Here is a 115343-nt window from a genome sequence, read left to right as displayed (position 1 = left end):
TTTGGTATTTCTGTCAAAGTATTATTAAAGTGTGCGGCAATTAACCTATTGGACAATAAGTTAGAATTTGATCAACTTAAACATGAGTTTAAAATTGCAGCCAATATGGTTGAAAGTTTTGAGTTCTATGATTTGACTCCAATTTTAATTGAATATGAAAATCAAGAACTGAGAATCATTAAAAATACAGATCAGGAGATCGAATTCATTGATCTCAATCCAGAGTTTATCCAGTCATTTGATCATATACTATACTGGTAAGGTGTTTCATTATGGAAAAAACAACGCTCTTTTTAGTCCAATCTGCAACAGAACAGCTCTGGTCTGACTTAGTAAAAATGGCACAATCTGATGACTATATTGTGATTATGGGTGATGCAGCAATTCAGGTGTCTGCATTAATTACAGCAACTTATCATCACATTTATTGTTTAAGTAATGAGCACAATCTTCTTAATGATGAAGTTAAAGACAAAATTCAGGCAATCGATTATGCCCAATTTGCAGAGCTCAGCTTAAAATTCAAACGTTGTGTTTCTTTGAAATAATATTTCTTTCATTCATTTTTTATTTTTTAGGCTATTTTATGCAGTTAGAATTAGACCAAGACGGCCATTTAGTTGATTACAGCATTTGGGATCAAAACGTTGCTCAAGAGTTGGCAAAGTCTTTAGATTTACAATTAACGGATTGGCATTTTGAGATTCTTTATGCTGTAAGACAGTTCTATCAACAATTTGGTCATTCACCTGCAACACGTCCACTCATTAAGTTTTTAATGAAAACTGTTAATGCTGAAATTGATAATGCCTTGTTGCAGCAGAAGTTTAATACAGGTTTAGTCGCTCGTCATTTAAGCCGTTTAGCGGGTGTACCTAAACCTGCAAATTGTCTATAAGCTATGTATATGCATGAGCATCATGCATATTTTTTGGCGAAAGCAACACAAAGGATTACTGCAACCGTCACGGCGAACATCGCTGCACTGACTTGTTCATGCAATAAGACAGCGGCAATTGCCAAACCAAAGATAGGTTGCAGCAGTTGTAACTGACCAACTGTGGCAATCCCCCCTTGTGCCAAGCCCTTATACCAGAAGAAAAAACCGATCAGCATACTGAATAAAGACACATAAGCTAAACCTAGTTTTGCCGATGTTGAAACTCCAGCAAAGTTTGCAGGCATATACAAATAAGAGAGAAGTAGCATGATCGGTAAGGTAATAATCAACGCCCAGCAAATGACTTGCCACCCCCCTAAATGTTTCGATAGCTTACCCCCTTCGGCATAACCAAAAGCACAAAGCAAAATCGCCAAGAGCATGAACGTGTCACCATAATTAAATGCCCAGCTCCCTGTTTGAATCAGCATATAACCAAAAACCAGCATCCCACCTAAAATAGCGAATAACCAAAAAGCTAAATTTGGTCTTTCTCCACCTCTTAACACGCCAAAAATCGCAGTTGCCAGTGGCAATAAACCCACAAAAACAATGGTATGTGCAGCACTAACATATTGAAGTGCCAAAGCCGTAAACAGTGGAAAGCCAACCACCACTCCCAGTGCAACATAAAATAATGGCAGCCAATCTTTGCGCTCTGGTAACTGCTGACGCGATAATAAAATCAAGGCCAAACCAAGTAGTCCAGCAATCGTAGCACGGGCAGCTGTTAAAAAGGTGGGACTAAAGTCCATGACTGCAACACGTGTTGCAGGTAACGACCCTGCGAAAATAATTACACCAATCAGACCATTGAACCAGCCGCTATTTAAAGTTTTCATTTATTTTCTCCAAATCCACATGGAGAATTTAAACTGTGATATGGTTTAAATACCACACACAGTACAGTACAATTTCAAATAACTGTATTGGTTATTTTACCCATACAGTTAAAGATGCTCTCATGAAAAGTACTAAAATTGATTTTGTAATCCAGCATATTCAGGAACAAATAAAAAACCGCTCATTACTACCCGGCTCACGTTTACCCTCAGTCCGTGCTTTGGCTACTGTACTTCATCTATCTGTCTCAACAATCGTTGAAGCCTATGAACGCCTTGCTTCTCAAGGCATTATTGAGGCAAAAACAGGTTCAGGTTTTTTTGTTGCAGGACCACTTGCACCTTTATCCATCTCTGAAATTCATCCCAAAATCGATCGGAGTATCGATCCACTCTGGATTTCAAGACAAGCCCTCGAAGCAAAACAAGGTGTTTTAAAACCGGGCTGCGGTTGGTTACCTGATGACTGGATGCCACATGAAAATATTCGTAAAGCCATTCGTAAAGTATCCAAAGCTCCTTCAAACACTTTGACGAATTATTCAACGCCATTAGGCCTAGCACCTTTACGTGAATTACTCTCACGTAGAATATTAAGCAAAGGTATTGAAGCACAACCCAATCAAATTTTATTGACAGACTCGGGCACACAGGCTATCGATTTAATTTGTCGTTATTTTCTCAAACCGAATGATGTGGTTTTAGTGGATGACCCTTGTTATTTTAACTTCCATGCATTGCTGAAAGTTCATCAAATCCAAATCATTGGTGTGCCTTACACGCCTGCAGGGCCTGATCTGGAAGCTTTTGCTCAAGCCATCAAAATCCATAATCCACGCCTCTACATTACCAACTCAGGTATTCATAATCCAACGGGAGCGGTATTAACCGCATCAACAGCGTATCAAGTCTTAAAACTGGTTGAACAGTCTAATCTGGTGGTGATTGAAGATGATATTTTTGCAGATCTAGAACGACATAGCGCCCCTCGTCTGGCCGCATTAGACGGCTTATCCCGTGTCATTCATATTGGTAGTTTTTCTAAAACATTATCAGGTTCTGTCCGTACGGGCTATATTGCAAGCCAATCAGAATGGATCGAGGACTTGGCTGATATCAAAATCGCAACCTGTTTTGGGGGTAATAACCTCTCTTCAGAAATTCTGTATGCCGCATTGACCGATGGTAATTACCGTAAATACCTAGAAGAGCTAAAAATACGCTTGGCCAAAGCAATGGACGCAACAGTGAAGCAACTTGAGAAACTCGGAATCAACGCATGGGTTAAACCATCCGCTGGCATTTTCTTGTGGTGTAAATTACCTGAACATTTTGATACCGCACGTATTGCGCAGAATTGCTTAGAGCATGGTGTGATTCTGGCTCCGGGCAATGCGTTTAGCCAAAGTCAGAATTTTAAGAATTTTATTCGTTTTAATGTAGCACAATCACTTGAGCCTAAAGTCTTTGAGGTTCTATCCCATGCCATTCAGCATGAAATAGAACAACAAAGGCGATAAGCAAATCATGCTGTTTTCTGCTTTTGTTCAATAAAGGCAAAATAGCCTGGACCTGCCGCGACTCGTACATCTTTAGCGTGAATCGGTTGATTACATTCAGAACAGACCACTTTGGGATTAACTTTTCGCCCGCAACTTTTATGCGTAAATTCAACGGGTTTACCTAACCCCATATCCATCCACTTATCGGCCCATTGCACCATAGAAAGAATAATTGGATAAAGGTCTAAGCCCTTATCTGTGAGTTGATATTCAAAACGCTCCTGACGATCGACATAAGGTACTTTGGTTAAAATCCCATGCTCCACCAAGCGCTTTAAACGCTCTGAAAGTACATGCCGCGTCAACCCTAGACTGCGCTGAAAATCATCAAAGCGACGTATACCCATAAATGCATTTCGCAAGATGAGCATTGTCCAACGATCACCCAACACTGAGAGCGTCCTCGCCACTGAACATGGCTGGTCGCCAATTTCATCCCATTTCATTATTATCACCTAATCATTTTTTTAAAGTTTTATTTAAAAGACATCAATGTCTTGAACCGTCATGTTTAGAAACTAAACAATATAAAATATACACTAAATCACCTTATCCATCAGATGCAATATTGGCACTAGGCTAAAAGTACCAATATTCAGTCATTTTACATAAATTCATCAAAACAATTTAGTTATGAATGAATAGCCCAGCAAGGATTTGTCCTACTTCCAGTTTGGTATTGGCGGGGATACGGACCAGACTATTGGCCTGCATTAAATTACTCAACATATGCGATTGCTGTTTCGCCAAGCTTTGGAACTTGAGTTGCCCTTGATCAAAATAAGCCTGCATTCTTAAAAAACGTTCACGTGCATCCGATTTTAAATCATGAGTGAGCACACCGCTCAACCATTGCAAGGGCTGGCGTTGGTTTTGCAAGGCATCTAATAAAGCTTTGCCATAGACTTGCATACACACATACACCGCTGCTGGATTACCCGGTAAACCCAATAAATAGCAACTATGATCTTGATCTGTATACTCAGCAAAGAACAGTGGCTTACCCGGTTTTTGCTTCACTTTCCAGAAGATTTGTTCAAAACCCGTTTCAAAAGCGCATGGCCGAACAAAATCATAATCGCCAACGGAAACACCACCCGTGGTAATGATCAGATCATATTGCTGTTTTAGGCGCTCAAAACATTGCGTGACTTGCTCAGTCTCATCGGCAATATGCAAAATTTCCGCATCGATACCATAGTCTTGCAACCAAGCTTTTAATAATGGCCCATTGGCATCAAACACTTTCCCTGTCTGCAAATCTTCAGGCGTTTCTGCAACTTCATCCCCAGTAATGACCACAACCACTTTAGGTGATTGAAACACATCGATGCTTTGTACCCCAGCCATACTGAGTGCTGCAAGTGCACCAATATTGATGCGCTGCCCAACATCTGCCAGTGGCTGACCTCGTTGCACTTCTTCACCGACAAAACGGATATCCGCTTGCGCTGAAATATGTTCAGTCAATCGAATGGTTTGATTGGCTTCAATCGCGACGATTTCTTGCCGAGCAACATGTGTTGTTCCCTCAGGAGTTTTCCCACCAGTGAAAATACGAATTGCTTGCCCATCTTGGAGCTGATGCTCAGACTCACTGCCTGCCTTAATTTCACCCATCACGTCATATACCGTGTCCTGAAGCTTCTCAACAGAACTATTCAGGGCATAGCCATCCACTGCACTTTGCGAAAAACTCGGTAGATTGACATTGGAGTTGATCGATTTGGCGAGATAACGATTCAGTCCATCGGCTAAAGGCAATGTCTCAATTTTTAAAGCTTTAGGCTGGGTTTGCACCAATGCCAATGCTTCATCAATACTAATCAGACCTTTTTCGGCACCACATCCAGACATTATTCATAACCTCCCGGATGGGGTAGATCACGACAGACATCAAAAATATGCACCAGTGCAGGCAAAATTGCCGCCATGGATTCGCTTGCGCCGCCACGGCTTCCCGGTAAGGTCACCACCAATGAACGGTCAATAAACCCGGCAACACCGCGAGACATCGCCGCATAAGGTGTACGTTTTTGCCCAAATGAGCGTGCTGCCTCCATTAAGCCATCAAGTTTGCGCTCTAATAGTGGCTCTAGGGTATCCACGGTAATATCGCGCTTGCCAATACCTGTTCCACCTACTGTCATAATACAGGCATAAGATTTGGTCAGTTCCAGAACCAGATCTTTAAGCTGATCAGCTTCATCTGGCAAGATTTGATAATGAATTGGATCAAAGCCCGCTTCAGTCAAAGTTTCTACAACCGATTTACCTGCGGTGTCTGGTTTACGACCTGCTGCAACCGTATCTGACAGTACAATTACTGCCGCTGAAACAGGTTGACGTAAAGTGCGTTTAAAGTGTGATTTACCGCCTTTTTTCTTGAGCAATTTGCATTGATCCAGACACAGTTCTTCGGGCTCACAATGCGGCTTAAGCATGTCATACAGTGTTAAACCCGCTAGGCTTGCAGCGGTTAGCGCTTCCATTTCTACGCCTGTAGGGCCAATCGTCTCAACCGTCGTCAGAATCACCACATGATCATCATGTAGGTCATAATCAACATCGGCGCGGTAGATCGGTAATGGATGGCAGAGTGGAATCAACTCATCCGTACGTTTAGCCGCTAGAATCCCTGCAATACGAGCCGTTTTTAAGGCATCACCTTTTTCAGTATTGCCATCTCGGAGTAACTGAATGCAATGCGCAGGGGCATGTAAAATCGCTTGTGCTTCTGCAACACGATAACTCTCGGGTTTCATCCCAACATTTTTCATTTTAACTTCCTGACGCTTTATTCGTGTGTATGCTCATGGCTACAATTTTCATGGTGATGCTCGGGTAAATCCCTCTTTAATAAAGGGGGACTTAGGGGGATTTTCGCTTGAACATTATCGGTTTGATCTTTACGAATACAGCAACCTTCGACATATTGACTGGTTCCATCCATAAAAAATTCTTCTTTCCAGATCGGCACTTCATGTTTGACCCGCTCAACCGCCTCTTCACAGGCTTGAAAAGCTTCACGGCGATGTGCTGCGTAGGCTATGGCAATAATCGCCGTTTCACTGACATCCAAATAGCCAATCCGATGCATCACCCGAACATAAGAGACCTGATATTTTTCTTGGATTTGCTGTTCAATCTCACGAATCATTTTCTCAGCAACAGGTGTATAAGAGGTATATTTTAAAGCTTTAACTGCTTTACCTTCATGGTGATTGCGGACCGTGCCAATAAAAATATCAATCCCACCACATTCAGGAAAGGACTGAATCGGATCAACAGAATCAAGGCTTAAAGCCTGATCTTGTACTCTGGCAAATTCACGCATGTTTAACCTCCCGCTACAGGTGACAACAACACCAAGGTACAGGAAGTTTCTAAAGCGGTTTGGCGTGTAATAATATCTTCGCCTATCGCACAGGCACATTTTTCCATGGCATGATTTGCCTCTGGATAAAGCGTCACAATATGTGCCAATACATCTTTGACCATTCGGTCTGCTGCAAACTCAAATGCCAGTGGCTTTGGTAATAACCTTTCGATTGCCCCAAACGCTTCTATTTTAATCTCAATGGTTTGCATATGTTCTCCAGACCACTTTTATTTAACCACCCAGCATATGCATGCTGATTTTACGTGCTTGTTGATGCTGTAGTGCATGATAGCCTTTGGCCTTATGCCAAATATAAGGCTTAATTTTCTGATCAAGCTGTTGTAATGCGTGCTGTTTAATATCCGGATTGGACTGCTTAGCAGCTTCTAAATCAGTTTTGATATTAAGCCCTTGTTGCGCAAATAAACAGTTGTAGAGTTCACCCTGAGCGGTCAAGCGGATGCGATCACAATCGCCACAAAAAGAATGCGTGATGGTTGAAATGATGCCCAGTTGATATTGACCATCCAGTTGGTAGATCCGTGCAGGCTCATGCTGCTGTTGCAAGACTTGAATATCATAATAAGGTTTGAGCTGCGCTAGAATTTCAGCCTCACTCACCACCGCTTGATTGGTCCAATGCTGATCGCCATCCAGTGGCATAAACTCAATAAAACGTAATGGAATGTTATGCTGTTTTGCCCAGCATACCATCGGCAAAATCTGGTCATGGTTTTGACCCTGCATCAAAACACAATTGATTTTGAATGGAAGCCCTGCTTGTTTTGCTGCTTCAATACCATTCAATACAGGGCTAAGCTCTTTTTTAGTCAGTTGTTTAAATTGAATCGGGTCAAGACTATCCAGACTAATATTCAGATCATCCAAGCCCGCTTGCTTCAATTGTTCCGCATACTTCGCTAAATAATGACCATTGGTGGTGATTGAAATGCGTTTAAGTCCCAAAGCCCTGAAAGCTTGTAAATCCCGAATAAAATGCACCACACCTTGACGCATAAGGGGTTCCCCCCCTGTGATACGAATATTTTCAATCCCTTGTTGAACCATATATTTGCAAAATATTAATAAGGCTTCAAAACTCAGTAAATCGTGCTTTTTCATCCATTGCGGATGCTCAGGCATACAATAAACGCATTTAAAATTACAGCGATCCGTCACCGAAATCCGTAACTTACGCTTAATACGACCATACTGATCTTGCAAGATCGGTAAGCTCGTTTCAGGTCTCTCATGCTTCATCATACGCACTCATTTTGTGAATCTTTTACTGGGTTTAGCACAGCTTCTGTGCATCCTTGTTGTACGCATCACAGTGAATTATTTTTATAGCAATAATTATTCCAATCCCATAGCAACTTTATGATGATGTTACTTATTTAATTGAATCAGTCTGTTTCAATCTACAAAGAAAAATAGCGCCTGTCAGCATATTTTTGTTCAGTTTATATTGCACCCATTGCAAACATGATTTAAGCAACATGTAAGAATTTGGTGCATTTCAACAGAAATATCAATAGGCTAATGGTCTAAGTTGTGAGCCGCTCCAAACGTACAGGCACATATTTATGATAGGGTGTCTTGGACAATGGATCGCAATGTTGAGAAGAAGTAAGACGATTCAATTGTGGCCCAATCGGTTCTCCACCCCGATAGCGTAATCCATATCCATGCGGCAACGATACCACGCCTTTCCGCATGCCCTCATCAAGTTCAACCGTGACCTGAATCTTGCCATGCTCAGAAATACAGTGCAGCATCTGTCCTGTTTCGACCCCAAAAATCTGCGCATCCTCAGGATTGATCCTTAAACGCCCTTCTGCATCGACTTTATGCCAAGCAGGATCACGATAAATTTGATTGGCGTTATAACTACGACGTTCACCCGCGAGCAAAATAAAGGGATATGCATCAGTTAAAGTCAAAGACCGTTGTTTTAACTGAGCTAACTCGATAAACATTTCAGGAATTGCCAAACGAATTTTCTTATCTTTATAGGCGATCAATTCCCAAACATCGGCATAGTCATGTTGTGATAACACCACGCCTGAGCGTTGCTGCAAAATGTTCTGGAATAACTTAACACCTAGGTTTAAACGATTACCAACATAGCCTGCTTGTTTTACCGCTTGGTAATGTTGAGCTGCATATTGCATACATAAGGGTAATAGCAAGGCAGTTGATGCAGCATCATTCGGCAACGTTTTGCCTAAGGTTCGATATACAATTGACGCAGCATAGGGAATTAACTTTTTATTTTTCGCAAAACTGATACCTAGCGCACCGAAATAGGCAAGATACGCGGTATTGGCCGAATCTTTTTCTGCAATTTTACTCAACATCGGAAATTGTTTAGGAATGACCTGCATGGCTTCGAGCAGACGGGTATAGATTTCCGCTTCAGGCAGGCTATTACCTTGTGCCTTAAATAAGGGATGGCGTAAATGAAAGCCATTCTTCGGAAATTCCAGATTAAATCCTGTAAGTTCCCACTTTTCAAATTGACTATGTGCAGGTAACACATAATGCGCCATTCGTGCTGTTTCGGTCATGGCCACATCGACCACCACCAAGAGCTCTAAGGACTGAAAAGCCTGTTCATAAGCGGCAGTATCGGGATAGGTCAATAAGGGATTACAACTGTCCACAAACACCGCACGAACTCGCTTTTCCCCTGCTTTTATAATCTCATCAGGTAAAATATTCGGAGGAAAGAAGCCTGAAATCGGGAACATTTTATGATGTACGGTACGGCGATATTTAGGATTACGTTCATCGGTATTACTGAGGATTGGAATAAACATGGTATGCAGATTATTGCCGCCTTGTTGACCAAAATTCCCTGTGAGCAAATATAAAAGTTTTTCCAGATAACCATTTAAAGTGGTATTTAAGGTATGTTGAATACCGAGATCAATTCGGACACAAGCACGTTGTGCCTTGGCAAAATCACGCGCAATCTGATAAATCAGTTCTACGGAGACATCCGCTTTTTGGATATATTCTTCAATTGGAACCGCTAGAAAAGCTTGTTTAACCTGATCAAAGCCATGCGTATACTGCTGAATAAATTGCTGATCATACAGTTCTTCTTGCAATATAATTGCAATCATAGCGGACATCAGATAAGCATCACTCCCTGGTTTTAATTGCACATGGATATCAGCTTGTTTAGCGGTTTCAGTCACGCGTGGATCAAACACCACCATGGTCCGATTCGGATCTTTTTTAATATGTTTTAAAGTGTCTCGTGCATTTGGAATCCCATGCGCCTGAAAAGGATTAGTGCCAATAAACAGCACATAATCTGCATGCTCTACATCTTCGGTGGTATGACACGCTTGGCTGCCAAACAAACGACCATTGACCCAGAAATCGCCCGTTTTTTCCTGCGCCAAAGAATTATAGGAATAAAAACTTTTCATGGCATAGAGCAACTGACGACCATAAGCAGCACCTAAATGATTCCCCTGACCACCACCACCTACAGATGCAAAGGCAGTTCCGCCATGGTTATTTCGAATTTGTACAAGCTGCTCAGCAATTTCCTGAATGGCGTGTTCCCAGCTAATCTCTTTAAATGAACCATCTGCCTGACGTTTTAACGGTGAAGTTAAACGATCAGCATGTTGTTGGTAATGCTGCAAACGTGCGGCCTTCTGGCAGATATAGCCTTGCGAGAAAGGATGCTGATCATCACCTTTAATCTTCTTAAACTGGTTATCTTCAATTTCTACACTGAGTCCACAATTGCGTGAACACAAAATACAAGCTGTTACATCCTGTCTTGCTGCTGTAAGCGTCGTCATTGGTCTCACCTTATTATTTTATGAATATTGGCCCATTAAGCAGATTTGCCCTGCTGAACCAACAACACGGAGATACTTTTGTTCCTGCTCGGTACTGGTTTCCACGCGGTTATGCCCTGAAGGAAGTTTGACCGGTTTTAGGAAGCGGACATCAATTTGCTGAATCGGTTCTGGAAGAAATTCAAAACTACGTGCAAACACCCCAAAGCCATGCAGCACTTTTTGACCAAAGTTTGACAGTTTGGCTAATGGTGTAACCCAGTGAATCGGATTGAAGTCTCCTGTGAGTAAGGCAAATTTCAAACCATCATCTGAACGAGCCGACCATTCGCCAAGTGTATGCCAAAGCTTTGTGTCTGCGGTGTCCAAGCGCTTGGTTTTTTCAAAATGAGGCAGAATAAAAGCCATATGTAGTACCGCTTCCACCAGTTCAGGTTCAGCAATCGTACCTGTGGTAATTTGAACTGAAATACGCGCCAAACCATTACGCTCATCCACCTGTGCGATCTTGGCTTGAATCATGAGTTTTTCTGTTCTTGGAATCTTGCCATGAATTTTCAGGCTAACGCCCTGATTGATCACTTGACTCAATGGATAATGCGTTTGGAGCAATAATCGCGTCGTAAAGGATAGTCCCCATTGTGACACCATATGTGGTGGAATTGAGTCATGATATTTATCAGGCTCAGCGCCACTCCATTGGATGTAATGTTCGATTAAATCATGACTCGGCGCATCAATCACTTCATTAATCGATGCTAATGACTGCCAGTCAACTGGAGAAATCTTTGTTTTTTTAAGACTGCGTAAGCCTATTTTTCCAAGTCCGGCCAAAGTTGCCTGATGCTCAAATAAGAATTGCAATGGAATCTGTTGGTAACGAATCGCAAACATATGAAACTCCTGTTCCTTTTATTTTTCTCAGTTCTCAAACCATAGTTGGGTTAATTCTAGTCCTGATTAGACAAGCCTGATCTGGTCAAAAACCAATTAAGTTCCAAAATAGAACTCATTTAATTAAAGGTCAAGTACATTAACCAGAAATTAACAACAAATAATCAGGTAATGCTAAGGCCTATTTTCCAACCTTAAATTTTTACATGGAGCAACATCTCATAAGCCACTATTCTTTCATTTTCAGTGACCACATCAACTACTTTAAAATTATGTTTTTTATAGAAATTAAGCGCTGTCAAAGTAGACTCTAAAAATATCGTCTGAATATGATTAGTTTTGCAATACTCAATCAGATACTTTAAAAGCTTTTCACCAATGCCCTGATTTTGAAAACCAGGTAATATGTAATTTAGAAATAAATTCCCATGTCTAGACATACATATAAATCCAACCACTTTTCCTGAAAAGCAATATAAAAAACAAATATTATTGTTAATCCACTCACCTATATTCGCTTCAGTTTTATTTTCTAACCAATGCTGAATAATCGTGGCATCATCCCTATGATCAAGCGTACAAGAGAGAATACTTTGTTGTATAACGTTAACAACTTCAAGTGAATGTTCATTTGTCGCAGATACAATCACTACTCACCTCTTATCTATAATAAGATTTATGACTTTGACGGAGTTCACGATCAATACAACATCAATAATAAGTTTTCTAAACTGTACGAACCCACATTAATTTAAACTTTTTGAGTACCTGTATGCAATCAGATCAAATTCAAGACCTCGTAACACGCTACCCTATTGTTAAAGACCTGATTGAACTTAAAGAAAGCATCTGGTTTAACCCTGAGTTTACGACACTTGAACAGGGCTTGCCCTATGTGGGTCTTAATCAATCTGATATTGATGATGCCCGTGACCGCTTAGCACGTTTTGCCCCCTACTTGATGGCTGTCTTTCCAGAAACGCTTGCAACTCAAGGCATTATTGAATCGGAACTAAGCACAATCCCAAATATGCAACAGTCGCTTGAAATGTGCTTCGATCAGAAAATTACAGGCAAACTCTGGCTGAAAAAAGACAGCCATCTTCCAATTTCGGGATCAATTAAAGCACGTGGTGGTATTTATGAAGTGCTTTATCGGGCTGAGCAACTTGCACTACAAGCCAATCTGCTTAGCGTTGAAGATGATTACACAAAGCTAGACAGCCCCGAATTTAGAGATTTTTTTAGTCAATACTGCATCGCGGTCGGTTCTACAGGCAATCTAGGACTTTCGATTGGCATTATGAGCGCAAAATTAGGCTTTGATGTGACTGTGCATATGTCAGCCGATGCCCGCCAATGGAAAAAAGACAAGTTACGCGCTCATGGTGTAACGGTAATTGAATACGAGCAAGATTATGGTGTTGCAGTAGAGGCTGGCCGAAAAGCAGCATTAGAAAATCCAGATTGTTTTTTTATTGATGATGAAAATTCCAAAACATTATTCTTAGGCTATGCCGTTGCGGGTGAACGTTTAAAAAAACAATTGGATCAACAGCATATTATTGTCGATCAAGATCATCCTTTATTTGTTTATTTACCCTGTGGTGTGGGTGGTGGACCGGGTGGTGTCGCTTTTGGCTTAAAAATGGCCTTTGGCGATCATGTGCATTGTATCTTTGCCGAACCCACCCATTCGCCTTGTATGTTACTTGGTGTAGCCACTGGTTTACATGATGAAATTTCCGTTCAGGATATTGGCATTGACAATATTACCGCGGCAGATGGTCTCGCTGTGGGCCGTGCTTCAGGTTTTGTCGGCCGTGCCATGCAACGCTTATTAGATGCTTTTTATACACTGGATGATCAAACCATGTATCGCTTACTAGGAATGCTTAACCAGTCTGAAAATCTACAACTCGAACCTTCTGCACTCGCAGGGATGTTAGGCCCAATTCTCGTGAGCAAACATCAAGCTTATATAAACTTGCATCAATTTACTCAACAGCAGTTACAACATGCCAATCATATTGTATGGGCAACGGGTGGCGGAATGGTTCCTGTAGAAGAAATGCAAAATTATTTAGCGAAAGCATAAACATCGCCTAGCCCAATCCGTAGAATAAACAGAGAAGTGGCATTTCTCTGTTTTCTTTTCCATCAGCTCAGATTTACTTCCGACTTTGGCTGGATCATTATTTTTAAATGTCTAAAGAAATGATGCATATTGGTTGCCCATGTGCTCATATCACGATGCGCAATCAGATAGGTATTGATCTGAGCTGTGGCTGAATCGATGGGATGAATTTTCACACTTTGAGCAAAATGGGATTGCTGTACATAGCTCATCGGCAAAATTGCGAGGCCAACACCTAGACTGACACAGCTGATAATGCCATCTAGACTACCCATTTCAATCACATTGGCTGCGGGCAAATGATGGACAGATAAGAACTGATCAATGGCTTTGCGATAACTACAGCCTTGCTTAAAGGCAATGAACCTCTTTTGAATCAGATCCTCATTTGTAAGTCGTTCAGGTGCATGTGTTGAGGAAATCAGCACCAATTGCTCAGTCCATACATGTAAATTAAACATCCCATCAATCGGTGCATGATGTGCTACAAAGGCACAATCGAGCTTGGATGCACTTACTAAATCAATTAAATCTCGTGTGGGTGCAGTCAATAATACAAAAGGAAAATCTGGACTGTGCTGTTGTAAATCGCGGAATAATGATGGCAGTCGAACTGCTGCCGTGGTTTCCATACTGCCGATTTGCAAAGGCAGATTGGCTGCAAGATGATGATTGGAAAAACTATCCAACAGCTCTTTTGTAGATGCAGCATTTTTTCAGCATAACCATACAACTGCTGCCCAACTCTGGTGAGTTGAATTGGATTCTGCCGATGTAGCAATTCGACATTCAATTCTGTTTCCAGTTTTTTGATATGACTGGTGACATTGGATTGTACCGTATAAAGCGATTTTGCTGCCTCGGAAAAACTCCCTAGCTTCACTACCATCATAAAAATTTCTAAAGACTTAATCTGCATCGCCATCACTATTAGAGATAGTTGGTATCAATTCAAATCATTTTACATGATTCATGACACTTGTTTAAATATTCCTTGATTTCTCAAAACTCAAAGATGATTTAAATAATGAGTGGTTCTAAACTTCTATTTTTGATCTGTATTTTAAGTTTCTTTAGCTATGGACTTTATTTACTGGACTACAAATTTCTTGCCAAGGCACCACCTCTAGAACACATGCGTCATAGCGACTAAGGGTTGGAGTAAACCCGCCATGACAGATCTGGGAAAAAACAACAACAGCTCACTACAATCAGCAATCTGTGCCGCGCTGGTTATGGCGATTGGCATGGGTTTCGGACGCTTTGCGTTTACTGCGGTCTACCCGCATATGATTGATGAAGGTATCGTCAATCTACAGCAGGCCAGTTTGGCTGCTTCTGCAAACTATGCAGGCTATCTGTTCGGTGCTTTATTTGCGGTCAAGATTAAATCACAGCAGAGCTATCTCAGTAGTATTATTGCCACAGTGGGTACCGCACTTTGTCTGATTCTGCTCAGTTGTATTAATACGATTAGCCTAATTATCTTGATTCGTGGTCTGGCGGGCATTTTTAGCGCCTTTGCCATGGTGTCAGCCTCATTATGGCTGCTTGAACAGCAGAGACAAACACATCAAGCCCCTATTTTATATGCTGGGGTTGGGCTCGGGATTGCACTCTCTGCCGAGCTTTTGGTTTTTGGTACGCATCTGGGTTGGCACAGCAAAATACTGTGGTTATTGCTCGGTATATCCAGTTTGGTTCTTGGCTGCATCGCAATGTTTGGTTTATCGCGAGCTCAACCCAATGCGATTTCAGCTCAAGATACATTCAAGACCAATAGGAAAATCCCCCATGCCTACGCTTTGATTATCATTTATGCCTTGGCGGGTTTTGGCTACATCATTACCGCAACCTATTTACCATTGTTAGTCAAAAATGCACTTCCCAATATTGATGCAGCACAAATCTGGGCAATCTTTGGCTTGGGTGCGATTCCTTCCTGTTTTTTCTGGCATCGTCTCCATCAAAGTTTTGGTACACAAGTCGCCTTATCCTCAAACTTAGGTTTACAGGCTTTCGGTGTAGTCTTGCCAATTATTCTACCAACAACTTTGGGTTATTTGCTCAGTGCATTTTTGGTCGGGGCAACCTGTATGGGTACTGTCACAATTGCCATGCCCATCGCACAGCGAATCGCCCGTCAAACACAAAATAATTTAATTGCCCTGATGACAGTTGTCTATGGCATAGGTCAAATCATTGGCCCAATGGTGTCAAACGCTTTATTTTCTATTCATCATACCTTCAACAGTTCATTACTTGTTGCGTGTTGTGCTTTATTAATTGCTACAGCAATCAGCCTAAAAGCGGCCTAATTGAATGGTATAAGTTAAGCAGAGATTAGTCTGAAAACATTTGCTTAAAGTTTTTCATTTGTTTGTATTGTTGCAATTCATCTAAAGAGTTAATGCTATGACAGAATAGACTTTGTTTTTGAAAATGTGCAACTTGAGCATTTAGTTGCTTGAAACAGTCTCGTAAGCTTAAGCGATCCTTATCAATCGCTTGTTCCAGCACAGGCAAACTGCTCCGCTTGAGCAAACAAAATGGATATAACGCATCTCCATTGATATTGACATAAGCCACTTGAGCCAGCGGCTGCTTTTGCAAAGCACGATGCAGTTTAAACACAACCTGATTGGGAATATAGGTCACATCACAAGGAATAAATAAAGCATAGTCGGCTTGCAAATGTAACCATGCACTTTTCATCCCCATCAATGGGCCTAGAAAACCCAGCTGATCATCGGCATAGCATTGAATATCAGGTTCAATTTGTTGGTAAATCGTGCAATCTCGATGGCTATTGACCCAAATATCTTGTACGTCTGCTCTTAACTTTGCACAGATCTTTGAAAGCTGAATCTGATCATCAAATTGTTGAAGTAACTTATTTACGCCATTCATACGGCGTGCTTGCCCTCCCGCCAAAATTACCAGATCTGTAGCAGGATATTCTGTATTCATGCTTCTGCCTCCAATTGACAGGTTTTAATCAGACCACGAATCTCAGGTAAACAAGAACCGCAATTGCCGCCTGCTTTTAAACAGGCTGTAACTTGTTTTTCATGAGTAATCTTTTGTGTTTTAATGGCTTCGATAATCTTATTTTTACCCACTTTAAAGCAACTGCAGACCAAGGGTCCATCAGTATTTGCAGCAGACATCGGCATCCCTGCCAGCAAGGCTTTACGATGCATGGCACTTAATCGTTCGCGTTTAAATAGACTCGCCACCCAATCCCGATCGGGTAATAGATCAGCAGGTGCGATATATAAACTGGCAATCAGAATACCCTCTTTTAAAATTACACTATGACTGAGCTGCGATGAAATATCTTCCAGACTTAACCATTCATAGGTTTCATCGACAAAAGGCAAAAAGCTTTTCAGATTGTTTTGAGTTTGATCAAGACTCTGACGGTCGGCAAGTTCATAACGAATGGCTTTTGTCGTTTTAATCTTGGCCCACCACGCACAATTTTGCAATGAAGCTTTAATCTGATGTTCAAAGCCTTCACGCACATACAGCACGCCTTGCCATGTGGTATGGAATGGCTGAACGGCCACAGGGGTATGTTTAAATTCAGGCTCACCAGAAATCGCATCCACCACAGGATTGACCACTTTGCCAATGCGTGCATCAGAGGCCACCTGCTCAGTCCAATGAATTGGTGCAAAGATTTGACCACGGCGTACACCTTGTGCCAAGGTCACGCGCAGCACACAACGCCCCCATTGTGAGCGAACCTCCACCAAAGCTTTATCACGAATACCAAATTTTAACGCATCATTCGGGTGAATCTCACAAAATGGTTCAGCCCGATGTGTGGTGAGATTTGCCGATAAACCCGTGCGGGTCATGCTATGCCACTGATCACGAATCCGTCCCGTATTTAGTACCAATGGATAATCTTCAGAGATGGTATGCACTGGATCAATGGCAACAGTTGGAATCAGTTTGGCTCTTTTATTTTTATGGCTAAAACTGCCTCGATCAAATAGCTGCTGCACCGCAACACTTTGACCTTTCTCCCAGACTGGCCATTGGATTGGGCGCAGATGGTTATATTCATCCAGACTTAAATTCATTAAGCCTTTTAAATTGAAATAACGGAAATTTTCAACTTGGTCACGTTGATCGACACTGGCATTTTGATAAGCTGATAAAGCCGCATGTTCATTAAAAATGTCACAGGCATGATTAAAATCAAAACCAGTAAAACCGAGTTTTTTTGCAACCTCAGCCACCGCCCACCAATCGGCTTTGGCTTGCTTTGGCGGAGTTAAAAAGGCACGTTGCCGTGAAATACGGCGTTCAGAATTGGTGACTGTGCCATCTTTTTCCCCCCAACCCAGCGCGGGTAACAATACATCTGCATAAGCCGTGGTATCGGTATCTGCACAAATATCAGAGACCACGACAAACTCACATTTTTCTAAGGCACGTTTGACTTGATCTGCATTGGGTAAGCTCACCACAGGATTGGTGGCCATAATCCAGATCGCTTTGATTTTGTCACTCTCTACCGCTTGGAATAAATCCACTGCTTTTAAACCTGCTTGCTTGGCAATCACTGGGCTATTCCAAAAATCTTGTACCAGTTTTTGATGTGAAGGATTGTCCAGATCCAGATGTGCAGCCAACATATTGGCCAGTCCGCCAACCTCTCGACCGCCCATGGCATTGGGTTGACCGGTCATTGAAAATGGCGCTGCCCCTAATTTGCCAATTTTTCCCGTCAGTAAATGACAGTTGATAATGCTATTGGCTTTATTGACTCCTTGAGAAGATTGATTAACCCCCATCGAAAATAAGGTGATCACTTTTTCTGTTTGCGCAAATTTATCAAAAAAAAGTTGTAATTTTTCTGCGGAAATTCCTGTACGTTTCACTAATGTGGCAAAGTCATGTTCACCTTTACTCGCCGCTAACAGCTCGACTAAACCTTCGGTCTGGGTCTCGACAAAATGATGATCAGTATAATCATGATGGTAAAGATATTGAGACAAGCCATTAAATAAAGCCACATCCTGACCCGGCAAGATCGGTAAATGTAAATCTGCTTGCTCGCAGGTACTGGTAAAACGAGGATCGACCACCACCACAAATAAATCTGGATTTTGAGTTTTCGCCTGCATGATGCGTTGATACAGCACGGGATGACACCAAGCGGTGTTAGAACCCACCAGAACCACCATGTCAGTATGTTCAAAATCCTCATAACTAGCAGGCACAATATCCTCACCAAAGGCACGTTTATGTGCTGCAACCGCAGATGACATACATAAGCGTGAATTGGTATCAATATTGGCGGTGCCCAAATAGCCTTTAACAAACTTGTTCACTACATAATAATCTTCGGTCAGTAACTGACCTGAGACATAGAAAGCGATACTGTCTGCTCCATACTGGTCAATACAGGCTTGAAACTGGTCTGCAATTTTCTCGATGGCTTGATCCCATGTCGTCACTTGACGATGGTTTTTACGGCCAAATATCGGGTGCAAGACACGAGTTTCCAAGCCTAATGTATCCGCCAAGTTGCTGCCTTTAATACACAGTCGTCCAAAGTTGGAAGGATGATCCAGATCACCCGCAACTTGTACCGTCATGCCATGCGCTTTATGTTGCACACTAACATCCACACCACAGCCAACCCCACAATAGGGACATGTCGTTTTTGTAATGATTGTTCCTGCCTGATCGGAGCGACTGTGTTCTAGATTTTGAATACTGTTCATGACTGCCCCTTTTACCTAGTTAATCTTTTTAAAGATGCGTACTCTCGGGAGTCTTACCGAGTTTTCATCTTATTTTCAGGCTAAGCCTTCGGCTCGACCTACTTTTCTTTTGGGAAAAGTAGGCAAAACCATTGTCATCTGCAAAACCTGTTCTCTTCTGTCACCTATTTAGGTTCATCGCAGAAACATTTCTTACAAAAACCATGCAGGTTGCAGATGACTTTTCCGAGTATCAAACTACTTACATAGGAATTTAATCTCTTAGAAATATTACCCTGCCTTTTTCATTGCAAAGTCCTTACCAAATAGCAGCTTATTTCTAAAGGTAGAAATTGGCGTTTGATCAGCAATCAACTCGGCATACCACATCCCATCTTCTGTATCACCAAATAGAACCGCACCAATCACTTTATCTTTCTGGATAATGATACGTTTATAAATTTGACGTTTATCATCATTCAGGATGATGTCTTCATAATCTTCTTTCGGCTCAAAGTTCCCAGCAGAGAACACATCAACACCACTGACTTTTAACTGGGTTGGTACCGTCGGTGATTTAAAGGTTAAGCTGCCATGTTCAGCCAAATGCGTTGCACAAATAAAGGCTTGTCCCCATAACGGCTCAACCAGACCAAAAGTTTGATTACGATGTTCGATGCATTCACCCACGGCATAGATACTTGGGTCAAAAGTTTGCATGGTGTCATTCACCAAGATGCCACGGTTACAACGCAGTCCTGCACGTTGAGCCAAAGCAATATTCGGACGAATCCCAACCGCAAAAATCACCAAATCCGCATCCAATAGTGTTCCATCTTGAAGTCGGACTTGACTGACATGACCATCTTCGCCAATCAACGCTTCGGTATTGGCTTCCGTGATGATATTGATACCCTTTTGCTCAATGCTCTGACGCAACATACGGCTGGCACGTCCATCCAACTGACGTTCCATAATGCGATCCATCAGGTGTAGAACTGTCACATTCATTCCGCGTTGTTTCAGTCCATACGCCGCTTCCAGACCCAGCAAGCCACCACCAATCACCACCGCATTTTTTTTGCTTTCGCAATATTTGATCATGGTGTTGACATCATAAATATCACGGAAGCTAATCACACCTTGTAAATCCACACCTTGCACAGGGGGAATAAACGGTGATGAACCAGTCGCAATAATCAAACGATCATAATCAACACTTTCACCTTTCTCGGTATGCACCACTTTGCGGGTACGATCAATCTTGATCGCGGGATCATTGGCAATAAATTGAATCCCTTTATCGCGGTACCATGCATGTGGATGCAGCATGATGTCATCAATAGTTTTTTCGCCTGAAAGTACTGGTGATAACATGATACGGTTGTAGTTACCCCAAGGTTCCTCACCAATCACCGTGACGTCATAACGATCTGGTGCCATATCCAGTAGGTCCTCCAAACAACGCATACCTGCCAGACCATTACCAATCAGCACCAATTTCAGCTTTTCTTGCGCAGCGCCATTGTTGGTAATATAGGTTTTTTGCGGAACAGACCCGACCCAAACCCGACCATTTTCAATTTTGGTTGGGAAAACCAAGAGCTTTTGATCTTTATCTTCCAGGCAGCGCCCCGTCGCCAAACTAAAATGTTGTTTGTAAATCGGCGATGCAATCACACGTTCACCTTGTAAATCACCGATGATGCCGCGACACATCACATTGGCTTGGCTGAATGGATCTTTATTACTTAAAGCATAAATGCGTTTTTCATGCCCGACACGGAACAGAGCAACCGATTGACCTCCAATCAGCGCCCCCACACCTGTATTTGGTGTGATGTCATCCAGCCCACACACCTCAACCCATTGATCGTCTCGCAGCATATCCATATTCTTTAAACTAGTCATTTAAGTTCTCCTTATGCTTCAACCATGGGGATGCGATCGACTGAACGTTCAGCCTCATTCAAAGGGCGAATCTGATCACGGACTTGGGTAAACTGAATATGTGGATCGGCCTGCTCCTCGGCACTGGCATTGATATAGGTTTGGAAACGTTTGCGGATTTCAGGATTTTCCACCGCAGTGCGCCATTCATCTTGATAAGTACCGATCACATGGCGCATACGGCTTTCGAGTTCTTCGGCTAATCCTAAGAAATCATCCACAATCACGGCTTTGAGATAATCCAGACCACCTTCCATATTGTCACGCCAGACACTGGTACGCTGTAAACGATCTGCGGTTTGGATATAGAACATAAAGAAGCGGTCGATATAACGGATCAAGGTTTGCGTATCGAGATCTGATGCCAATAATTCAGCATGGCGCGGTTTCATGCCGCCATTGCCACAGACATACAGATTCCAGCCTTTCTCAGTTGCAATCACCCCGACATCTTTACCTTGCGCTTCGGCACATTCACGGGTACAACCTGACACTGCCATTTTCAGTTTATGCGGTGAACGTAAGCCTTTATAACGATTCTCTAATTCAATCGCCAAGCCCACAGAATCATCGACCCCATAACGACACCATGTACTACCGACACATGATTTCACGGTACGTAATGATTTACCGTACGCATGACCAGATTCAAAACCAGCTGCATTGAGCTCTTCCCAAATAAACGGCAGTTGATGGATTTGCGCACCAAATAAGTCAACCCGTTGTCCGCCCGTGATTTTAGTATATAGATTATATTTCTTGGCGATTTGACCCACGGCGATTAAGCCATCAGGTGTGACTTCCCCGCCTGCCATACGTGGTACAACCGAGTAAGAACCATCTTTTTGAATATTGCCCAAGTAGTAATCATTACTGTCTTGTAGACCCGCATGGCTTGGTTCAAGTACAAAATCATTCCAGCATGATGCCAAAATATTAGCCGCCATGGGCTTACAAATATCACAGCCTAAACCATGACCATGTTGATGAATCAAATCATCAAAAGTCTTGATTTCATTGACACGAACCAAGTGATAAATCTCTTGGCGTGAATATGGAAAATGTTCGCAGACATGGTTATTGACTGTTACGCCTTGGCGTTGCAGCTCGGACTTTAACACTTGCGTCACTAAAGGCGCACAGCCACCACAGGCTGTTGCCGCTTTAGTACATTTTTTCAAAGCACCGAGTGAGGTTGAACCATCACAAATCGCTTGGCAAATATCGGCTTTAGAGACATTGTTACATGAACAAATGGTAGCACTGTCCGGCAATAAATCGACACCACTACCACCTGCCTTCGCACCTGATTCGGCAAAGCCGGGCATGATCAAGCTTTCAGGGCTTTCTGGTAGTGCCAGCCCATTCAGCATCATTTGTAATAGGTCATTGTATTCTTTAGCATCACCAACCAAGATCGCACCGAGCAACTTGGTTTTATCTGCATCAACCACGATCTTTTTATAAACCAAGCTATCTTCATCAGCATAAAAATAGCTGAGCGAGTTTGGCGTCATGCCATGCGCATCACCTACGGATGCCACATCAACGCCCATCAACTTCAACTTGGTACTCATATCTGCACCCGCGAAACAATGAGTTTCTTCGGCTAGGATATGTTTTGCAGCAATACGTGCCATGTCATAACCCGGCGCGACCAGACCGTAGATTTTATTCTCCCAGAGCGCACATTCACCAATCGCATAAATATGTGAATCTGAGGTTTGGCAGTAATCATTAATTTTAATCCCGCCACGCTCACCAAGCACTAAGCCACTGACACGCGCTAATTCATCACGTGGGCGAATCCCCACCGAAAATAAAATAATGTCGGTTTCCAGCTCGCTACCATCGGCAAACTTCATGACATGCGTTGCACTGTCACCCGCTTCAATACATTGTGTGGCTTTTTGGGTATGGACTTTGACCCCAAGATTTTCAATTTTACGGCGCAATACTTTACCGCCAAGATCATCAACTTGTACTGCCATCAAGCGTGGTGCAAACTCGACCACATGCGTTTGCAGATTCAAATCATGCAAGGCTTTGGCTGCTTCCAAACCCAATAAGCCGCCACCAATCACCACACCCGTCTTCGCATTCAGACTTGCTGCACGAATGGCATCCAAGTCTTCGATGGTACGATAGACAAAACAGTTTTCACGGTCATTGCCTGAGATTGGCGGGACAAAGGCATATGAACCTGTTGCTAAGACCAATTTGTCATAATGAATCACATCACCGAAATTGGTGGTCACCGTTTGCTCAGCCGCATTAATTTCCACCGCTTTGGTGTTCAGTCTGAGGTCGATACCATGTGCATCCGCGAAATCAAAACGTGCCAGCGATAAGTCTTTGGCAGATTTACCTGAGAAATATTCAGTCAAATGAACACGGTCATAGGCAATACGTGGTTCTTCAGCGAGAATGGTAATTTCCAGTTCATCGTCCGCTTTCTCCAAGATGGCTTCGATGAATTTATGTCCGACCATACCGTGACCAATCATCACTAATTTCATTGTTCTTCTCCCAAAATTTGATGAATGATTAAGCTGCGCTACTTTGTTCTGTGCCACGTTCTAAAACAGCCTGTTCAAACAAGCGTTGTTCTTTTTCTTTATGCTCAACTGAGAATCGGATCAACATTACAGAAGCTGCGGTAAAGACCACCAAACCGCCTAAGACCATTAAACAGGTTTGGATGTCCACCATGCCTTTGAGCAAGAATCCTGCCGCGACTGCACCGACATTACCGCCTGCACCAATAATCCCAGCGACACCACCAAGTGCATCACGATCAATAAATGGGACTAGCGCATAAGTCGCACCGCATGCCATATGGGTAAATAATGCAAAGATGGTCATACTGAGGATTGCCAACGCCACACCATTCATTTGAGAAAATAGCATCAGGAATAAACCTTCACCCAAAATCAGCAGGAATAAAACTTTCGTACGGCCATCAAGACCTTTTTTAAGTGCAACCCGATCTGAGACGATGCCGCCAAGTGCACGAGCAAATAACGCCAGCAAACCAAAAACCCCTGCTGCCATTCCCGCTTCTTTTAAACCGAAGTTAAAGTGCTCAACGTAATACATCGCAATAATGTTATGCATGAAAATCTCAATGCCAAAACATGCAGCATATGAGCCAAATAAGATCCAGACACGATAGTTACGTGCAGCATGCATTAAGATTGCAAGCCCGCCTTTTTTATCATTTCCGACTACAACACCTTGGGCACGGAGTTCTTTAAAATTTCCTTGCGGGCTGTCTTGAGTGAGTTTCCAATAAAGAATACCGACGATCACCATCATCACACCCGGTACCAGCAGCGCAATTCTCCACCCCATGGCTTGTTCAACGCCAAACATCACCAAGGCAGATAGCAGCAAAGGCATCAAGGCTTGTGTTGCACCTCCACCCGCGTTGCCCCAACCTGCCGATGCAGCATTTGCAGTGCCAACGACATTCGGAGCAAACATAATGCTGGTATGGTATTGAGTGATGACAAAGCTCGCACCAATTGCACCAATCAGCAGACGAAAGAACAAAAAGGATTCATAACTATTTGCAGCAGCAACACCAAATACAGGAATACTGCCAATCAGTAATAGCGTGGTATAAGTTTTTCGCGGACCATACTTATCACACAGCGGTCCAACGATTAAGCGAACAACAATGGTGATTGCAACAGCGGCAATATTGATATTGGCGATTTGATCTTTGGTTAAATGGAACTCGCCTGCAATTACAGGCATTAAAGGTGCGCAGGCAAACCAAGCAAAGAAACAGACAAAGAATGCCAACCAACTCATGTGGAAGGCCCGCATTGCGGGTACAGAGAAATTAAATAACTTAATTGAAGTCGCTTTTTTAGCGGATAAATCTAAAGACATAGCCATCTCCCATACTGAACCTATCTTGTTTTGTTGACACATCAGGTTGTGTCAACAAATCGATCAGATCGGACATCGTTGGCCGTCTATAACTTTATAAGTCATCTTTGACTCAGTAGAGAATTAGCAATTGCCGTGCCAAGTGGCTGCAACCCTAGAAAAAAAACATATTCAATTGTTTTTAATTATTTTTTATCTTATCAACGTTAGATGACTGAACTTTTATACCGCTATACACACTGAATGACCTGTTTTGAAGCATTGTCTGCCCTGCTTCAAAACAATTCCTTTTTCGCACCAATACTGCACACCACTACTTTTTTAGCATCCTCCCTGATTTTTCATTTCCTCCATCCATCAGCAACAGTACAATAGCAGCGATCAACTATCGACTCAGACTGTATTTGAGTTATAAAAACTATTTTACTGGCACTCTTTTTGCTTCAAAAACAAGACTGATTCACATTCAACAAGATATGTATAGACCAACCGTTTGACCTTATATACTTATGCCGCAACTCAAGATCGCACTTATTGATGACGACCAGGCTCGGGCTGAATACTTAAAAGCATGTTTGATCGAACATGGCTTTGATGTTGTTGCTTGCTTTACCCTAGATCACTTCAATATTTTTAAACTCGAGCACCTTCAAGCCGATGTCATTCTGCTTGATATGGATCACCCGCATCGCGATGTGATTGAAAGTTGTGTCAGCAGCTTTGATCTCCCCACTGTTCTGTTCACCAAAAATACAGATAAGGAAACCATAAAACAGACCATTGATGCAGGTATTACCGCATATATCGTGGATGGTATTGAACCCAGCCGGTTGCATACCATTTTGGAAATTTCAATTGAACAATATAAAAAACATAAAAAGTTAAAATGTGATCTAAAAGATGCGCAAACCAAACTTGCGGATCGTAAAGACATCGAAAAAGCCAAAGTGCTATTAATGCACTTGCATGGACTACCTGAAGATACTGCATTCCAGTTACTTAGAAAAAATGCCATGAGCCATCGTATGACTATTGGAGAAATGGCTCGCCGATTACTTGATGCTCAACAACTTTTGAACAACCAGCTAAAGGATGAATAGATGCCCCATTTAGTCGCGTTAGAAAAAGTAGAAAAAACAACATTACAGCTGGGCTATATCCCATTATTGGATTGCATTGCTTTGCTTTGGGCAAAACACCGCGGTTTTTTTGATGAGCTTGGTTTAAATGTCAACTTAGTTAAAGAAGCATCTTGGGCAAGCTTACGCGATCGTTTAGCCTTCGGCTTACTCGATGCCGCACATTGCCTGTCTGCCATGCTGCCAGCAGCAGCGGTCGGAACGGATCAAATTGGCATTCCACTCCAGACCCCTTTAGTGTTAAGCGAAAATCGCGCTTTCATTAGTTTGAGCCAGAAATTGTGTTATGCACTCAATATCCAGAAACAAGACTCGGCAGAAAGCTCGGCAAAGAAAATAACCAACTATATTCATCACAATCAAAATATTTCTTTCGCTCATGTCTTTCAACATTCCATTCATCATTATTGTCTTAGAGAATGGCTGACGTTGGCCGACCCAAAACTCGCTCAATCGATTCAATTAAGAACCCTACCGCCACCTTATATGGTTGAAGCCATGAGCAATCATTTCATTGATGGATTTTGCGTGGGCGAGCCGTGGAATACTCAAGCAGAGCTCGAAGGACTCAGCCATATGATCTGCTCTAGCCAACAGATTATCCCAAATGTCGCAGATAAAGTTTTGGCCGTCACACAAGAATGGGCCAAACAAAACCCCAAAACACTGATTGCTTTAACCCGTGCTATTGCGAAAGCCCAACAAGAGCTACAGCAACTTGAAGACTTTAGTGCTGTATGGCAATTGCTGATCGAGTTTAATGTGATCCAATTCCAGTGCTCATCAGATATCCACGTAGAGAAATATTTCACCATCCAAAACATTATTCGTCATTTTGTACAAGGCAATGCTGAACCAAAAGCAAAAGATTTTGAGTGGCTATTTCAACAGATGTATAAATGGAGCGGTGCTGACCACACCACTCAGGCTTATACCGAACAAGCACGGGCCTGCCTGCTGCTTGAAACCCATCAAGCGGCTGTCAGTCAGTTATAAAAGAATAAGATAAAAAAAAGCTGCTTTAATATCCCAAAGCAGCTTTGAAAGACCCATAAGAGCCTACGCCAATCAAATGTAAGCTCTTAAGTACTGTTAATATTATTTAAAAAACAGATATCTTTATCGGACATTTTTATGTCATTAACTGCCATCTCTAATATGAAAATTCATCATTTCTGCCAACTGCTGCACGGAGCGTAATGATCAATCCACAATCATCTCCCCCTACTCCAAGTAGGCAGTTCTCATAAGGAAACCCACTAAAGTCACAGCACAAAAAAACAAATATGCACATCCACACCTTTTCGATTTTCATATTTCAAACAGTAAAATTCAAAACCAATAAAAACAATAACTTAAAACCACAAAAAGACATTTTTAAGCCAGTTCATCTACCCTCCTTCTTATCGTTTTCTAGAAATCCAGATCCAGTAAATCCACAAAAAACAAAACAATTTGACTCCCGAGTTACACAAATCTCATGAACGAAATGGGGTAATTCAGTTTAAAATGTCTAAAACTTAAATTACGCTAAATTTTGTCATATTTTAACATTGCCAATTCCTTGCAAAGTTTTCATTATATGCACCATGCTTGGTATGCAAATTTCTTCATCAATTAAAACAAATTATAAAAAACTTGCAGAATTTTGTGCCATAATAAGCAAACTTTGCAGACATCTTGCAAAAAATATTTGCAGTTTTAGAATTGGAGCAGGCTGAATGAGCTCAACCATTTTGGTGATTCACGGACCGAATTTAAATTTGCTGGGAAAGCGCGAACCAGAAGTCTACGGTTATCTCAGTTTAGATGATATTAACCAGCAACTCACTGCTCAGGCTAAACATGCATCAGTTACACTAGATACTTTTCAAAGCAACTGGGAAGGTGCGATTGTCGATCGCATTCATCAGGCACAAATTGAGGGTGTGAAATTTATTATTATCAACCCTGCTGCCTTGACACATACATCAGTTGCTTTACGCGATGCCTTACTCGGTGTTGCCATCCCATTTATTGAGGTTCATTTGTCAAATGTTCACGCTCGTGAATCATTCCGTCATCACTCATATTTATCAGATAAAGCCATTGGCGTAATTTGTGGCTTAGGTGCAAAGGGTTATTCCTTTGCACTCGATTACGCTATCGAAAAAATTCAATCTTCTAACTAATTTTAAACACATTAGGAATGCTCACTCATGGATATCCGTAAAATCAAGAAACTCATCGACCTGATGATAGAATCTGACTTACAAGCGATTGAAGTTAAGGAAGGTGACCAATCCATCTCATTAACTCGCCCGACTCCTGTTTATGCAACCGCAGCAGCTGTTGCAGCAGCGCCGGCAGCTTCTGCACCTGTTGCAACAGCTGCAAAAACTCCTCGTGGTGCAGTTGAAACATCACCGATGGTTGGTGTGTTCTACGCTGCACCTAACCCAGGTGAAGCGCCATTTGTTAATGTAGGTCAAACCGTTTCAGCGGGTGAAACGCTTGGTATTATTGAAGCAATGAAAATCATGAACCCAATTGAAGCAACCAAGAGCGGTGTCATTGAAGAAATTTTAGTGAAAAATGGTGAAGTGATCCAATTCGGTCAACCACTTTTCCGCTACCGTGCTTAATAAGTTTGGGGATTCCTATGTTGCAAAAAGTATTAATTGCAAACCGTGGTGAAATCGCTTTACGAATTACTCGGGCTTGTAAAACTCTTGGCATTAAAACTGTCGGTATCTATTCAGATGCAGACAAAGATCTAATGCACTTACGCTTTGTTGACGAAGCAGTATGTATTGGACCAGGTGCAAGTAGTGAAAGCTATTTAAATATTCCTGCAATTATTACTGCTGCGGAAATTACAGGTGCGGATGCCATCCACCCTGGTTATGGCTTCCTTTCTGAAAATGCAGAATTTGCAGAGATCGTAGAAAGTTCAGGATTTATTTTTATTGGTCCACGTCCAGAACATATCCGCCTGATGGGGAATAAAGTTTCTGCGATTATTGCGATGAAAAAATCAGGTGTACCGACTGTACCCGGTTGTGATCACGCCGTGACCATTAATAATGCACTTGCAGAAGCCAAAGAGATCGGCTTTCCATTGATCGTAAAAGCTGCTTCTGGCGGTGGCGGTCGTGGTATGCGTATCGTAGAACGTGTCGACACGCTACTTGAATCTGTTCAAGCCGCACAGCGTGATGCTGAAATGTGGTTTGGCGATGATACTGTGTATATGGAACGTTTCTTACAGAAACCTCGCCATGTCGAAGTACAAGTGTTAGGTGATGGCAACGGCCATGCCATTCACTTATATGATCGTGACTGTTCTTTACAACGTCGCCATCAAAAAGTGTTAGAAGAAGCGCCTGCACCGAACCTCCCAGAACAAGCACGTGCCGATATTCTTGAAGCCTGCGTCAATGCATGTAAATTAATGCAATATCGTGGCGCTGGAACATTCGAGTTTTTATTTGAAGAAGGTGAATTCTTCTTTATCGAAATGAATACTCGTGTTCAGGTAGAACATCCCGTGACCGAGATGGTTACAGGTGTTGATATTATCGAACAGCAACTTCGTATTGCGGCTGGTTTAGGTTTAGCACTTGAACAAGAGCAAATCGAAGTAAAAGGCCATGCCATTGAATGCCGTATCAATGCAGAAGATCCAACGACCTTCTTGCCTTCACCAGGTAAAATTGAAAGTTTCTATGCACCTGGTGGCGCTGGAATTCGTTTAGACTCTCATATTTATCAAGGTTATAGCATTCCTCCTTACTATGACTCAATGATTGCAAAATTGATTTCTCATGGTAAAGATCGCGAGACTTCTCTGGCTCGCATGCGCCAAGCTTTAGATGAAATGATTTTGACTGGAATCAAAACCAATATTCCATTGCATAAAGATTTAATCTTGCAAGATAAAAACTTCTGCGAACAGGCAATGGATATTCACTATCTTGAAAAGCATTTGCTCAAGCAGCTTGAGCCTAAAACTGAAAAAGCCTAAATAAAAAAGCCTCTTAAATAAGAGGCTTTTTTATTTCCAGATCTCTTTTAGGGTAAAACACGGCGTAACGTTGCAAAACACTTATCACCTTTTTCGCTAGCACAAAAATCGATGGTCGAATCATTTGCCCATTTCACGAAATATTGGGACACCTCACCTGTCTGATCTTCCTTCTGACCTGAACAATCCGTTTCATTATTGTCATATTTAATCTGTAGAATCAGCGCTGGTAATCGTTCTTTATGATCTTCTGATGGCTGATAATCGTATAAGCCATAAGACCACTCTTGACCACTTTTGATCACGACATCACTGGCACCACGGAAATTATAGTACTCGACACATTTTTTATTATTGGGAATTTCCATTCCCCATAATCCCATGATTTCAGGGCGAGTCGTGACACGAATCGCATTCGCTTTAGCTACTTGTGGCGGTGTTACCGTTGCTTTGTTATTTACGACCGTCTCTGCCATAGTCCATGTTGAGCAAGCCCATAATAATCCAATAATATAAATATTTTTCATAGATTTAATTAAGTCGTCATCTAAAACGGTGCATAAGCTTAAATTAGCATATTTTTGGATAAAAGCATGCATTCATAACCATATAAACACAATATTTTTGCCATGTAATTTAGTTCATCGTTTTAGTAATTTTTCAGGTATTCTATTTTACAACTTATATTTATTTTTACTTTATAAAGATTTAGCTTTAGGGATAAAAGCCATGAAATTTTCCGAATACATACAATATGATGGTCTTGGATTAGCACAACTGGTCAAAAACAAACAAATCCATCCCTCTGAATTACTCGAAACTGCATTGCAACGCAGCAATCTGGTCAATCCCAAGCTGAATGCCATCATTATCCCCATGTATGAACAAGCTAAACATCGTGCTCAGCAAAATTTAACAGGCCCCTTTGCTGGGGTTCCATTTTTAGTCAAAGACCTCTTTCAAGAATATAAAGATATCCCGACCTCCTATGGCTGTCAGGCACTCAAAAACATCAATTACACCCCAGACTTTAATGCAGAAATTGTGAATCGTTGGGAAAAAACGGGTATTGTTACTTTTGGGCGTACCAATACCCCTGAATTTGGTATTAAAGGGATTACCGAACCTGATGCTTGGGGTGCATGTCATAATCCCTGGAATCTAAAACACAATAGTGGTGGTTCCTCTGGTGGCGCTGCTTCAGCTGTTGCAGGTGGTTTAGTACCGATTGCAGGTGCTGGAGATGGTGGCGGGTCAATTCGTATCCCAGCCTCTTATTGTGGTTTATTCGGACTCAAACCCAGTCGTGGACGTACACCTTGGGGGCCACAATTTAGTGAAGCCATGCACGGTGCTGCCATGCAACATGTACTCAGCAAAAGCGTTCGAGACAGTGCAGCCATGCTGGATGCAGTGCAAGGCCCTGAACAAACCTCATTATTTCGAATTGAAGCGCCTGAACAAAAGTATCTTGATGTGATTCAACAAATACCAAAGAAACTCCGCATTGCATTTAATACCCAGTCACCGATAGGCACCAAAGTTTCTAAAGATGCCATCCAAGCCGTGCAACAAACAGCGAAGCTGTTGGAATCATTGGGCCATATTGTGGTGGAAGACCGTCCAAAGATTGATGGTATGGAACTGGCCAAAGACTTCGTGACCACTTGGTTTAGTCAATTTTCTTATATGCAGGCACAAATCAAGCAAATGGCAGGCGCTAGCGATCATGATTTCGAACTGGATTCAATTGCATTAGCTGCTTTTGGTGCTAAAACTACTGCGACGGAATATATTCATACCTTGAATAATTGGGGACTGTATAGCACCCAAATGAATATTTTCTTTGAACAATACGACCTGTATCTCACTCCAAGCACAGCCTCTGTCGCGCCAAAAAATGGCGAGGTTGCCATGCCTGTCTGGCAGAGACCCATCCTAAAAGGTTTACTCAAAGTTGGTAAAGCGCATTATCTGGCGCAAGGTAAACTGGTCGAGAAAATGGTACAAGACAATTTAAGTTGGGTACCTTTTACCCAGCTCGCCAATGTAACGGGTTTACCGGCCATGTCAGTACCGTTGTACTGGAATAAACATGGTATGCCACTCGGTAGCCAGTTTATTGCACCCTTTGGGCGAGAAGACCGTTTGTTACAACTTGCCGCTCAACTGGAACAAGCCCAACCGTGGATGCCACAATATAAGCAAATCCAACTCTAGTCTAGGTTTTGGCTGCTGTTTCCACTTGATTCGGCAGCCATGGCACCAGTAACAAACCAAACAAGACTACAATACTGGCGCACAAGAACATTGTTGCGCCTGAAAAGCTTTGCCAATAATGCCCCGCCAACAAACTCCCAGACGCCACCCCTAGGCCCCACATAGTACTATACAAAGCTTGCCCACGGCCTTGCTGCTCGGGTGTAAAGTTTTGGAAAATCACTTTCATGGCAATCAGATGGAACAGGCCAAAGCTAAAGGCATGCAAGCATTGAGCAAGCAATTGCCCAATATAATGGGTTGCAAAGATGCTAACCAAGAACCAACGTAGACTGGTCAAAATCAGGCAAATTACCACCAATGTCCGCCACGAAAAGCGGGTAAAGAACAGCTTTTGTGCAACTGCGAACATGACAATTTCAGCAATCACCCCCATCGCCCATAAGCTGCCAATTTGTGTGGTACTAAAGCCGATTTCTTTTAGATAGTTACTATAAAAGCTATAAAACGGCGCCAATGAAAATAGCAAAATAAATTCGATACTAAAAAAGGCCGCGACAATGGGTCGTTTTAAAATCGGCAGCAGTGGTTCAAGTGTTTTTTGCGAGCTCGGTGCGTGTTCAGGTTCTTTAATACTAAATGACCAGAGAAAAGCCAAAAATGAAACAGAGAGCAGTAAAATTGGCAGCATTGAAATTGGAATAACTTCCAGCAAAGCACCGATCACAAACACACCAACAATAAAACCGACTGAGCCCCATTTACGTACTTTGCCATAGAGCTCAGCACGTTTTTCACCTAACCAGAATAAGGTCACCCCTTCAAATTGCGCCAAAATTGCATTTTGGAAGAAGCTAAAAATCAGCATCAACAAAGCCACGGATTGGAAGCTATTTGGAATCACAAATATGGCAAACCAGATACAGGCTTCCATCCATGTCGCAATTCGCACCAAAAGCATTCGCTTCCCTGATTTATCGGCAATCCAGCCCCAAATCAGCGGTGCAAAAAAACGGGTAATAATGGCAATGGAAGATAAAATGCCGATCTCTTGATAATTGAAACCCTGATCTTGAAGATACAGGTTCCAATATGGCATGAATGTACCGACTATGGCGTAGTAGAAGAAATAGAAACCTGCGAGTCTGGTATTGATGGTCAGTGATGGCATTGATTCATTTTATTCGTTGGCTAAGCCTAAAAATAACGGCTTATATCGTTCTATCTGAACCTTCAACTCGCATTCAAACATATATGCTTTCGTCATTTATACTGGCTTGTATCAAAGCATCATACCCCTAAACCCTCTCGAATAATTGATCTAATGAATATAAATCCGAATATAGAGCCTACGTTCATTTCTATGTGAATAAAACTTCATCATTATTATTTATTTTCGCATCCCACAAAACCATCTTTTGTTATGACCTACTCCTAGGTTTAAATTGCAAAAAAACCTTTAAAATAATATACATTCACCAGATTAAATCATGGTCTACCTTGATCTCAAGCCATGATCGGATAAGAAACCCATGACTCAAGCAGCTTTTCTTCTTTCCAAACATTTAACATTGCTTCCGATGCAGGAAATAAATTAGAGGGTAAGTTGGATAGGCTAAACCAAGCCCATCTCTCAAAAATATCTGGTTCGGTGACCACAATTTGCGCCTTCATCTTATTATCGTGTAACTGACACGATAGTCCTACCGTGGTATTTACAATCGTTGAAGATTGATCAATCAGTGCGGTAAACGGCTTAATATTTTGTATTTCTAATTTTAAGCCTGTTTCTTCAAGCGTTTCTCTAACGGCGGCCTGCTCAAAAGTTTCCCTTGCTTCAATTTTTCCACCAGGAAGCCTCTTCACCCGCTTTAATACGCAAGCCCAACAAGACCTGATCTGCATCATCCAATATCATCACGCCAACACCGACTATCGGCGCTAAATTTAAACTCTCAATCATGATGTAATACCTTTTATCTGGACGAAGTTATTTGAGATCTTATACAGAATATCAGCACGATTATGGCGATAAACGATTGCAGTAATAATACCAACTGAAAAAATACCCCAATGTTATTTCTCATTCAAAATAATTTTCCTATTATAAAAACATAGCATTCAGACCAGATCCTCTAACCCGTTTTCATTACCAGTCTGGTGATCCCATTCACAATCATATCAATTGCAATTGTGCCAATAAGTAGTGCCGCAAGTCGACCAACAATATCGAAATAGCGATCAATATATTTGGCATGTTTATAACGCAAATGATCGTGTGAAAGTTTCATCACGATTAATACACTACATGTTAAAAATAGCGTACATGCAATCACAATCGCTGCCTCAGCAATGGACATCTTCATCCCTGTAACCACAGCCGCACTGATTGTTCCCGGGCCAATCATAAAAGGCATGGCGACTGTACCCGCGAGATGTTCTGGAGCTCCTCGCATTTCACCAATGGTATCTGCCCCTTGGAAAACATAGCGATAACCAATGACTAAAAAAATAAGGCCACCAAATATCTGGAATGATTCAAATCGCACATTTAAATACTTACTAAAAATTGCTTCACCTCCCCAAGCAAAAAGTATAAATACAACGTAAGCAATCAGCCCACCTTGTATCAATGCACGATTAAATATATTAGTGTCTGTATGTCGAATTAACCCAATCATATAGACACTCATCAGAAATGGATTCAACAATGAGAAAAATAAGAGAAATGTGCTCAGATAGGGAGAAGCCATTTTTCCATACTCCAAGGCGTCCTTAGTAAGTCAATCACATGCCTAAGGACGATAGAATTTGTGCGGCTGTTTACAAATGATTAAAAGTTATAAACAAACATAATGTTCAACAACTTATTCCACTGACCATCATCGCCGCTCGCCAATGAATTTGCTGTTCCCCCAATAAATGGGTCATTTTTACTGGTGATATATTCTGAATAAAGCGAAATCTGCTTATAGTTCCAAGCTGCGCCGATGATATTACGCTGAGAGCTTTTATAATTCTGCTCATCTTTATCCAATCCACTTAAGACCACATAAGGCGTAACATTTAGTCCATTTATGACATCCTTAAAGGTATAGTTCAGATCGACTGAATAAAAAGTGCCACTATTTGCAATGTTGTACGCGGTATCAAATGAACCAAATGTTGAATAATTAGAAATTGGATCTTTATTGTCTATTTTGATCTGTCCAGCCGTCAGGGTTATTCCCAAGTTTTGATAGTTGAGCGTATTAAATAATGACCATGCTTTACGATTGCCATCTTTATGATTCTGTTGATTCTCAATCGTTGAATACCAGTAACTTCCGCCAACAGCCATGTCTAAGTCATCATTATTGAAAAAGCTAAGCTCTTGTTTGGCTCTCATTACAAACATATTTTTTTCTTTTAAGCTCGTCATGGTTGGATCATTTGTTTTCACTGTATTAGTAGAATAACGAGCCATATCTTTATCTGCTGTCCCAGTATAATGGCCACCATCGCGGGCAAAGTATGCTAAATCAATTTGGGTGGCTGAAGGCAATTCAGTATGATAATTAATCCCTAGATTGAGTACATCTTGAAGCCCCATTGTATAGTTGAGACCCGCATAAAAGCTGCTATCCCAAAACCGACTCGGGCCAAAAGGTACAGGCTGTAAGCCAAGTGTAATATGATCTGTATTGTTTAAACGATAACCCGCATAAGCCGATACCAAGGCTGAAAAATCACATAATTCAGACCATTGATAACAACGCCACTGTACATTCCCAAATACTTTAGGTGATTCATAAGCGATATTCACAATCGCAGCATCAAACTTAATACTATTATCCGAGTCAATATTTGGACCATAATCTTTATAATTATATTTGGCTCGCAATGCACCTGAAACCGTCACAGCACCGGTATCAGTTTTTGGGTCACCCAAAGTCATTGCTGCAAAACTGGGAAGTGTCACCCCAGCGGCAAATAATCCTACACTTAATTTACTAAATACCTTATGCATTCATATCTCCTTGTATAGATATTGGAGAGAAATCTGTGGTTATTTCTCCCTCATTTTTAATCAAGAGATTTTGCTCATATGAGTCATAATCTAAAAAAACAAACACTTAAAATTAATTTTCAGTTTAAAGTTGATGGAGTTAAGTTCAAGATAAACCATGTATTTCTTTCCAATTGCCTGGGTATACTACATAACCAAAGCTGGCATGCCCACCATAAATAAGTTCTGTACCCTCAGGAATCCATAACATCTGCCCTGGCCGGACTTCGTACTTCTGTCCATTTGCAGTAAGTTCAAAACAGCCTTCAATGACAAAAATAACTTCGTCATAAAGTAACTTCCAACTCACTTCCGCACCTTCCCAACGAGCAAAACCGACACCCATATTTGGAGAAACATCTGCTCCTAATGCTCTGGCAACATAAGCAGTACCCTGAGCTGTTTCACCACGCAAATTAAAAATCAGTTGATGGCTATCGACGAAACGAACTTCACTCATTCTTCACTTCCCTACAATTCACTACGGCTACGCCATTTTTCAAACTTAATCCGCGTTCTCACCCCCAAACCTAAAAATGGTTCTGGTGGATTTAAACTTGGCATCCCTGTTACATACTGAATATCGCTTAAAGCCTGAGAATCAGCTCCCACAACCAAGTCAGCTAATAATGTTCCTGATATTGTTCCCCAAGCAGCGCCAACCCCATTGTCACAAGCGCTTGCATATATACCGTCTTGCAATGCTCCAAAGAAGTTCGTGAAATTACGCGAAATCGCGTACACACCACCCCAGGTATGTGTAAATGGCACATCAGTCAATGCCGGATAACGTGCTAAAAAGGCTTTGCGATGATCAGCCTGTATCCAATGTCGCTGCTCATCACTCACATTGGCACCATACTTCGGTACGTGCTTATAAGTATTACGAATCAAAATACGGCGATCTGCTGTCATCCGTAATGTCGTCCCAGCATGGTCGGCGGGTGTCAGTCCCCAATTGAGTTCACCCAAATAAATTTTCATTTCTTGATCAGTCAACGGTCGCGTCCAACTTGCGAAGGTCATGACTGGTAATAAACGGTTTTTGAGATAACCAAATTCACGCGTAAAAATACTGGTTGCAAGCAAGACTTTAGGGCTACTAATCAAGCCATGATCACCTTCTAATACCCATTGGTTATTATTTTTTTGTAAGTTACGAATCGGTGATTGCTCTAATAGCTCAACATTCTCTGGTAAATGATCACCCATTCCTCTTACCAATGCTGCTGGCTGCATTAAGTAGGAACCGGAAGTAAAAATGGCTCGACTGTAAAAATCAGTCCCGAGTACTTTTTTAAGTTCTGCTTTTTCTACCCAACGATAGGGTTCACCTAAATCTTTCATTAGGTGTTCAAAATGATTGAGATGAGCTTCACCTCTTTCACCTACCGCACCTTGATATTTACCTGCTGCCGACCACTGACAATCAATATGATGGCGCTCGACCAATTCCTGTAATTGAGCAATTGCAGCACGATTTAAACTTAGCAACTTTTGCTTATGTGATGGGTCTGGATGCGATAAAGCGAATTTATGGGGTAAATCAATTACAAACCCTGAATTACGACCTGAGGCACCTTCAGCCACATGCTGAGCATCTACTAGAATAATACGGGCATTCGGCTTGAGTTCTGCCAATCTACGGGCTGCGGCTAATCCAGCAAAACCCGCTCCAATAATGGCATAGTCTGCTTTTTGTGGACCGATTAACTTCTTAACAGGGCCCGTTGGAGGCAATGCCGCATACCAGCCACAGCTGCTATCATCATTTGGTAAGGCAATCATTTTGTTATTCCTTTAACTTAAACTGTGGATGAACACGAATCTAGTTTCTCTAGCCATTCACTACGGTGATGTTGTAATTGTTGACCAAGCAATGCAAAGCCCGTTAATTCACCTTGTTGATTGTAGAAACCAGCAGCTAGCTCACCATTATGTTGTTCCACTCTCCACTCACCTGTCCCCATTGCAGGTAAGACTGATAACGGCAAAATTGGAGTTTTTACTAAAACCGGTGTTAATTTCAGCTCAGCATTATTTGACTGGCCTAAAAGGTTATTCACCAAAGCGGGTAAGGCTTGCGTGATTGGATTGATATATGGCGCCCACTGACCATTCACTTCGGCACAATCACCTAAAGCAAAAATTGCAGGATCACTACTACGGTGATCAAGTCCAGTACAGATACCGCATGCTGTCTCTAGACCAGCGGCTTGAGCAAGTGCAATATTTGGTCTCAGGCCTACGGCACTTAAGACCAAGTCAGTTTCAATGGATTGACCATCTTGGAGTGTTAACTGGTAACGACCGTTTGCCGATTGAATAGAGCGGATACTATTTTGTAATTTCCACTCCACGCCTAACTTGTTTAGCGCATTTTGTAGAGCACAACCTAATGGTTCTGGAATAAGACGTTCCATTGCCCATTTGCCAAGACCAACAACCGTGACTTTGATGCCATGTGCAGCTAAATCATTAGCAAATTCACAGCCGATCAGTCCATTCCCCAGAATTGTGACGTGTTGTTTATCTGATAATTGCTGACGGAAACGGCGATAATCCGCGAGATCATTTACGCTTATTGTTGCTGTAGAATCACCATCAATCGGAATGACGACTGGTGTTGCGCCTGTAGCAAGTACGAGTCTGCCATAAGGATAATTACCAATTGTGGTTTGAAGCTTTTTATTAACACGATCAATGTGAGTCACTTTGGTATGTGGATAAATGCGGATATTTAAACGTTTTTCCCAGTTCAGAGCAGACTCACGAACTACACTATCGCCATCTTTACCTAATGCTAAAGCATTAGATAAAGCGGGTTTGCTATATAAAGCCCCATCATCAGCAGTAAATACAGTAATCGACAAGTCTGCAGATTGGGCACGTAAAGCTGACGCCACTTGATAACCCGCATGGCCGCTACCAATAATCACCACGGGCTCAATAACGGCAGTTACCACTTGAGGAATTTCGTTCTCTTCAACATCCGTGATATCGAGCATTTCAAAATCAGCTTTACCCACCTGACACTCTGGACACATCCAGTCATCAGGGATATCTTCCCACTTTGTGCCTGGCGCTATCCCGTCATCAGGCCAACCTTTCGCTTCGTCATAGATCCAGCCACAGACAATACATAACCACTTTCTCATCTTGTCTATTTCCTTATTTCTTACAAATTACACGCTATGTTTCAAACGAATACCGATGTTACGAGTCTGAACATAACTGTAGATGGCTTCCTGCCCTTTCTCACGACCAAAACCTGATAAGCCCACACCACCAAACGGTGTTTCAATACCACCTGCAAACCATTCGTTAATAAAGACCTGACCTGCAATCAGTCGGTTTGCCACGCGAAGTGTTTGATTTAGATTTTCACCAAATACACCCGCAACAAGGCCAAAGTCCGTGCCATTTGCAATTGCAACTGCTTGGTCTTCATCATTAAAAGGCATAACGACCATAACTGGACCAAAAACTTCCTCCTGAGCAATCAACATATTTGCTTTTGCTTCAATAATCGTAGGTAAGACAAAATAGCCGTCTAGATCTGCTGCTTTACCACCCGTTAAGATTTTTGCACCTTCTTCACGAGCCTTATCAATCATGCTAAGAATCTGTTGCTGCTGATCTTTAGAAACAACTGGTGTAAGTTCCGCATTACTTTCACCAATGCCTATTGTTAGGTTTTCTGCCAGATGAATAACGGCTGCCTTAACTTCTTCATAGCGACTGCGGTGTACTAATAATCGTGACATTGCTGAGCAGACTTGCCCTGAGTTATAAAAAATTCCGACTTTAACGCTACGTAGTAACTGATCTAGATCAACATCTGCAAAAGCGATAGCGGCTGACTTACCGCCCAATTCCATTACAGAAGGTGTTGCACGTTCAGCCGCATCTTTTAAAATACGCTGACCTGTTACTACGGAACCTGTAAATACTATGTGGTTGGTCTCTTGGTGTTTAACCAGATGAGTACCCACTTCGGAGCCTTTACCGCACAGTAAGTTCACGGCACCTTGTGGAAAGCCTGCTTTTTCAATCGCTTTAATCAGTAAAACCATACCCAAAGGTGAAATTTCTGGTGACTTGATCACCACCGCATTGCCAGCTGCTAAAGCTGGAGCCAATGAACGTGCACAGATTGAAACAGGAAAGTTCCAAGGTACAATCTGAACAGATACACCCATTGGAATATACGAAGTGAAATCGATATAATCCTTACCTAAAGGTACTGAAATTCCTTCAATTTTATCTGCCATACCTGCGTAGTATTCGAAATAGCGAGCTGCTTCATCGAATTCTTCACGTGCTGTATCAACATTTTTACCATTTTCACGGCATAGGATTAATGCGCCCTCTTCAGCAATTTCACGAATCGCTTCTGCTGCTTTTAACATCCAGCTTGTACGTTGTGCAGGACGCACATCAATTAATGCACCACTGTTTACACAAGCTCTAGCCGCAGCCATTGCTGCATCTGCATCTTCGATACTTGCTCGAGCTACGGTTGCAAAAACTTGATCTGTTGCAGGGTTGATCACCTCAAATTGGTGAGCTGAATCTCGCCACTGACCATTCACATAGTTCAGGTAATGTTGCATGTTAGGCCTCCAACGCAGCTTTGGCCTGAGTCGCTAACCACTTTTGGAAAAAGTGTGTGGGTAAATCCATTTCAGGTGAAAATACACCTCCACCAAAGCCTGGAGAATGACGACCTTTCTGCATATTTTCGACAGCAAAAACATCTTCAGCAAAAACCACCTTCCATGATTCTAATGTTGCTTCACGGCATGCATCATATTTCGCATTTAAAGATTCATCGCTGACGTAATATAGACGGAGCCTTTCTAAGGTCTGTTCTGGAGCAATTGGATCAATCATCATGGCAAATGCATGATCAGCCTGAATACCTAACAATACGTTTGGAAATACAGCAACATATTCTGCATGGCGTAGTTGATCTTCAGGCCAACTTGGGAATTTTGGTAAATGGGTGCCTGCTGTCGCTGATAGGTTGTATTTATAACTTCCCTGGCCTGCAAAACGGTCTTCGAACATGATGTTGTAATGATCTTCAAGCTTAGAATAGGTATTTAATGCAGGATGCACCCATGGTAAATGATAGGCTTCACAATAATTTTCAACGGTAAGCTTCCAATTGCTTTTTACTGGCAGTTCAAAATGTGAACCCACATTACTACTGCGAATAAGCTCTAAACCGTTTTCACCTAGGAAAGGCTTCCAACGCTGCATTAATGGTGCGATATGATCTTCAAAAGATGCGGCATCGCCAGAAATATTAACGAAGACCATATCCATCCAGATCGCAGAACGGAGTGCCTTTAAACCATGTTTTTCACATTTAAAGCGTTCATCTTTATGCTGGCCAATTCCACCGACATGCGGAGTACCTTTTAAATTACCATTCAGGTCATAACTCCATGAATGATATGGACAGCGAATAACGCCTTCAATCGCACCTTGATCATGTACCAATTGCATGCCACGATGGCTACATACATTATGAAATACTTGAACTAAGCCATCGCGGTTACGCATCATAACCAATGGCATACCCATAAAATTTACTGGCTTTACATAACTATTTTTAGGTAAATCTGAAGCAAAACCCACACACACCCATGTTTTACTTAAAATATTGTCACGTTCGAAATTAAAATATTCATTGCTGGTATAAGCTAAATTGGGCATGCCATTAGATTCAGTAATTGGATTTAAAACATTATCAACTTGCTGAACCGTAATTAATTGTTGGCTAACTCGACTGTTCATCTGATGATCTCCCTTATATTTGAATGAATGCAGAACTCCCTGCGCTGAGATGATTTGCACACTCTGCTATTTCTTTGGAGATTGTGTTAAATATCGAGTTGTCTCACAAACGACTTTTTAGCTAGGTGTCTATGAGTTTTAATCATGCTCTTTAGATTAAATTTGCCTGACGGAATTAAATATTAAAAAAATAGCGCTCTTTCAAAAGTCAAAAAACAAACAATCATTGATAAAAAATTGTTGTTGAAAGTCCCTTCTGCCTTGGGGATGAGGCCTGTAAATGAGAATGAGGTGATTCTTCATATAAACCTGCTCCCTCTTGCGCATCACGACACTCATCCTTTTAAAAGGAGAGGAAAATTTCATTTACAGCTCAAAAAAGACTGATGCAAGAGCTCTCATCATCTTCCATGATTAAAACTCACTGATGAATGAGAATAAATCAGTTGAGTGTTCTTCCTCCTCATTACTACTCTGTATTATTCGCATCTGATAGCTAATGGTTTTTAGCTATTTGCAACGCATCCAAGGAGGAGTTATGCGTACAACAACAGGGGCCACTGATTCTCATTCAGTCGTTTCAATAATTTCAAAAGTACTGGTAGTTGCATTCGTTATATTTTGTGCTGTTTTCGCAGATTCCGCAGGAAAAATATTTGCCGATCTATCCAGTGTTTTATTACACAATATGAAGTGGTTTATTTTGTCTTCTGTGTCGGCAATGTGCTTTTTTTTGCTGTATGTGATGTGTAGCAGATACGGCTTACTTAAAATCGGGAAAGATACTGATCAACCTGAATATAGCTATTTTGCATGGATCTCCATGCTATTTTCATGTGCTATGGGGGTTGGTTTGGTGTTTTGGGGTGTCGCCGAACCGATGAACCATTATGCAAGCAACCCATTTACCCAAGGCTTAACCGATGAAGCAGCCAGCATGGCAATGCAAATTTCCTATTTTCATTGGGGTTTACACGCCTGGTCGATTTATTGTTTAGCCGCTTTAGCTATTGCCTACTTTTCATTTCGCAAAGGCTTACCCTTTTCATTACGTTCAATTTTGCATCCTATTATTGGCGATCGTATTTATGGTCCAATCGGGCATATCGTTGACATACTTGTGATTATTATTACAACTTTCGGTATTTCTCAAACGCTCGCCATTGGTGTATTACAGATTAATGCAGGCTTACATAAAGTTTTTAATATAGAAGTCAGTGTCACTGTTCAATTTATTCTCATGATTTCATTGTCGAGTATTGCGACCTTCTCCGTTGTACGTGGTATTGGCACAGGTATGCGCCGTCTTTCTGAAGTTAATATTATCTTATCCATCCTACTCATTTTAATTCTGATGTTTATCGGCCCTGCACGCTATATCACCAACTCATATATCGAAGGCATCGGTAACTATACATCTCACTTTATTGGGATGAGTTTATGGAGTGATGCCCAAAAAGATTCAGATTGGCAAAACTGGTGGACCGCTTTCTACTGGCTATGGTGGCCGACATGGGCGCCGTTTGTAGGGATGTTTATTGCCAAAATTTCTAAAGGACGTACCATTCGCCAACTCATTTCAGGTGTGCTGATTGTTCCAACTTTAGTGACTTTCTTTTGGTTTGCAGTATTTGGTGGTTCAGCCCTCAAAATTGAACAAGATGTTCGTAAAAGTTTTGAACAACAAACTACATTGATTGAGAATCAAATCGCGCCACCTGCGGATACGGTCATATATCAAGCATCTGCAATCACACCTGCTGCTGTTGAATTTAAGGGTGGGCCAATTGTAAAAGCAACTCAACAAGATAATACGCTGGCTGTATTTGAATTATTTAATGCCATAGATAGTGGATTATTCGGATCAATCCTCAGTATGGCGACCTGTCTGTTACTGATTACCTATCTCGTGACTTCACAAGATGCTGGTACTCATGTGCTCTGTTTTCTAGATACGCGCTCCGAAAAGGATACACCCATTCGTATTCGAATCATTTGGTGTCTATTCGTTACCGCAATTAGTTTAGGTTTACTCTATGCAGGTGGCCTAAAAACAATTCAAGCCGCTGTCATTCTATTTGGCTTTCCAATTATCGTTTTCCTCACCATTTCAATGTTTGCCTTAATGAAGGCATTTAAACAGGAAGACATTGCCAATATTGCGGTTGTAGCAAAGCATCCAGCAAGTAGGACTGAAATTTAACCTTCTTAGAGTCATTATAAAAAAGAGAACCCTTTTTAAACGGTTCTCTTTTAAAGAGTATAGGCTGGAAAAAGCTATTTCTACTTCAATACAACTAACTTAATAATAGCTCATTCAAACCTTTCTGCCCAACTTGTCTCGGCAACTGCTCTAAGAGCCATTGACGGAACTGTTTGACTGTAGAAGGAATAACTCCTCTATCAGTAGGTTCTAACATACAAAAATTGGCTTGGGTACGTAATACTGTTTCAACAGGACGAACCAATGCCCCACTTTCTAAATAATCATCGACTAAAGATCCCCATGCCAAAGCTACACCCTGACCATTAATGGCCGCCTGAATGAGCAGTGGGTAATTGTTAATATTGACTCTGCTTTTAGGCTTGAACATCGGATATCCCACCAAGGTAAACCATTCAGCCCAATTGACCCAATCTTTTTGCGACTCATCTAGTGACAGCAAACTCTTTCCAAAGATGTTTTCTGGACTTTTTTCTTGAAACTGAGCCAGATAGCTAGGACTGCAAACTGGGAAAACTTCTTCGGGGAATAAAGGCGTAACTTTCATCTCGAGTGGAGGTACTTTGCAGTAAAATAAAGCTAGGTCATAATCCATTTTATGCAGGTCAAGAATATTCTCGGTAGTTAATATTCTTAAATCAATGCCTTCATTTTGTTGAAAACTCGCCACTTTAGGCAATAACCACAAGGCTGCCATAGCATTGGTTGTGACCACAGTTACTTGATGCTCTCCCTGCCATTTTTTAATTTCAGCTGTTGCTTGAGACACATCCTGTAAAGCCCCGTAAATCGTTTGATAATATTGTAAGCCAGTCGGCGTTAAAACAATATTGCGATTGGCACGGACAAATAACTCCTTCCCTAGATATTCTTCGAGTTGCCTAATCTGGCGACTTATTGCACCTTGAGTCACATTCAGTTCATTTGCTGCCTGAGTAAAACTCAGATGGCGTGCTGCCGCCTCAAATACAATCAAACTGTTCATGGGTGGCAATGGTTTAATTCTCATGGACACTCCTCATTTGTCCTCTATATCCATGTCGAACACTTATGTTTGACCACCTTGTTCAGACAAAGGCAGCTAAAAGTTCAAATGGACTTCCTTGTGATGTCGCTCAATTAACTTATTATCAATGTAATAAATTATTTCATTCTTTTAATTTCGATAAAATCTCATAAATAACGACTAATAAAAAGTGAGAAAAACGAATAGATACATGAGTTTTTCTCATTCAAAATAATTTTCCTATCCTAAAAACAAAAAGGGCTGAAAATTCAGCCCTTTTCTCATGATCACTTTACAACTTATGCATCTGTATTCAACGCCACACTCGGTTGAGCATTTCTTAATTTACGCTGCTTTAGATAATACGCCAGCATCAAACAAAGAATCCAAGCTGGGATCATCATCACTGCAATACGCATATCCGCAGTCAATGACATCACCACCAAAATACCCAGCATAAAGATCATGCAAAGATAGTTACTAAATGGATAAGCAATACTTGGGAACTTGGTGGTAACACCCTGTGCCTGCATGGTTTTGCGAAACTTTAAATGCGTCCATGAAATCACTACCCAGTTAATCACAATCGCAGCAACCACTAGCATCATGAGCAGACCAAACGCTTTCTCTGGAAATGCATAATTAAGTAAGACGCAAAGTACAGTCACAAATGCAGAAACATAGACCGCATTGGTTGGGATACCACGGCTGTTAATTTTTTTCAGGAACTTGGGTGCATTGCCCTGCTGTGCCAAACCTAAAAGCATACGGCTGCTACAATAACTGGTTCCGTTATAAACCGAGACTGCCGCAGTCAAAATCACAAAATTCAACATGGTTGCAACACCTTGGCTATCCAACGAGGCAAAGACCATCACGAATGGGCTACCGCCTTGTGCCATTTGGTTCCAAGGGAATAACGCAAATAAGATGAAAAGTGTTGCAATGTAGAAAATCAAAATACGATAGATAATTTGATTGACTGCTTTTGGCAAGGTTTTATCTGGATCACGTGCTTCAGCCGCAGTAATCCCGAATAATTCAATGCCACCAAAGGCAAAAATGATTACAGCCATTGCCATGACCAGACCTTCCACACCAAATGGGAAGAATCCACCCAATGCCCACAGGTTACTGATGCTCGCCTGTGGCCCTGCTGTACCTGTTGCAAGCAAATAAGAACCAAAAGCGATCATGGCCAAGATTGCCAAGATTTTGATGATGGAAAACCAAAACTCCATTTCACCAAAAAACTTCACATGCAGAAGGTTAATCCCGTTAATCAGGATAAAAAACACCAATGCCGAAACCCAAGTCGGGATTTCAGGCCACCAATATTGAATATACAGCCCAATAGCACTTAATTCTGCCATACAGACCAGAACATTCAGCACCCAGTAGTTCCAGCCAGACATAAAGCCTGCAAAAGAACCCCAGTATTTGTAAGCAAAATGGCTAAACGAACCACTGACTGGCTCTTGTACCACCATCTCACCTAACTGTCGCATCATCAGGAATGCAATCAAGCCTGCAATTGCATAACCCAGAATGACCGATGGACCAGCCAGTTTAATCGATTGGGAAATCCCGAGAAACAAACCTGTACCAATGGCACCACCTAGCGCGATAAGCTGGATGTGCCGATTGCTTAAACCGTGTTTCAGGTTTCCTTGTTCCTGTTTTGACATATGATTATTCTCATCCTTGTCGCGTAATTTTTCTGTCTAAAATTACGTATATCATAAGTTAATCACAAATGCCTATATCTAACCGAAAAATAATTAATTCATTTTTCGAATAACCGCGCATATAAACAGAAAATTCCATAAATAACAAATATTATGAATAATGTAATTAAATTATGTATTGCGTAATTAAATATTTTCAGTATGATAGAAATCATAAAGTACATATTTCTTGCTTGAACGATAGGATTCAAATGGGTCAAAAGATCAATATTTATTTGATTTTCATATTGTTATAGAAAGCAGGATAAAAATTTAATAGGTCTTCATAAAACGAGAGACAAGGAAAGTAAATCATGGCACAACAATTAACCTCTTTTCTTGAGATTGATCCGCAATCAGATTTCACAATACATAATTTGCCATACGGTATTTTTAGCGAGAGCCCACAAGGTGAAAAACGCGTTGGCGTTGCAATTGGTGACTGGGTACTTGACCTTGCCGCATTAGAGCAAAAAGGCTTATTACAGCTCACGACAGCAAACTGTTTTAATCAGCCAACACTGAATAAATTTATTGAAACAGGCAAAAAAAATTGGCATACGGTTCGCAGCGCCTTACAAAGCTTGTTGTCTGCGGAAAACCCAAGCTTACGTGATGATGCCGATTTACGTCAGCAGATATTGTTTAAACAAGAAAATGTGATTTTGCATTTACCGATTCAGGTGCCTGGTTATACCGACTTCTATTCATCTAAAGAACATGCCACCAATGTCGGCACCATGTTTAGAGATCCAAAGAATGCACTATTGCCGAACTGGAGCGAATTGCCTGTAGGCTATAACGGTCGTGCCAGTTCTGTGATTGTCAGTGGCAAAGACATTGTGCGCCCTTCTGGCCAAATCAAATTACCGAATGAAGAACGCCCTGTGTTCTCGGCAACACGCAAACTCGACTTTGAACTCGAGACCGCTTTTGTAGTGGGTAAAGCAACTGAACTGGGTGAGCCAATTGCCATTGAAAACGCATGGGAACATATCTTTGGCATGGTGTTGCTGAATGACTGGTCAGCACGTGATATTCAACAATGGGAATATGTCCCTTTAGGCCCCTTCAATGCCAAAACTTTTGCCAGTGCCATTTCACCGTGGGTGGTGACGATGGAAGCGCTTGAGCCATTTAAAGTCAAAGGCCCAGAACAACAGCCGAAACCTTTGGGCTATCTACAAGAAAAAACCGCAAACAGCTATGACATTCACCTGAGTGTTGAAGTTCAAACACCGCAATCTGCACAGTCTGATGTGATTTGCCAAACCAACTTCAAATATATGTATTGGTCAATGGCGCAGCAACTAACCCATCACACCATTGCAGGCTGTAATGTTCAGGTTGGCGACTTGATGGGTTCAGGCACGATTTCAGGCCCAACCGAAGACTCGTACGGTAGCTTACTGGAACTGACGTGGAACACCACTAAACCACTGAGCCTCTCAAACGGCGAAAAGCGTGGCTTCTTGGAAGATGGCGATCGTGTCGTCATGAAAGGCTATTGTGAAAAAGATGGCATTCGCGTGGGCTTTGGTGAAGTTGCCAATCGCATTTTGCCAGCACGTCACTTTAGTTTTAATGAACAAAAGGACGAGCGCTATGAAACTGTATAGTTACTTTCGTAGCTCTGCGGCCTATCGAGTGCGTATCGCACTCAACCTGAAAGAACTGCCGTATGAAACAGAAGCAGTTCATTTGGTCAAAAATGAGCAGCAACAAGCGAGCTATCGGGCACTAAACCCGAGCCAGCTTGTACCGACACTACTTGACCAAGATCAGGCCTTATTACAGTCGCTCAGCATATTGGAATATCTGGAAGAACGTTATCCAGCCAAAGCACTGTTGCCTAAAGACCTTATAGAACGTGCCAAAGTTCGTGCCTTTGCACAGACTATTGCCTGTGACATTCACCCGCTCAATAACTTGAGAGTGTTGAAGTACCTGCAAAAAGAGCTTGCAGTCAGTGATGTGCAAAAAAACAGTTGGTATCAACACTGGATTTTGGAAGGCTTTCACAGCTTAGAAATGCAATTACAGCATTCCAATGGGCAATTCTGTTTTGGTACCCAAGCCACCTTTGCAGACTGTTGTCTGATTCCTCAGGTCTATAACGCCAAGCGCTTCAAAATTGATTTAAGTGCTTTCCCAAAGATTGAGTCGATTTACCAACATTGCTTAACCCTTCCCGCATTCTTGAATGCCACACCAGAACAACAACCAGATTGGGAATAAGCTAAAAAGGAGTTTTAACATGAGCTTTGCAATTAAAAAAATTCACCACGTGGCTTATCGCTGTAAAGATGCCAAAGAAACCGTGCAATGGTACAAACAAATGCTGCACATGGATTTTATCTTGGCGTTTGCAGAAGATCATGTCCCATCGACCAAAGCCTTTGACCCGTATATGCATTTATTCTTGGATGCAGGTCAAGGCAATGTATTGGCCTTCTTTGAGCTACCGACCCAACCAGAAATGGGCCGTGATGAAAATACACCACAATGGGTGCAGCACATTGCTTTTGAAGTCGAAGACCTAGATGCATTAATGACTGCAAAATCACATCTTGAAGAAAATGGGGTTAAAGTTTTAGGTGTAACCAATCATGGTATTTTCCATTCGATTTATTTCTTCGATCCAAATGGTCATCGCCTTGAACTGACCTATAACGATGCGCATGCCGATGCCAAGATTGCAAGGATTACCGAAGAAATGAAACTGGAAATGCTGGAGGAATGGAGCCGTACCAAACGTGCCCCACACCACACCCACTTCTTACATGAAGATGAACTCGGTGCATAAACCAGATTCATCCTGTCAGGCATTAGAGTTTTAAAACTCTAATGCCTTTTTTATGGTCTAAATTTAAAGCATCAAGCTGTTTTTACTGTATCTTGCACCGCTCAAAATAAAGTGCAATATGTCTAAAAACAATTGTATGCTTATACAATTCACCGATTTGATTCATTTAAAAAGATGATTTCTATTTTGCCCAATGCTCAGGCATTATGTGCTGATTGTAAATTGTCCAAAATTGACAGCAAACAAACATTGCAAAAGAGAAGCAGCTTAAGGGTTATTGAATGATTGAAGAAAAGTTATCTGGTGGGGTTCAATCACTTGAGGTTGGCTTAGCCGTGCTCAATGCCCTTTTAGAACACAACAAACCGATTATTTTAAAAGATCTATCCAGCAAACTGGATATGCACCCTGCCAAGGTACACCGCTATCTGGTCAGCCTGATTCGTATGAATTACGCCAAGCAGCTTACCGATGGTCAGTATGCCTTGGGTGATCAGGCGTGGCGTTTGGGTCTGAACTGTATTCAACATACCGATGTGTTACAGCTGGTTCAGCACCTGATTTACGAATTACAGAATAAAATTGGTTGTGGTATCCAAATCAGCAAATGGTCGCCTAAAGGGCCTTTAGTGGTGCAATCGATTGAATCTAACCACCCGATTTCGATCGTAACCAAAGTCGGCTCAATCATGCCGTTGGTGAATTCAGCAGCAGGTCGTGTGTTTGCCTCTTATATGCCTGAAGCCGTAATCAAGCCGCTGATGCAAGCGGAATGGGAAAAAGCGGCTCATAACCATTATCCGATTAAACCGACTGATTGGGATGAGTTTCTGCTACTTAAAGAAAATGTATTGCAGCACGGCATGTCGATTGCTCAAGGTGATCTTCTGGTCGGGATCAATGCCGTTGGTCTACCAATCTTTAATGCGCATCATTCCATGGAATTTTGTATTGTGGCACTGGACAGTGAAATGTTTTTCTCGGTGCGTGAAGGTAGTGAAAACTTAGAACTATTTAAACGTGAAGTTGCAGCGATTAATCAATATATTCAAACCCGTTAATTTTTCATCCATATAAAAAGCCAAGAATTCAATTCTTGGCTTTTTTATTTCATTTGAATGTAATTACTTTGCTTCTAACACACCACGGCGGATCTGGTCACGTTCGATTGATTCAAACAATGCCTTGAAGTTACCTTCGCCAAAACCATCATCATCTTTACGTTGAATAAATTCAAAGAACACAGGCCCAAGCATGTTTTGCGAGAAAATCTGTAACAGCAGTTTTTTCTGGCCATCTTTGGTATTGCCATCCAGTAAGATACCACGTTTTTGCAGTTCTTCAGTTGGTTCACCATGATTCGGCAAACGTTCTTTCAACATTTCATAATAGGTTTCAGGCGGCGCTGTCATAAACTGCATGCCGATCCCTTTTAACTTGTCCCATGTTGAAAGCAAGTCATCGGTAATAAACGCGATATGCTGAATACCTTCACCATTGAAATCTGCCAAGAACTCTGCAATTTGACCATTGCCCTTGTCTGAATCTTCATTCAATGGAATACGAATCATGCCATCTGGTGCAGTCAACGCTTTAGAGGTTAAACCGGTATATTCGCCTTTGATGTCAAAGTAACGAATTTCTTGGAAATTAAAGATTTTTTCATAGAAGTTCGCCCAATATTCCATACGTCCTTTATAGACGTTATGGGTTAAATGGTCGATTTCGTTCAGGCCTGCACCTTTTGGATTTCTGTCCGCATCATCAAAGAAAACGAAGTCATTTTCATAGATATCACGGTCAACCAAGAAAATTGGCATGCCACCAATTCCTTTAATCGCAGGGATATTCAATTCCATTGGCCCAGCTTGTGAATACATTGGCTCTGCACCAAGTTCCACTGCTTTGCTAAATGCTTTGGCTGCATCGCGAGTTCTGAAACCCATTGCACATGCTGAAGGGCCATGTTCTTTAAAGAAGAATGAAGCATAAGATTCAGGCTGGTAGTTCAAGATAATGTTGATATTACCCTGACGCCATAAATAAACTTTTTTAGATTTATGCTTTGCGACTTTGGAAAAACCGATGGTCTCAAAGATTTGATCTAATCCGTTTTCCGTCGAAACAAATTCAATAAAAGCAAAACCACATAGTTCTAATGGGTTATCTAAAATGTCCATCTAGTTTCCCTTATTTAGATAAATTCATCCGTTTCATGCTCTGCATAGGTCTTATTCTTCAATTGCTTAAAAAGCTGTCTAAAAGCATCAACCTATACATGCGTTATCAGAAAAGGCGACAGGTGTTTTTATAAGTATGTAAAAGCATCCATGTTTAAGCCCTTTCCGTCCATGAGTCAGCCAAATGAAGAAATCATCGTTCTTGATCTTGGCTCTCAGCTATAAATTCATGCTACAAGAAAGTTTTAATTTATGCAATACATAATTAAATTATGTTATGTGTAATTTTATTGGTTTTTTACTTGAGCATAAAGGCCACTATTAAAGAAGAAATCGGTGTATTGCTAAATCAGACCATGGTCTTGAGTGCATCAGAAATAATAGGGCTCAGGCCAAAAAAAACTGTCTTAAATCTTTAACAAAGTTCGATTAGTTTAAGTAACTAATGTCTTTAAATGAAAGAGATGATTGAGCAATGACCCATACGCTGATCTTCGAACAGTTGACTCAACTGATTGAAAACTATAGTCACGAGCACAGTGGCAGGCCACAAAAGATCTTGATTGGTTATAAAGCCTATTATGACTTGATGGGAAATTCGAGTTTTGCCACAGAGGTTACAGAATCGGCATTAAACCCCAATAAAAGAAAGTATAAGAAGATTAAAATTAAAGTTACCAAAGATGATTATCAACTCGAACTCGAATAGTGTTCTGGCTTACCATTAAATCTTTGGCTTTCTTACCATACAAAATACTCAGCAAGTAATGGCGCTGCGGCCTCAGCACCACCCGCTGCGATACCCGCGCTCAAGGCATTATTACCACCTGTCGCGGCAACAGCTGCACCTAAAATCGTATGAGCCAAGATATGCGCTGCACTGCCTTCAGCATCTTTACCCTTAAAGTACTGACAAATTTCATAGCTTGCCGCTGGACTCAATGTCGAGGCTGCAATACCTGCACCACTCGCAGTAGGTGCGGACAAGCCTGCCGACACCATATCTAATAACACACCCGCTTTTTGCCACTGACTGGCATCTTTCCCTGCGGCTTTTAACTCATCAATCTGCTTATTGATTTCAGCCTTAGCTTCTTGACGATTGGCATCAAACTTCTTGGTCACATCCATCTGTAGATTAATTTCTTTCTGAACCTTGTCCTTATCAAACACATTGTTCAGAGCACCACTGTTCTCGCGCGCTGTATCCGTCGTAACATCGGTTAAAATCTCAGATTTAATCTGCTCCGCAGTTTTTCCTGTCAGTTGCTGCTGACCTGACTCATTAGTGATGGTGATATTTTTCGTATTCACTCCACTCTTGGTCACACTACTGTCTTGATCACTGTCCAGACCAAAACCAATCGACTTGCTTACACCCACTTGGCTTGAAGCATGCCCGTCAATCTTATTCGGCTTCGACAGCACCGTATCCGGTTGCTTGTCGCCTTTGCTGTTGGTTGCTCCAGCATTGAAGCCAGCACCCACCGAAATACCTTTGGCATCATACTCACTGACATTTCGCAGCTCAGAATGCGTCAATGTTCCCGTGCTGAGGCTGTTTTTATTCTGCGTCTCGGCAAGTTGGGTCGAAGTAATAATTGCACCTTTCAGATCAGTATTGTTATTAAATTTAACTATCTGTTTTTTTAACAAAACTTAAAAAACTGAGTTCTATGCTAAACTCAGCTTTTAAAACTTTTATTAAATTATAACAACTATTTTTTTGTAAAAAAAACCTCATCGTCTTCAAGATTATCATCATCAATAAAAACAGGTGTTACAGTGGATTTATTAAAAAACAAATAATCGCCATCTATGTTTTCCACAAAAACACCACTACTCCACTTGTTTTCTAAAAATAATTTCTTTAATTTTTCCACTATTGTTTTTGGGCTTTGATCTTCAACTCTATAAAGATCAACAATTGTTTCAGCATCTCCCCTTAAATATCTATATGTGCACAAACATTTAATATTTTCATCAACATCCAAATAACCGCCATTGAAAAAATCATCCTGTTCTAACACTTTAATTTCAGAAGGTTTTATATTAAAAACTTCATAAATAAAACTCTCAATTAAGGTCGTATCTAATCTTTTTTCAAAAAAAATACTCATTTTGAATTTTCCTTTAAAACTTTAAGTGCAGCACTTCTTGCCTGTGGAGTAATCTTCATACTCTTTAAAATAGTCTCTGCTGTATCTGTTCTACCAAATTTATTATAAACACCTAATGCATTATAAGCTCCTCTATCCAGCGCATGAACACCAGGTCCAGAATGAGGATACAATTGACCATTACTTTTTTCAGCATACACTCTTCCATTCGGAAGTTTATGTAGAAGGTCACCTGTATTAGTATCTCTACCAATATTTTTTGCACTCCCACTTTTAATCATCTGGGTATCTTTATCCATATTTACCGATCGAGTTACGACTGTATTATTTTCTTTCGTTTGAGATTTTTGTGTAACAGAGGAAGCATTATGACGTGCATTAGGTGCTCTGATATTTTTTAAAGATTCATCTTGACCATCATCAGGTTCTGGTGGCATACCTGTTGCAGAATTACCAGAAGTTGATGGTAATGACTTTGGTGTAGACTTTTTATCTTTATCCTCAGATTGCTCACTTAAAATTGCAGCACCTACTGCTCCTAATGCATTTACTGTCGCACTTACGCAAGCTGGACTTTTTGCACTTGCGCCTGCTGCCATTGCAAACGCCTCTCCAGCCCCGACAATAAGAGGATAATAGCTATCCGTTGCATCAACTTTTTGGCTTTGTGAAAGCTCTATAATCAAGTTTCCAAATAGTAGCTGATCTTCTAGACTGAGTTTTTGATTTTCTTGCTCAATTTTATTTGCTATAGCATGTGCCTGTTTCGCCCCATCTATTGCCTGCCCTGTAACTTTAAGTGCTTGTACAATATTACCAACTGTAATTCCAGCTTCTTGACGATTGGCATCAAACTTCTTGGTCACTTCCATCTGTAGATTGATTTCTTTATTAAATAAATTTACAGAGTTAGGCCGACCTCACACCCAAGTTTTCACTTAAAGTTAAGCAACTTAGGAAAGCTCTATCTTTAAAATCTTTATGCAACAAAGCCTCAAAATTATCAAAAGAGGCTCCTAAAATAAAAAGCCTTGAATTAAAACTCAAGGCCTTTTATATAAATTATTTTTATTTATTCTCACTTCTTCACTTAACACGTTTCCCCCATTCTTCCACCGGAATATTATACTCATCCAATTCATCTTCTTTTAAATCACTTACTGCTTTCATATATAAACCAGGCCAATGATCCTCTTCTGGTATATAAGAAAATTCTGTATTAAATCCACCCTCTTCAGTCAAAGTTATTCTATAGTTAGTCCATTTTTCTTTAAAAATTTCTAAAGATCTTAACTCATCAATTAATGTACATATTTTTTTCAATTTCATAAACTCTTTCACCAAATGGAAACGTTTCGATTCTTCCATTTTTAAGAAGCCATTTCGCTCCCCCCGAGAAATGCTCAGGATAAATATCCCCAATAAAATATATTTCAACTGCATCTTCTGGCATTATTGACCATAATAACTTGCCTAGATTTTGATAAATCTCATTTTCATTCATATCTTATTTACCTGTAGAAGTATTTTTTAAAGTTAAAATTCTTGGCTTTCCAGAATCAATATTTTGAGTATTGTAGATTTCTCACTTTCGGGTGTGTTTTTGTTGGTGTCCCTAATAAATTTTCTTTGTTTATTAAAGGTACATACTCTTGTTTACCACTTGGCTTATTACTCCATAAATCATCATCTCTATGAGCATTATTTTCAACAGTTTGCTTTTTCGCATCAACTTCTGCTACTTTCTCAGTTGTTTTGACCTCACTCTTAACACCTTGAGATAACTTCCCACCAACTTTACCTAATAAAACTGCTTCTGCAATTGCAGCAGCTCCGCCTAGTGCATCTTGGCTTAGACTGAGCTCTGGCTTTCCATTATTAACGCTAAATACTTCATTTTTCCTTATCAAATTCTTTTAGTTTTTCTAGAAAAATTTGCCAAGGCTCTGGAACGCCTTCAACTATATCTATATATAAATCCCAATCCTCTTTTAATATATTATATAGAACAGGATGCATTTGACGAATATCATTATCTAAAGCGGCCTTGAACTCAAATAACTCAGATGAATCATTACTAGTTATATCTATTTCACTTTCAAAAAAAACCCTCAGCCCAATATAATTTTCTATCATTGATAAGTAGTGATATTTTCCATCTGTAAAATATATAGAGCATACCATTCCTTTCAATCCTGAATCTCTCTCAACGAATCTCATTTTATTCACTCCAAGTTGGTCTGATAATTACTCTCCACCGCATTCTGCGCAGACTGTCCACCTTGAACTGTACTTGATACATCACCAGTGGTTGCACCAACAGCGCTCCCTGCTAAACCGACAATAGAGCTAATTGTAGATTTCTCACTAGCTGTTAAATCTTTGACTTCTTTTCCATACAAATACTCAGCAAGTAACGGTGCTGCGGCCTCAGCACTACCTGCTGCAATACCCGCGCTCAAGGCATTATTACCACCTGTCGCGGCAACTGCTGCACCTAAAATCGTATGAGCCAAGATATGCGCTGCACTACCTTCAGCATCTTTACCCTTAAAGTATTGACCAATTTCATAGCTTGCCGCTGGACTCAATGTCGAGACGGCAATACCTGTACCACTCGCAGTAGGTGCGGACAAGCCTGCCGATACCATATCTTCTATTTGGCAATTGATAAATATAAAAATATTTTCGATCTACAACCTTATAAAATAGCTACATTCTTACTTCACCATTTTGCATTAAAATTATATTTTCCGAACCAAACCTCTCTTTTATAATCAGGGAGTTATGCAGTCTCTCTTTTCATCTAAGTTTATATTTTGCTTTTAATGAACTTTAGTTTAGAAAACAAATTAATCGCATCTTCATCACGATCTAAAATATCATCTAACAAATTGTTTTCAGCCAAAGCCCAATGCAGTAACATAAAACTACTATTACCATCACTACCAATATAAACCACATCAAAACTAAATTTAGGATCAATAACTTCAACATCCTTCTGACGAAATGCAGCTATACTATCCTCACCAACGGCTATACCATAAAAATAAATATCCTTATTATAATGATATAGACCATAAACATTTACTTCTCCACCATACTCTTTATCAATTACACGCATAAAATAGCTCACTTCAATTTACTTTTTTGTTCATACAAAGGTTTACTAACAATTTTCATGTCATAAACCTTTTCTTTCACACTATTTTATCTGCCAATTTTTATATATTTCTCAAGCATTAAAAACAGCATCTAAAAAAAGAAGAAAACAGCTGTTTTATTTTCTATGGCTGTTAAAATAATTTTTTTATACTACACCACAGCTCCTCCAAACCGCTATATTTATAGGAATACTCTATTGTCAAATCTAAAGCCTTAGGCAAGTCCTTATAGGAAATACTTTCATCTTCATAGTTATCGATTAATAACCCTAGATGCTTATTTAGACAATTAAAATAATCAATTTTTTCTAAAGCCTCATAATCACTTTGGGAAATATTTAACTCTATCAGATCCCCTTCAATATTTTCATCAAAATCTAATCTTAATTTAGCTTGTTCGGATATAGTGGCACAAATGGTTTTCATGATCTTGTTCCTAATAAGTTACTTTATCAATTTTAAAATGAGTTACCTCATTATATTCAGCTTGCGACCTACCAGACTTCTTACCATTTGGTAAAGTCTTGTTGCTTGGAACATTCCCATTCAAGTCTAAATACTTCCTTTTACCTTTTAAAGATGGATCAATGACTCTAAAATACCTCCTTTTAAATCATAAACCACCAATGAAAATTTGGTAACAAATTTAAAGAGCTAGTGTCGTTCAATAAAGCTAAGTAATTAAAAGGATATTTAAATCCTTGAGTAAAATATCACAAGGATAAGGTTTAAAAATTTCTACCTCCATTATTTAACTACCTTAAGACCATATAGTACGCAAACTTAACTTATAGTATTACTCTCTATCTTAATTTATCATCTTCTCAAAAAATATTTAGGTATCATTCAGTACAAAGTTCAACCACTTATCAAAATTTTCTTTTTTATAAAAATTTTTTTATTCGCTAAGTCATATACAAATACTCTAGAGTTACCGCTATGATCTGTTAAATCAAAGCAGGCTGCCCAATCTCCATCTCTAGCGAATTCAACTAAGTTTCTATGTCCTGTTAAATTATAATAAATATCCTTAAAAAAGCCGCACTTGAAGTACGGCTAGAATCATTACTGTGGTATTTATATAGCATTACCGTATATTTTGGTTGAACTTACTTCTTTTTCTATAACAATTCCAACAACTTACTTATAGATCTTTTAACCAATCTGGTTCTTCAACTTCAGGTACATGACTATATTCTCTATTATCAACTACAGGAAGCCATCCACTTCCTGATTCGAACATAGACAGGTTTTCAATAATATATAAATCATTCTCAAGCTTAGATAAAGTAATTAATCCATATTTATAATGAAGATACTCTCCACCAGCACCTGCAGATACTCTTAAATCAATTTCTTTATAATCCCAACCTGTTACAAGACCTGTAACCTGAGGATAAGCGACTAAAAAGTCGATTTCAAATTTTTCAGCAATCTTACATAAACACGGTATTTGTGATGTTTTAAGCATATTTTCTGTATGAAGATCGTCTTCGAATTTAGCATGAACTTGTAACATTACTTAAAACTCCTTGGGATTATAGCCTCATAGCCTCACCAGTAAACGCTTTTTTAAAGCGTCTCAAGTGGACTAAAATAACTTTTACCATGTGGATCTCTAACTTACAAAAATTTATCTCCCTAATTTTTATAACTGAATTACAAGCTCTAGCTAACTTACCAACTAAAGTAGTAATACACAAACCATATAAAAAAGCATGCCAATATGACATGCTTTTAAATTAAGAAAAACAAACTACAAAATTTTATGATTTTTCATCATAAATAAACTTCGTATGAGCCCTGCCATTTTCATCCAGTGTAAGAATAAGCTTAGTCCATACTCCTCCTGTATGTTCCTGTACTAATCTATGAAGCTCTTCCAGCAGATACTGCTGCCCGATTCCATGTGCAACATAAGGCGCAAGTGTATTTGCTACAACCTGCATATCGGTTTGTCCACCCAATGCACCTGTCACTGCCATATCAAATATCAGTAACTGTTAGATCAGGTTTGAGCTAGTACAATTTAAATAAGTTTACTCTTGCTCACTTAAGCTCAAACTTTGCTATTATTTGTCTATAATGAATTGATTTTCTTTCTTCTTACATGTTTATTCATCTGGATCAACATCCCATAAACTAGAATTTGGATTCGCATATTCACCATTTTCTATGACAGAACACCATCCAACACCATTCACGAACATGCTCAATGCAACAATAGCGAACTTCTTTTCAGCAATCTGATTTAGTGTGATTAAACTTCTCTTATAATACAAATATTCCCCTCCTGTTCCAGCAGGCACTCTATGATTTAGATCATGCCATGACCACTCTAGAACCTGTCCAGACACATTAGGTACAGTTTCAAAAAAATCAATCATAAAAGTATCACTTATTCTAACTAAACAAGGAATATTTTCACAATCTAACATCATTTCTGAATAGATATTATTAGGTAAATCTAAATTTAAATTTAACATTTATTTATAATTCCTTGGAACAATTGCTTCGCCAGTAAATGCTTTTTTAAAAGTATCGACTGGGCTAAAATAGCTTTTACCATGTGGATCACGTATGGCAACTACCTTCTGACCATTTTTCTCTGTAATACCATCTACTACAACAAAATGTGAAAACTCTTTTGGGTTCTTAGGGTCAGCAATACGAACTATCACAGGTTTACCATTACTAGTATAACGGCTAAGATCATTTAATGTACGTGCAGAAAAGTTGTAGACATCTATATTGTTGTCTTTCATTATTTTTGCAACTTCCTGTGGATATAATCCATCAATCTTATATCCATATTTTTGCATCAGTTGATCAACATTTACTGGCTTACCCAAAGTATCTAATACCATAGCACATGAATTATGCCCACATGTCGGAGACTGGCCTTGATTTAAAACTAGTCTATCTGTATTTCTTGGTATTGCATCCTTAGCAAGTGGATTCTTTGATGATGGTGAAAATACATTCCCACCTAGCATTTGTTCGGTAATCTCTTTACCGTACTGTTTTTCAATTGCTTTTAATACATCATCACTAACACGAGTTACACCTGAAACTGTCTTAGTAAATCCTAAACCTAACATTGAGGCTTTTGCCATTTGCCTTTCATTTGGCGTTATTTGCTCACCCGTTAACGGATCGTATTCAGCCCCTAAAACTGCTGCAAGTTGGCGAACTGTCATGTCATTAATTACAGTGCCAACCTTATTACCTAAAGTCTTTTCTGGAATTGGTGCTATAGAATTTTGAGTTGTCCCACTGATACAACCTAAATCTTTCCCTGCTCTCGCATCTTCAACTAATTGGGTTTCTTTCTTTGAATAACCATTGGTCTCATTCAGAAGCCCCATTGTTTCCGTCGATATTCCAAGCCGCTTCAGTAACTGAATCGTTTCTTTCATTTCAGGTGAAGCATCACTTGCCAGAATTTGCTCTAAATGATTTTTTACACAAGAAGCATCATTGGTCTGTGCACAAGTTTTAAAATGCTCATCAAGGATCTTATCCGCTTTTCTTAACGCCGATATTCCTCGCTCAATACAGCCTCTATCACTTGGACTGCATTTTTGAAGTTGTTTATTAACGACCTTCAGTGTCGCTTTAGTTTGATAATTATTCTCCACCGCATTCTGGGCAGACTGTCCACCTTGAACTGTACTTGATACATCACCTGTGGTTGCACCAACAGCACTCCCTGCTAAACCGACAATAGAGCTAATTGTAGATTTCTCACTTGCGGTTAGATCTTTAGCTTTCTTACCATACAAATACTCGGCAAGTAACGGCGCTGCGGCCTCAGCACCACCTGCTGCAATACCCGCACTCAAGGCATTATTACCACCTGTCGCGGCAACTGCTGCACCTAAAATCGTATGAGCCAAGATATGCGCTGCACTGCCTTGAGCATCTTTACCCTTAAAGTACTGACAAATTTCATAGCTTGCCGCTGGACTCAATGTCGAGGCTGCAATACCTGCACCACTCGCAGTAGGTGCGGACAAGCCTGCCGACACCATATCTCATGACACACCCGCTTTTGCCACTGACTGGCATCTTTCCTAAAAATTTTACTCTATCTTTCCAGATCAAAGGCAAAACCTATACATAAAAAGCCGCATTAAAAATACGGCTAAAAATGATTACATCTAACTCATTTTCTCTTTACTTAATTCCAAATTCAACCAATCACAATTAATACAAATCATTTTTTTATAATTTTCTTCTGTATAATAATCAGAAGCATCTACATTATTATTTACACCTTGAATCATATGTGGTGAATTCTTTGACTGCCCCCAATCAATCCAAAAATTTGATAACTCTAATAAACCATACATTGGGTCTAAGCTCAACCCGTTAAGCTTCAAGTCCAAACAAACTAATAACCACTTATGAGACGATTTTGAAATATCAATATTTAAAGTATTTACTACTTTTCTCAACAGATTCAGAACATCATCTCGCGCAGTATCTTTATCTACAACTAACAATTCATTTAAGACTTCAGTTAATTCGTGGGCAACAACTTCTGTCCTTAGAAAATAATCTTCGACAAAACTACTTACCATCTCATTACTTAAACAACCATATTCTGGAACTCCTATATATCCAATATAGATAGCTCCAAAATCATCAAAATTAAGCTGTTTAAGTTTTTCATATGCTTGAGTTATCATGGTTTAGTTGGCACCCCTGTAATTTTACCATTTGGAATAAACATTATATGCGAGACTCCACCTAATTTAGGATCAACTATCCATTCAAAACGACCAACAGTACCATTCATACTACCTTCTTGTTGCCAGATTCTTCCTTACTGTACAGAATTTTACTTATATTTAAACTTCAACCATCAAAATAAAAAAGCCATTAATTTCAAATGGCTTTTTTATGAATCACCAATTAAATACTATTCATGAAGTAAATTCAAAAAATCATCAAAGTTAGCGGCAACATTATTTACAACCATTGAGCTTTTCCCACTTTTATCATCGACAAAATCATCATGATATACTAATACTACTTTAGGATCTGAGCTTTCTGTATTATCTCTATAATTAAAACAGATATAATCTCCATTCGCACATATACCAAAAATAACAAGATGCTCCACACCATAATTACTCAGGTCAGAAATATTCTCTTGCTCTCTCAAAATATTCCCATCTGAATGATTATCTTTAAAACTTAAGAAGTTTAGATCTCTCTCATCAGGTTTATTGTAGATATTTATGAAATCAAAAATATTTTTCTCAAATATTACAGCATCATGATCCTTTATCAAATTGATGTAATTTTTTGGAAAAGCATATCCAATTTGATTTTGAGCTTTAACAATTTCATCTAGTGAATTTTGACCATTATTCGATAAATTTCCATAATTCTTTCCATTACTTACATTTAAACCTCAATCATCAAAATAAAAAGCCATTAATTTTTAAATGGCTTTTTATAAATAACAAATTAAGTACTAATCATGGAGTAATTTTAAAAAATCATCAAAGCTATCCGCCACTTTAACAACACGCATTTTTTTATTACCATATTCATCTTCGATGAGATCATCATGATACATTATTATTACTAATGGATTATCTGATTCAGGATTTTGGCGATAATCAAATGATAAGTAATCACCTCTTCCATTAAGACCAAAGACAATTACATTATCATAACCTAAACCATCATAATCCTGAAACTTAACAATGTTATCAGCGCCAATTTCATCTCCATACGCACAAAACCCTATACTAGACTCACCAACATTACCATTAGAATCTATATAGTTAAAACAATTTTCCAAAAATTGAACACCATTATGTTTCTCCATTAACTCCATGTATTTTTCAGGTAAAGTTAATCCATAGGTATTTATAAATTCAACCAGAAAACTTTTATTAATAGATCCAAAATCATACATTACAGTTAAATTTTTCATTTTTTATCACTTAAAATTGTTTATTAAATAAATTTCTTTGTTTTAAAATAAAAAAGCATGCCATTATTGACATGCTTTTTAAATTAATCATAGATTTACTCTAGTTATAATTTTCAATTTAAAACATTTTTTACATAAGGTCTTAAATTTTTTACTTATTTAATTCAAAAAATCATCTTGATTAATTTCCACTCACCTTTTTAGGCTACCTATTGTTATCAAACTTAATTTATTATCAAATCCAAACTCAAAATGCAAATATTTATTTTCCATTTCATACTTAATCCATTTCTGGCCTTTTTTTTCAGGGATACCTAGCAACTTTTCAATGTCAGATTTTGTTGAATCATAGTTAACATTAAAAATCAAATCATCCAAAAAAGGATATTTCACATACTCCTCATTATTCTGAATATATATAAAAATTACCTTAAGAGTATCATTTTCATCAAACTGAAAAGTAACCCCTCTTTTAAAAAACTCCCAATATGATAGTTTCTCTCCATCAAAATTAGTTATTGAGGTTTCAAAATCCATGGCAATAACACTAACTGCATCTAATATTATTTTATCTGGTATTGATCGCCCAATACTATCTAAAAAAATATTTACATTACCTAGTAAGTTCATTTAATTGATACCTCTATCTTTATTACGCTCAATAACATTTTTAATTGCTTCATCAACACTCTTGCGATCAAAACCTTTATTTTCTAAATTTTTTCTTAAAACATCTAGATCACATCTCTGGGCTTCACATAAATTCTGAGCATCTTTCTCTATTTGAGCAGAAGTATTTTTACCAGAATATGTTCTACCTGCTTTATGGGTATCTTTAGTAACCTCAATAACTGTTGCCTCATTATATAACGTTTTTGCCTCATTATCCGTTAATTTACGTCCTAGCTCATTTTCTTTTGTTTTTTTAATGCAGCGAATGACGGAATATGATCATGTTCTAAGCCATTTCAAACTTGTACTCTAGATTTATGAAATTACCAACTGACGTAGAAATATCAAGATCTAATAAAAAAGCATGTCATATTGACATGCTTTTTAAATAAACCCATTAATAATGAGACTATATTTTATTCAAAAAGACCTAATGTTATTTGCTTTAATCCTAGTTCTTGTTCAAACTCAAAGTGGATATATCTATGATCATCTATTTTATATTTGATCCAATTAGTTCCAGAAAAAATCGGCAGACCAAAAGCTTTAGTAACCTCTTCTTTTGTCGCACTTAAACTTAATCCATCTATTAAATAGTCTTTTCTTGAATATGAACTATATTCATCATTTGGTTTAATGAAAAAAAATATTGCAGATAATTTCTTTTCTTCAAATAGATACTCAACCCCACTTTTAAAGAAACGATAATAAGAGCTATCTTCAAAATCTGATTCATCATATTCAAAACTAGTACCAATTAACATTATTGAATTTAACATTTCATCATCGCCTTGAACCAAACCAAGACTATTTATAAATATAACAATTTCTCCACTTAGCTTATCCACTAATGAATCCCCTTATCTTTATTTCTCTCAGTTAGCTTTAAGATCGCGTCATCAACAGCTTTCTTACTATGCCCTCGATCTAAAAGGTTTTGCCGTAATACATCAATATCACAGCGTTGAGCCTCGCATAAATTCTGAGCATCTTTTGCTATTTGCTCAGTTGTATTTTTACCACTATGTGTTCTACCTGCTTTATGGGTATCTTTAGTAACCTCAATAACTGTTGCCTCATTATATAGCGTTTTTGCTTCATTATCCGTTAATTTACGTCCTAGCTCATTTTCTTTAGCTTTTTTCAATGCGGCGAATGATGGAATATGATCATGCTCTAAGCCATCACCAACTTGCGCTCTAGACTTAAGTTCCTTATATGAGCCAACCTCCAACTCTTTAACAGGATCTTTTTTATCAGCGACATCTGTTCTTGGCTTAGACGTATTGGTCTCAGAATCTTTACCTTTGACAATTTTACCGCCCACAACCCCAGCGCCAGCTCCCAATACAATATCGGTAATAACTCCAACGCCATCCTTACTCCATTGTAATTGATCTACTAGCTGTTGAGCTGTTTCATTACCGCTTGATTGAATTTGCTGCTTATTTCCTAAAATTAAATCAATTGTCTCGCCATCTGTATTCTGTAGCCCTGCAGTGATATCTCAAATGATAGGTTGTTTGACTTCCTCTATCTTTTCTCCTACAACACTATCCAAAACAATTGATTTAACTAAATTTGCTGGTCCACCTAATACTAACCCCAAAGCCATTCCCACATGTGCTGGATTAACTGGACTGCTTTCAAGTGCTTTATCTACTTTTTGTTTAATTTGACCAGCTTTAGTAACAACATCTAAAAGGGCATTTGTTGTATTATCAACCGCTATCTTCTCTGTTCCAAACATCGCCTCCTGACCTGTTCCATTTGGTAAAAGAATTCCCTTTGTTGCATTAACAACAATTGTTTCAAGAGGAATATCAAACTCGCGTACATTGCTATTTTTTTGCGTTACTTGTTCTTCAATTCGATCAATAACTTTTGATGCCTGTTCTTCACTAAAGCCTTGCTTAATCAGCTCTGCTTCAACTGAAGCTTTTTGTTTCGTATATTCATTAACCTCTTTGACTAGTTGTAAGGTCTCTGGATCATTCATCATCTGTTCGAAGTCTTTAGGCTCACCACCATTACGGATGTATTCTGGATATGCCTCTGCTAATACTTCGCCACCTGCTTTCATTTCCTCTGGCATCGTCACGAGTTTTGATTGAACATTATTTAAAGTTTGTAGAACTTTGTCTTTATATTCTCCATCAGGTAAAGCTTTGACAATATTCTCTGTACTCTGTCTAAGGTTCTCAGGCAAATCTTTCTGTTCTTGAACAATCTCGGCACGACCATCTTTACTTAATAAACGATGATCAACCGTCACCGAACCATCTAACATCCCTGTGGTTTGATCACGGGTAATCTCTTGTGCCGCGTTGATGTCTCGATTGGTATTTTCAGCTACATTTTTAACTGAACCTCGCCCCATCGTGGCTTTCGTCGTTTGTTCCGTTTCTTGACCTCTACTATTTAGTCCAATCGTGGTTGAACCATTCGGGAACTTACTGCTGTTTTGATCCAATCCTTTGGTTGACTTACCAACCGACGTAGAGAGATCAAAACCACTTTGCTTATTGTTGCTATGATCCTGAATATCTTTTAGCTCAAGCTCACCCGTAAAGTTAAGTTTGCCATGATCTTGCAATGTACCATCGGTTTGCTTACTGGCATTAGCAATGACACCACCAACGTTAGTGACTTTCTTCACGCCCATTGCATCGAGATCGGCATCATTTTGTGCATTACCAATCAATAATGTACTTTGGTTATTCACCCATGCACTGTCACTGTTCCCTTTGCTTTGATTTACGCCTAGCGTGACATTACCTGAAGTACCACCACCAATTGACCCTCCTTTACTGCTGTTACTGCTCTGTGCTGTATCTTGCAAGCTTTCAACATGAATATTGTTCACTTGTAGATTGCCTCTATCCTGTATAGAGACCGATCCACCTTTGATATTCAAGTTGTTTAAGCTACCCGAAACTTTATTCAGCTCAACTTGGCTGTTTACATGGTTGAGGCTTTGACTTTGAGACTGACTGTCTTGCTTACCAATCGATGCACTACCGCCACCGCCTGAGCTGATCGTGATTTTTTGGTTTTCAGTTTTAGTCTTACTTTCCTGCTGAGTACGTTCTGTGCCCGCAGTAATATTCAGATCTTTGGTGCCATCAAAAGTTGTTGTTCCTGTCGCACGTAAATTACTGCCCTGAATATTGGCATTTTGTCCTTCTGACTTCAGGGTTAAATTATTGAGTTCAAGATTACTACCTTGCCATTGTGTCTCTAAGGACTTAGTCGTACTTTCTGTTTTAATACGCTCGCCATTGGCACCAATTGTAAAGCCTGTCCCAAAACTGGTCGAGCCTGCGGCGGCTGCACCTGCCGCTGCTGCACCTGCTGCAATCTGAGCAGTCGCTAGATTAGTGGTTGCCATCGCAATATTGGCTTTACTGTCATTTAGAGCCTGTTTGGTAATTCGACCCGCAGCATAGTCTTTCTCAGCCTTGTTATAGGTGTCTTTTGCCTGAGAGAGTGCTTTAATTGCATCTTTGACTGCAATCAAAGCATTGGCTGCATCTAAATAGGCGTTACGAACACCCACTTCCGTGCTGACTTTTTCTGTTTTGGTTTTTTCTTCAATCGTGGTGGTATTTTCATAACCACCAATATTAAGCTCACCACGACCATGATCAATCACGGTATCTCCAGTGGCTTTTATATTTTGTCCGCGTAGATCAACCCCTTCAGTGCCTTCAATGGTTATGTTCTTCGCATTGATCTCACCAGATTTATGCGTGGTTTTGGTTGTTGTCGTAGTTTGCTCAGTATCTTCTGTAACAAAACCACCGAGACGGATATTATCGTTATTTAACTTAACTCCGAGCCCTTGAACAGTTTCCTCACCTTTAGCAATGCTCTGTTTTTCTGTTTCCTTCGCTGCATCTAGGGTGACTTTCTTACCAGATAAGTGAACATTATCAGCAGTCAAGTTACCACTGGTGATCGTAGTATTATTGGCTGAACCAATCGCAATATTTTCAGCAGTGAGTGTATTGCCTTGTTGCAGGGTCTTTTCTGTACGCTCTGATGAAGATGAGCCGACGCTAATTTTCTTATTTAACCCTAGGCCAGTTGCGCCAATAGCAACTGATTTGATTAATTCCTTGGCAATCCCTCGATAACCTTCTTGTTGCTCATCCCATTGTTTATTCTGGGTCTCGAGCGTATTCAAAGTGACATTTTCAGGCATTGTTGAGCCGTCTTTCGCCTTGAGTTGGCCGTTAGACTGACGCTCCATCAAGGTATTACCGACGATGATATTTTTACCCGCTTCAACTTTATTTGCTTCTAAGATAATGTTTTTACTGGCATTGATATCAACATTCTGTCCAGCTTTTAACTCAGTCTGGGCAATCTCTTGCTGCACAAATCCAGATTGACGGTTTTTATATTTAATCGCATCTGTACTTGAAGAAGCGATACTTTGACTTGTTTCATTAATAGTCGAATTTAATGCAACATTACCTTGCTGAGCTTGAATTTGTATATCCTTACCCGCTTCAGCTTTCAAATGTGTCGCTTGAATATCACCTTGCTTGGTATTCAGGACAATATTGCCCCCCGCCTTGATCTGATTGGCGATAGACTGACTCGATGACCATTGCTCACTATGTTCTGTCTTACCGCCCAATAATCCACCAGATTTACCTGTACTAGATGTATCTGTTGAATGAAGGTTATTACCATTTTCAAGCTGAATACCTTGTTTAGTATTGAGTAAAATGTTGCCTGATCTACTCTCAAGGTTGACCGCTTTACCCTCAATTTTATTTGCACTCAGGTCAATACTTCCTAAGCCAGATATTTTGCTGCCTTGATCAATTCGACGAATAGCCTGGTTGTAGTTCTTATCATCAACATAGCCATGATTGTTGACCTCAGTCTGAATCGCACCAATATTCAAGTTGCCTTGGCTTTCAATACGGGTATGTCCTGTTTGGTTCAGGATTTCAGCCCCTTTAATCGTTGCATCACCACCGACACGAACCGAGATCGAAGTTTTGAGATTTTCTGAATCAATCGTTTTTACACTTGATGGGGCTTTGGTGTAGATCCCCGCCACACGATCAATACCGGTACGGGTAAATACGCTTTCCCCAATCTTGTTTTCACTGCTTTGGGTTGAACTGCTTAAGTTGAGATTATTCCCCACATTTAAGTCAACCTTGTCCTGAGCATGGATTTGCCCACCAATAATATTGAGATCTTTTTTAGTGGTTAATCCAACTTGGTTGGCTTGGATGCGACCATTTAGTACATCAATATTTTCAGCATTTAAAACAACTGCTTGACGCCCAGCTATAGTCCCTGAGTTAATCACATTGTCTTTAACATCCAACTGAATCGAATCCGCTGAAATCAGCGTACCATCGCCTCTCAGATCACCGACACGTGCTTTGACATACACCTGTGGAACAAGGGCTTTGGTGCTGCTTCCATCTGCTAAAATAATGGTCTTTTCTTCAAGCCAGACAATATCACTGGTGAGCTGAGCAATCTGTTCAGGGGTTAAAGCAATCCCTGGCTGTAATTTGTACTGCTTCGCAAATGATGCACCATTATTCATCAAGGCCTTATATTGATCTTCATCTGAACCATAGCCATCAAGGAAACGTCGGCCCGTTAATTTTGCAACCTGATCTTGCACCAAACGCTGTTCATAATAACCGTCACCTAGACGTTTTTGCTGTAATGCAGGGTCTAAACCGAGTGCTTTAATCATATGGTCTGACGAAAGCCATTTCTTATAATTGGTAAAGGCTGGGTCTGTTTCAACCAAATGCTGAGCTTGGCTGTCTTTCGTGGTAATCAACAAGGCATTGCTAGGCAAACGAATATGATCTTGTGTAATAGTTCTTACCGTGACGTCATCCGATTGATGAATCGCGGATGCATCTTTTTTCACTCCATCTAATTGAGTACTTTTAACCTCATCAACATTTTGTTGCTGTCCACCCTCAAGTTCTGCTTTGCTGTCAACATTTAATGCATTCAGTCCATCAGGTTTCTTGATCGTCACGTCAAGGTCTGAAGTGACTTGACCTGCATTGACATCAATCTGCTGGTTTTGGCTGTGTTGATTGTCTCGTTGCGCTTGATTGCCCGTTTGTGCCTGATCAACGTGTTGCTGGATGGATTGCTGTTTAATATTCTCAGCCGGATTGGTTGATGTATTCAGCGTATGTTCTTTAATCTCACCTAAACGGATCGGTTGTGTGGTCACAACATCGGAAGGTTGATAATTAACTTTGCCTCCCCACTTATGTTTATGTTTGGTTCTTAGCTTATTCCAACCCACAGAGTGCCATTGGCTGGTCCCGTTTTCAACTTTATCAATAGTGCGTAAATCAGTGCTCTCATTGGTTATCGAACCAATACCATTCAAGATAGACTGACCCACAAGTACCTGACTGTCCTTATTCAGGAAATTTGCATCAGGTGAAAAACTCAGATTACCACCTGCAATAATCTGTCCAGGACTGGTGGACTGGACTTCATCTGCACTATGAACTTTGGTAAACTCGTATCTGGTCCAATCCTCACCGATTTCACGCGTTGCAGCGCCACCTTCTACGTCTGGGACAAATAGGATCGCATTGCTCAAGCCACGTTTTGATTTTCCTAGGCGGACATCTTTTGAGTCCCATGTTTGCCCATCTTTACCGTATTCAGTTACGCTTTCCCGCTTTTTCTCAATCAATTGAATGACCAGATTTTCATTCATATTTTCAATACGATGAGCGCCTAAATGCATATCTCCAATCGATTCAATGACCGCACTGCCATTGTAGATTTTATCTGCACTGCCTTGTGCTTTTAGGTTACTGTCTAGGCTGCCACCGATATTTAAATTACCAGCACTGAAAATCCAGGCATTGTCTCGCCCATTGTCCTTGACCTCTCCACCTGAACGGTTATTCAACGTTCCTATACCGAGATCCATATCTCCACGAGAAGCAATGACTGCGCCTGTACCTGCAAGATTACTCTGGTTATCTAGCGTATTGGCCTGAATCGCAACATGTGTACCATAAATCCGCGCACCATCATTCCAGACACGATTTGCCTGAATATGGGTCAGGTCACCCCCATTAATCAAACCTTGGTTATGTACTGTGTTTTGAGCAAGCAAATGCAGTTCATTTGCTGAAATAGTTGCATCTTTCTGGTTATCAATGTTTTGTGCATTCAGCATGATTTTCTGGCCAGCCGACAACTCAGACTGATTGATAATATTCTTTTCCGTACTTAACTTGAGTAAGCCATTTGCACCGATTTTTCCATCTTGAGTATGGGTAAAATCTTGTTTTAAATCAATTTCAACATTGCCTTCACTGATGATTTTGCCTTGGTTAACCAACTCATTGGCTTGAATATCTAACTGATTTTTTGCCAGTAGCTCACCACCGGTATTATCGATATTTAGGCCTTTCTCCGCAGTACCAATACGCAACTGATTTAAACTGCTTATAGTTCCGGCCTGATTCTTCAACTGGGCTTGAATATTCAGTTGAGCCTGATCATTGGCACGGATCACACCAGATTGGTTATCTAAGCGTTGTGCATGAAGCTCAAGATTTTTTGCGTTTAAGCCACCAGCAACCTTGCCATCTTTGGTTTGGCTGTTGATCACGTCATTGGCATGAATTGTCAGCTTTTCACCCGCCGTAATCTGGCTTCCAACCCCGCTGTTATCAATATGATCCACACTTAGATTGAGATTTTTTTGTGCTTGCAGCGTCCCCGCATTATTCTGAATTGCTCCACCATTCTGCTGTTGCTGAATGTTCAGATCAGTCTGGCTAATGATTTGCCCAGCTTGATTGCTAATATTCTGAGCAGTGATCTGTTGGGTATCCATTGAGGCAATATAGCCCTTCTGGTTTTCAAGTGTCGAAACATTCAGATCAATCGAACCCTGACTGAGAATCCCGCCTTGCTCACCAGAGTTATTGTTCAGCAAGGCCTGCTGATGGGTATTAATTTTAACAGACTGCTCGGCTTGAATCAGACCAGCTTGGTTATCCACAAGCCCTGTATTTAAATCAACCGTTTTTGCCAGAATCTTACCTTGTTGATTGTTTAGCTGTTGCTGTTGGGTATTAATACTCAACTGATTTTTTGCAGCAATTTGTCCAGTACGGTTATCTAGTCCAAGCGAATTCAGGCTTAGGTTCTGCCCAGCATAAATATCACCTTGCTGGTTAATCAGCTGCCCTTGGGCATGGACATTCAGATCTGCATTTTCCGAACGAAGCGTGCCTTCCTGATTATTCAATGTGCCAGTTTGAATAGCTAGATTCTGCTTGGCTGCCAAGACACCTTTATGATTATCAATGCTGCCTTTGACATTGAGCTGAGCTTGGCCTTCAGCAAAGATCTGTCCCTGCTGGTTTTTAAGCTGTACCGCATCAAGCCCTAAATCTTGCTTGCTGTACACCACGCCTTGCTGGTTATCTAATACAGCTGCATTGATCTTTGCATCAGTGCCAGCAAAGATTTCACCCGACTGGTTGTCTAAATTATTTTGGATGTTGAGATCAAGTTGGTTTTGTTCTGAACGGATTTTTCCTGCATTATTATTTAATACACCTGCATTTACTTGAAGCTGCTGATTCGCAACAACAGTTCCTGATTGGTTATTCAGTTGCTCGCTTACCGTCAGATTCTGCTGCGCTTTGGCGTATAGCACACCTTCGGTATTATCAATCTGCTGCGCATCAACCTGAAGCGATTGACCTGCAACCACTTTACCTTTTTGATTCTGAATATTCTTGGCTTTGATCTCAAGATTCTTGGCTGCAGAAATCTCACCAGATAAATTATTTAAATCATTTTGGACATTGAGCGTTAACTGCTCTTGCTGGGAACGGATTTGTCCTGCTTGATTGTTGATCGTGCCTGCCTGTAGATCAGCTTGTTTCTCTGCGGCAATCGTTCCTTTTTGGTTGTTTAACGATTCCTTGGCTGTCAGCTCCAACTGTTCGGCTGCATAAACAACACCCTCAGTATTATCTAAGCTCTTGAGCTGTAATTTGCTCGATCCACCCGCTTGTATTTTGCCTTGTTTAGAACTGACATGCTGTGCAGTTAGGTTTAGATTTTTAGCTGCCGCAATTAAGCCAGTATCATTTTCAACGTCCTGGTTGATCGTTAAATTCAGATCAGCATTTTCTGAACGGATTTGCCCTGCATGATTCAAGAGTTGGTTGGAGGTCAGATTCAGCGCTTGCTCGGCTGCAATCACCCCAGCACTGTTATCCGTAGTCCCTGCGACATGAAGATCCAACTGTTTTTTGGCGTAAATGGTTCCAGATTGGTTATTCAATTGTGCAGCATTCAACACGGCGTCCGAACCTGCAATCAGTTTCCCAGCCCGATTATCTAACTGCGCTGTATTCAGTTGCAAAGCCTGCGCTGACTGTATGGTTCCAGCCTGATTGTTGAGCGAACCTGCTACATTCAGGTTCACACTCGCTTGTCCAGATTGAATCTGCCCTTTTTGGTTATTTAAATCTTGTGCCTTTAACGCTAATGCCTGTTGTGAAGCAATTAAACCCTGCTGATTATTGAGCCCTTGTTTGACCTCAATATTGAGTTTTTTATCGGCATAAATCGTCCCTGACTCATTGTTCAGATCAGTTACACTTAGATCCAACTGGCCATTACTCAGTATTTTCCCAGTCTGATTATTCAGGCTTTGTGCCTTGATGCTGCTATTGCCAGCGGCACTGATCTCACCTTCACGGTTATTCAGCTCTTTATTGACCGTCAATTGAAGTGAGCCATCTTCGGCTGTTTGTAGCATTTGGCCTTTTTGATGGCTCAAACTGTCGGCACGCAGTTCAATACTTTTAGCTGAGGTGGTCGCACGGTCGAGATTGGCCGAACCCAGTTCAAGCTGCATATTGCCATTGCTTTGAATCTTGCCTTGCTGGCCTTGTAAATCTTGTGCAGTAATCTTGAGCTGCTGATCTCCCGCATGCAGGATTGCACCGTCTATCGAGCTCAAGTTCTTGGTCTTGATTTCGGTATGGGCAGCATTACTGATAATTTTCCCTGTATTGTTATCAATACGCTCTGCAATATTCAGGGCAAAATCACCTGTGCCCGTATGCTGGATTAAGCCTTTATTGTTATTGAGTTTTTGGGTATCGAGTTGGATATCCGTTGCGCTGTATTGTCCTGCCTCATTTTCAATACTTTGGCTGGCTTTTAGATTTAACTGTTGCTCGGCAATGAATTTGGCACGATTGGTCTTTAATTCTGTTGTCTCAACCTGAATGTTCTTGGCTTGCGCTGCACTATCACTTAGATCGGCCGTTTTGCTAGCCTTGACCATGACGTCTGCACCAGCCAAGAGTTTGCCTGCAATTTGTAGATCTTGTGCCGTGATCTCAAGCGTGGCCGCATCGTTATTGAGTTTACCATCAGCACTCAGACCAGCTGCCCAAATACTATCGGCATTGCTCTGAATTTGTTCAGCTTGAACCTGAATCTGATTTTGTGCTGCCAGTTGCCCATGCTGCTGTAACTGACTGACATGCAACTGTGCCGAGTCCCCCGCGTATATTTGCCCTGTATTGTTCAATTGCTGGCTTTGAATATTCAGGTTTTTCGCAGCAATGATATTGCCCGCTGTATCTTTACTGATGCCATTCTCAATATGCGTGGCTTTTAGCACTAAATCTTTGCTTTGACTTTGAAGCATGCCGCTTTGGTTATTGATCTGCTGCGATTCAATACTTAACTGCTGCCCTGAAATTTGCCCCGCGCTGTTATCCAGTCGATCCGCCTTGATTGCAACATCTTGCTTGGTCGATGCAATTACACCTTTCTGGTTATTCAGTTGCTCCGTTTGCAACTCGACATTGCTTACTGCAAGCAATTTCCCTTCTTGGTTATTGATATTCTTGCTGTCAATCTTCAGTGCCTGTTGACTCTGAATACTGCCCGCTTGGTTATTTAACTGTTGTGCGCGAATATCCAAGGCTTGAACAGCGTTTAACTGGCCTTGCTGGTTATTGACCTTGCTGGCTTGAATATCAATCTGGTTGGCAGAGAGCTTACCGCCTTGGTTTTCAAATTCCTGCCCCGCAAATTTCAATTCAGGCAGTTGTAATTCCCCACCAGTATTGTTGATCTTGTCCCGAACCGTCAGGGTCAGATCATTGTTATTGCTGATCTTACCACTTCGGTTGTTGAGCTGATTTTCAACCTGAATCACGCCATCGGCAAAGGTTTTCGGCTGCACATCGGTCGGTGCAACCACCTCAACCTTGCTGGCATCCTGTGCACTGCTGTTTTGTCCCGGATTTTTAACAGTTGGCGGTGCTGTATTATTGTCTGAACCACTATTGCCATTTGAACTGTCTGCGACAGCCCGACCAATCCGACCTTGCTGGTTGTCTAGACTTTGGGCAGTAATATTCAGCTTGGAGCCACCGACTTGTTCAATTTGGCCTTTCTCATTGCTGAGGTTTTTTGCAGTTAAATCAATACGGCCTGCATTGATGACCCCTTGATTGTTATTGATATTGCCTTTGGCATCGAGCTTGACTTCATCCATACTGGCAATCAGACCTGCATTACTGATATCTGTTGCCTGCAACTGAATTTTATTGTTGGTACTACTAATATTGCCAGTATTGCTAATATTTTGTGCCTTAAGCTCGATTTGATCTTTAGCGGCGACAATATTGCCTTGGTTGATTAAATCCCCATTGGCATTGAGCTTTAAAGTGGATTCAGTACTACTGATCGAACCCGCATTACGTACGCCAAGTCCTTGTTCAGTCCCGACCAAGAAAATCTTGCCTGCGTACATCCCCCCCAGTTTTCCAACATCCAGTGCAAAACCGGACGGGTTGCTGGATGCACCATTGCCATTTGGGTTTGGGCTATATTGTGGTGTGGTCTGGTCTTTAACCTGAATATCATTTTGGCCTAAAACTACATTGAGTTCTTTGGCATATAAACCTGCATTGACTTTCAATGCCTGCGTATAGATATCGGTAAATGGTGTCAAACTACCATTTAAGCCTTTACCTTCGATGGTCACTTGCCCTTCACGCACGCGGAAAGATTCAAGATAGCCTTGATTCATCACCGCTTGGCCCGTGGTTAAGGTAAAGCGATCTGCATTGATCACGCCACATCCATCACAGACCAAGCCTGCTGGATTGGCAATCACCACCTGTGCCGACTTGCCTGCAACTTCAAGGTAGCCTCTGAGCTGACTCGGGTTGCTGCTATTCACTTCATTGAGAATAACTTTAGCTTCACCCCGTGCAAGGTTACTATTGCCCTGTACCCAACCGCCAATCTGGGTTTGGGTATTATTGCGCGCATTGTTTAAGATCGCACCTTCTTGGCCGACATCAAATTGCTTATAGGTATTCCGCGATACGCCACCTGCACTCGGGGTCTGGATATTCACCTGTACCGTACCATTGGCAGAATTGAGAATTTGCGGTTGTTGATTATTGGGTGCTGAACGGTCTGCAATAATCTGGGTATTGGCAATACTGCTTAATGGCATGGTATAGACTACTGCACCCAACAGACTAATAACAGCAAAATTGAGTGGATTCAGTTTCTTATAAGCATGAACAGCCGATGTCTCAATAGTATCTGTTACCGTGGAACCACTTTGTCCCGCTGTTTTGCTTCGGCTTTTTACAATTTCAGCAACCGCTATAAACATGCCACGTGCTTGGCTAAAAATAACGCGATATCGATTCTTATTCATACCTAAAATACCCAATCTTTATTTATTTAATTAATTCAAAAAAAAACAACCAAAAGTGCGGACTAGTACATCCAGTTCACACTAAAACCCGTAGTGAAATCATCGGTTTTAAAATATTCTGGCTTTTTCAACGGCGCACCGACAAATGCGTCATAGCTGACCGACTTAAATACCTGTCCACGTAAGCCCACAACCGCACCCAGCAAACTGGTGCCAACCAATGGATTTGGATAGTGTGCAGTGGTTCCGCCCACCTGACCATAATCAATGCCGCTGTACCATTGCATCGGAAGTCTCGCAATCGAGCCACTCAGTTCATTGCGAACCAAGAAACCATTATCGGCCATCAAGGTCTGCTCACCATCGTAACCACGCACGGTATAACGGTTACCAATCGAGAAGCGGTCTTGAGGAGTCAATGCTTTTTTACTGTTTTGCATCCGCCATTCGGCCAGATACTGTAAGTTCTGTTGTCCCACTCGAAATGGCACTTGTAAACTGGCATTGGCCTGTAAAATACCAACATGCGTATACGCTTCACCAAACGCTTCTTCTGGGGCACGCATGGCATTAAATGCACCTGTACCGCGTTTATACGTCAGATTGCCTGACAGTGTGGCATTGGAGAGATATTCACTATGCTCTAAACTGGCTTTCCAGCCTGCCGTTTTTCGACGCTGTACTTCGACTTCAACATCATTGATAAAGTTCTGTGATTCACGATACCAGCCCCCCACACTGGCAGAGGTCTTGCGCTTGGCATCACGATACAATACCCGCGATAAATCAATTCCAATCAGCTTGCTTTTACCACTATAGTTATAGCTTTCACTCGCACCTGCAACTGTTTGGTTATAATTGGATTGACTATAACTGCTACTGAGTAACCAATATTGATAAGGAATGCTATAACTGAGATAGAAACCATCAGTTCCCCGTTTACCAGAATCACCGCCCCCCAAGTCATGATTATAGCTGCCATAGAATAGGTCATTGGCAGTCAACAGGTTATCTAGAGATAAGGTTGCAGTCCCTTGGTATTTACCAGTTGAATCTGATCCTGCATCATCAATGCCTAGATGCAGACGATAAGGTTTGGATTGCTGCCAAGCCAACTCCAGATCACTATAACCTGGCTCAGCTCGTTGCTCGGAAGGCTTAATCTTGAAATCGGCCTCGACGGTAGGCACACGCTTAAAATTTTCCAAGCCTTGCTCAATATCACGAACATTGAGAATGTCGCCTGATTTGACAGGTAAGGCATTGAACTTATGCGCGCGTTTTGAAGTACCTTCGATAAACTGAACTTGGTCGACCTTACCGGCAATCACTTTAAGCTGGATCGTACCCGAGGCAATATTCTGCTGCGGCAATAGCATACGTGTCGTGACATAACCGTGACTAATCAAGCTGTTTTGAATCAGATCGAGTGCCTGATTGAGCCCTTGTACCCCAATACAGCGTCCAATCAGATTATATTGGCCTTGGGTAACCGGACGCATGGCAAAAGTAAATTGACGTGCATCCTCACCCATTAACACAAATTTTTTAATTTCAAAACAGACATCTTCACTATGCGATTTCAAATATTGTAGTTGAGGTGCTGTCTGTAATTGTGTTTCCAAGCCTGTTTGAACCGATGGCTCAGGTTGTAATTGCTTTTGTAAAGCCTCATCACGTTGTTGCTGACGCTGGATTGCATCTGCCGCTAGAACATTACGTGGTGGCGGTTCAGCCGCATAAATAGAAGTACCAAGTAAACTTAACATAATGAATATTTGGTTTTTTTTGATTTTTTTTAGGTTCATATCAAACAAATAGTAAGAAATTTCAGGTGAATTATTACCAATTGATTACGCTCTGTAAATAAAAAAATTAATTTTTCTCATTTTTTTTAATTTAAGTGACGAGATTAACAATAAATATACATCATTATAAAAAGCCAACAATTTATCAAGTTTTAAAAAAGCACATAGCTACTTTATGAGATCATTTTAAAAATAGGTTCATAAGCGGATTAACATGATCGTTGAACTAATTTATAAGAGAATAATTCTCAAGTCTAACAATTCGTTACTTGTGGTTAAGGCTGCTTCTTGGCATCGTTTGTCAGTTGCTTCATTATAGGAATCTCCTACCTATGGCCAGCCCAGCGCAAGCTATAAGACATAAACTACTTAATACTTTTTTTTCCAGACATTCCGTTTGGTTTCTTTGTATTTTTACTGCTTTAACTATTACTTGGTTTAAATTTACTTATACCCCACATACAATTTACTATTTTATTTCTGATACGCTTTTAAACGGTCTCTGGCTGGTAACAGGGCTACTCAGTATCGTCGGTTTACATGATCTATTACAAAAGAAGCATGCGATCTTAAGAAACTATCCAATTCTTGGACATTTCCGCTTTCTATTTGAGGATGTTCGCCCCGAAATTCGCCAATACTTTATTGAATCAGATCAGGATGCCCTGCCTTTTTCACGGATGCAACGTAGTCTGGTGTATCAGCGCGCTAAGAATGAAAATGCAGATAAACCTTTTGGTTCAATCATTGATGTCTATGACCCGAATTATCGCTTTATTGTACATTCCATTGCGCCTTGTCCACCTGCAAATCCAGAATCATTCCGTGTCACGGTGGGGAATGCACAATGTAGCCAGCCCTATAGTGCATCGATTATGAATATTTCGGCGATGAGCTTTGGTAGTTTGAGTGCAAATGCCATTCGTGCCCTGAATAAAGGTGCAAATTTAGGTAACTTTTATCACGATACAGGTGAAGGCAGCCTAAGTCCCTACCATCTAGAGCATGGTGGAGATATTGTCTGGCAAATTGCCAGCGGTTATTTTGGCTGTCGTACCCCTGAAGGTTTATTTGACCCAGATAAGTTTGCACAGCAAGCCAAGAACCCGAATATTAAAATGATCGAGGTGAAACTCTCACAAGGAGCAAAACCAGGACACGGCGGTATTTTACCAAAACATAAAATTACTGAAGAAATTGCACGTATCCGTGGTATTTCCAGAGATCATGACTGTGTTTCGCCATCCAAACATCCAAGTTTCAACACTCCAATTGAAATGATGCATTTCATCCAGAAACTTCGAGAATTATCAGGTGGTAAACCTGTCGGTTTTAAGCTGTGTATTGGTCAACCTTGGCAATTCATGAGCATTATCAAGGCCATGTTAGAAACCAAAATTGTGCCTGACTTTGTGGTGGTTGATGGTTCGGAAGGTGGTACGGGCGCAGCACCAATCGAGTTTAGTGACTATATTGGTACACCACTCAGAGAGGGCTTACGTTTTGTCCACAATACTTTAGTGGGTGCCGGACTACGCGACCAAGTCAAAATCGGTGCCAGTGGTAAAATGATCAGTGCATTCGATATTGCCAGTACCTTTGCCTTAGGGGCAGACTGGGTCAATTCTGCGCGTGGTTTTATGTTTGCAGTCGGATGTATTCAGGCACAAAGCTGTCACACTAACCAATGCCCTGTTGGTGTTGCCACTCAGGATAAAGATCGCCAGAAAGCCATCGACGTACCAAGTAAGGCTGAACGAGTGTTTAACTTCCATAAAAACACCCTGCATGCTCTATCAGAAATGATTGCTGCGGCAGGGCTAAATCACCCATCAGACATCAAAGCACACCATTTGGCACAACGCATGAATGACCGTGAAATTAAAAACTATGCACAGATTCATTTCTTCTTGAAAGAAAATGAATTGCTACATAGTGATTTAAATGATGACGACAATTTCTACTATCGTATGTGGAAAATGGCAGACGCAAATCAATTCTAAAGTCCAAAAAAAGCCACCATATGGTGGCTTTTTTTGATTTAACACTGAATACACTATCGACTAATCAAACGATAAATGCCGAAGATAGCCACCATTAAAATGACTAAAAATTTGAGATAAGACGCCCAACTATATTCCGAGCCTTTTCCTTGCCAAACCTGAACTTCAACAGACTGAAATTGAATATTTGAAGCTTCCATCAATTCTGCGTAAATATCATAATTCATACCATTACTTTGCTCACTCACCGAAAATGGATCCGAGCTAATGACCAATAGTAAAGGCTCGTTTAAATCATAAGAATGCTTATCATCACTTTGAAAAACCTCAGGATGGTAACCATTAGAAGCTTCACTTTGCACGCCCCCAATCCATTTTACCGCAACCTTACCTTGTTGTTGGGCAGTGCCTTTAATGACTATAACAAAACGATATGGATTTTTACTGTGCTCTGCTTGAAAACTTATCCCCACATGAGGTCTTTTAAAAGTGTCCTTTGGTTTTTCAATAACAGCTTGATTTAAGGCACCAATTTCACTCGGCGTTAAAAGAATGGAGTTAACCAAACTTTCTCCATATTCTCCATTCTTAGGCGCATGAGCAACTTTTCCACATGCGAATAACCCTAAAGTCATGATTAGCAAAAATATCAATCGAAGGCATTGATCTTTAAAATTTAGGTGAGCATGCACAAAGATTCTTTTCATTTAAAAAACACTCACCGAAATATGTCTGTTTAACATCCAACGAATCACTGGAGCTTGTTCTTCCTGAGGTAAAGACAAAATATATTCAAAAGTTCGTATCACCACTTCACACTGTTTATTTTTGTCTGCAGCAGTTTCTCCAGCATTGAGTAAATTGGCATCCTGACCATAATCTTGTCGTAATTTATCTGCAATTCCTGTCCATGTTGACGGTGCCTGCATGTGATCAACAGGAGATCGCTTCCCTTTATGCGTCAAAATATAAGTTAATGCTGCCGCTGTTTGCTGCTGTGTCGTTATACTCAACAATGCTTTTCGCTCTTCAATACTGGTCTTGCTGTACAAAGGAAATGCGATTGGAAAACAGTTTCCTTTGCGTTTAGCATCATACAGTTGTTGCAAATAGGCCTTTGTCCACAATCGTTGTCCTTCATCATCCGCTTGTTTTTCCACAATATCTCGCAACTTCCACCATAATGTACTACTCACAGCAGCCAGCATTTCATTCGACTGTACCGACGCATTTGCTGTTTGCTGAATAGTCTCGTATTCTTTAGGTAGATGCTGTTTCAAAGGCTGAAGTAAAATAATCTGATCCAAGTTCTGTTGCCGCTGTCCAATAGGATTCTGATTGTTTGACTGATCTGATACTGGATCGTGATGAGAACAACGATTTAGCAGAAAGAAAATTATGAAGATAGCCCCAATTACAATAAATGCTGATTTCATGGATATTTACCAATTCATTGTTAATTTTTTACACACCAATCCTTTGAATACAGGATCGCTCTATCTTTTGAATGGACAAGTCGGACTCTTCTGAGTCAATAATGTATTAGTGGTTGCATTACAACTGACATATACACTCCCATCATCCGTGCACACTCTTGCCGCATAAAACTGGCTGTTATTTTCGACCAATTGAGATCGGTGGTCAGAATAACGAGCAAATCGCTGTAAAGCCATAATCCGTTGTTTGCATTCAGCAAATTCAACAATTACTCGTTGGAATTGTGATTGTCTCGTTTCTGTTCTGGTTTTGTTATTTGCTAAATCCTGAGTATATGCATTTTTCTCATAACTCATGGCTTGTTGGCGCTGTTGTTGCATCGATCGACAATCTCCCGAGAAACCATCGGCAGCTGATCCTGTACATGCTGTTCTTTGCGCTGTTTTAGTTGTACATGGCTTACTTTGGTATGTTGTTCCCTGATTTGTTACGCACTTATATAGCTCTTGTGCGAAGACAGCAGAAGAAAAACATAACAATATAAAGACACACAGCCCCCTTAATGTACCTTTTCCCATTATTTCCCCAAATATCTAAAATTTATTGATATTTTTATGATGTAAAAAATTCTATCATTTAAATAATAGTGAAAAAAGCAAAATTAATAATAATGATGATTTGGTTTGGCATGTAAAAAAGCAGGAATCAATCCGGTAAGTGCAGCACGAATATCTGCACGCTCATTAATCAATTGATGTGACCCTTCTTCTAACATCAATAAGGTCTGCAACCTAAACTTACGACGGATATATTCGATGTTATAGCGCCAATCTACAGTTTGATCCAACGCACCTTGTGCCAACCAGACTGGAATACGACATGCTGGTCGTTGCTCCATTTCCAACATCCATTTTGACATCGCCAGAATCCAGTCCATCCCCATCATGCGAGGCTGTAGAGGATCTTTTAGGCGGACAAAACGTAAAAATTCGGGGTTATGATTATTACGGCGGAAATGTCGTGGTACTTGGCTTTTGATTCGACGAATAATACCGAGCCCAACAGAGTTATGCCACCATGCTGTTTTTGCTGGCCGAATCAATGGCGATAATAATAACACGCGATCAACAATGGGGTCTTCGCGGCGTTCGGCATACTCAAGTAAATGGTGCATCCAAATCGCCCCCCCTGTACTTTGCCCAATCCCTAACCAGGGCTTCGGTAATTGTTTCGCACCACGTACACCATCATAAACAGCATGTAAAACCTGCTGATAATGATCAAAGTTTTGGATACTGGCTGGTGAACCATTACTAAGACCATGACCAGGAAGATCATAAGTAACTACACTAAAACCTTGATCAAGAATTTCTTTAATAATCGGTTGATAAATGCCGCTATGTTCCAGATAACCATGAAGTAAACACACCGTGCCCTGTATGCTTTGTTGTTTTGGCTGAAATACCTGAACGTGTAGGCGAAACAAAGGCATTTCCACATAACCTTGCCAATGTTCACAATCCAGTAAATGCAAACCGTATAACTTACGATACGCCTGTAATGGTTTTGAGATTTCAGTGACGCTGGATAAATCCAGAGGTTCAAGTACCTGTGGGGTCGTCTCCCGATTCGGAACGGGTAAATCCAGTTGTTTTAGAATTGTCGGATTCAAAAATGGAATATCGGACATTATGGTATCTCTCGACAATCACTTGAGCCAAATAACATATCACGAATTGTTGCGAGCATTTCATAATTGGCCCGACGACTATGGTCATAGTTTTGTTCACTCGGGCGCCACTGGGTTAGCGTCGTAGGCATTGGTGCAATCACAGGCACCGTTTCAATGCCGTTTAAAGCAAATAAACGTCGTGTACGCGGCATGTGATATTCATCCGTAATCAGAATCACGGTAGGCGCACCACCTTTCTTTTGTAATAATAAAGAACTGAATCTCGAATTTTCACAAGTATTCATACTCCGATTTTCAAGCAGCTTTGCATCTACGCCACGTTCTTTTAACCAAGCTTGCATATAAGGCGCTTCAACCCCACTGAGCACAATCGGTAAAGCGTATTTTTTCTCTACTTGCAAGGTTTTTTCCAAGCGTAAACGGGTGTAGTTATTCACCACAATATCTTTACCATTCGCACCGAGCGTAAGTCCGCCGCCCAACACCACTATCGCATTCGGTTGCGACAGGCTTTGCTGCTCAACCATATTCTCTTTACTATTTTTTAGCTCAATCAAATCTTTATTGGTCTGATCTTTGTTGTCTTCATTGACAGGCAATGCAATCGGATAAGTCTCTAAGAATGCAATATATTTACCCACGAGTGCCTGATTATCGGGTGTATTCCACTGTAGAAAATCCAGTGGTGTATTAATCACAACCGCCGAACTTTCCTGATCTCGTACAGGTTGCTGATCGTTCATTAATGGAATATTGGTCTGTTTTTTCTGGTCCTGCGTTTCTTTGTCCTGTTCTTCTGCAATCAACGCTTGCAGCAATTTATAACGCGCTTGAATCAATCTTAAGTTTTCTGACTTTTCAGATTGAAGTGCTTTCTCCATCAGTTTCAGATAAGCCTGTCGAGCGATCCATAAATTGGAACCTGGTTCCAGAGTTTCATGCTCGCTTAGAGCAGCAGGTCGCTGGCTTTGTGCTGCAACTTCATTGACATCAACAGGAACAAAACGATTTAACCCTTTAACAACCAGTTGTGAGTAAAAAGGCGAGTATAAAAAAAGCACAAAACAGCCCAATAGCACGAATAATATGGTAATTACCCGTACCAAACTGACCATCCAATGCATTTTCGCCATAGATTTCTTTACCCAAGATGATGAGGCTGGATTAATCCTTGTTCACTATATAACACAGGTTCAGGTTCAAGTTGAATACTAAACTTTTGTTTTACATCACTTTGTACAGCTTGATAGGTCGCTTGTACATCAGCAAGTGTCGCCTCAGCATAATTAACCAAGACCAAAGCCTGTTTCTGAAACATCCCCACCGAACCAAGTTGCTTACCTTTCCAGCCAGCTTGATCGATTAACCAGCCTGCTGCCACTTTAACATTGCTATTGGTTTGCGGATAATGCGGAATGTTTGGAAATTGTTGAGTAATTTTGTCGAATTCTACTTGTGTCAAAATCGGGTTTTTAAAAAAACTACCGACATTCGGAAACTCTTTCGGATTCGGTAATTTACTTTGGCGAATATAAATTACCTGATTTTGTAAATTTTCCGCTGTAAGTTCATCACCGACTGCTTGTTTGAGATCACCATAATTCAGTTTAAGCTCTGCTTCTTTCAGCAGTTTGAAAGTCACACTGACAATGATGTAACGATTCGGGTGGTCTTTAAAAATACTATGGCGATACGCAAAATGACAATCTTGGGCTGTGATCGAAGTAAACTGCTTCAATTCACGATCATAGACTTGCACAGATTCAATGAACTCACCAGCTTCCACACCATAAGCACCAATATTCTGTACAGGTGAAGCACCAACCAAACCAGGAATCAATGCAAGATTTTGCAAGCCAAACCATTGTTGTTGTGTACTATATACAACAAAGTCATGCCAAACTTGCCCAGCCCCCACTTTGACAGTAATGCTATCTTCATCCTCAGTCTGAAGCTCTATTCCCTGAATATTCAAATGTAAGACCAAAGCTTGAATCTGCTGTGGCAATAACACATTACTCCCACCAGACAGCACTAAAACATTCAAATGTTGTTGCTCGGCGAAAGCTAAAGCTTCAATTATCTCTTCAGCATGATTGATTTGAATATAATGCGAAGCAATAGCATTCAAATTTAATGTATTTAAGTTCTTGAGCTGAACCTGCGCTTGTACCTGCATATTAAATTAAACCCTATTACCTGCTTTCATCTGTTTTTTAAAAATACCAACCCATGCTTGGCTGCTAGACTCACATTGGTCAAGCACACGGTCAAAACCATCCGCTCCACCATAATAAGGATCTGGTACCGCTTGTTGACTAAAATGCGGATCATGTTGACTCATCAACGCCAGCTTAGCACGGATCTGATCAGCACCAAATTGACGTACTGCCTGTGACATGAGCGTTTGAATATCATTAAAATTCTCATGATCCATGGCAAGAATGAGATCAAACTCAATAAAATCAGCTAAAGTAATCTGTCTTGCGCGTAGCTGGGATAAATCATAACCACGTTTTAGCGCATGTTTTTGACTACGTTCATCTGGCGCTTTATTTGGATGATAATTACTAGTTCCTGCGGAATCGACGACCACATTGAGGTGAGATTCATCACAATAATGTCTGAGAATTGCCTCTGCTGTTGGAGAACGGCAAATATTTCCTAAACAGACACATAACACCTTATATGGCCTTGCCATTAAAAAATCACTCCGATGCCATGTTTTATAAGGAGTTTTAAAAATTGCATGCAAGATTCCTGCAAAATAAATACAAAATGAATGAATGCCATTATGCATGTGTTAACTATTCAGATATCTGGTATTTTGTCAAAAATTACAGGGATTTGAAAGGAATTAGTGTTTAACCTTATTGTATATTTTTCATAAATGTTTACTTTTTAGTAATTAACAGTCTGTATAAATTAACCGAACATAACTCGCTTAAAAAAAATTTTACATTCTGAAATGTGACTAGTTTTTTCTAATTGTATAAAATAAAGACTACTTTCTATTTTTTGACGGTATTGTATTTGAAAGTTAAAGCAGTCATTCTTCAGGATGAAGATTCAAAATTACATAAACTCAAAAGAGTTCAAGACTCAGTATATGACTCAGCCAAAAAGAGCAGAGTCTCAACTTGGTTGTGGATCTATGCCGAAACCGCAGAATTTTTTAATTTTGATATCTGGGATGAACTAGACAACGCCTATCTAAATAAAGTTATTCACTATAAAAACAAGCTTTATAAAGTTATTGAAATTAACTCCACAGATAAAATTAGATACTCATAAATCTCTAAGCAAGCAGTGCAGCTTCTATCGTCAAGACATTGGTTTAGCGGTATCTAACTTAGCAAAATTTAAAAGTATGGGTGGATACCACGTTGGTTTAGCCCTACTTTTTTCCGCACATGGGTCTGAGTCTCATTCAGTAATGCCTCTAGTAAACCTTCCAGATTCTGATCAGTCAGGGCTGAAGGTAAAAATTCTTCATGACCTAGCCGACTAAAATAGATATCAACCTTTGAGCTTTTTTGCACGTATTTCATAGACCAACTTTTAAAACTGTATTTCTGAATTTGTTTAACATCAAATTCAATAATAGAAGTGTGCCTAATATCCCGTTTGATATGGTCAAACAGAGGAAGAACAACAAAGTCCTCTCCCTCTAAACATTGAAAAAAAGAATTATTGGCGTAATACAGTACACCAAAAACATTATTTTTAGCGTTGAAGTCTCTAGCTATGGTTAAGATGTTACTTAGATCATCAATCAAGTCATCAGCTTGACCTTGACGTGAGCTTGCATAGCACAATTGAATTTTCATATTTTTCTCATATCTAGAATGCTATGGACGGTTTACATTTATTAATTTACATCAAAAACATATGGCTCTGTCGCATATTCTGAAGCTAGAAGCTCTATGAACGTAGGAATAGAGTCAGTTGTGAGTAAAAATGGATTAAAATCATCTCTATGATTTTCTAAGAAGAAATCACCTAGCCTTTTATTAATAGGTGCAAATTTCATGTTCCAGTGTTTAAAAAGTCCAACATCGCATTTTTCATAAAATAAGATCTCGCAATTCTTATGACGATTATCTTTTAAAATTTTTTGATAAAATAGCTCATCAATTTTACTTCTGCGGCCTTCTAAACACTGAACAAAGTAACCATGCCCATAATAAAGAACGCCAGTGATGTCGTTACGAGAATTGAAGTCTACTGCTCTATCAAGAATTTTCAATAAATCTTGTTTAAGGTCTGGATAGACATTAGAAGCCTTACTTGCATACAAAAGTCTCACGAACTCCATTTGGGTAACATCCAGCTATAAAATTAGATAATAGGAAAAGGTTAAAAATTCAACTCAAAGTACTGAGCTAATAAATCTAACCATTGATAAAAACCCAAAATACAGGTCTTTGTTTTTAATACTATTTTACTTTTTTATTTCGTAGCGTACACCTTATGCAACACTTCTGTTAAGAAATATTAATGTATTTTTCATAATTTATCTAAAATTAAAATTAACTTATTGATATATATTCAAATAAATTTTTATCACCACAAAATAACTGGTTGTTTTATAACCATATGTGCGAAATTTCTCATAACCATGTAAGCGAAAGCTTATACCGATACTTTCTTAGATAACTATAATTTTTTAAATACACCAATATCTCGATAACCCATTATTTCATTGAGTTTAAAATATATAGCCATGATAATTTTAAACGACAATACCAACATAAAGGCTTACTTTAGAACATGGTGTATGACCGACTCCCCACCTTTGAGATGAGGCCCTTAAAGGTGGGGTTTTCATATGGCATGAATAGAGAAAAACTATGAATCTGATTAAGAATTTATTTATGTTTAGTATTTCAGTAGTCGTTATTTCATTGGTTATAATCTTATTTGATAAATTTGGAATGAATAAAAACTTTAACTTATTCTTTTCCGCCTTCTTATATTCAACCTTTATTACCATGTACTTCAAAAAATTACTGGTTAGTCTACTATGCTTTTTTGCATTTTACTCGATGCTATTCCTACTAAGTAATTCTCTGGAAGTATTTCTAATGTTTTTAACTTCAATATCAACACTCATTTTAATCAAAACACTCACACCAAAATTAAAGAATGATCTCAGGATCTCTACTTATAAAACAGACACTTTTTAACGACTACCCCCCTACAGCAAGATTTATTCTTATTTCACATAAAACATAATAATTAGAAAAATCAATAAGGGCATCAAAATAAACGACCAACTTTTCAAGTTGGTCGTTTATAGATTATTTTAAATATTAAGCTAACTTTTGATATGGCTCATACTGTAAATCAGCTATTTGTTTATCCCAGAATTGTTGCCATAAATCACAATACTCGAAACAAATTTTGGTAATAAACTCATAATCATCTTCTGTACAAGCTTGAGCTAACACAAACCATAAATCATCTTCGTGATCATCATCAGCTGCTTCAGCAGTAGCATCGTGTGAAACACCATGCACATAGTAATAACCACTATCAACATCGATACCAATTGAATGAGTAGCTTGACGTAACGCTGGACTAAATAAAATCACTTCTTCTTCAGCAACAGCTAAAAGTGCCGAAACAGCTTTATAATCCTCAAAAGAGCTTTCTAAATAAGCTCGTACTTTATCTGCTATATTTGAAGCTCGGTATGCATTACGCTCAACCTCACCAACTCCAAAATCATTGAGTACATCTTCAAATAAAGGATAATGAGCATATTCTGGATTTCCAGTGTAATATCCCTCCTGGTCTAAGCCTGGACGAAAACCAAATTCATCTAAAATATTTAAACTCAATAAAAACCGAGGAAACATCTTCGCCCCCGATTCTAAACGTGGTTCTAGTTGTCTAGTTTGAAACTGTGCCATAAGTAAAGCATCGGTAAAAACTTGTACAATCGCTTGTCGATATTCTAAATGAATTTTTAGTAATGATACTTTATCAATGACACCATCATTCAGCATTTGAATAGCGGGATGTCTAGATACAGGATGATTTGATATATCCAACCTCAAACTATTGAGAAATTTAATATTTTTTTTGTCAAACTTCCGTAGAAACGCTGTTTTTCATTCCATTCAAAGCATTTTTTCTTGGATCATTAAAGTTTTCAAATTTTTTAACCATGGTCTATTCCTTTTCTGTTGGTATTATTACTATCCTATTTGCCTTCAGTTTAGCCTTTTATTCACTTATACATGCTATTTACTGATGTTACCCGAAAGCGTTTTTTATTGGACACATAGGAATATAAATTTATTTTTAATTAAAATCAATTTTAAAAAGTCTAAAAATTTAATTCCACTGAATAATAAGCAAATGTTTTACTATTTAGATGAAAAGTACAATATTGTTAATTTTTAATTAACAACCTATTAAAAAAGACTTGAATAAGACAAGCAAAATATTATAGATTATAAAAACAGAATATTTATAATATTTTTTGCTGCTTGCGACGGGAGATGATAATTTTAGCGTATAATTCAAAAATCGCCAAAAAGGAACTAACCAGATGGCTGCCATTGATGTCATAGCTTTGCTATTTAGGTTATAAATTTTTTAAAGGATAATAAAATATGTCAAAAAAAGAAGATATTCTTGAAACAGCATTAGATTTGTTCAATCGTTTCACATATAGTTCGATAGGGGTAGATCGGATTATTCTTGAATCTGGGGTAGCAAAGATGACCTTCTACAAATATTTTCCGTCAAAAGAAAAACTGATTGAAGCGTGTTTAGTGAGACGAAATGAAAGTATTCAAAGCGCTATTTTAACTGAACTTTCCTTATATAGAGAAAATGATTATTTAGGAAAAATAAAGGCAATCTATACTTGGTATCTAAACTGGTTTAAATCAGAAGATTTTCACGGATGCATGTTTCAAAAAGCAACAGTTGAAGTTCTTCAACAGTACCCCTCCATTATTAATCCGATTGAAAACTATCGAGTATGGCTACACGACTTATCTGAAGAACTCTTTTTGAAAATTAATGTTACTCAACCTCAAATTTTATCTTCTATGTTTATCAATATTTTAGATGGTATGACAGTTTACGCTAATATGAATGATAACTATGAAAAAATTGAACAGTCTTGGGAATACATAGAAAGACTTATAATGCTAGATCAAGCTGACTCAAAACTATCATTTGCTAGTTAAAAACAATAGTTTAATATTGATTGGCCATGCAGAATATTGAAATAAAATAGCGGCAAGTTTTATATTTGCTGTCAAACAAATATAACGTGACAACTCTGTATTGAAGAGCGTTAGTTCATTTGTAATTAGTGTTTCGTTCACCGCATGCTTGGCGCTATATGATTAAAATTAGTTAAATCTAGAAAATGATTGTTTCTAAGAGCTTAGTGTCTTTCGGCATTTGGGAAGGTACAATCACCTCAAAGCTACAGTTTTTAACCGCGTCTTATGCTAATTTATTGAGTAGTGAAACCTATAATCACTTTGGATAAAAATGTTGTGTTTATTATGAAAAAATAAGGATGTATGTATGAACCCGTTCCAATTTCAAACTGTTCCCAACATCATCGCGGGACTAGGTTCGATACAAGAACTTAAACAAGTGCTTACTCAGCAGAATTATCATAAAGCATTAATCGTGACCGATGCAGGCATGATTCAACATCAATTACATCTGCCGATTTTAGAAATTTTAAACCAAATCAGACTTAAACATATTGTTTATGCAGATATTCAAGCAGATCCACCTGAACATGTTGTGCTCGAAGCTGTTGATTTCGCGAAGCAAGAACAGGTCGACGTGATTATTGGCTTTGGCGGTGGCAGCTCCATGGATGTAGCCAAAATCATTGCTTTACTGGCTCATCCTGAACAGCAACAAAATCTTAGTGAAATTTATGGTGTCAATCAGGCCAAAGCACCTCGTTTAGCCCTGATACTGATTCCAACCACAGCAGGAACAGGCTCAGAAGTCACCCCTATTTCAATCGTGACCACTGGTGCTACGACAAAAATGGGCGTGGTCTCTCCGGTTCTATATGCAGATGTGGCCATTTTAGATGCTACCTTCACCCAAGGCTTACCAGCACATATTACTGCTGCAACAGGCATAGATGCTATGGTTCATGCGATAGAAGCCTATACGTCCAATCTCAAAAAGAATTTTTATGCAGATATGCTGGCTAAAAATGCTTTAAAACTACTCAACCATAATTTAGCCAAAGTCCTCAAAGATGGAGCTGATCTTGAAGCAAGACAGAATATGCTGGTGGGTTCAATGTTGGCAGGTCAGGCTTTTGCCAATGCACCCGTTGGTGCCGTGCATGCACTTGCATATCCATTAGGAGGACATTTTCACCTTTCGCATGGACATACCAATGCCTTGGTGCTGGTTGAGGTTTTAAAATTTAACGCGCCAAAGGCTAAACAGCATTATGCCGAGCTCATGCAACTCTTAGATCCACGCAGTACAGGCTGTACCGATGGCTTATGTGACCTGTTCATTGATCATATGCAAAACCATCTGGATCACAGTGGTTTAACACTAAAATTAAAAGATTTGAATATTGCCGAGGCCAAACTACCACAGCTGGCCAAAGATGCGATGTTACAAACCAGACTCTTGCAAAACAATCCAAGAGAAATGACGGAACAGGATGCTTTACACATTTATCAGGCGATTTATGCATGACCAAACCCGTATTAAAAACACGAGAACAATTTAAATTCTTTCTGCCGATTCAAACCCGTTGGGCAGACAACGACCTCTATGGCCATGTAAATAACGTCACTTACTATAGTTATTTTGATACTGCTGCAAATACACTGCTGATCCAGCAAACCGGTTTCGATATTCATCGCAGTGAAAGCATTGGTCTGGTTGTTGACTCAGCCTGTAGTTTCTTTCAAGAACTGTCTTTTCCCGAAATGATTGAAGTCGGCGTTGCAATTGGAAAAATTGGTAATTCATCACTACGGTATGAACTGGCAATTTTTAAACACGGCCAACAACAAGCAGCAGCACAAGGTCATTTTGTGCATGTGTTTGTAGATCGTGAAACTCGAAAAAGCATCCCCATTCCTGAGCGTATGCGGGAAGTTTTAACCCATTTTATGTAAAAGTATGGGGCAAAAAGAAAATGCATCATTCTTTTTGCCCGAACAATCGTTTACATCATAGCAGGATCGCTAAATGAATCCTCACCGGTTTCAACTCGCCCTGCAAAACGTCGGTAGTAACTCACATCACTTTGACATGTCACTTCAAAGTCATACCAATATCCGACTTCTGCCAATGCCCAATGCTGTTTCGCTACTTGTCCCGCTTTTACGCTCACCTGCAAAGGCGCATCGGTGCGATAGGCACAGGGTTTTAGTGTAAAGAGCGCATCTTTAGTTCCATGATTCATCAACTCTGCATAAACATCCCCATTGGCGATGTCATAACACACCCGAATCTCGGGTTGAACACCACTATCGACAATACGCTGTAGATCACCTTTAAAATGGCGATGGTAACCATTTGGTCCGAGTACCCATAAATCATAACGCCCTAAATTATCTTTCAAGGCATCCCAAACATCCTCTAAAGTTTTGTTCGGTTCCACAATATAGCGTTGAGGAACACGGTTTAGATTCAATTTGTCGTATACATGGAATACTGCCGCCTGTGTACCGGTATTCGCAAAAATTAACTGTACCTTACCATCGGTCTGACATTTTGCACTGGTATGTAATTCATAAGGTAAGGCACGCGAAAAACGTATCCCGCTTTGCTGAATCGGCGTTTTAATCTCACTTGGCACAGGTACAGCCGGCAAAGCCTCCTGACGTGTTCTTAAATTATCCGCATCTAAACGTGTTTGTTGCCCGTTTAATGAGGGTACGCTATCTGCATTTGGATTTTTGAAATTAAAAGCACTGGTGAGATCACCACAGACAGCACGGCGGTATGGACTAATATTGGGTTCTTTTACCCCAAAACGCTGCTCCAGGAACATCAACACCGAGGTATGGTCAAATACTTGTGAGTTCACCCAACCGCCACGGCTCCAAGGCGAAATCACATATAACGGAACACGTGGTCCGGGTCCGTATACACGACCATCTGGTAGCGGTTGCGAGCGACTCCCCTCTGGTGCAGGGTGATTAAAATATTCATCTTGCATATCAGCCGTACTGAGTGTCGACTTACCGGCATATTGACCATTTGCAAGCCGTGATGGCGCAGATGGTGACGGCACATGATCAAAATAGCCATCATTTTCATCAAAATTAATCAATAAAGCGGTTTTACTCCATACTTCTGGCACAGCCGTTAACGCATTCATAATTTCCTGAATAAACCATGCTCCTTGTACAGGACTTGATGGATCAGGATGTTCGCAATAAATGGATGGCGCATTAATCCAAGAAACTTGTGGTAATTTACCTTCTCGAATATCTCGTTTAAATGCATCCAGATATTCTTCCGGTTTATTCCCCGGCAAAGTATTGGCAATGCCTTTATATAATGGATTTTTTGCATTATCCGTTGCGCGATCATAGGCTTTATAGGGTAATTTCTGTCCTGTATCGGCATAGGGCTTATTGGGTTCACCGCCACTTGAAACAGGATAACCTGATGCTATATTTGCCTTTCGGAAGGATCGGAATGCCCCCAGCATATTATCACCCCACTCATCGGGCATGTTTTGATAACACATCCAACTGATACCCGCTTCTTCCAAGCGTTCTGCATAGGTCTTCCAGCTATAACCACGATCTGCGGTAGCTGGATTGCCATCAATCCAGTCCCATTCATTATTAACAAATGACCTTTTGGTGGGTGTTGCGCCATTTGTCCCAGTCAAATGAAATGAACGGTTCGCATCGGTACCTGTATGCATTGAACAATGGTAAGCATCACAAAGGGTAAAGGCATTGGCAAGAGCAAACTGATATGGAAGTTCTTGCTCTTTAAAATATCCCATTGAAATATCAGTCTTATAGGTCGGCCAGCTGCCCATTCGGCCATTGTCCCATGCCTGTTGACTGTCATTCCAGGTATGCGGTGTGCCACTTGCACGTTGTGCATTATTGGTACTACCGTCTAAATGGAAGGGGGTTAAAACCTGCCCATTGCGTCTCAACTGCTCCCACACACGGCGGCCATTTGCCAAAGGAATGGTAAAACGATCGGCAAAACCACGAACACCTTTTAATGTTCCAAAGTAATGGTCAAAGGAGCGGTTTTCCTGCATTAAAATCACAACATGTTCAACATCTTGAATGCTACCAGTCAGATTGTTTGCAGGAATCGCGAGTGCTTTTTGGATGCTGGATGGGAAAGCTGTCAATGCCGCAGCACCGACACCCATATTGAGAGAATAGTTTAAAAATTTACGGCGTGTAATCATGATTAAAGTCTTCTTATTGTTGTTTTATGGAGCACAGCGCATAACAGGCTTTTTTCCTGTTTCTGATGTGGTTGAATGATCATTTGCCGAATCATTGCAGCCACTCAGCAAAATGACACTCATTAACAAAAAATGCGAATATTTAAAGAAAACGACGCCTGCGCCCTGCCTGTTCATTGCGATGTCCAATCCATTCTGAAACCAAGATGACTAACATAGAAAAGTACAATGACAGGGACGTGACCCAAATCTTTCAATTTAATGAAAAGATCGGGGTCTTATTATTCTAATGATGACCTGCAGCAGCCACCAATCACACATTTAAGGCTTTAATTGAACGTTTTGAAGTTCAGCATCAAAGCTATCCACCAAACTTTTAATGGTCGGCTCTTGATGAAGTAATTCAACTGCACGGCTAAACGCACGTTCTTTACGTTCATTTTGCATCACTAACGGCGTATTTGAATCAACGACAGCGTATTGCACACTAAACTGCGTTTGCGGCCATTGCGCTTTTAATGCATCCTCTAAACCATGCTGTAATTGCGACAACATACCTTCGTATTCCTGCGGAATCTGGAAGGTTGAAGCGCCATTAATTTGTCCCTGCATAATGCCATGCTGCGCCAACTCTTGAACCGCAGGCGATAACTGACTGGTTCTAAACCAAAACTCCCATTTTGCTAAATCCCAATCACCTTCTAAAACTTGCTCAGCTAACTTTAGAATATCCTGCGGCATAAGATGACTTTGCTCAGCCATGCCCTCCGCTGCAACTACTGCCTTTTCAAGTACAGGCTGAATGATCGGCTCTTCAGCCGTTTGAACAGAAAGCTCAGGCTCGACAACATGACGAGCTTCAAGCTTCGGGCTTTCCACTACAACTTGTACCGCTGCATCTGGTTCAACAGGGAAAATTAAAACATCATCACTTTCTGTAAGCATTGATTGAGTTAAATGCTGCTCTGCAGATGCTTCCAATCCAATCAATTGCCCCGCTTCTGCATCGAATACCATCAGACTGCTCTCCTGATTTTCTGTCGCAGGTTCAGGTTCAGGTTGAACATGACCCACTTCTGCCTGAACTGCAAGCTGATTGTCTTGACTTAAATTCTGTACTGGTTCAGCGACAACAGCGGCTGCAATCTGGGTTACGGGTGTTGCGCTGACCACCGTTACCTCATGCCTGCTGATTGGTCTAAATGCGAGTAACCGCAAGACCGTCATTTCAAAGCCTTGCTCTTGTGTCACCGCAAGCTGTAACTCAGCACGCCCTTTGCAGGCAATTTGATAATAAAGCTGTAAATCCTGAGCCGAAACCAGCTTGGAAAGCTGTATAATTTTCTGATTAATTTCCTCACTATATTTCAGTGCAAGATCAGGTAAATACTGCAATAAAGCCAATTCATGTAAAGTCGAAACCAGTTGATCCAGAACCAAAGACACATCTAAAGCTTGCTGTCTAAACTGTAGCAATAACTGACTGACTCGAGCCTGCTGATTTTGATGAATCGCTAAAATCAGGTCATAAATAATGGTTCGGTCAATTAAACCCAACATGTCTTTGACATCTTGATGATGGACAGCGCCTTGACCATAAGCAATCGCCTGGTCAGTTAACGATAACGCATCACGCAATGAACCTTGTGCAGATTCAGCAATTTGCCAAATGGCATCTTGATCGGCCTCAATCTGTTCTTTATTTAAAATTGCAGCCAAATGTTCAGTAATTTCATCGACAGCCAAAGGACGCAAGGTAAATTGCAAACAGCGCGAGATCACGGTAATTGGAAGTTTTTGAGGATCTGTTGTTGCAAATAGGAATTTGACGTGTTCGGGCGGCTCTTCCAATGTTTTCAATAACGCATTAAAAGAATGCGTTGAAAGCATATGCACTTCATCGATCAGATAAACTTTGAAACGGCCTTGCGTCGGTGCATAAGGCACATTGTCAAGTAACTCGCGGGTATCTTCAACTTTGGTTCGCGATGCTGCATCGATCTCGATCAAGTCGATAAAACGGCCTTCATTTACTGCCTTACAGGTTGTACAGACTTCACATGGCGTCGAAGTAACCCCAGTCTCACAGTTTAAACACTTGGCCAAAATACGGGCAATCGTGGTTTTCCCGACACCACGCGTTCCTGTAAACAAGTAGGCATGATGCAAACGCCCACGTTCCAATGCGCTGGTTAAAGCACGAGAAACATGGTTTTGCCCCACTAACTCATTGAAATTACGTGGACGGTATTTTCTTGCCAGTACTTGATACATGTATGCTCCTTTTTGCATGTTAAGCATACTGTTTTTTTGAAAGACTGTGAACGAATCCGCTGCTAATTGATCAAGATTAAGTACATTCTATGACTTTTCATGCGGATTTCATCACATTCACACAGGACTTGCGTCAATATTCAACTCAAGGGACAATATGCGCCAATTTAAATGTTGTTGGTTTCATTTCCCATGTCTCAATCTTTAGCGGTACTCGGCGGCATTACCGCAGAACAATTTCTTACGGAATACTGGCAGAAAAAACCCTTGCTAGTTCGTAATGCAATGCCTGAAATTATCGGTTTATTAGAACCAGAAGATGTTCAAGAGCTGGCACTTGAAGAAGATGTCACCGCCCGCTTAATTCGTCAAAAAAATAAAAATCCAAATGAATGGCATGTTAAATCATCGCCTTTAACCAAAGGCGACTTCCAAAAACTGCCTAATCTCTGGACACTTTTAGTTCAGGCAGTGGATCACTACTCTTTCGATATCGCTGAACTTTGGAAGAAATTTCCCTTTATTCCTCAATGGCGTCGCGATGACATCATGGTGTCTTATGCACCTCAAGGCGGTTCTGTCGGTAAACACTTTGATTTTTATGATGTGTTTCTGGTACAAGGACACGGTCACCGTCGTTGGCAATTAGGTCAAATGTGTGATGAATCGACTCAATTTTTACCAGATCAACCCTTAAAACTGTTAGCTGAACTGGATATACAGTTTGATGAAGTACTTGCCCCTGGTGACCTTCTATATGTCCCCCCAGGCCTGGCACATTACGGCGTTGCAGAAGATGATTGCTTAACTTTCTCTTTCGGTTTCCGCATGCCAAATCTTTCAGAAATGATTGATCAGGTCAGTGACAAATTTGCGGAAAATACTTCTCTCAAAAATCCATTGGCTGATATTGCGCGCCAGCAAACTGCAAATCTTGGGGAAATTAACAGTACCGAGTTTTCATATTTAAAAACTCAGTTACTGGATTATCTCACGCAAGCGCCTGAGTTCGATGCGGCAATCATGGCGTATATGAGCGAAGCAAGCTACCCCAACAACATTCCAGAACCAGAAGAAGTTAATGTGAATGATGTTGCCGAGGTGATTGGCGCGGATTATCAAATCATTCTAGAGCCAGCTTCTCGATTACTTTATAGAAAACAAGGTGAATCTTTAGAGTTTTGGGCAAATGGCGATACCATTTGCATTTCTGAAACATTCGCCCCTTACCTTAAGCAAATAGCAGATGGCGAAAGCTTGATGCTTGATCAACGTTTTCATGCAGCAGAGATTTTAGAAGATATCACCCTACTGCTCAATAGCGCAGTTGTGATGCTCTTGCCACCAAACTAAGGCTCTAAGCTATTTCAATGATGCCAAGGCCGTTTCATTTTCAGCCTTGGCATCGTTTCACGATAATGCGAACAAAAAATAAACCCATACTTTTTTTAATGATTACATTTTAATGCTTGAATAAGAAAAAAAATTTAATAGACTAAAGCGAAGTCATTATAAAAACATTCGATATAAATCACTTTTATATAACAGCAAGGAGTCCGACTTGTGTTTAAAAAAATATTGTGTCTTTCCATTCTTAGCTCATCACTGATCTTACAAACCAGTCATGCCTGTACTCGTGCCGTTTATTTAGGCAATAACAACCACATCATTACAGCGCGTTCAATGGACTGGAAAGTTGATGTCGGGACCAATTTATGGATTTTTCCAAGTGGCGTGATGAGAGACAGTAATGCTGGGCCAAAATCACTAAAATGGAAAGCCAAATATGGCAGTGTTATCGCAACAGGTTATGATATCTCAACCACCGATGGCATGAATGAAGCGGGACTTGTTGCAAACGTATTATGGCTGGTCGAGTCACAATATCCAGACACCAAAAAATCGAATAAACCGCAACTCAGCATTTCTGCTTGGGCACAATATGTACTCGATAACTATGCAACGGTTTCCGAAGCAGTCAATGCATTGGAAAAAGAACCATTTGATCTAATTACCGATAGTGTTCCTGGTGAACAGCGTTTAGCAACATTACATTTATCTATTTCTGATAAAACTGGTGATAGTGCAATTATTGAATATATAGGCGGTAAACAGGTAATTCATCACAACAAAAAATACCAAGTCATGACTAACTCCCCAACCTTTGATCAACAACTTGCACTAAATACTTACTGGCAACAAATTGGTGGAACCGTGATGCTACCAGGCACTAATCGTGCTGCGGATCGATTTGCGCGCGCGTCATTTTATATGAATGCAATTCCGAAAAATGACAACCCTAAAGATGCTTTAGCTTCAGTCTTTAGTGTGATCCGTAATGCATCTGTTCCCTATGGTTTAAATACGGCAGAAGAACCTAATATTTCCTCTACACGCTGGAGAACAGTTGCGGATCATAAGCAGCAACTTTATTTCTTTGAATCCGCTGTTTCGCCAAATGTATTTTGGGTAGATTTAAAGAAAATTAACTTTAAAGATGGTTTAACACGTAAACTTGATCTTGGCAAAGATCAACAGAATACTTTTGCTGGCGATGCAACCGATCAATTTAAAGTCTCAAAACCATTTGAATTTCTTGGTCCACAGTTACATCATTGACACCGAAATATTGAATACATTCTAGAGAGTTAAAAGATGAAAAAAACTTTAAGTTTATTGAGCCTTTGTATTGTTATGAACGGTTGTTCGACCTTACCTGACACTTCTACAACATCAACAGGTCATTTAGCCACAGCAGGTTCATTAAACTGCAAAACAAATGAACTCTGCCCGAATGTTTTTGTTGAATGGGACTACCAACACAAACAACAGTTAAGCGTAGAGACGGTGCTTAACAGCAGCTATGATTACTATGACATCAAAGGAATTACCTTCTTCATTGATGGTAAAGCGTTTACATATCAGCCTGTTGGCCCTACACAACAAAAGAACATCAACAGACTCATTCCGCGACGCTCATCAAATCGTTTTATTCTTCCAAGTACATTCCTGTTAGAACTTAAAAAAGCACAGAATGTCGAACTTTCAATTGAAACAGATAAAGGCAATATTAAACATTCCGTCTATACACCTACCCAATCATCAACACTCTATCAAAACTTCGCTAAACTTATAGCTAGTTTACCTACACATCAGAAATAAATCGAAAAACAGAAATTATATGATTAAAGTCAGTTATTTATTTTAACTATAACTAACTGACTTTTTATATAGTAAACATATTCAAAATAAATACAGGAGTAAATTTCCAACCATTCAAACATACATAAGTTTACAAAGAAAAGTACATTCAATATAGCTTCAGCTATTCATTCAAAATAAGTATCAAAATCTGTTTTCCTTTGAAAACAATTATATGAATAATCTCAAATTAACCACATACAAATTAGACTAATCGTTTATCGTATTTTAAGATTCCTCTAATAGTTATTTTCTATAGTGAAATCATATTATTTTCAGCCGTGTCACTTGAAAATGCGGACTAAAGAATCATTTAAATAAATAATGTTATTTTTCCCTATGATATTTTTAAAATACCATGTAAAATGCCTGCCAAAATTGCATGATGAAATGCAACATGATGCTCTTGGCGATGGGCGAACTCGAGGCGTTGTATGTCAAAAAAAGAAGATATTATTACCACTGCATTAAGACTTTTTAATTCGCATAGCTATAACTCGATCGGCGTAGATCGAATCATTAGCGAATCAGGCGTTGCAAAAATGACTTTCTACAAATACTTCCCCTCAAAGGAAAAGTTAATTGAAGAATGTCTTGTGCAACGTAACATCAATCTCCAAACGTCTTTAAATGCAACTTTGGCAGAATGTGATCAAGATGATTACCTTAGCCAACTTAAAGCAATCTTTGGATGGTACGCAGCCTGGTTTAATAGCGAAGACTTTAATGGCAGTATGTTTCAGAAAGCACTTGAAGAAGTCATCAAGATTTATCCTTCTACCTTGCAACCTGCAACCCAGTACAAAATTTGGTTAACAGCCTTAATCGAAAATTTACTCAAGAATCTGGACATTCGTCATCCAACCCATCTCGCAACATTGATAGTTAGTATTTTAGATGGTATGACCATTCAAGCGCATGTGAACAGACACTCTGTTCAAATGGATGAATATTGGAAACGTGTCGAGCACCTGATTAATTTCGAAAAAGCACTGGTATAGATCTAGAATATCCCTTTAAAATGAAGGGATATTTTTATATATCGCAAAGAAAGAAGATAGAAATAATTGAAAAAAATAAAGCGTGATTTATAATTATTATTGTGTCTCACGCTTGCGTCTGAGTGTAAAAAGAATAATAAATATTATTACCCTCTGGCGGTTGCACTTTCGTACTTCCGATCCTTCTTATGCAGACAGATCGTTCTGTCTTGCTTCTCATTATATATAGTTTTATCTAAAGTACAATCTTTTTTTAAACTTTTTTATATTCATTAATTATATTAATCACTTAATTTTATTATTTAGTTTTTTTAAAAAACTTTGAGCTATTTCCTGTATTTTTATTTCCCAATAGATAGAAATCCACCCAAAAAGTGAAAATGCGAAATAAATCACAATATACAGTACAAAAAACTAAATAATTGACACATGGAGGCGCATTTATCACTTTTACTTATATGCTTTTTCATTAAAAACCATTGCAATTATTCAGTTTTACTACAATTTTTCCTATCACTGACTTTATACTAGCCACGGCTGTAACCAAGTGAGTATATGCATGCAAAAGGATTTCGAGATAGAAGCAATGAGAGAGTCTGCTGGTACAATTGTAACTGTACTAAAATCTCTAGCTAATACTGATCGCTTAATTATTTTGTGTCATTTAGCCAAACAAGAACTAAATGTTTCACAGATAGAAGAATTAACCCAGATATTTCAACCGACCCTTTCGCAACAATTAATGATGTTAAGAAAAAGTCATATTGTTTCTACTCGGCGTGATGGCAAACAAATTTTCTACTCAATTCTTGATCCAAAACTGAAAATTGTATTGAACACCTTGTATGAACATTACTGCCCCCACCAATAACTTGTCAGTTAAATAGAAACATACCGCACTTAGCATTTTTTATGCATAATATATATTAATTTATGATTTAGAATATTGTGCATGAAATTGTTCAACCTTGGCTTATCTAAATTATTTCCTGCGCGAAAATGGCTAAGTTCTTATCGGTTTTCAAGTTTTAAGTCTGATCTAATTGCAGCTGCTATCGTTTTGGCCATGCTGGTTCCTCAAGGTATGGCTTATGCAATGCTGGCAGGATTACCGCCTGCCATGGGAATATATGCCAGTATATTGCCAATGATTGTTTATGCTTTTACAGGCAGCAGCACAACACTCTCAATAGGTCCTGTCGCCATTATTTCGATGATGGTTTTTGCTGCACTTGATCCGCTATTTAGCGCAGGATCAACCGCCTATATCGAAGTCGCTTATCTACTGGCCTTATTAATCGGAGTTATCTCTCTGGTTTTAGGTCTATTACGTTTCGGTTTCCTGATTCAACTGATTAGTCATCCCGTTATTCAGAGTTTTATCATTGCTTCTGCCTTATTAATTGCCTTAGGGCAGCTTAAATTTTTGCTCAACATCCCCTTACAAGCAGGCAATATTCCTGAGTTTATCGTTAGCCTTTCTCAGAATATTGATCAAATTACATTGATGGGTGTCAGCTTTGGGCTTCTTTCAGTTCTGTTACTCTTTATTCTTCCGAAATTAATTGCATCAGATTTTCTGAACAAAATATTGCCCTTAGTCATCGTTCTGGTCTCGATTGCTGTCATTACCTTTATGGGAAATGCGCAGTATAACATTCAGACTGTTGGTCTTATTCCAGCGGGTTTACCCAATTTCCATTTTCCTACATGGAATACTCAATTAGTGCTACAGCTGTTACCTAGCGCTTTCATGATCGCCATGATTAGCTTTGTTGAATCACTGGCAATTGCGCAAGCAACAGCGTTACAAAAACGTGATGATTTAGATAGCAACCAAGAACTTATCGCCCTTGGTTTTGCCAATATCGCCGCAGGTATTAATTCAGGCTTTGCAGTTTCTGGCAGCTTATCACGTACGGTTGTCAATGCAGATGCTGGCGCAAAAACCCCCATGTCTGGGATAATTTCTTCATTATTAATGATTGCAGTAAGTCTCTACTTTACCAGTTTCTTCGAAAATCTTCCGCTCGCTGTTTTAGCAGCAACAATTTTTGTTTCAATCTGGAAATTGATTCGTCTCACTCCTTTTATTGAAACCTGGAAATATTCAAAGGCAGATGGAATTGCAATGTGGGTTACCTTCTTCGGTGTAACGTGCTTGGATATTTCAACTGGACTCATCATTGGAGTCGTTTTAACCTTTGTACTGCTGCTTTGGCGAATCAGTCGTCCACATATCGCAGTAATTGGTTTAATCGAGGGAACTCAGCACTTTAGAAACATATCAAATTACAATGTAATTACAACAAAAGCGATTGTTTCTTTTCGTGTTGACGAAAATCTCAGTTTTTTGAATGCCCACGTGTTAAAAGGTTATGTAATTACCGAAGTAAGTCAAAACCCTCTCTTACAGCATGTTGTCATTAACTGCTCAAGTATTAGCAATATTGATCTCAGCGCATTAGAAATGTTAGAAGATCTTAATCGCGAGTTGGATCAATTGAATATTCAGATGCATTTATCTGAAGTGAAAAGTCCTGTTATGGATCGACTGTCTAAATCAAGACTTAAAAATGATCTTACAGGACAGATATTTTTATCACATTATCAAGCAATACAAACACTTTCCCCTGAAATGCTTGTAGAATGATCGACTTTTATTGGGTTATTTTTATACAAAAGGATGTGTCATGTTTTCATAATTTTTTTTTAAAAACATTGTGTTAATTTTTTCGGGATTTTTAAAGTAATTGAATTGCAAAAAAAATTTTATTATTCACGGTTCTTAGGTATAGAATACCGCGCTTGTTTAACCTTAAACCGTGCATAGGTTTATAAGGCCTTTATATGTTTAATGTACTGTCTCGCTTGAGCTTAGTAAGCAAAATTATTATCGCTATTTTTCTAGGGATTGGCGTCGCTCTGCTCTTTCCTAACTTTACACCCTATTTAAGTCTATTGGGTGAATTATTCATTAAAGCATTAAAGTCTGTTGCACCAATTCTAGTCTTTGTTTTAGTTCTATCTTCAATTGCAAACTTTCAAATTGGTCAAAGCTCAAAGATTAAACCTGTGCTTTTCCTTTACCTGATTGGTATGTTACTTGCCGCATTTAGTGCAGTAGCAGCGAGCATTATGTTTCCTAGCCAGCTGTTTTTGCATTTACCTGCAGAAAGTGGACTTCAGCCACCAGGTAGTCTTGCAGAAATTTTAAAGAATCTTCTTTTAAGTTTTATTGCAAACCCTGTACAGGCAATTAGTGAAGCGAACTTTATCGGTATTTTAGCTTGGGCGATTGGTCTTGGTTTAGCTTTACGTCATAGCTCTGATACAACCAAGCAGGTAATGACTGATGTCGCCGACGCTGTAAACAAGATTATTCATACCGTTATTGGTTTTGCCCCAATTGGTATTTTTGGTCTAGTTGCAGTTACCTTTGCCAGTGCAGGTTTAGCAACACTCACCAGCTATGCACATCTATTGGCAGTACTGATCGGAACAATGTTATTCGTTGCATTGGTAATTAATCCCATTTTAGTGGGGATCACCATGAAAGCGAATCCTTATCCCTTGGTCTTCACTTGCTTAAACGAAAGCGGCATCACGGCCTTCTTTACTCGCAGTTCAGCAGCCAACATTCCGGTAAATCTGGACTTGGCGCAACGTTTGGGGGTTAATGAAGCAACGGCTAGTGTTTCTATCCCGCTCGGTGCGACGATTAATATGGCCGGTGCAGCCGTTACCATTACCGTACTGACTCTCGCTGCTGTACATACGCTTGGTATTCCAGTTGATTTAAGTACCATGATCATCTTATCAGTTGTAGCTGCTGTTTCAGCATGCGGCGCATCGGGTGTGGCCGGTGGATCTTTATTGTTGATCCCTGTCGCTTGTAGCCTGTTTGGTATATCATCTGAGATTGCCATGCAGATTGTTGCCATTGGTATGATTATCAGCGTACTGCAAGACTCAACAGAAACTGCCTTAAACTCATCAACGGATGTCTTGTTTACCGCAGCAGTTGACTTCAGAGACCATCCAAGATCATAGGTTGATATGCCACTTCAACGTTTACCCAACTGGATTCAACTTGGTGCTTTCTTACTTGCACTGAATGCAGGGATGGTAAACGTTTTAGGCTTATTTACCGTCCTACACCAATCCGTTTCACATATGACAGGCAATGTCAGTATGCTTGCAATGAGTTTACTTGACTGGCAACCTGAGCATTTTATTTATCTCAGTCTTGTCATCCTTTGTTTTGTCATCGGTTCTTTTTATAGTGGTCTGATACTCGGCAACGGTAATGTTACATTTGGACGACGTTATGGCCTGCCGCTTAGCTTAGTTGCAATCTTTCTGTTTCTTACTTGGTTATTACTGCCCTATTTCCCTCGCTATGGTCTCTTATGGGCCTGTGCCGCCATGGGAGTGCAAAATGCAATGGTGAGCCACTATAGAGGTGCAATTATTCGTACAACGCACTTATCTGGTGTCCTCACTGATATTGGTTTAGCACTGGGTTATAAAGCACGCGGCTTGAACGTAGAAAAACGGCGTATTTTTCTGCATTTATTGATCTTTATCGGTTTTTTATGCGGTGGAATTATTGCGAGTGTGCTTTATCCTTATTTAAACTTACAGACCTTTCTCATTCCAGCTGGATTAAGCTTAGCCATGAGTCTAGCCTACTGGTTTTTCTATTTTCGTTCTTCATCAAACTCAAATTTGGATTGAATTATGGTTAAAAATGCATTGCAAGCTCAACTGTTAAAAGCAGGCTTGGTTGACAATAAAAAAGCAAAAAAATTAACCAAGCAAGCACAACATGAACAGCGCCTTGGCCAAAATGATGACGCTGTCCTAAAAGCAGAAATTGACCGCGCCAAGCAAGAAAAGTTGGCAAAAGACCAAGCCCTGAATTTAGAAAAACAGAATATTTTGGAAGAGAAAGCTTTAAAAGCTTCGATCATTCAAATGATCAAACATCACAAAATCAAGGAAACAGAAGGTGATGTAACCTACCAATTTATTGATGAAGGCAAAATCAAAAAAGTTTACCTTTCGCAACAGGTTTATAATGCACTGGTTGCAGGCTCTCTTGTTATCGCCAAAGATCAGGGTAGCTACGCCTATCTACCTAAAGCTCTTGCAGACAAAATTGATCAAAAAATGCAGGGTTTTATCTTGGTGAATAACAATACTGAGCATAATGATCAAACCACAGATGAAGAAGATCCATATGCAGCTTATGTCATTCCTGATGATTTGATGTGGTAAACCTCCAAACCATTATGTAAAAACGCCTTTACAAATCGTATATAAACTGTGATCAAGTTAATATAAAACCTCATTACACCTTACAATTCCTGCTCAAAGAATTTATAAGGTGTTTTGGGTTTGGATTATTTAAAGTATTTGCGTAGTGAGTTGAGCCATTATCCATGGCTAGAAACAGCGATTGCATTGATCATTTTGATTTTGTTTGCTGCACTTGCGAACTTTATCGCTAAAAGAATTATCGTCCGTGGTATTCGCCATTTAATTACAAAATTTAAATCTCCAAATCAATCGATTTTCGCACAGCATAGCGTCACTCAACGTTTTGCAAATATCGTTCCTGCGATTGTCATCATGAATGGCATTACGACGATTCCGCATCTACCAGAGAAATTCATTAGCTTTGTACAAATGGGCGCACAGGCCTTCATTTTCCTGACACTTGCACTTACTGTTAGTGAAGCATTGAATATCTTTAACTTAATTTATCAACGCAATCCAAAATCTAAGAATAAGCCGATTAAGGGCTATTTACAGCTCGTTAAGCTTATTTTGTTTGTGGTTTGCGGCCTGATGATTTTGGGAACCTTCTTGAAAAAAGATGTGTTTACCCTACTGGCAGGTTTTGGTGCGATGGCTGCTGTGTTGATGTTGGTCTTCCAAAATACCATTCTTTCATTGGTTGCCAGTGTGCAAATTGCCTCGTATGACATGGTACGCATTGGTGACTGGATCGAAATGCCATCCTTGAATGCAGATGGCGATGTCATTGATATGTCATTACATACAGTGACTGTACAAAACTTTGATAAGACCTTTACAACAATCCCAACCAACAAGCTCGTAACTGATACCTTTAGAAACTGGCGTGGGATGAGCAGCTCAGGTTGCCGCCGTATCAAACGTTCACTCTTTCTAGATCAAAGTAGTGTTCACTTTATGAGTGAGCAAGAGCAACAAAAGCTGAAAGACTTTTTGCTCTTAGACCAATATCTCGATGCAAAAAAATCGGAGATTGCAGAGTTCAACAATCACCTTAGCAACCAGTCTCAATACAACCAGCGTCGTTTAACCAATTTGGGCACGTTCCGGGCTTATGTTGAATTCTACTTACGTCAACATCAAGGCATTGCTCAAAACCAAACCATTCTGGTTCGTCAAATGCAGCCAACCAGCGAAGGCTTACCTTTAGAAATCTATGCCTTTACCAATACCATTGCATGGGCGTCTTATGAAGCAATTCAATCTGATATTTTTGATCACTTAATTGCAATTATTCCTGAGTTTGGTCTAAGAATTTATCAAGCGCCTTCTGGTCATGACTTGCAAATGCTCTCAGGGCAAGCAATTGTGAGCAAATAATTTAGCTGATAAAAAAGGCCTGATTAAAGGCCTTTTTTATCAGTCTGCAAACACAGCAATCAGCAGTTTACCAAGCACATCATGTAATCGAGATTTCTTTTATCATTTTCTGGCCTTTGCGCAAAATCTCGAACTTAATCGTACCTTTATTTAAATAGTTTGAGATATCTACAAAGTTACTCACATCTCTTACAACGATATCATTAATTTTTAAAATAATATCATCTGCCAAGATTTCGCCAAAAGCAGGTGATTTCTTCGATATGACCTTAACCTTAACCCCTTCTAAATTACCCGTTCTAGATTTATCTAGATCCGATAAATCTATAGGATAAATCCCTGTAATTGACTCAAATCTATAAAAATAACTCACCGTATATTCTTTCTGCGGTTGATAAATGGGCGCTGATTGACTTAAAGAACTACTCACATTATTAGATGTATTTACACTACCAAATCCATTATTGTCTGTCTGATTCTGAGGTCCCCGAGGAGCTGGCGTTAAAAAACTATAATATCCAATTGATTCTGTTGATTGGGTATTACTAAACAGTACAATCTGCGCTCCAAGTGAGTCTGCTCGTTTTTCTAATTCATGAACAATATAGTCATAGCCCTTAGTACTATCCCTACCATTAAACTTTTGTGACTTAATCGGGACAAAGCCCTCCTCTAATAGCTGTATTGTTGAAACATCAAATTCGTCCGTCTTCAGGACTTGGGCTTTAACAAATCTAGACTTATCGGCCTTTTTAAAAAGAGAAATCGGTATATAAATATTCGCTGATAATGTGGTACTAAAAGGAAGTGCAATTACGCTGAACAAAATAACTGCAATTAAATTTAAATGTTTCATATTCAAATCACTTTTATTTTTATACATAAACTAACAGAAAACTTAAATAAAATCTTCAATCAAATCAGGTAGTCGTTTAGAAAGTTATTTTTATAAAGTAGTGAAACTAGACGCTGTACGTCTGCTTTTACTTTCATCAAGCAGCGTCCATTAATTTCAATAGAAAGTTTAATGATTAATTTCAAAATATTTCTTGCACCCTTCCATCCACGCCTGTGAGACTGGTGGTTGATCTGGATGTTCTGTATTCGCCAATTCACAATCAACAGCATTTTTTAATTGATTGTCGATTGGAAAGGAATACCCATAATAAGCGTCACTATTCTTGCTAAAACCACCTGTTTGCTTGTAATCCCAATATAGATAGCTGATCAAAGTGAATGTTAATCCTAGCAGGATCAGTAACCACCTTCTTAAACTCATTTTTTTGCTCTATGATGTTTTTTTACATTATAGGCATTTTTATTCAACATTTTAGGAATATGTTTTCTTTATAAGTGATGAAGTAAGCTCACAAAGAACTCCAAGCATTGCTCAGCACAACAAGAATAAGTTCAAAATACAATATAAAAGCCCCAGTCAAATCTGGGGCTTTTATATGATCTTTAGCTCAGTCCCATTCGAGCTGGAACTGGATATTGGTATTGGTAAAATTAGGGTTAAGAAATACCCGATAACCAGCTGTTTTTAATTCATTCACAACAATATCTGCGTCTTCGCTACTGACTTCATGTTTTGAAAATTGCTGTAAGGCATCTCGATCACCATCACTGGCTCTTAATTTAATCGTACTGGAAATTTTTGAGAGAATTTTATCTACTGTTAACTTTTTAACATTTGCATTGGAAATTGCAGTCGCTCGTGATGCTGGTAACAAAATGTCTTCGTTCACCGTATTCCGCCTGTGATATCAGAATAAGAAAAAAATTATAATAGGTTCTATTTCCTGTTTTTCAAGTCAATCAAGTCAACTAAACGACAGATTTTGGCGCACAGTTTAATATTCCCAACTTTTTCATGATTTAAGCGGTCTTAGACCTTGTTGATTATTTTTGAAAATAGATGGAGAAGCACGCCTCCTCCATCACGAATCACTTACACATGATATCTAACTTCTCGGCATAGTATTCTGTCGAGACTTTAAGATCAGCCATTAACTTCTCTCTGGTATAGTCTTTCGGCGCAAGCTTTAACAATGCTGGAACATACTTTGACTCATATAATTTCGGATAGTCTTTACACAGTACCTTCGTTTTTTCCTCTTTAGGCGTATCTGGATTATCCAAAATGTCCATATACTCTGAAATCTTATTGTCTATAACTTCAAAGCTTTCTTGTGCTTGCTCGTTCTTGACTTCTGGCTGTTTATTACACCCCACAAATAAGATTGAGACTAAGCCGAGGAGTAGAATTTTGGTTTTCATAAAAATCATTTGAATTTTTAAAGCAGATCAAGGCAGTGTATCTCAATTTTTCTATTTATTAATGAAGATTTATTTTACATTACTTTCTTTTTCTTAACATTTGTAATTAAGACTTAGCTTTATCTACATATGTCCGATGCTATGAAACTCTCGCTTTAAGGTTCTAATAAACACTAAAAAGGCTTTGAATTACAAAGCCTTTTCGCTACAGAGAATTACAAGTAAATCTCAGGTGGATACGGCGTATCATCATTAATTGGTGTATACAGGGTATTTTCAACAAAAAAACCATTTGGGGCTTGTACAATGTCAATCGTCACAGAATCCTGCATCACCTGCGGATAGGCCCAAATAAATTGTTTCATCAAACCCAAAGCATTATTATTTTGCATATCCCCAAACACACGCTGCCAAATTGGAGTTCGATAAGCTTTTGTCTTATCAAATCCATAAAGATGTGCAATCGATGAATCAGGAACAAATCCTGCTAAATAAGCCACTTTATCCACGGGATAGTGCAAGTCCAATGTCGGAATCTCGGAAACTGCCTGATGTGCCAAACCTAAACGGGCTTCCAAAATCCAGTCATAAGCTTCGGTCATAATGTAGTCAAAATTCGGATATGAATAGTGTTCACTTGGATAGTTAATATCTGTTGCCAAAGTTTCAATTGGTGTCCGAATGGTTGGGAAGAAAATCAACGGACAAACTTTCGCTTGCGGATATTTAGTCTTAATCACAGTTCGGATGTCTCGACAGGTTTGCCCCAACTTGTTTCTTAACCAGGCTTTAAATTCATCATACGGTGTTCCGGTTTTATGAACCGCATCATAAATCGTTCCCAAATCTGGTGCATACAATCCCGTGTCTGCATTAAATGCCAGTTTGGTTGGGTAATCATAGACACAAGGAAGATCTGTACCTTGGTTATACCACCACCAAGGCTCACCAATTTGCATATTGACTGGACACCCGCCAACAGCCATGGTGTCCGCAAACTCGATAAATGCTTTGTGTAAATAAGCAAGCGCATTCTGATCACAAGGACTAAAGAAATAACTTGGTGGTTCATAACCAGTCCGCCCCAGATTACTGTTCCAGTCGCGTTGTGCCCAAAACTCTTTTGCCCCCAATGAATACATCTCAAAACTCACCCCAAACACAGGTTGCATGCCTGCGCTGTGTAATGCTTGTGCGAAATGTTCATGCCACTTACGTGTACATGGGTTCACAACAGCTTGATTGGTGACTAAGGTATCAGGGATTTGCCATTTGTTGATCGTCGTATCCCAATACAATTCTGGATATTTAGACATCCCGCAGTAATGATTGATCAATCCGTGATAGCCTAAAGCCGCCATATTATCAACCAGTCGCTGAGGATTAAGATCATAATGATCATCATAACTGGTGCAGATACCATAATCATGTAAAGGTACAGAAACTCGGCTTAAACTCAATTTAGCGTTCGGACCCGTCGTGACTGAATTTGTAATACGGATATAGCCATCTTCAGGTTGTAACAGAGGCAGTGTTGAATGGCCGTTATAGCTTAAGGTAAAGCCAGACAAAGAAATTCGCTGGATATTGCTTACAGGAAATGAATCAGTTGCTGAAAAACCAGCCTTGACCGTATCCCAATTAATATGGATATGTGCAGATCGAGAAGCGGGTTGATTTGCATAATTGAACAACACAACATATGCAACCTTATCTACACCATCTTCATGATAATAAACGGTTAAAGTCGGTGTTAAGGTTTCATTATTTAATGCAGGCATGGATGCAGATAATTCAATATCAAAATCCCAAACGGTACCGCTATAGTCGTATTTGGTCTCATAAGCCAGAAGCTTATGGTCTTTTACATCGTAAGAATCCCAACTGATACCTGCAAGGTCTGTTGTGGTACGTGACCTAAAAGCAGCCTCAAAACCATTTGCATAATTGGTAATCGCAAACGACATAGTTTGGGGCCCATCGATACGCCAGTACTTTGGACTAAAACGATCAATAGTTGAAGTTTCAACATTCAAAGCAGGAGATGTTTTTAAATTTTTTTGTTTATATTCAAAATTATTTGTCATTTGTTAATGCTCTAATTAATCATTGAGCTTTTATCTTAAGTCATCACAAATTTTTAACTGTTTAGGTAAGTAAGCATTGATTAAAACTCAACCAATTTTATCGCCTTTATGTAAAATCACTCGAAAAAATGAATAAAAAAAGACTTATCTACAGATAAGTCTTTAAGATTCATGCTATTGAATGCTTAGAAGTTATAACGAATACCCACTTTATAAGTTAACCCATCCATATCCAAAATATCAGATGCCGTACCATCACAAAAATAGCCAGTACAAACATCTTTAAAGTTTTCGATATAAAGCCATTTATAGCCCAAACCTACGTAAGCCGCGATATTGGGTTGAAAATAATGCCCCATTTCCAATTCAACAGGCAAAGTAACATAACGCAGCTTAACGTTATAATTATCAGCCTTGAGCCAAGCGTACCCAACACCAATACTTGCATTCGCATAAGTATTGTTTTGATTATAAAATTTATATCCGCCCTTTACATTCAGCTCAGTACTCTTCCAATCAGCGTTTTTTTGGTAATTCACACCAAAAGTTGTATTGAATACATCTAAAGCCGTAAAAGTTAGGCCAGTACCGAAACCATTTAATGTTTCATGGCCATCAACCTCATCAGATTTCAATCGCGACCCAGAATATTCTGCAAATACAGAAGTCTGAAGTTCACCTTTAATTTGACTATGATCATCTTGTGTTGATGATTGAATTGTACGCTCCCCTAAAGTTTTCGGCACCCCATAATTAATCTGTAAAGGTGTATCTGCCCAGCCATTTATCGCCAATAAATACATAGTGAGTGCAATAGCACCAACCCCAATTTTTTTCATTCGAATACCTATTTTTATTTAAATATAAGAGCTTAGAGAGTAGTTTATTTTTAATCTTTAAAAAATAATTTTTTATATAAATACACGAAATAAAAAATAAAAACCGATATTCGGTGCGATTCAGCACATATTATTACTGAACATCACAAATCATAATTCCAACTTTTTTTAAGCCCCAAAATGCTCAAAATCTACAAAGAAAATAAGCATTTAAATTGGGAAGAACGGCCTCATCAATATCCTTTAAGCAAAACGTCGCTCCTGTTGTTGTGCTGTGTAAATTTCTTTATGCAAAACATTAGACAGCCAATTTACGAAAGTTGTTTTGTTCTTAAATAGGGGTGTATTAAATAAATTAATATTTAATGTAGAATTATTAAAATTCTGTATTGTATAAGCACCGCCCCCCAAAGGAATGAGATGAGTATGTTGATAATTCATTGCTTTAAGTGCACCTTGCAAAAACAGTGCTTTTACTTGTATCTCGCTGTTTTTACTTGAATGATAGCTTTGGGATTGTATAAATAATTCATATTCTCGATCTAAATTTCGAACTAATTCAGATATAACCACATCACGCTCCTTTTTTATTGGTGCTATTTTTATACCATATAAAAGAAAAAAGCCTATCGTTTGATAAGCTTTTATACAATTTAAATAAAAACTAACTAAATGCTCAACTCATCGTCTTTAGCAACAATGATGGAACTAAGTATTGGCACAGCCAGAATAACAGGAACCGCAATAATCCATAAATCAGTGGTTAACTTACTTGAAAAAAAGAAATGAATGATTACTGCAGCTAAAGCCAATACAGCGAACAGAACCGCCATAAATCGAATTGCAAACTTGAGAAGCATTTTTTGACCCTACAAGATTCAAGTATCCATATTCAGTATACGCCTACTGCTTAAGCGATAGTACCCTCTTTTTTCTTCTTTATAAAAACCGCCAATCTTAGAGGCTACACGCCAAAGAAAAAGAACGATTATGCAATTCTATATCACTAAAAATAGCATCCAGCCCATGGTATTAAACCTGTTCTCAACACAAATTGTACCTAACTGAAAAGTATCTTGCTTGCTATTTAAATCTGGATTATTCCCATGAAAGCAATTACATCATTCAGCATGGAAATTGTGTTTTCTTCAACTCACTCTTAAGCGCAGAATAATTCTTTTGCGCTTCTTCTTGTGTGAATTTAAATTCATTCTTCTCCATGATACTTTCAGCAGCTTCTTGCATATACCCCTGATAATCTGAATAACGATCAATAATTAACTTATGCAAATTAACTTTACTTTTTTCGACCAAACACTCTTTTTGCTTCGCTTCCAGTTGTTCATTACTTGACTTTTCTTTTCCTCGCAAAGCATATTCAAATTGGATTTGATCATCAATCGATTTAAAATAAACCTCAGACAAACTAACATAATCATCCTTAAAATTCTGAGCATCCACCGTGCAAGACATAATAAACAAAAGCATAAACATAACTGTAGATATTATTTTCATCATCATTTCTATATATATTAATTTTCTATCCATTATAACACCAAAAAGAACAAAAAATCACCTTCCACATAACCCAACAATTTAACAAATTAAAAATAAATGTTAAGACAAACTAAATAAATTTTAA

General features: G+C 39.7%; 103 protein-coding genes and 5 pseudogenes (1 of these 108 running past the window's edge). 34 read left to right on the top strand and 74 right to left on the bottom strand.

The annotated features are described in order from the left end of the window. The 3 genes in view from Aba26S_RS01795 to Aba26S_RS01785 are tightly spaced (at most 38 nt apart) and all read left to right on the top strand, a layout consistent with a single transcriptional unit that may run on beyond the window. Positions 1-261, top strand: partial view of a hypothetical protein gene (locus Aba26S_RS01795; RefSeq protein WP_005241271.1) — the 3' portion only. Its footprint begins 90 nt before the window's first position; only the last 261 of its 351 coding nucleotides appear in the window; its start codon lies beyond the left edge, outside the window; its stop codon occupies positions 259-261. A gap of 11 nt (positions 262-272) precedes the next feature. Further along, on the top strand, positions 273-548 hold the full coding sequence (locus tag Aba26S_RS01790) for a hypothetical protein (RefSeq protein ID WP_043969874.1): 276 nt from the start codon (positions 273-275) through the stop codon (positions 546-548). A 38-nt stretch (positions 549-586) separates the two neighbouring features. Continuing rightward, the gene (locus tag Aba26S_RS01785) at positions 587-898 is read left to right on the top strand and encodes a TusE/DsrC/DsvC family sulfur relay protein (RefSeq protein ID WP_005241268.1); all 312 of its coding nucleotides are present in this window, start codon (positions 587-589) and stop codon (positions 896-898) included. Between the two features lie 20 nt (positions 899-918). Here the strand turns inward: Aba26S_RS01785 and Aba26S_RS01780 are convergent, their stop codons facing one another. Further along, on the bottom strand, positions 919-1782 hold the full coding sequence (locus Aba26S_RS01780; protein ID WP_043969873.1) for a DMT family transporter: 864 nt from the start codon (positions 1780-1782) through the stop codon (positions 919-921). A 122-nt stretch (positions 1783-1904) separates the two neighbouring features. Between Aba26S_RS01780 and Aba26S_RS01775 the strand changes: the two genes are divergently transcribed. After that, positions 1905-3302: a PLP-dependent aminotransferase family protein gene (locus Aba26S_RS01775; protein WP_043969872.1), complete on the top strand. Its 1398-nt coding sequence runs from the start codon at positions 1905-1907 to the stop codon at positions 3300-3302. Between the two features lie 5 nt (positions 3303-3307). Here Aba26S_RS01775 and Aba26S_RS01770 read toward each other — a convergent pair whose 3' ends face one another. The 9 genes from Aba26S_RS01770 to Aba26S_RS01730 all read right to left on the bottom strand — a co-directional run bounded on the left by Aba26S_RS01770 (position 3308) and on the right by Aba26S_RS01730 (position 12097). Further along, positions 3308-3790, bottom strand: coding sequence for a helix-turn-helix domain-containing protein (locus tag Aba26S_RS01770; RefSeq protein WP_005241263.1), 483 nt, complete (start codon positions 3788-3790; stop codon positions 3308-3310). A gap of 181 nt (positions 3791-3971) precedes the next feature. After that, positions 3972-5201: a molybdopterin molybdotransferase MoeA gene (locus Aba26S_RS01765; protein ID WP_043969871.1), complete on the bottom strand. Its 1230-nt coding sequence runs from the start codon at positions 5199-5201 to the stop codon at positions 3972-3974. Then, positions 5201-6124, bottom strand: coding sequence for a bifunctional molybdenum cofactor biosynthesis protein MoaC/MoaB (moaCB, locus tag Aba26S_RS01760; protein WP_005241260.1), 924 nt, complete (start codon positions 6122-6124; stop codon positions 5201-5203). Before moaCB ends, Aba26S_RS01765 begins: the two co-directional genes overlap by 1 nt. A 17-nt stretch (positions 6125-6141) precedes the next feature. Then, positions 6142-6681 carry a molybdenum cofactor biosynthesis protein MoaE gene (locus Aba26S_RS01755; protein WP_043969870.1) on the bottom strand — a complete coding sequence of 180 codons (540 nt, stop codon included), beginning with the start codon at positions 6679-6681 and terminating at the stop codon, positions 6142-6144. 2 nt (positions 6682-6683) lie between these two features. Further along, positions 6684-6935, bottom strand: coding sequence for a MoaD/ThiS family protein (locus tag Aba26S_RS01750; RefSeq protein WP_043969869.1), 252 nt, complete (start codon positions 6933-6935; stop codon positions 6684-6686). 22 nt (positions 6936-6957) lie between these two features. Next, entirely contained in the window at positions 6958-7995 is a 1038-nt protein-coding gene (moaA, locus tag Aba26S_RS01745) for a GTP 3',8-cyclase MoaA (RefSeq protein WP_370538950.1), read from the bottom strand. Positions 7996-8273: 278 nt separating this feature from the next. Continuing rightward, positions 8274-10553, bottom strand: a complete 2280-nt coding sequence (locus Aba26S_RS01740; RefSeq protein WP_043969867.1) for a molybdopterin-dependent oxidoreductase — start codon at positions 10551-10553, stop codon at positions 8274-8276. A gap of 18 nt (positions 10554-10571) precedes the next feature. Next, positions 10572-11447: a MaoC/PaaZ C-terminal domain-containing protein gene (locus Aba26S_RS01735; protein ID WP_043969866.1), complete on the bottom strand. Its 876-nt coding sequence runs from the start codon at positions 11445-11447 to the stop codon at positions 10572-10574. A 194-nt stretch (positions 11448-11641) separates the two neighbouring features. After that, positions 11642-12097, bottom strand: coding sequence for a GNAT family N-acetyltransferase (locus Aba26S_RS01730; RefSeq protein WP_043969865.1), 456 nt, complete (start codon positions 12095-12097; stop codon positions 11642-11644). A gap of 122 nt (positions 12098-12219) precedes the next feature. Between Aba26S_RS01730 and Aba26S_RS01725 the strand changes: the two genes are divergently transcribed. Further along, positions 12220-13545 carry a D-serine ammonia-lyase gene (locus tag Aba26S_RS01725; protein WP_043969864.1) on the top strand — a complete coding sequence of 442 codons (1326 nt, stop codon included), beginning with the start codon at positions 12220-12222 and terminating at the stop codon, positions 13543-13545. Between the two features lie 62 nt (positions 13546-13607). On the opposite strand, the pseudogene Aba26S_RS01720 reads toward Aba26S_RS01725, so the two are convergent. Then, positions 13608-14509: pseudogene (locus Aba26S_RS01720) on the bottom strand (LysR family transcriptional regulator). Positions 14510-14756: 247 nt separating this feature from the next. Here Aba26S_RS01720 and Aba26S_RS01715 point away from each other — a divergent pair. Beyond that, positions 14757-15902, top strand: a complete 1146-nt coding sequence (locus tag Aba26S_RS01715) for a YbfB/YjiJ family MFS transporter (RefSeq protein WP_043969863.1) — start codon at positions 14757-14759, stop codon at positions 15900-15902. A gap of 25 nt (positions 15903-15927) precedes the next feature. On the opposite strand, the gene Aba26S_RS01710 is transcribed toward Aba26S_RS01715, so the two are convergent. From Aba26S_RS01710 to Aba26S_RS01690, 5 genes are all read right to left on the bottom strand, one after another. Next, on the bottom strand, positions 15928-16554 hold the full coding sequence (locus Aba26S_RS01710) for a molybdenum cofactor guanylyltransferase (RefSeq protein ID WP_043969862.1): 627 nt from the start codon (positions 16552-16554) through the stop codon (positions 15928-15930). After that, positions 16551-19331 carry a nitrate reductase gene (locus tag Aba26S_RS01705; RefSeq protein WP_043969861.1) on the bottom strand — a complete coding sequence of 927 codons (2781 nt, stop codon included), beginning with the start codon at positions 19329-19331 and terminating at the stop codon, positions 16551-16553. Before Aba26S_RS01705 ends, Aba26S_RS01710 begins: the two co-directional genes overlap by 4 nt. Positions 19332-19601: 270 nt before the next feature. Beyond that, on the bottom strand, positions 19602-21221 hold the full coding sequence (nirD, locus tag Aba26S_RS01700; protein ID WP_043969860.1) for a nitrite reductase small subunit NirD: 1620 nt from the start codon (positions 21219-21221) through the stop codon (positions 19602-19604). Positions 21222-21232: 11 nt separating this feature from the next. After that, a complete protein-coding gene (gene nirB, locus Aba26S_RS01695; protein ID WP_043969859.1) occupies positions 21233-23779 on the bottom strand; it encodes a nitrite reductase large subunit NirB in 2547 nt (848 codons plus the stop codon). A gap of 28 nt (positions 23780-23807) precedes the next feature. Beyond that, the gene (locus Aba26S_RS01690) at positions 23808-25160 is read right to left on the bottom strand and encodes an MFS transporter (RefSeq protein WP_005270876.1); all 1353 of its coding nucleotides are present in this window, start codon (positions 25158-25160) and stop codon (positions 23808-23810) included. 509 nt (positions 25161-25669) lie between these two features. On the opposite strand from Aba26S_RS01690, the gene Aba26S_RS01685 reads away from it, so the two are divergent. The 5 genes from Aba26S_RS01685 to accC all read left to right on the top strand — a co-directional run bounded on the left by Aba26S_RS01685 (position 25670) and on the right by accC (position 30305). Further along, positions 25670-26260, top strand: a complete 591-nt coding sequence (locus tag Aba26S_RS01685; protein ID WP_043969858.1) for an ANTAR domain-containing response regulator — start codon at positions 25670-25672, stop codon at positions 26258-26260. Beyond that, positions 26261-27295, top strand: coding sequence for an ABC transporter substrate-binding protein (locus tag Aba26S_RS01680; protein ID WP_043969857.1), 1035 nt, complete (start codon positions 26261-26263; stop codon positions 27293-27295). It begins immediately after the preceding gene. Between the two features lie 725 nt (positions 27296-28020). Beyond that, positions 28021-28470: a type II 3-dehydroquinate dehydratase gene (gene aroQ, locus Aba26S_RS01675; protein ID WP_005241233.1), complete on the top strand. Its 450-nt coding sequence runs from the start codon at positions 28021-28023 to the stop codon at positions 28468-28470. 27 nt (positions 28471-28497) lie between these two features. Then, positions 28498-28923 carry an acetyl-CoA carboxylase biotin carboxyl carrier protein gene (gene accB / locus Aba26S_RS01670; RefSeq protein WP_005241231.1) on the top strand — a complete coding sequence of 142 codons (426 nt, stop codon included), beginning with the start codon at positions 28498-28500 and terminating at the stop codon, positions 28921-28923. A gap of 17 nt (positions 28924-28940) precedes the next feature. Beyond that, complete coding sequence (gene accC / locus Aba26S_RS01665; protein ID WP_043969856.1) at positions 28941-30305, top strand: acetyl-CoA carboxylase biotin carboxylase subunit; 1365 nt, start codon at positions 28941-28943, stop codon at positions 30303-30305. Positions 30306-30352: 47 nt separating this feature from the next. Here accC and Aba26S_RS01660 read toward each other — a convergent pair whose 3' ends face one another. Next, positions 30353-30832 (bottom strand): hypothetical protein, encoded by a 480-nt coding sequence (locus tag Aba26S_RS01660; RefSeq protein ID WP_026040133.1) that lies wholly within the window; start codon positions 30830-30832, stop codon positions 30353-30355. A 202-nt stretch (positions 30833-31034) separates the two neighbouring features. Between Aba26S_RS01660 and Aba26S_RS01655 the strand changes: the two genes are divergently transcribed. Continuing rightward, a complete protein-coding gene (locus Aba26S_RS01655) occupies positions 31035-32525 on the top strand; it encodes an amidase (protein WP_043969855.1) in 1491 nt (496 codons plus the stop codon). A 1-nt stretch (position 32526) separates the two neighbouring features. Here Aba26S_RS01655 and Aba26S_RS01650 read toward each other — a convergent pair whose 3' ends face one another. The 11 genes and pseudogenes from Aba26S_RS01650 to Aba26S_RS01610 all read right to left on the bottom strand — a co-directional run bounded on the left by Aba26S_RS01650 (position 32527) and on the right by Aba26S_RS01610 (position 42381). After that, entirely contained in the window at positions 32527-33696 is a 1170-nt protein-coding gene (locus Aba26S_RS01650) for an MFS transporter (RefSeq protein ID WP_043969854.1), read from the bottom strand. A gap of 335 nt (positions 33697-34031) precedes the next feature. After that, positions 34032-34391: an NUDIX domain-containing protein gene (locus Aba26S_RS01645; protein ID WP_227541455.1), complete on the bottom strand. Its 360-nt coding sequence runs from the start codon at positions 34389-34391 to the stop codon at positions 34032-34034. Next, entirely contained in the window at positions 34363-34488 is a 126-nt protein-coding gene (locus Aba26S_RS21570; protein WP_264756166.1) for a hypothetical protein, read from the bottom strand. The genes Aba26S_RS01645 and Aba26S_RS21570 overlap by 29 nt, the downstream gene beginning before the upstream one ends. 172 nt (positions 34489-34660) lie before the next feature. Next, a complete protein-coding gene (locus tag Aba26S_RS01640) occupies positions 34661-35278 on the bottom strand; it encodes a MarC family protein (protein ID WP_043969853.1) in 618 nt (205 codons plus the stop codon). An 80-nt stretch (positions 35279-35358) separates the two neighbouring features. Next, positions 35359-36534, bottom strand: coding sequence for a hypothetical protein (locus Aba26S_RS01635; protein WP_043969852.1), 1176 nt, complete (start codon positions 36532-36534; stop codon positions 35359-35361). 145 nt (positions 36535-36679) lie between these two features. Further along, positions 36680-37033: an ethanolamine utilization protein EutQ gene (locus Aba26S_RS01630; protein ID WP_043969851.1), complete on the bottom strand. Its 354-nt coding sequence runs from the start codon at positions 37031-37033 to the stop codon at positions 36680-36682. A gap of 11 nt (positions 37034-37044) precedes the next feature. Then, positions 37045-38361: an FAD-binding oxidoreductase gene (locus Aba26S_RS01625; RefSeq protein ID WP_043969850.1), complete on the bottom strand. Its 1317-nt coding sequence runs from the start codon at positions 38359-38361 to the stop codon at positions 37045-37047. A gap of 17 nt (positions 38362-38378) precedes the next feature. Beyond that, positions 38379-39581: an FAD-dependent oxidoreductase gene (locus tag Aba26S_RS01620; protein ID WP_227541460.1), complete on the bottom strand. Its 1203-nt coding sequence runs from the start codon at positions 39579-39581 to the stop codon at positions 38379-38381. Then, positions 39570-39731, bottom strand: a pseudogene (locus tag Aba26S_RS21315) (rubredoxin); the annotation flags it as partial. The pseudogene Aba26S_RS21315 and the gene Aba26S_RS01620, both read right to left, overlap by 12 nt. Before the next feature lie 27 nt (positions 39732-39758). Continuing rightward, entirely contained in the window at positions 39759-41189 is a 1431-nt protein-coding gene (locus Aba26S_RS01615) for an aldehyde dehydrogenase family protein (RefSeq protein ID WP_043969848.1), read from the bottom strand. Position 41190: 1 nt separating this feature from the next. Then, on the bottom strand, positions 41191-42381 hold the full coding sequence (locus Aba26S_RS01610) for an aromatic ring-hydroxylating dioxygenase subunit alpha (RefSeq protein WP_043969847.1): 1191 nt from the start codon (positions 42379-42381) through the stop codon (positions 41191-41193). Positions 42382-42919: 538 nt separating this feature from the next. Here Aba26S_RS01610 and Aba26S_RS01605 point away from each other — a divergent pair. Next, positions 42920-44584 (top strand): BCCT family transporter, encoded by a 1665-nt coding sequence (locus tag Aba26S_RS01605; RefSeq protein ID WP_043969846.1) that lies wholly within the window; start codon positions 42920-42922, stop codon positions 44582-44584. 94 nt (positions 44585-44678) lie between these two features. Here the strand turns inward: Aba26S_RS01605 and Aba26S_RS01600 are convergent, their stop codons facing one another. Both Aba26S_RS01600 and Aba26S_RS01595 read right to left on the bottom strand, forming a co-directional pair. Next, positions 44679-45614, bottom strand: coding sequence for a LysR substrate-binding domain-containing protein (locus tag Aba26S_RS01600; protein WP_043969845.1), 936 nt, complete (start codon positions 45612-45614; stop codon positions 44679-44681). A 296-nt stretch (positions 45615-45910) separates the two neighbouring features. Continuing rightward, on the bottom strand, positions 45911-47299 hold the full coding sequence (locus tag Aba26S_RS01595; protein WP_005241221.1) for an amino acid permease: 1389 nt from the start codon (positions 47297-47299) through the stop codon (positions 45911-45913). 353 nt (positions 47300-47652) lie between these two features. Here Aba26S_RS01595 and fahA point away from each other — a divergent pair, with 353 nt between their 5' ends. The 4 genes from fahA (at position 47653) to Aba26S_RS01575 (ending at position 51205) form a co-directional block, all read left to right on the top strand. Further along, a complete protein-coding gene (gene fahA / locus Aba26S_RS01590) occupies positions 47653-48957 on the top strand; it encodes a fumarylacetoacetase (protein WP_043969844.1) in 1305 nt (434 codons plus the stop codon). After that, positions 48944-49576: a maleylacetoacetate isomerase gene (gene maiA / locus Aba26S_RS01585; protein ID WP_043969843.1), complete on the top strand. Its 633-nt coding sequence runs from the start codon at positions 48944-48946 to the stop codon at positions 49574-49576. The genes fahA and maiA overlap by 14 nt, the downstream gene beginning before the upstream one ends. Before the next feature lie 19 nt (positions 49577-49595). Then, positions 49596-50144 carry a VOC family protein gene (locus Aba26S_RS01580; RefSeq protein ID WP_005241216.1) on the top strand — a complete coding sequence of 183 codons (549 nt, stop codon included), beginning with the start codon at positions 49596-49598 and terminating at the stop codon, positions 50142-50144. A 281-nt stretch (positions 50145-50425) separates the two neighbouring features. Further along, positions 50426-51205 carry an IclR family transcriptional regulator gene (locus tag Aba26S_RS01575; RefSeq protein ID WP_043969842.1) on the top strand — a complete coding sequence of 260 codons (780 nt, stop codon included), beginning with the start codon at positions 50426-50428 and terminating at the stop codon, positions 51203-51205. A gap of 63 nt (positions 51206-51268) precedes the next feature. Here the strand turns inward: Aba26S_RS01575 and hppD are convergent, their stop codons facing one another. Further along, on the bottom strand, positions 51269-52324 hold the full coding sequence (gene hppD / locus Aba26S_RS01570) for a 4-hydroxyphenylpyruvate dioxygenase (RefSeq protein ID WP_005189102.1): 1056 nt from the start codon (positions 52322-52324) through the stop codon (positions 51269-51271). Positions 52325-52799: 475 nt separating this feature from the next. On the opposite strand from hppD, the gene Aba26S_RS21245 reads away from it, so the two are divergent. Beyond that, positions 52800-53033, top strand: coding sequence for a hypothetical protein (locus tag Aba26S_RS21245; protein WP_005241208.1), 234 nt, complete (start codon positions 52800-52802; stop codon positions 53031-53033). Here Aba26S_RS21245 and Aba26S_RS21310 read toward each other — a convergent pair. From Aba26S_RS21310 to Aba26S_RS01465, 22 genes and pseudogenes are all read right to left on the bottom strand, one after another. Further along, positions 53032-53962, bottom strand: a pseudogene (locus Aba26S_RS21310) (hypothetical protein); the annotation flags it as partial. The gene Aba26S_RS21245 and the pseudogene Aba26S_RS21310 overlap by 2 nt on opposite strands. Before the next feature lie 80 nt (positions 53963-54042). Next, positions 54043-54444 carry a hypothetical protein gene (locus Aba26S_RS01555; RefSeq protein ID WP_043969841.1) on the bottom strand — a complete coding sequence of 134 codons (402 nt, stop codon included), beginning with the start codon at positions 54442-54444 and terminating at the stop codon, positions 54043-54045. Beyond that, positions 54441-55316: a hypothetical protein gene (locus Aba26S_RS01550; protein ID WP_052500211.1), complete on the bottom strand. Its 876-nt coding sequence runs from the start codon at positions 55314-55316 to the stop codon at positions 54441-54443. The genes Aba26S_RS01555 and Aba26S_RS01550 overlap by 4 nt, the downstream gene beginning before the upstream one ends. 214 nt (positions 55317-55530) lie before the next feature. After that, the gene (locus Aba26S_RS21305) at positions 55531-55773 is read right to left on the bottom strand and encodes a hypothetical protein (RefSeq protein WP_245106564.1); all 243 of its coding nucleotides are present in this window, start codon (positions 55771-55773) and stop codon (positions 55531-55533) included. Continuing rightward, entirely contained in the window at positions 55742-55948 is a 207-nt protein-coding gene (locus Aba26S_RS21300) for a hypothetical protein (protein ID WP_227541453.1), read from the bottom strand. Before Aba26S_RS21300 ends, Aba26S_RS21305 begins: the two co-directional genes overlap by 32 nt. A gap of 55 nt (positions 55949-56003) precedes the next feature. Continuing rightward, positions 56004-56354 (bottom strand): hypothetical protein, encoded by a 351-nt coding sequence (locus Aba26S_RS01540; protein ID WP_043969840.1) that lies wholly within the window; start codon positions 56352-56354, stop codon positions 56004-56006. Further along, complete coding sequence (locus Aba26S_RS21065) at positions 56338-56664, bottom strand: hypothetical protein (protein ID WP_043969839.1); 327 nt, start codon at positions 56662-56664, stop codon at positions 56338-56340. The genes Aba26S_RS01540 and Aba26S_RS21065 overlap by 17 nt, the downstream gene beginning before the upstream one ends. Positions 56665-56687: 23 nt before the next feature. Further along, positions 56688-57098, bottom strand: a pseudogene (locus Aba26S_RS01535) (VENN motif pre-toxin domain-containing protein); the annotation flags it as partial. 158 nt (positions 57099-57256) lie between these two features. Then, a complete protein-coding gene (locus Aba26S_RS01530; protein WP_043969837.1) occupies positions 57257-57568 on the bottom strand; it encodes a hypothetical protein in 312 nt (103 codons plus the stop codon). Between the two features lie 172 nt (positions 57569-57740). Beyond that, positions 57741-58034 carry a hypothetical protein gene (locus Aba26S_RS01525; protein WP_043969836.1) on the bottom strand — a complete coding sequence of 98 codons (294 nt, stop codon included), beginning with the start codon at positions 58032-58034 and terminating at the stop codon, positions 57741-57743. 718 nt (positions 58035-58752) lie between these two features. Then, positions 58753-59127 (bottom strand): hypothetical protein, encoded by a 375-nt coding sequence (locus tag Aba26S_RS01520; protein ID WP_016652558.1) that lies wholly within the window; start codon positions 59125-59127, stop codon positions 58753-58755. Between the two features lie 247 nt (positions 59128-59374). After that, positions 59375-59593 (bottom strand): hypothetical protein, encoded by a 219-nt coding sequence (locus Aba26S_RS01515; protein ID WP_016652559.1) that lies wholly within the window; start codon positions 59591-59593, stop codon positions 59375-59377. A 129-nt stretch (positions 59594-59722) separates the two neighbouring features. Beyond that, the gene (locus Aba26S_RS01510; RefSeq protein ID WP_016652560.1) at positions 59723-60094 is read right to left on the bottom strand and encodes a hypothetical protein; all 372 of its coding nucleotides are present in this window, start codon (positions 60092-60094) and stop codon (positions 59723-59725) included. Then, positions 60095-61627 carry a cysteine peptidase family C39 domain-containing protein gene (locus Aba26S_RS01505; RefSeq protein WP_227541451.1) on the bottom strand — a complete coding sequence of 511 codons (1533 nt, stop codon included), beginning with the start codon at positions 61625-61627 and terminating at the stop codon, positions 60095-60097. A 144-nt stretch (positions 61628-61771) separates the two neighbouring features. Then, on the bottom strand, positions 61772-62302 hold the full coding sequence (locus tag Aba26S_RS01500; RefSeq protein WP_043969835.1) for a DUF2247 family protein: 531 nt from the start codon (positions 62300-62302) through the stop codon (positions 61772-61774). A gap of 233 nt (positions 62303-62535) precedes the next feature. Then, a complete protein-coding gene (locus Aba26S_RS01495; RefSeq protein ID WP_043969834.1) occupies positions 62536-62964 on the bottom strand; it encodes an SMI1/KNR4 family protein in 429 nt (142 codons plus the stop codon). A gap of 132 nt (positions 62965-63096) precedes the next feature. Further along, a complete protein-coding gene (locus Aba26S_RS01490) occupies positions 63097-63564 on the bottom strand; it encodes an SMI1/KNR4 family protein (protein ID WP_227541450.1) in 468 nt (155 codons plus the stop codon). 192 nt (positions 63565-63756) lie between these two features. Continuing rightward, positions 63757-64194 (bottom strand): hypothetical protein, encoded by a 438-nt coding sequence (locus tag Aba26S_RS01485; RefSeq protein WP_043969833.1) that lies wholly within the window; start codon positions 64192-64194, stop codon positions 63757-63759. A gap of 458 nt (positions 64195-64652) precedes the next feature. After that, the gene (locus tag Aba26S_RS01480) at positions 64653-65084 is read right to left on the bottom strand and encodes a hypothetical protein (protein ID WP_043969832.1); all 432 of its coding nucleotides are present in this window, start codon (positions 65082-65084) and stop codon (positions 64653-64655) included. Further along, complete coding sequence (locus tag Aba26S_RS01475) at positions 65084-65563, bottom strand: hypothetical protein (protein ID WP_155770349.1); 480 nt, start codon at positions 65561-65563, stop codon at positions 65084-65086. Before Aba26S_RS01475 ends, Aba26S_RS01480 begins: the two co-directional genes overlap by 1 nt. A 180-nt stretch (positions 65564-65743) precedes the next feature. Then, complete coding sequence (locus Aba26S_RS01470; RefSeq protein WP_245107071.1) at positions 65744-77005, bottom strand: hemagglutinin repeat-containing protein; 11262 nt, start codon at positions 77003-77005, stop codon at positions 65744-65746. Positions 77006-77067: 62 nt separating this feature from the next. Continuing rightward, positions 77068-78774 (bottom strand): ShlB/FhaC/HecB family hemolysin secretion/activation protein, encoded by a 1707-nt coding sequence (locus Aba26S_RS01465; protein ID WP_005241182.1) that lies wholly within the window; start codon positions 78772-78774, stop codon positions 77068-77070. A gap of 371 nt (positions 78775-79145) precedes the next feature. Here Aba26S_RS01465 and Aba26S_RS01460 point away from each other — a divergent pair, with 371 nt between their 5' ends. After that, positions 79146-80816 (top strand): FMN-binding glutamate synthase family protein, encoded by a 1671-nt coding sequence (locus tag Aba26S_RS01460; protein WP_043969830.1) that lies wholly within the window; start codon positions 79146-79148, stop codon positions 80814-80816. Positions 80817-80869: 53 nt separating this feature from the next. On the opposite strand, the gene Aba26S_RS01455 is transcribed toward Aba26S_RS01460, so the two are convergent. The 7 genes from Aba26S_RS01455 to Aba26S_RS01425 all read right to left on the bottom strand — a co-directional run bounded on the left by Aba26S_RS01455 (position 80870) and on the right by Aba26S_RS01425 (position 86647). After that, positions 80870-81523 carry a hypothetical protein gene (locus Aba26S_RS01455; RefSeq protein WP_043969829.1) on the bottom strand — a complete coding sequence of 218 codons (654 nt, stop codon included), beginning with the start codon at positions 81521-81523 and terminating at the stop codon, positions 80870-80872. After that, positions 81524-82252 carry a hypothetical protein gene (locus Aba26S_RS01450; RefSeq protein ID WP_043969828.1) on the bottom strand — a complete coding sequence of 243 codons (729 nt, stop codon included), beginning with the start codon at positions 82250-82252 and terminating at the stop codon, positions 81524-81526. It abuts the gene before it with no gap. Positions 82253-82312: 60 nt separating this feature from the next. Beyond that, positions 82313-82831: a DUF4124 domain-containing protein gene (locus Aba26S_RS01445; protein WP_026040186.1), complete on the bottom strand. Its 519-nt coding sequence runs from the start codon at positions 82829-82831 to the stop codon at positions 82313-82315. Between the two features lie 83 nt (positions 82832-82914). Next, complete coding sequence (locus tag Aba26S_RS01440) at positions 82915-83943, bottom strand: alpha/beta hydrolase (protein WP_043969827.1); 1029 nt, start codon at positions 83941-83943, stop codon at positions 82915-82917. Then, positions 83943-85079: a YdcF family protein gene (locus Aba26S_RS01435; RefSeq protein WP_005241174.1), complete on the bottom strand. Its 1137-nt coding sequence runs from the start codon at positions 85077-85079 to the stop codon at positions 83943-83945. The genes Aba26S_RS01440 and Aba26S_RS01435 overlap by 1 nt, the downstream gene beginning before the upstream one ends. Positions 85080-85087: 8 nt before the next feature. Then, positions 85088-86125: a UDP-N-acetylmuramate dehydrogenase gene (gene murB / locus Aba26S_RS01430; RefSeq protein ID WP_005241173.1), complete on the bottom strand. Its 1038-nt coding sequence runs from the start codon at positions 86123-86125 to the stop codon at positions 85088-85090. Positions 86126-86131: 6 nt separating this feature from the next. Next, a complete protein-coding gene (locus Aba26S_RS01425; RefSeq protein WP_005241171.1) occupies positions 86132-86647 on the bottom strand; it encodes a low molecular weight protein-tyrosine-phosphatase in 516 nt (171 codons plus the stop codon). A 332-nt stretch (positions 86648-86979) separates the two neighbouring features. Here Aba26S_RS01425 and Aba26S_RS01420 point away from each other — a divergent pair, with 332 nt between their 5' ends. Next, positions 86980-87240, top strand: a complete 261-nt coding sequence (locus Aba26S_RS01420; RefSeq protein WP_043969940.1) for a hypothetical protein — start codon at positions 86980-86982, stop codon at positions 87238-87240. A gap of 68 nt (positions 87241-87308) precedes the next feature. Here Aba26S_RS01420 and Aba26S_RS01415 read toward each other — a convergent pair whose 3' ends face one another. Next, the gene (locus tag Aba26S_RS01415; RefSeq protein ID WP_043969826.1) at positions 87309-87776 is read right to left on the bottom strand and encodes a BLUF domain-containing protein; all 468 of its coding nucleotides are present in this window, start codon (positions 87774-87776) and stop codon (positions 87309-87311) included. 41 nt (positions 87777-87817) lie between these two features. Next, positions 87818-88264, bottom strand: a complete 447-nt coding sequence (locus Aba26S_RS01410) for a BLUF domain-containing protein (RefSeq protein WP_005241167.1) — start codon at positions 88262-88264, stop codon at positions 87818-87820. 535 nt (positions 88265-88799) lie between these two features. On the opposite strand from Aba26S_RS01410, the gene Aba26S_RS21295 reads away from it, so the two are divergent. Beyond that, positions 88800-89135 carry a hypothetical protein gene (locus tag Aba26S_RS21295; RefSeq protein WP_005241165.1) on the top strand — a complete coding sequence of 112 codons (336 nt, stop codon included), beginning with the start codon at positions 88800-88802 and terminating at the stop codon, positions 89133-89135. Positions 89136-89261: 126 nt separating this feature from the next. Here the strand turns inward: Aba26S_RS21295 and Aba26S_RS01405 are convergent. Further along, a pseudogene (locus Aba26S_RS01405) lies at positions 89262-90123 on the bottom strand (hypothetical protein). Positions 90124-90572: 449 nt separating this feature from the next. Between Aba26S_RS01405 and Aba26S_RS01400 the strand changes: the two are divergent. From Aba26S_RS01400 to Aba26S_RS01390, 3 genes are all read left to right on the top strand, one after another. After that, positions 90573-91157, top strand: a complete 585-nt coding sequence (locus Aba26S_RS01400) for a TetR/AcrR family transcriptional regulator (RefSeq protein ID WP_005241161.1) — start codon at positions 90573-90575, stop codon at positions 91155-91157. A 349-nt stretch (positions 91158-91506) separates the two neighbouring features. Beyond that, complete coding sequence (locus Aba26S_RS01395) at positions 91507-92667, top strand: iron-containing alcohol dehydrogenase (RefSeq protein WP_043969825.1); 1161 nt, start codon at positions 91507-91509, stop codon at positions 92665-92667. Further along, entirely contained in the window at positions 92664-93095 is a 432-nt protein-coding gene (locus tag Aba26S_RS01390) for a thioesterase family protein (RefSeq protein WP_043969824.1), read from the top strand. Before Aba26S_RS01395 ends, Aba26S_RS01390 begins: the two co-directional genes overlap by 4 nt. A 50-nt stretch (positions 93096-93145) precedes the next feature. Here the strand turns inward: Aba26S_RS01390 and Aba26S_RS01385 are convergent, their stop codons facing one another. Together Aba26S_RS01385 and dnaX are read right to left on the bottom strand one after the other, a co-directional pair. Beyond that, positions 93146-95374, bottom strand: coding sequence for a phosphocholine-specific phospholipase C (locus tag Aba26S_RS01385; RefSeq protein WP_043969823.1), 2229 nt, complete (start codon positions 95372-95374; stop codon positions 93146-93148). A gap of 321 nt (positions 95375-95695) precedes the next feature. Beyond that, a complete protein-coding gene (dnaX, locus tag Aba26S_RS01380; RefSeq protein ID WP_043969822.1) occupies positions 95696-97648 on the bottom strand; it encodes a DNA polymerase III subunit gamma/tau in 1953 nt (650 codons plus the stop codon). A 192-nt stretch (positions 97649-97840) separates the two neighbouring features. On the opposite strand from dnaX, the gene Aba26S_RS01375 reads away from it, so the two are divergent. From Aba26S_RS01375 to Aba26S_RS01330, 10 genes are all read left to right on the top strand, one after another. Further along, positions 97841-99001 carry a cupin domain-containing protein gene (locus tag Aba26S_RS01375; protein ID WP_043969939.1) on the top strand — a complete coding sequence of 387 codons (1161 nt, stop codon included), beginning with the start codon at positions 97841-97843 and terminating at the stop codon, positions 98999-99001. A gap of 222 nt (positions 99002-99223) precedes the next feature. Next, positions 99224-100267 (top strand): linear amide C-N hydrolase, encoded by a 1044-nt coding sequence (locus Aba26S_RS01370; protein ID WP_370538952.1) that lies wholly within the window; start codon positions 99224-99226, stop codon positions 100265-100267. 36 nt (positions 100268-100303) lie between these two features. Further along, entirely contained in the window at positions 100304-100810 is a 507-nt protein-coding gene (locus tag Aba26S_RS01365; protein ID WP_043969820.1) for a hypothetical protein, read from the top strand. A 473-nt stretch (positions 100811-101283) separates the two neighbouring features. Further along, positions 101284-101850 (top strand): TetR/AcrR family transcriptional regulator, encoded by a 567-nt coding sequence (locus Aba26S_RS01360; protein WP_043969819.1) that lies wholly within the window; start codon positions 101284-101286, stop codon positions 101848-101850. A 559-nt stretch (positions 101851-102409) separates the two neighbouring features. Continuing rightward, entirely contained in the window at positions 102410-102721 is a 312-nt protein-coding gene (locus Aba26S_RS01355; protein ID WP_005241140.1) for a metalloregulator ArsR/SmtB family transcription factor, read from the top strand. An 81-nt stretch (positions 102722-102802) separates the two neighbouring features. Continuing rightward, on the top strand, positions 102803-104503 hold the full coding sequence (locus Aba26S_RS01350; RefSeq protein WP_043969818.1) for a SulP family inorganic anion transporter: 1701 nt from the start codon (positions 102803-102805) through the stop codon (positions 104501-104503). Positions 104504-104700: 197 nt separating this feature from the next. Then, positions 104701-105903: a serine/threonine transporter SstT gene (gene sstT, locus Aba26S_RS01345; protein ID WP_043969817.1), complete on the top strand. Its 1203-nt coding sequence runs from the start codon at positions 104701-104703 to the stop codon at positions 105901-105903. A gap of 6 nt (positions 105904-105909) precedes the next feature. Next, entirely contained in the window at positions 105910-106590 is a 681-nt protein-coding gene (locus tag Aba26S_RS01340) for a YoaK family protein (protein ID WP_043969816.1), read from the top strand. A 3-nt stretch (positions 106591-106593) separates the two neighbouring features. After that, on the top strand, positions 106594-107133 hold the full coding sequence (locus Aba26S_RS01335) for a DUF2058 domain-containing protein (protein ID WP_043969815.1): 540 nt from the start codon (positions 106594-106596) through the stop codon (positions 107131-107133). 120 nt (positions 107134-107253) lie between these two features. Continuing rightward, positions 107254-108495, top strand: a complete 1242-nt coding sequence (locus Aba26S_RS01330; RefSeq protein WP_043969814.1) for a mechanosensitive ion channel family protein — start codon at positions 107254-107256, stop codon at positions 108493-108495. Between the two features lie 79 nt (positions 108496-108574). Here the strand turns inward: Aba26S_RS01330 and Aba26S_RS01325 are convergent, their stop codons facing one another. From Aba26S_RS01325 to Aba26S_RS01285, 9 genes are all read right to left on the bottom strand, one after another. Beyond that, entirely contained in the window at positions 108575-109351 is a 777-nt protein-coding gene (locus Aba26S_RS01325; RefSeq protein WP_227541504.1) for a PDZ domain-containing protein, read from the bottom strand. Between the two features lie 168 nt (positions 109352-109519). Further along, positions 109520-109774: a hypothetical protein gene (locus Aba26S_RS01320; RefSeq protein ID WP_043969812.1), complete on the bottom strand. Its 255-nt coding sequence runs from the start codon at positions 109772-109774 to the stop codon at positions 109520-109522. A 187-nt stretch (positions 109775-109961) separates the two neighbouring features. Continuing rightward, positions 109962-110243 (bottom strand): hypothetical protein, encoded by a 282-nt coding sequence (locus tag Aba26S_RS01315; protein WP_005241127.1) that lies wholly within the window; start codon positions 110241-110243, stop codon positions 109962-109964. Between the two features lie 199 nt (positions 110244-110442). Further along, positions 110443-110775, bottom strand: a complete 333-nt coding sequence (locus Aba26S_RS01310; RefSeq protein WP_032865340.1) for a hypothetical protein — start codon at positions 110773-110775, stop codon at positions 110443-110445. Positions 110776-110990: 215 nt separating this feature from the next. After that, complete coding sequence (locus tag Aba26S_RS01305; RefSeq protein ID WP_043969811.1) at positions 110991-112862, bottom strand: hypothetical protein; 1872 nt, start codon at positions 112860-112862, stop codon at positions 110991-110993. A gap of 185 nt (positions 112863-113047) precedes the next feature. Continuing rightward, positions 113048-113701, bottom strand: coding sequence for a hypothetical protein (locus Aba26S_RS01300; RefSeq protein ID WP_043969810.1), 654 nt, complete (start codon positions 113699-113701; stop codon positions 113048-113050). Between the two features lie 243 nt (positions 113702-113944). Further along, positions 113945-114274 (bottom strand): hypothetical protein, encoded by a 330-nt coding sequence (locus tag Aba26S_RS01295; RefSeq protein WP_043969809.1) that lies wholly within the window; start codon positions 114272-114274, stop codon positions 113945-113947. 95 nt (positions 114275-114369) lie between these two features. After that, entirely contained in the window at positions 114370-114561 is a 192-nt protein-coding gene (locus Aba26S_RS01290; RefSeq protein WP_005241116.1) for a hypothetical protein, read from the bottom strand. 265 nt (positions 114562-114826) lie between these two features. Further along, entirely contained in the window at positions 114827-115195 is a 369-nt protein-coding gene (locus Aba26S_RS01285) for a hypothetical protein (protein ID WP_005241115.1), read from the bottom strand. Positions 115196-115343: the final 148 nt, after the last annotated feature.

This window comes from Acinetobacter sp. NBRC 110496 (genome assembly GCF_000876115.1).
GTDB lineage: Bacteria > Pseudomonadota > Gammaproteobacteria > Pseudomonadales > Moraxellaceae > Acinetobacter.
Note: the sequence above shows the minus strand (reverse complement) of the source record. Positions and strands in the feature narration are given on the sequence as shown.

Coding starts and splice junctions, on each gene's coding strand:
- Aba26S_RS01690 (WP_005270876.1), bottom strand. CDS start 25,160: ATGTCTTTAGATTTATCCGCTAAAAAAGCGACTTCAATTAAGTTATTT.
- Aba26S_RS01640 (WP_043969853.1), bottom strand. CDS start 35,278: ATGGCTTCTCCCTATCTGAGCACATTTCTCTTATTTTTCTCATTGTTG.
- Aba26S_RS21245 (WP_005241208.1), top strand. CDS start 52,800: ATGACCCATACGCTGATCTTCGAACAGTTGACTCAACTGATTGAAAAC.
- Aba26S_RS01780 (WP_043969873.1), bottom strand. CDS start 1,782: ATGAAAACTTTAAATAGCGGCTGGTTCAATGGTCTGATTGGTGTAATT.
- Aba26S_RS21305 (WP_245106564.1), bottom strand. CDS start 55,773: ATGAAATTGAAAAAAATATGTACATTAATTGATGAGTTAAGATCTTTA.
- Aba26S_RS01715 (WP_043969863.1), top strand. CDS start 14,757: ATGACAGATCTGGGAAAAAACAACAACAGCTCACTACAATCAGCAATC.
- Aba26S_RS01610 (WP_043969847.1), bottom strand. CDS start 42,381: ATGAACAGTCGAGTTAGCCAACAATTAATTACGGTTCAGCAAGTTGAT.
- Aba26S_RS01325 (WP_227541504.1), bottom strand. CDS start 109,351: ATGAAACATTTAAATTTAATTGCAGTTATTTTGTTCAGCGTAATTGCA.
- Aba26S_RS01285 (WP_005241115.1), bottom strand. CDS start 115,195: ATGTTTATGCTTTTGTTTATTATGTCTTGCACGGTGGATGCTCAGAAT.
- Aba26S_RS21295 (WP_005241165.1), top strand. CDS start 88,800: ATGAATCTGATTAAGAATTTATTTATGTTTAGTATTTCAGTAGTCGTT.
- Aba26S_RS01740 (WP_043969867.1), bottom strand. CDS start 10,553: ATGACGACGCTTACAGCAGCAAGACAGGATGTAACAGCTTGTATTTTG.
- Aba26S_RS01680 (WP_043969857.1), top strand. CDS start 26,261: ATGCCCCATTTAGTCGCGTTAGAAAAAGTAGAAAAAACAACATTACAG.
- Aba26S_RS01435 (WP_005241174.1), bottom strand. CDS start 85,079: ATGGCGAAAATGCATTGGATGGTCAGTTTGGTACGGGTAATTACCATA.
- Aba26S_RS01705 (WP_043969861.1), bottom strand. CDS start 19,331: ATGAACAGTATTCAAAATCTAGAACACAGTCGCTCCGATCAGGCAGGA.
- Aba26S_RS01465 (WP_005241182.1), bottom strand. CDS start 78,774: ATGTTAAGTTTACTTGGTACTTCTATTTATGCGGCTGAACCGCCACCA.
- hppD (WP_005189102.1), bottom strand. CDS start 52,324: ATGGACATTTTAGATAACCCATTAGAACTATGTGGTTTTGCTTTTATT.
- Aba26S_RS01550 (WP_052500211.1), bottom strand. CDS start 55,316: ATGGAAGTGACCAAGAAGTTTGATGCCAATCGTCAAGAAGCTGGAATT.
- Aba26S_RS01600 (WP_043969845.1), bottom strand. CDS start 45,614: ATGAGAATTAAACCATTGCCACCCATGAACAGTTTGATTGTATTTGAG.
- Aba26S_RS01525 (WP_043969836.1), bottom strand. CDS start 58,034: ATGAAAACCATTTGTGCCACTATATCCGAACAAGCTAAATTAAGATTA.
- Aba26S_RS01790 (WP_043969874.1), top strand. CDS start 273: ATGGAAAAAACAACGCTCTTTTTAGTCCAATCTGCAACAGAACAGCTC.
- dnaX (WP_043969822.1), bottom strand. CDS start 97,648: ATGTATCAAGTACTGGCAAGAAAATACCGTCCACGTAATTTCAATGAG.
- Aba26S_RS21570 (WP_264756166.1), bottom strand. CDS start 34,488: ATGATTGAGAGTTTAAATTTAGCGCCGATAGTCGGTGTTGGCGTGATG.
- Aba26S_RS01615 (WP_043969848.1), bottom strand. CDS start 41,189: ATGCAACATTACCTGAACTATGTGAATGGTCAGTGGCGAGATTCAGCT.
- sstT (WP_043969817.1), top strand. CDS start 104,701: ATGTTTAATGTACTGTCTCGCTTGAGCTTAGTAAGCAAAATTATTATC.
- Aba26S_RS21300 (WP_227541453.1), bottom strand. CDS start 55,948: ATGAATGAAAATGAGATTTATCAAAATCTAGGCAAGTTATTATGGTCA.
- Aba26S_RS01485 (WP_043969833.1), bottom strand. CDS start 64,194: ATGAACTTACTAGGTAATGTAAATATTTTTTTAGATAGTATTGGGCGA.
- Aba26S_RS01355 (WP_005241140.1), top strand. CDS start 102,410: ATGCAAAAGGATTTCGAGATAGAAGCAATGAGAGAGTCTGCTGGTACA.
- Aba26S_RS01305 (WP_043969811.1), bottom strand. CDS start 112,862: ATGACAAATAATTTTGAATATAAACAAAAAAATTTAAAAACATCTCCT.
- moaCB (WP_005241260.1), bottom strand. CDS start 6,124: ATGAAAAATGTTGGGATGAAACCCGAGAGTTATCGTGTTGCAGAAGCA.
- murB (WP_005241173.1), bottom strand. CDS start 86,125: ATGCAGGTACAAGCGCAGGTTCAGCTCAAGAACTTAAATACATTAAAT.
- Aba26S_RS01520 (WP_016652558.1), bottom strand. CDS start 59,127: ATGTTACAAGTTCATGCTAAATTCGAAGACGATCTTCATACAGAAAAT.
- Aba26S_RS01450 (WP_043969828.1), bottom strand. CDS start 82,252: ATGAAATCAGCATTTATTGTAATTGGGGCTATCTTCATAATTTTCTTT.
- Aba26S_RS01555 (WP_043969841.1), bottom strand. CDS start 54,444: ATGAGTATTTTTTTTGAAAAAAGATTAGATACGACCTTAATTGAGAGT.
- Aba26S_RS01375 (WP_043969939.1), top strand. CDS start 97,841: ATGTCTCAATCTTTAGCGGTACTCGGCGGCATTACCGCAGAACAATTT.
- Aba26S_RS01440 (WP_043969827.1), bottom strand. CDS start 83,943: ATGTCCGATATTCCATTTTTGAATCCGACAATTCTAAAACAACTGGAT.
- Aba26S_RS01340 (WP_043969816.1), top strand. CDS start 105,910: ATGCCACTTCAACGTTTACCCAACTGGATTCAACTTGGTGCTTTCTTA.
- Aba26S_RS01360 (WP_043969819.1), top strand. CDS start 101,284: ATGTCAAAAAAAGAAGATATTATTACCACTGCATTAAGACTTTTTAAT.
- fahA (WP_043969844.1), top strand. CDS start 47,653: ATGGCACAACAATTAACCTCTTTTCTTGAGATTGATCCGCAATCAGAT.
- Aba26S_RS01320 (WP_043969812.1), bottom strand. CDS start 109,774: ATGAGTTTAAGAAGGTGGTTACTGATCCTGCTAGGATTAACATTCACT.
- Aba26S_RS01765 (WP_043969871.1), bottom strand. CDS start 5,201: ATGTCTGGATGTGGTGCCGAAAAAGGTCTGATTAGTATTGATGAAGCA.
- Aba26S_RS01775 (WP_043969872.1), top strand. CDS start 1,905: ATGAAAAGTACTAAAATTGATTTTGTAATCCAGCATATTCAGGAACAA.
- Aba26S_RS01365 (WP_043969820.1), top strand. CDS start 100,304: ATGAAAAAAACTTTAAGTTTATTGAGCCTTTGTATTGTTATGAACGGT.
- Aba26S_RS01425 (WP_005241171.1), bottom strand. CDS start 86,647: ATGGCAAGGCCATATAAGGTGTTATGTGTCTGTTTAGGAAATATTTGC.
- Aba26S_RS01310 (WP_032865340.1), bottom strand. CDS start 110,775: ATGAAAACCAAAATTCTACTCCTCGGCTTAGTCTCAATCTTATTTGTG.
- accB (WP_005241231.1), top strand. CDS start 28,498: ATGGATATCCGTAAAATCAAGAAACTCATCGACCTGATGATAGAATCT.
- Aba26S_RS01755 (WP_043969870.1), bottom strand. CDS start 6,681: ATGCGTGAATTTGCCAGAGTACAAGATCAGGCTTTAAGCCTTGATTCT.
- Aba26S_RS01300 (WP_043969810.1), bottom strand. CDS start 113,701: ATGAAAAAAATTGGGGTTGGTGCTATTGCACTCACTATGTATTTATTG.
- Aba26S_RS01735 (WP_043969866.1), bottom strand. CDS start 11,447: ATGTTTGCGATTCGTTACCAACAGATTCCATTGCAATTCTTATTTGAG.
- accC (WP_043969856.1), top strand. CDS start 28,941: ATGTTGCAAAAAGTATTAATTGCAAACCGTGGTGAAATCGCTTTACGA.
- Aba26S_RS01395 (WP_043969825.1), top strand. CDS start 91,507: ATGAACCCGTTCCAATTTCAAACTGTTCCCAACATCATCGCGGGACTA.
- Aba26S_RS01595 (WP_005241221.1), bottom strand. CDS start 47,299: ATGTCAAAACAGGAACAAGGAAACCTGAAACACGGTTTAAGCAATCGG.
- Aba26S_RS01710 (WP_043969862.1), bottom strand. CDS start 16,554: ATGAATACAGAATATCCTGCTACAGATCTGGTAATTTTGGCGGGAGGG.
- Aba26S_RS01410 (WP_005241167.1), bottom strand. CDS start 88,264: ATGGAGTTCGTGAGACTTTTGTATGCAAGTAAGGCTTCTAATGTCTAT.
- aroQ (WP_005241233.1), top strand. CDS start 28,021: ATGAGCTCAACCATTTTGGTGATTCACGGACCGAATTTAAATTTGCTG.
- Aba26S_RS01605 (WP_043969846.1), top strand. CDS start 42,920: ATGCGTACAACAACAGGGGCCACTGATTCTCATTCAGTCGTTTCAATA.
- Aba26S_RS01630 (WP_043969851.1), bottom strand. CDS start 37,033: ATGAGTGAAGTTCGTTTCGTCGATAGCCATCAACTGATTTTTAATTTG.
- Aba26S_RS21065 (WP_043969839.1), bottom strand. CDS start 56,664: ATGAGATTCGTTGAGAGAGATTCAGGATTGAAAGGAATGGTATGCTCT.
- Aba26S_RS01750 (WP_043969869.1), bottom strand. CDS start 6,935: ATGCAAACCATTGAGATTAAAATAGAAGCGTTTGGGGCAATCGAAAGG.
- Aba26S_RS01390 (WP_043969824.1), top strand. CDS start 92,664: ATGACCAAACCCGTATTAAAAACACGAGAACAATTTAAATTCTTTCTG.
- Aba26S_RS01655 (WP_043969855.1), top strand. CDS start 31,035: ATGAAATTTTCCGAATACATACAATATGATGGTCTTGGATTAGCACAA.
- Aba26S_RS01530 (WP_043969837.1), bottom strand. CDS start 57,568: ATGCGTGTAATTGATAAAGAGTATGGTGGAGAAGTAAATGTTTATGGT.
- Aba26S_RS01510 (WP_016652560.1), bottom strand. CDS start 60,094: ATGTTAAATTTAAATTTAGATTTACCTAATAATATCTATTCAGAAATG.
- Aba26S_RS01515 (WP_016652559.1), bottom strand. CDS start 59,593: ATGGCAGTGACAGGTGCATTGGGTGGACAAACCGATATGCAGGTTGTA.
- Aba26S_RS01685 (WP_043969858.1), top strand. CDS start 25,670: ATGCCGCAACTCAAGATCGCACTTATTGATGACGACCAGGCTCGGGCT.
- Aba26S_RS01385 (WP_043969823.1), bottom strand. CDS start 95,374: ATGATTACACGCCGTAAATTTTTAAACTATTCTCTCAATATGGGTGTC.
- nirD (WP_043969860.1), bottom strand. CDS start 21,221: ATGACTAGTTTAAAGAATATGGATATGCTGCGAGACGATCAATGGGTT.
- Aba26S_RS01400 (WP_005241161.1), top strand. CDS start 90,573: ATGTCAAAAAAAGAAGATATTCTTGAAACAGCATTAGATTTGTTCAAT.
- Aba26S_RS01650 (WP_043969854.1), bottom strand. CDS start 33,696: ATGCCATCACTGACCATCAATACCAGACTCGCAGGTTTCTATTTCTTC.
- Aba26S_RS01460 (WP_043969830.1), top strand. CDS start 79,146: ATGGCCAGCCCAGCGCAAGCTATAAGACATAAACTACTTAATACTTTT.
- Aba26S_RS01470 (WP_245107071.1), bottom strand. CDS start 77,005: ATGAATAAGAATCGATATCGCGTTATTTTTAGCCAAGCACGTGGCATG.
- Aba26S_RS01490 (WP_227541450.1), bottom strand. CDS start 63,564: ATGAAAAATTTAACTGTAATGTATGATTTTGGATCTATTAATAAAAGT.
- Aba26S_RS01625 (WP_043969850.1), bottom strand. CDS start 38,361: ATGATTGCCTTACCAAATGATGATAGCAGCTGTGGCTGGTATGCGGCA.
- Aba26S_RS01350 (WP_043969818.1), top strand. CDS start 102,803: ATGAAATTGTTCAACCTTGGCTTATCTAAATTATTTCCTGCGCGAAAA.
- Aba26S_RS01575 (WP_043969842.1), top strand. CDS start 50,426: ATGATTGAAGAAAAGTTATCTGGTGGGGTTCAATCACTTGAGGTTGGC.
- Aba26S_RS01635 (WP_043969852.1), bottom strand. CDS start 36,534: ATGCATAAGGTATTTAGTAAATTAAGTGTAGGATTATTTGCCGCTGGG.
- Aba26S_RS01580 (WP_005241216.1), top strand. CDS start 49,596: ATGAGCTTTGCAATTAAAAAAATTCACCACGTGGCTTATCGCTGTAAA.
- Aba26S_RS01770 (WP_005241263.1), bottom strand. CDS start 3,790: ATGAAATGGGATGAAATTGGCGACCAGCCATGTTCAGTGGCGAGGACG.
- Aba26S_RS01415 (WP_043969826.1), bottom strand. CDS start 87,776: ATGAAAATTCAATTGTGCTATGCAAGCTCACGTCAAGGTCAAGCTGAT.
- Aba26S_RS01660 (WP_026040133.1), bottom strand. CDS start 30,832: ATGAAAAATATTTATATTATTGGATTATTATGGGCTTGCTCAACATGG.
- maiA (WP_043969843.1), top strand. CDS start 48,944: ATGAAACTGTATAGTTACTTTCGTAGCTCTGCGGCCTATCGAGTGCGT.
- Aba26S_RS01725 (WP_043969864.1), top strand. CDS start 12,220: ATGCAATCAGATCAAATTCAAGACCTCGTAACACGCTACCCTATTGTT.
- nirB (WP_043969859.1), bottom strand. CDS start 23,779: ATGAAATTAGTGATGATTGGTCACGGTATGGTCGGACATAAATTCATC.
- Aba26S_RS01500 (WP_043969835.1), bottom strand. CDS start 62,302: ATGATAACTCAAGCATATGAAAAACTTAAACAGCTTAATTTTGATGAT.
- Aba26S_RS01620 (WP_227541460.1), bottom strand. CDS start 39,581: ATGCTCGATATCACGGATGTTGAAGAGAACGAAATTCCTCAAGTGGTA.
- Aba26S_RS01785 (WP_005241268.1), top strand. CDS start 587: ATGCAGTTAGAATTAGACCAAGACGGCCATTTAGTTGATTACAGCATT.
- Aba26S_RS01335 (WP_043969815.1), top strand. CDS start 106,594: ATGGTTAAAAATGCATTGCAAGCTCAACTGTTAAAAGCAGGCTTGGTT.
- Aba26S_RS01445 (WP_026040186.1), bottom strand. CDS start 82,831: ATGGGAAAAGGTACATTAAGGGGGCTGTGTGTCTTTATATTGTTATGT.
- Aba26S_RS01455 (WP_043969829.1), bottom strand. CDS start 81,523: ATGAAAAGAATCTTTGTGCATGCTCACCTAAATTTTAAAGATCAATGC.
- Aba26S_RS01290 (WP_005241116.1), bottom strand. CDS start 114,561: ATGCTTCTCAAGTTTGCAATTCGATTTATGGCGGTTCTGTTCGCTGTA.